Here is a 115343-nt window from a genome sequence, read left to right on the forward strand (position 1 = left end):
GTAGTGCAGAGTAGCCATTTATATTCCTTTTTCTTATTTTCTTAGCGCCCCGCGGTGCCCTGCCTACCCGACAGGTATATTAGCTCCAAATCACATACCCACACCCCTTGATAGAAATTTTGATCGCTGATAGAGCGTCTAATAAGAAACAAATTATTACTTGTAATTCGCATTGTCCTTTCAGCAAAAAAATAGATAAATGCGGACAAAATTCCTAGTTTACTATTGTAAAATACTTATATTTACGACCTAATTTCCTATGATAGGCTTCACCGTGTTTAAAAATATGCATTATATACAAAACATGTATTTCACAGAAGGTAAATATGGTCGACGTTAAGCTAAGTTCTGGGCTAGTCTATGCTCCCTACTGTCGAACCAAAGTTTGTTGTGGATAGACAGTGGATAAGTGCTCGCTCACAACCCCGTAGCCACTATTGGGCGTAGACGCGCCGCGAGTATGCCTCTTCGGATTCTGATGATCGGCCGGCCATGGGCGTGGAAGCCATACCCGCTGATCTCGACATCGAGAAAGGCGTGGATCTCGTCCTCGCCGACGCCGATCAATGCGCCAAGCTTGGGTAAGTCGAGATCATCCAGGCGCCGGGCAGCGCCCCTGAACGTGGTGTCCATGATCTTGTCCATTTTTATAGCATCGGCACATGGGAATGGCCGCCGGCGTATTCCGGGGCTTGTCGATGCTGGTGCTGACGTCAGTTTGCACCACCCGAAGCGCCAGCCAGGCAGGCGAACGCAACCTGTTGTCGGTCGTAAAACCAGCTGCCCCCGCCGCCGGCGGTTTCACCCTTGATAGCGCCGTCGGCGGCTTCGCGGGCCGGCGCCGCGCCAAGCACTCTGACGGCGCTATCCGGATCCTTGGCGATTGTAGCCGGGGCAAGTGCTTTTGCCTTTGCCGTGTTGCTGCGCCAGGCAACTTCGGCCAGTTGCCAGGCGACCGGGTCGCCCATCTTGCCAATGAAGTCAACCGGCCCTGCCTGACCGCTTTAGATGTCGTCCGGGGTCGCTCTGCGCGTTCAGCGGCGCCGCCGACTGATCGACAAGACAGGCCTCAGGTCGTCCCTGCTCAGGCTGGCTCGGCCTCGATCGTCACCTTGTTGGGATAGAACGCTCCGTGATTGCGGATTTCGGCCATCTCATCGAAAGGCTGCTCATACGCCCACATCGCGTCCTTGCCTGCTTCTGCCGCAGGCAACACACTCCAATAGTTCGCATCGCCCTTGTAAGGGCAATGGGTCGACAGTTCCGTCTTGCGAAGCTGGTCGAAATCGATGTCTTCGAACGGGATGTAGAGGACTGAAGGATAGGGCGGTTCGCTCAACACCTTGGCCTTCGTCGATGAAGCAATGATCGCGTCGCCGGCGCGTACGGTCACAGTTCCGACATAGGGTTCGACAGTAATCACTTTATCCGGGTTGCGTTGAAAGCCGGGTGACGGGTTGGCGATCTGGTCCATGGCTGTTCTCCTTGCATCGACCCTAAGGTGTGTCGGGAGCGCGCATTGCGCAAGGCCGCTCGAATGCAGGGCACCCGCTCAGGCCCTGCATGACCACCGTCGAATCCCCAGCCGTGAGTGGTCAGGCCGCAGTCTGAAACGCGTCCATCAGCCCCGCATAGGCGGCGGCAATACCGGCGACCGGATTGCTGCTTCTCGACGTGGCTTCGACCTTGAGCGCACCGCCGACGGTCGGCAAGGTAAGAAGCAAGAACTGACGATTGCCGCCATCGCCGACGCATGCCGCGGCAACGTGTTGAGCTTCGCCTTCGTTCTGAACGCACATCTTGAACAGCAGCGTGCCGCCGACCGCCTCAAGGGCGCCGCCGACAACTTCGACGAATTCGTCTTCGGAAACGGTCTTAGTGTCCGGCACCAAATCGGCCAGGCTTTCGGCGAGCGTATTTTCAAGAGTCTTGTCGTCGAGCTGCGCGTCCATGCGAACCTCTTTCATTCGCCAATCGCACCCCTTGCCCATTAATCAATGTTAACGCCGACGATGGCCGGATTGTGGCTGTTTTCCCTGTCTTTTCGGTCAATGCACCACTTCGGCCCGGTCATGGCTGGACAATCCCTTGGTTCGTCCCACAATGGACCGAAAAAGCAATGGGAGGAATAGAATGCTCGGACTGATGCAGGAATGGCCGCTGCTTTGCCACAAGCTCATCGACAACGCAGCCAGGCAGCACGGCGAACGCGAGGTCGTGTCGCGCTCGATCGAGGGCCCGATCGTCCGGACCACTTACGCCGAAATTCATCGCCGCGCCTTGCAGGTCGCTGAGCGACTCGACCGCGACGGTTTTGGGCTTGGCGACCGCATCGCCACATTGGCCTGGAATACAGCGCGCCATATCGAAGCCTGGTACGGCATCATGGGTGTCGGCGCGATTTATCACACGCTCAATCCGCGCCTATTTCCCGAGCAGATCGTCTGGATCATGAACAATGCCGAAGACAAGGCGATCTTCGTCGACCTGACATTTGTGCCGCTGCTTGAGAAGATTGCCGGCGCGGTCAAGTCGCTAAAAAAGGTGATCGTGCTGACCGATAAGGCGCACATGCCGCAAACGACGCTGCAGAACGTTGTTGCCTACGAGCAATGGCTTGACGAAGGCACCGGCGCCTTCGCCTGGAAGACGTTCGATGAAAACACCGCTGCCGGCATGTGCTACACGTCAGGCACGACCGGCGATCCGAAGGGCGTCCTCTACAGCCATCGCTCGAACGTGTTGCACGCGATGATCGCCGCGATGCCCGATGCCATGGGGCTCTCCTCGCGCGATACCATACTGCCTGTTGTACCGATGTTCCACGCCAACGCCTGGGGTCTTGGCCAGAGCGGCCCGATGATCGGCGCCAAGCTGGTCATGCCTGGCAGCAAGATGGACGGCGCCTCGATCTATGGTTTGCTCGACACCGAAAAAGTGACGTTCAGCGCCGCCGTGCCGACAGTATGGATGATGCTGCTCCAGCATCTGGAGGAGACCGGCAAGAAACTTCCCTATCTAAAAAAGGTCGTCATCGGTGGCTCGTCCTGCCCGCGCGCGCTCACGGCGAAGTTCCAGGACAATTACGATGTTGAGGTCATCCATGCCTGGGGTATGACCGAGATGTCGCCGCTCGGGACCCTGTGCACCCTTAAGCCGGACTGTGCCGGGCTCGAGGGCGAAGCCCGGCTCAATGTCCAGAGCAAGCAGGGCTATCCGCCGTTCGGTGTAGAAATGAAGGTGACGGACGACGACAATAAGGAGCAGCCATGGGACGGCAAGACATTTGGGCGCTTGAAGGTCCGCGGCCCGGCAGTCGCTCGCGCCTACTATAGCGGCGTCGGATCCGAACAGTTCGATGAAGAAGGCTGGTTCGATACCGGTGATGTCGCCCATATCGACCCAGGCGGCTATATGCAGATCACCGATCGCGCCAAGGACGTCATCAAATCGGGCGGCGAATGGATTTCGACGATCGAGCTTGAGAATCTCGCGGTTGGTCATCCTGACGTGGCGGAGGCGGCCGCCATCGGCATTCAACATTCGAAATGGGGCGAACGGCCCTTGCTGGTCGTCGTCCGCAAGCCGGGCCGGGAGCCAAGCAAGATGGATATACTCGCTTTCATGGACGGCAAGGTGGCGAAGTGGTGGATGCCGGACGACGTCGTCTTTGTCGGCGAAATTCCCCACACCGCTACCGGCAAGATCCAGAAGACCAGCCTGCGCCAGCAATTCAGGGATTATCGCCTGCCGACGGATTGACGGTGATGGCGTCTTTCGCCTTCAAGCCGCCGCCAAAGAGCTCTAAAGACCCGTTCGGATCGGGGCGGTGCAGATAATGGAAATTCCAGTTCGAGGGACGTCGAGGGCGGCCGGCTGGTCGCGGCGGACAGGCGCTTTTTCGGCGGTCCTGCTTCTGACCGTTCTCGTCGGCCATCGATACGGCCTCGTTGAAACGCCGGCTTTTCTTTGGGTGCTCGGCATCGTCGCGCTGCTTTCCGCCTCTGCGCTGCTGTTCGCCGGGTTTGCCTTTTCGAGACTGTGGAATTTCGGCGACCGTGGCGGTCGCGACCTTACCGTCGGCACGTTGCTGGCACTTCTGGTGCTCGTTCCCTACGGCATTGCTGCCTACCGGGCGGCGACTTATCCGCCGCTCAGCGACGTCTCGACCGATCTCGACGATCCACCGATGTTCGACGCCAGCACCCGGACCGGGGATATGAACGTGCTTTCACCATCGACGCCGGGCGAGCGGCGCCTGCAAACCGAAGCCTATCCGCTTGTAACCGGGCGCAGCTACAATCTGCCTTTCGATCGCGTCCTGGAAGCGGTCGAAACCGTGCTCGATCGGCGGGATTGGCAGCTGGCAGCGCCGTTCCCCGACGCGAACGGACAAGGTGAGGTAACGATCGAGGCTCTGGCCAAGAGCTTCATCATCGGCCTTCCCGCCGACGTCGCCATTCGTGTGATCGATGATGGCGATGCGGTCATCGTCGATATGCGTTCGGCCTCCCGTTACGGCCGCTACGACCTTGGCGACAATGAGGATCGCATCGTGGGTTTTCTCGCCGAGCTGGATCAGCAAGTCGCCGGCCAGGTGGGCACGGCCCCGGCCGAATAGCGCCTACACGACGGGGATGAAAATGCCGTCGATGGCCGGGTCTCCGTCGGCGCTCACCAGGCCACGCGCAACCAGATCCTCCAGATGGGCAAGCACTGACAGTCCGGCCGCACCATGGAGGCGCGGGTCCGTATCGCGGTAAATCGCCTTGACCATGTCATGGATCGTCCGGTCGCCATTTCTGATCCGTTCGAGAATCGCTTTTTCGCGCATCCGGCGATGCGTTTTCAACTCGCGCATGAAGCTGTGCGGCGCAGTCACCGGGCCGCCGTGGCCGGGCAGCAGCAGGCGATCGTCGCGCTCGGTCAGGCGATCCAGCGAAGCCATATAATCGGCCATGGCGCCGTCCGGCGGCGCGACGATGGAGGTGGACCACGCCATGACGTGATCGGCCGAAAACAGGACACCGGTTCCTTCCAGCGCAAAGGCTGCATGATTGGCGCAGTGACCCGGTGTCAGCACGGTTCTGATCGCCCAGCCATCGCCGTCGATCACTGTACTGTCGGCAAGCACGACATCCGGATGAAACGCGGTGTCGGCGCTGGCGTCGAGCGGATTGGCCTCGCCTATGCGCAGCGGCCGCGCCGGGCGATGGGGGCCTTCGGCCAGGACAATCGCGCCGGTGTGCTGCTTCAGCCGCGCCGCCAGCGGAGAATGGTCACGATGCGTGTGGCTGACGAATATATGGCTGACCGGCCTGTTTGCGATCACTTCGATCAGTGTCTTGAGATGAGCGTCGTCATCCGGCCCCGGATCGATCACCGCCAGCGTGTTTCGCCCGACAATGTAGCTATTGGTGCCGTGAAAGGTGAACGGGCTGGGGTTTTTTGCGGTAATCCGAAGCACGTCGGGCGCAACGGTGATGCTCTGGCCGTGAGACGGGTCGAAGTCTGTGTCGAATTTCAGCGCCATTGCGAATGTCGTTCAGCTCTGTTGGAGGGCGGCAAAACCGATTGCCGCATAACACGGAAGCCAATATAGGAAAACGTGAAGCCGCAATCTGCGGCAATCCGAAAATGGGGAAGACCATGGCAATTGCAACGACGACGCGTCCGCTTGTTTCTCTCGCTTTGCCTGAAAAGGGCGCTGCCCGCCTGGCGACGCAGCTTTTGCTTGCGATCGTCGGAACGCTGCTGCTGACCTTGTCGGCCAAGACGAGGGTTTTGCTCGGACCGGTCGACATCTCGATGCAGACCTTAGCTGTCTTCCTGATCGCCGCGGCTTTCGGCATGCGCCTCGGCGTCGCCACGCTGCTTCTTTACATGGCGGAGGGCGCCATGGGCTTGCCGGTCTTCCAGGGCACGCCGGAAAAGGGCATCGGCATCGCTTACATGCTCGGCTCGACCGGGGGGTATCTTGCCGGCTTCGTGGTCATGGCCGCGATCGTCGGCTGGGCTGCCGATCGCGGTTGGGATCGCCATCCGGTCAAGCTCTTCAACGCGATTCTGGTTGCCGAAATCGTCATGATGGCGATGGGCTTTGCCTGGCTGGCGCTGCTCATCGGCCCGGAAAAGTCATGGCAGTTCGGTGTAGTGCCCTTCATCGTCGGCGACCTGATCAAGGTCGGCCTGGCGGCGAGCCTTGTGCCAGCCGTCTGGTCGCTGCTCAAACGCTCCTGAACGGCGGTCGGTGGATCGGACGCGACACTAATCGCGTCCGCGCAACCACGGGGATTGCGCGACGTGATCCTGTTTCGGTCAGTTCTTGCAGAGACTTCCGTCAACGCAGGCCCCAGCGCCAATTGGTCGGCATCTGCTATACAACACTTTGCTAACGATACCGTCACACAATGTTCAAATCGACGGCTTAAGGACCAGAACAGCCAGCGATTCATCGTGAGCCAGCGTAACCAGGCAGCCACACATCGGTGCAATTGCCCGATACCGGCGCTTCGATAGCTAAAAAAGAAAGCGGCTCGATGTTTTTTTAGGCACGGCTAAGTTGATGGACAATTAGCAGGAATTTTTTCGACGAACCGCCTCGATTCAGGCGAGATAGTTGCTTGCTGGTATCCCCACGCTGTCGTAACCCTTGACCTCGAAAACGCCGAAAGCCGCCGAGAGTGAGTCGCGTGATCAGCCCGGAAAAAACGACTGTTAAGGCGACGGTATCATTGCAACAGCCCGCAACCGGCACCGCGGCGCGCTGGTACGCCGCCAGTGTATTTCCGGGAAAGGAAGACGTCGCCGAACGGCATCTGCGGATGCAGGGTTTTCGCCCGTTCGTGCCTCGCTGCGAGAAGACAACCCGTCATGCCCGGCGCATCGAGACGCGCCCGGCGGCATATTTTCCCGGTTACATGTTCATCTCCCTCGATGTCGCGCTGCAGCGTTGGCGGTCGGTCAATGGAACATTCGGTGTGCGCTCGCTCATCATGCAGGGCGAGCGGCCATTGCCTGCCCCATCGGGGTTGGTGGAACGGTTCATAGCCCTGACCGGCAGGGACGGCCTGCTCGATTTCAGGGCAGGCCTCGCTGCGGGCGCGTCGGTTCGAATTCTCTCGGGTCCTTTCGCGGAGATGATCGGTCGCCTTGACCGGCTCGATCCAGCCGGGAGAGCCCGGGTCCTGGTTGCCATCATGAATGGCGAGATCCCTGTTGACTTGGATTCAAGGGAACTTGTCGCGATCGCATAATCGAAATTGACCCTAGGTCATGCGATGTACACTGTTGCAAAGTCGGCTCTCGGGTTTCACCCGGGAGTGCGGTAGCCATTGTTGGAGCCGCTGCATGTTTGACCGAAACAGGCGAAACGATGGGCAACCGAGGGCTGCTGACCGGCCCGCTTCGGCGTGTCGATCGGACTCGCCGGTGAATTTTGATTGAGATCTTATACGAATTATCGAGCTGAATCTCGCAGAGAGTGCTTGGAATTGAATGCTCCGATCATAAAGCCGCAAACTCAACGGCACCTACTGCACCGGGTTAGATTTCAACTCCTTGGTGGACTAGCTTTTGCAATTCTGGCGCCAGCATTGATTCGCATGGCTGTGGATCCCAAAATAATTTATTATTCCAATCTGCAGATCACGGTATTCGCAGGCATTGTTGCGCATACTGCTGGTTTCTTTTCGTTTCGCCGGATAGGAAATTTCCCGGGTGTTGCGGCCGCCGGCTATATTTTGCCAACTTTTTCCCTGTGCTACGGGCTCGTGTACCTCGCAATTTTCTTGTTTCGTATCGACTACAGTGCTTTCCAGGCGGCCAGCAGCTTGACACTGTCAATTCTCTGGTATTTCGGCCTGAGCATCTTGAGCAGGCGCTTGGATCCCTACAGCCTCGCCGTGATTCCAGGGGGAGCTGTAGGGCGTCTTGAAGAGATCGGCGGCGTGCATTGGCATTGGCTTGCCTCGCCCGATACTATCATTGACCGGGTAAATGGTGTCGTTGCCGATCTTCGTTCTGATCTTTCGGATGAGTGGGAGCGGTATATTGCCGATCGCGCGCTTTCGGGAACGCCAGTCTACCATGTCAAACAGATCAGCGAGTCGCTCACAGGTCGAGTAGAGATTGAGCATCTTTCTGAGAATACTTTAGGATCATTGAATCCTAACCAGGCTTATTTAAAGATTAAGCAGACAATTGATTGGATCGCAGCGCTGTTTGTCCTTGTAACTTTTTCGCCATTGCTCTTATTTGTAGCAGCAGCGATAAGATTTGACTCGGCCGGCCCGGCCTTATTCAGGCAACAAAGAATGGGGTACAGAGGAAAGATCTACGAGGTTTACAAATTTCGGACAATGAAACTCAGCGCCACGGTTGGTGACGAAAAGGACGAGGCCATCACAAAGGCCGGCGATGCGCGCATTACTCGCCTAGGGCAGTTCCTCAGAAAATCCAGGATCGATGAATTGCCGCAGGCCTTCAACATCCTGCGCGGCGAGATGAGCTGGATCGGGCCGCGTCCAGAAGCACTCGTGCTCTCGAAATGGTATGAGGCTGAACTGCCATTCTATCGATACCGACATATTGTCCGGCCCGGCATTACCGGATGGGCGCAAGTCAATCAGGGCCATGTTGCAGCAGTGGACGACGTACTGGAAAAGCTCCACTACGACTTCTACTACATCAAGAATTTCTCCCCTTGGCTGGACGTCCTGATTGTGTTTCGTACCATCCGAACCATGCTGACAGGCTTTGGCGCGCGTTGACCGGGCGAAGATCGTTTGCCGACGTAACCAAGCCACTGCTCTCCGGCTCACAGGGGTGGGGATGTCCACCAGCTTTTTAAAAAATGGGTCATTCGTAATGTCTAAAGTTGCGCTGATCAGCGTTGAAAATAGCGTCGTATCGAGCTTGGAGAAAGCACAATGACCAGGAAAACCGCACTCATCACCGGCATCACCGGCCAGGATGGCGCCTATCTGGCGGAACTCCTTTTGGCAAAGGGTTACGATGTCCATGGCATCAAGCGGCGTTCCTCGTCGTTCAACACCGGTCGTATCGATAATCTCTACCAGGACCCGCACGAAAAGGACGTAAGGCTGTCGCTTCACTATGGTGATATGACCGATGCCACCAACCTCATCCGCATCGTCCAGGAAGTGCAGCCAGACGAGATCTACAATCTCGCCGCACAATCGCACGTTCAGGTGAGCTTCGAAACGGCGGAATATACCGCGAATGCCGACGCGATCGGTACATTGCGTCTCCTCGAAGCGATCAGGCTGCTTGGCCTGACAAAAAAGACGCGTTTCTACCAGGCATCGACTTCCGAGCTCTACGGCAAGGTGCAGGAGATTCCGCAGCGGGAGACGACGCCTTTCTATCCCAGGTCACCTTATGCGGCAGCAAAGATATACGCCTACTGGATCACCGTGAATTACCGTGAAGCTTACGATATCCATGCTTCCAACGGCATCCTGTTCAATCACGAAAGTCCGATGCGCGGCGAGACGTTCGTCACCCGCAAGATTACACGCGCGGCTGCTGCAATCAGCCTCGGCCTTCAGGATAAGCTTTACCTCGGCAATCTGTCGGCTGAACGGGATTGGGGCCATGCCCGCGACTATGTCGAAGGCATGTGGAGAATCCTCCAGCATGAAATGCCAGACGACTACGTGCTTGCAACCGGCGTGAAGAATTCGGTCCGCCGCTTTGTCGAGCTTGCATTCAATGAGGTCGGAACCGAGATCGAGTGGGTTGGTTCCGGGATTGATGAAAAAGGCATCGACGCAAAATCAGGTGCTGTCCTGATCGAGGTGGATCCGCGGTACTTCAGGCCCACCGAGGTAGAGCTTCTGATCGGCGACGCCTCGAAAGCGGAGCGCGTTCTCGGATGGAAGGCGACAACGTCGCTCGCCACGATGGTGCAGGAAATGATCCAGTCCGATCTCGAAACGGTAAGGCGGGAGTCCGAACATCGGCGCCTTGACGAGGATCGCATTCGCGTGGCGGCACAGTAAGCGGCGTTGGGCCGGGTCGATATGAAAATCTCGGTCTTGACCGTCTGTTGGAATTCCGCGGCGACAATCAGGCATACGATCGATAGCTTCCTGATCCAGGACCATGGCGACAAGGAATTGGTGATCATCGACGGCAATTCGTCGGACGATACACTGGCAGTAGTCCGGTCTTACCCACAGGACCAGATCCGGCTGGTCAGCGAGCCCGACAGCGGAATGTATGATGCGCTTAACAAAGGGCTGCGCCTCTATGCTGGCGACGCGGTAGGCGTGCTGAATTCCGACGATTGCTTTCACGACCCTACGGTGCTGGGACGGATATCCGCAGGGCTCGAGACAGCCGACATCGTTCATGGCGACCTGGATTTTGTCGAAGACCATCTGACCAAGCGGGTCGTGCGCCGTTGGCGTGCTGCATCCCGACCCGCCAAGGGCTTTCGGAGTGGATGGATGCCGGCCCATCCAACATTCTATGTCAGGCGGAAGGTGGCGGAGACCGTCGGCACGTTCGACCTCAGTCTTAAAGTGGCGTCGGATTATGATTGGATGCTGAGAGCAGTTGAACTCCACGGGTTCCGGACCGCTGCGACCAGCCACGTGTTGGTGGACATGATGGTTGGCGGGGCCAGCACACGAAGCCTTGCCTCCCACATCGGGCACAATCTGGAAGCGCTGCGGGCACGCCGCCGCTGGCTTGGGGCAGGCCCTGTCGACTACGCACTTGTTGCGAAGCCAATGCGCAAAATCGAACAGTTCTTGTTGAAACGAGGCGATAATCCAAACATGAAGAAGCCTATCTGATGAACGACCCAAAGAGCATTTTGGAGCCGATCGGAGGTTATGTCCTCGACCTCGTTGCGAAGCTGCGAAACCGACAATTTGTCCCGCATTCGCTAACGAAATTGCACAATATGAAAACCTGCAGGGACATGACGGGCGCCACGACGGCAGTGGAAATTGGTTCCTACAAGGGCGTCACGACAAAACGAATGTCTCACCTGTTTGAGAAGGTGATCTCAGTCGAAATTGACGAAGCGCTGTATCATCAGGCCAGCAAGCGCTGCGCAGGGCGGAAAAATGTGGAATTGCTGCTCGGTGACGGGTCCAAGCTGCTGCCCGAAATAGCTGCACGGGTGAGCAAGGCACTTATCTTTCTGGATGGCCATTTCAGCGGAGGTATCACCGGTCAAGGTGACGAACCCGAACCCGTGTTGAAAGAGCTTGATCTTATCCAGGCGAACCTGGACCACTTCTGCGCGGTCATCGTAGATGATTTTCGCCTGTTTGGTGTCGAGCCGGGATGGCCGCGGAAAGCCGAAGTGATGGAGAAGTTGGAAGAGGTCTTGCCTGCGCCAGAATGGGTTCATGGCGTTCTCAACGATCAGTTCATCGCGGTTCGCAAAAGAACGGCAAAATGAACGGACACCGCGTACGCCACGCTCCTGTTTCAAGCAGGTTGCAGGCGAAAATTGCCCTTATTTTCTTATCTGGCGATTTGGAATGTTCCGAAGCATCCTGACCGTCCTGTCGGGGTCGGTGATTGCGCAGATAATTGCAGTCGCCGTTCTTCCCATCCTGACACGGCTCTATGATGCTGAAGCGTTCGGCCGCTATCAGATCTATGTTTCGATACTGAACATAGCGGTCATGTTCGTGGCATTTCGCTACGAGGTCGCGCTTTTAAGCGCGCGGCCGGGAAGGGTTTATGAAAATCTGCTAAAATTGACATTTCGGCTCTGTATCTTGACCAGCATGGTCGCTCTTCTTGTCGCCGGCGCTGTCGATTGGTTGATACCGGATGTCCTGTCATCCCTGCGGGGCATTGTCTTCTTTTTACCCGTTGCGATGGCCGTCGCGGGAATCTACCAGATGCTCACCTTCTTGCCGATCCGCGACCGCAATTATGGCCTGAGCGCACGGTCCAAAATCTTGCAATCGGTAGGGTTCTCCTTTGGCGCGCTTGGGTTTGCCTTTCTTCCGGTCATCGGCGTCGGTCTCATTCTGGCTGATGTATTCGGCCGGGCCTTCGGGGCCATCAGCGTGCTCTTCGAGAGTGGGAAACTCTGGCGCACTTTGATCTCTCCTCTCTCTTTTTCGGAGATGAAGTTTACGGCAATTCGTTTTCAGAAATATGGACTTCTCACCTTCCCGGGAACCCTTCTGTCGTCTCTTAGCGCCGCGGTCGCACCATTCGCCTTTCTGGCACTGTTCAATCTGGAGACCGCAGGACAGTACGCCCTCCTCGAACGGTTTATCCTGATGCCGGTTGGCGTCATAGCGGTAGCGGTTTCACAGGTCTTCACCGGCGAATTGTCGACGCTCTACCGCACCGACAAGAAAGGGCTGAATAGAGCGTTTCGACGTTCGCTCATTCAGCTTCTTGCCATCGGTTTGCTGCCGACAATGCTCGGGATGGCGCTTTCGCCGAGCCTCGTCCCACTCGTCTTTGGCGCCGATTGGGCTATGGCCGGCAAACTCTGCGTGATTGGATTTCTAATTGCATATGTTCGCTTTGTCGCCACGGCATTAACCATGACCCTTGTCGTTATTGATCGCCAGTCACTTCAATTCACTTGGGAAATATGCCGGTTTCTTTTCACCTTGTGCGTTTTCGGCGGGCTCGGCTGGGTGGGTGCCGACAATCCCAACACTGTCATGGTCTGGTATGCTCTGGCGACCGCCGTCACTTATGCTATTCATCTTCTGCTGGCCGATCGTGCAACGAGACTGGTCAGCTTGCAGGCAGCAGAGAGCGGAAAAACGACGTTGTGAAGATGGCCTCGTGTTCATCGGCATTATCTGCAATCAGCATCATGGATCCATTGCCGAACATCGGCTGAGTTCTGGCGTTTTTGATAAGACAGGCGCTCATGGCACATCTCTATGGCTATCCCGATATCGGCCGTTTCGGTCTTGGTCACAGCATGCTCGCCTGGGCGCGCTGTGAGATATGGTGCCGAAAGAACAACGCGCAGATGCTTGGGCCGCGTTGGTTCCGTCCTCGTATCGGTCCCTATTTGCGCCGCGAACGGGACAAGCGCGAGTATTTCAGGCTCTTTAACAATAGGGGCTATGTCGGCGAACCGTGGCGCACCGTACTCCTCGCAACTGCACGAAAGGTTTCGGCGGAGGCCGCCCCATCCATTGCACATGACGGCGGGAACACGGTCGTTGTCTTCAAGAACACCGTGGCATCAAATTTCGAAAAACATTTCCATGAAGTCCGCGGTAACGGTCCGGTGCTGTACGACGCGTTTCGTCGGATCACCCGCAAAAAGTACCTGCCGGAAGACCCGGCCTCTCCGTTCCTCGCTATCCACGTACGTCTTGGTGACTTCTCTCGTTTCGATGTGAACCAGGTGGAGGCGAAGACGCACAACCAGCGGCTTCCGATCGAATGGTATTGCGACAGCCTTGTCGCCCTTCGCGAGGCACTGGGTACCAGCATGCCGGCCCGCGTCTTTTCCGACGGAGATGATGCTGACCTTGTTCCGCTGCTTGGTCTTCCGGACATACGCCGGGCCAACGACGCGGAATCGGTCACGCACATGCTGGAAATGGCCCAGGCAAGCGTGATCATCGGAGCTGGCTCGAACTTCAACCTGTGGGCTGCCTTTTTTGGACAGGTGCCGCGCATCACCTATCCAAACCAGGCGATCGTCGCAGTAAACGACGATCCGGCCCGTGAAACGAGCTTCCGTGGCGAGGCGCCACTTCCTGACGTGTTCATAAAGCAGGTCAGGACACAATTCACAAATCGAGAAAAGCAAGGCGAGCTGACCTAGGCTGGCTGGTGCAACTATGACGAGGTCCGGAATTCGCCCGGCTGGCAGGAAGAGGAGTGCGGTGATTCTCAACAGGTTTATCGGCTGGAACAGGAACGCAGCAGCATGGCTCGAACACCACTTTCCCCAAATTTTCGGTGCGCCGTCATATAAGGCGGAGCTAGAGCGTCGTATCGCTGAAGACGTTGCGCGCCTGAAGCCGTCAGCGATCCTCGAGGTCGGCGGCATTGATCGGCCGCTTCTGGAGCGCGGTGCGGATTTCACCTATATCGGTCTGGACATCGAGGAGAAGCCGGACTGCTATCGCATCTACGATCAGTTTGTCGTCCAGTCGATCGAGCGGCCCGTTGATGTCGAGGCGGACATGCTCATTTCGATCACATTGATGGAGCATGTGCCCGACAACAAGGCGGCGGCGCGCTCCATGTTCCTGGCGCTGCGGCCAGGTGGCGTGATGCACCACTATATTCCGTCGAAATGGCATCCCTATTCGGTGGCACTGCGGATCGTCGGACCGGTCATGCAAAGATGGCTGATTCCATACCTCAGGCCTGCGGCGGTCGGCGTTACCGGCTATCCTGCCTTCTTCGACCACTGCTCCCCTTCGGATATGACAAAGCTCTTTCGCGGTCAGGGATTCGAGCAGGTAGACGCCAAGTCGTTTTACCGCGCCAGCGACTATTTTGCTTTCTTCCTGCCGGCCTATCTTTCCGTCGCGCTGTTCGAAAACCTCTGCGCGGCCCTGAACTGGCGCATCTTCTGTTCCGGGTTCGTCATCAGCGCTACAAAACCCACGCAATAGCAAGAACGGAACCATGCGACTTTTTCAGAATTCTGGGATTGCCCCAAGCTATCGACCCCGACTTGCCGGTCTCGTCGCGGGGATCAGTGGGTTCGAGCAGCAGAAGGAGGTATTTCTGAATGACCGTTACGGCGCGGCGCATATTCTCTCGCCGGTACTCGGTCGACATCCGGAAACCTTTTTTACGAACGGTGACGACGAATCGGTGCAGCGGGCGTGGGCGCGCGAAAACGGGCTTGGCGAGGAAACGCCGCTGGCCGATATCCTCCTTGCCCAGATCGAGCATCACAAGACGGATATCTTCTACAATCTCGACCCGTTTCGTTACGACGCTGCTTTTGTCCGCCGCTTGCCTGGACACGTGAAACGAAAGATTGCCTGGCGCGCCGCACCGGGCAAGATTGACTTTGCCGGTTACGACCTCGTGCTTTGTAATTTTCCGTCCATGAGACAACTTTGGGAAGAGCAGGGCGCCAAGACGGCTCATTTCTTCCCCGCTCACGATCCGGAACTCGATAGCGTGGCTGCGAATCGGAACAGGGACATCGATGTCCTTTTCTTCGGCGGTTACAGTCGCCATCATCAGCGTCGGCGAGAGATATTGGAAGCGGTCGCACGTCTTGCCGGCCGCCACCGCGTTGTTTTCCATTTGGATCTGTCACGCTACACGCCGCTCGCCGAGACGCCGCTTGGTTGGTTCGGTCCTCTGAGGGCGGTTCGCCGCCCGCCTGCGATCCGCAAGGTCAGCGCGCCTCCCGTGTTCGGTCGCGCCATGTACGCGCAGCTTGCAAGAGCCAAGATCGTCGTCAATGCCTCGATCGATATGGCCGGCCCGGATCGTGGAAATATGCGTTGTTTCGAAACCATGGGCTCCGGAGCCCTGCTGGTTTCAGACTCGGGCATCTACCCTTCACCGATGCGCGACGGGCAGACCATGGCCGTCTATGAGCAGCCGCAGGACGCATCGGAAACAATCGAACGGCAATTGAATGATGGAAGTTGGGACACGATCGGTTGGGCCGGGCATCGCGCAATTCGCGAAGAGTACAGCAAAAAACGTCAATTTGAGCGGTTTCTTGAACTGGTGTAGTGAACGATTAGACCGCTGATAACCGCCTTATCGGCCTACGACAGTCCCACTGTACCGAGGCGCAGCCACGACGATGCCGCTAGGTGTGCTGGTCATTGTTGCTCCTATTCTCATTGTAGCGGATAACTGCCGCTTGGGGAAAACTCGGGACGGCAAGCAACAAATCCAGATCGCCGCGGTGCTGGTCCATCAGTTCGAATATTATTGCTTCGTTGGAATTGCAGCCATCATTGGGCGGATCTGATGCTCCCATGCCCGGTAGCCGTCGCCATTGAGGTGGATGCCATCAGTCGTAAACTCCGGCCGGATGCGGTCATTTCGAGATAGCGCAGCGTTGAGGTCGAGAAAGCGGCAGTTTGCAACTTGCGAGCACCGCGCTGCCAGGGAGCCGTTCAACCGTTTTATTGCGGCGTTGGTTGTCATGTCACTTGTAAACAACGTCGACTGGACGACGATGGCATCCACAACCGCCAAGCGATCAATGATTCTGCCGTAAGAGGCAGCCACGCGGTCAGGACTCACCGACCTGCGAATATCATTTACTCCGAGCATGATGAAAACGAGCCTAGGTCGTGCTGCGGTGATCTCATCTAGCCTGAGGAGCGCGCTGCCGACGCGCTCTCCAGATATGCCACGATTGATTGTTGACAGTTTGGGAAACATCTCCTGCCAATTGCCATTCGCAGTAAGGGAATCGCCAAACATGACGATTTCGGCGTGGCCTTTGAATTGACGGAATTCGTCCACCTTGGCTCGCCACTGAGGATATGGGGCGCTTGTGCCGATGTCTGCGCCAAACAGAACCGACAGGGCCGCGCCAGAGAGCAGTATCATCATCCTGTTCATACTGAATGCCCAACTCCTATGCCCATCGTCGGCGGAAGGGCCTCTTCAATGCTGCCATGACGGCGGAACGCCTTGGACTGAGGAAACGTGGCTGTCTATTTACATCCCCCTCGAAAGCCTCATACCTCCACCGATCGCCCTTGAGCAGGTCAAAAAACCGACCCCAGTCACTATGGGTTCCACGACTTCCCTTTGAAGTATAATAGCGAATAGTGGGAGCTTCGATAAAGTTTGAATGCACGGTGCCACCCAGCGCTGTGGTTTGGTGTTTTGCGACATGAGACCGGACAATCGCCCTCGCCCCAGGGCAGAGGTCGCCGCCCGAGGAAGGCGCGCGCATTAGCGCACCCGCCAAGGTGTTGAGTTTTCTTGCTTACATGTTTGAACGGGATACATCCGGATACGCGCCGATGTAGGCTCTAACGGTTAGGCCGAAACTGTGCCGTTGATCCGGTTGCGGAAAGCCACCGTCCTTCGCTCGAAGAGCAAATAGAAAACCAAACAAACCGCAAAGCAGATCGCACCTTTGACAACCAGCAAAGTGATGCCTCCACCGCCCAACCTTGGTGCCGCAGGCATAAAGTTGACAGTCAGGTAGACGAGCACCGGGTAGTGAAAAATGTAGAGCGAGTAGGACATAGCGCTCAAGCTTCGGATCGGCCAAGCGGCGGGTTCCAGTATACGGTTCACTTGCTGGTGACAGAGGGCCGGAAGGAGCGCGGCGAGCCCAACGCACAGGATCGCATCGGCTGGTCCCGTTGCGTATCCGGCCCACGGCCCGCCGTCCCCGACCATCTGCGAAAGAAAAATCCCGCCTATGAACGCCAAGAGCCCTGTATATGTGACCCACAATGAGCGCGGCGGATAGGCAGCCACCAGCGCTCCAAGCAGCCAGAACAGCAGGTATTGGGCTTCGAGAACACTGAACACCAAGGCAGCGCTGCCGAGCCCGACGAACGACCAGGCAGGCAGAGAGCGTCGCGAAAACGCGCAGCCGACGCAGCCCATCAGGACATAAAACCAGATTTCGTAGGCAAGGCTCCAGAGCGGTGCGTTGGCCCGCACTGTGGGGACGACGACGCCGTTGAGGCCGGCGATGTGCGCGACAACGTCCTGGATCGGAAAGACGGAGCTAACGCTGATTCCGACAAGAGCCGTCAGCAGCAGGGCCGGGATCAGCGGAAGAAATATACGGGTCGCCCGATCAACAGTGTAGCGCTGGAGATCAAAGCGCCCGTCCCGCACGTGGCGGATGACTTGCCCGCCCACAAGAAATCCGCTGAGGACGAAAAAAACCATCACCGCCGGATGTCCGGGACGAGTGACGGCGTAAAATAAAGCAGTGATTAGACCCTTGTCGGAAGCCGGCAGCGCGCCGTAGGAGGGCAGCGAATAGCCTCGCAGATGCGCCATCATGACGATCAGCGCCGATGCCCCGCGCAGCAGGTCGAGCGCCAGGAATGAGGGGCGGGAGGGTGAATTAGTTATGGACGCACCTTTTTGGCGGCGGTAAGGCTTCGATGATACGGGACGTACGCCGCATATCAGCTCGACAAGGACGGGGCAATTGGAATACCTGAGGCCGGGGAATATTAGCTACGCGCGGATGTTCGTCCTGCTGTGGGTGGCGGTCTACGTCATCATGTTTGTGGACGTCTATATCGATTGGGCGTCTGTCAGCTTCTTTTATCTCGGCTTTAGCTATGTCTACAATGAAAATGATGCCGTTCTTGCTTATTGTATAATAGCCGCGTTTGCATTTATTCTGCCAGTTTCAATCAAAAGGTATTCTGATTTTTTTTGCTGGATGTTGTATCTAACAATTTTCATACCATCCGTTCTTATTGTTGCAAGACAGGGATATACATCTTTTGAGGCGTCGTGGCTGATTGTTTCAGTGGCTGCGTCATTTTTTTTGATAGTCTATATCCCGAAAATGATTCACTTCAAGTCGTATTCTCTCATTCGTCAGATTTCGGTAACCACGTTCTTCTTTTTCTTCCTAGCGTTCTATCTGGCGGCCATAGCCTTCTATGTCGCGACCTATCGGGGAATGATGTCATTGTCCGGCATGGACGAAATCTACGACCAGCGCGCCCGATTTGGCTCCGCGCAGACGAGCACACTCGCGCTCTATCTGACGGGGTGGCTGTCGAATGCGATGAACCCCTATCTTCTGGCGGTTGGACTGTTCGACCGAACACGCCGCTGGGCGATAGCGCTCGGGCTTGTGGGGCAGATACTGGTCTTCATGGCGTTCGCAGGAAAGATGATGCTGGTGATCCTGATCGTCACGTTCGGGTTTTACTTTTTCGTGCTCAGCAAGGGCCGCATTGCAGCGTCTCGCCTTGCGTTCGGATTTGTAGCGCTGACATTTTCTGCGCTCGCAATCCTTATAGCTACAAATTACCAGCCGGTTGGGCCGGCGATGGACACCGTGGCGCTGATCTATATGCGGACCCTCGGCATTCAAGGTGCGATGACCGGCGTGTATGCGGATGCGTTTTCCGTCAATCCGTTGACCTATTGGTCACATGTAAACATCATCAATATGATCATTGACTATCCCTACAAAGTGCCGCTCGGATATGTCGCCGGCGCCCATCTCGTCGGAGGAAGCGGGTTCAACGCCAACGCCAATTTTTGGGCTACGGACGGCGTAGCAGCCTACGGTTTGGCGGGCGTGGTGATCATGGGGGTGGTTCTCGGCCTGCTTCTCAGCCTAGCCAACAAGGTCGTGACGCCGGACCGGTTGCCATTCGCGGCGACCGTTTCGATCCCCTTCATCATGTCCCTTGGAAACTCGTCGCTCTTCACCAGCCTCATCACGGGCGGCGGTCTGATTATGGTCATGATGATAGCCTACGGCGTGCCGCAGCCCCAGGCGCCACGCCAACAGGGGATAGCCTATCGGGACCACGCTATACCGTCCCGACTTTCCAAATGAACGATCGACCGTGTCTTGTTGCGTATAGGCTCTATCCGGAATGGCGTGCGTGCTGATAATCGCCGGCTGGACGAGGCGGCCCGTAGGTGCCTTGACCTCGATCATCCAGTCTCGACCCATCCTCCGTGCTGCCATTGCCACTCGCGATGCGTCCCCACGCCGGGTGCCAGGTTCTGGATGCGAGCGCCCGGGAAGCCTGGGAATGTCGGTCGGACCGTCCCTTCCGAGGTCGGGACAGGCTGCGTGTGGGAGTTCTCGCCGTGGATGTTCGTTAACGACCCGACAAAACCCCGCGTGTCCATGGTGCTGCCTACCTTTTGGCCGGCGATGGTCAAGCCGTCGACGATCATCGCGCCGGCGCCAAAGCAGCGGAAAGCACTGTACCCCTCCGTACCGCCACCCGATAGCACTAGCCGCATGCCCTGGATGGTCATCCGCCCGCCAAATTGATTGGCCTGGAACGGTGTCCCCCGCGACGTACAGGTCACGTTGCTGAAACTCCAGTTTCGAGCCGGCGTGGGTGAGGCGGACACAGTCACTGCGGTGAGGGATGTGGTGGCGAAGTTACAATCTGCGATATGCACGTCGTTGACGTAGTGAATGGTGTCGTTTGGGGAAAGGAGCGCATGCGCCGTTGAATCGGCGGCTACCCGCGCCCCGGTGATAGTCACACCACCGGCACCGGCGCTGGCGCCTTGCAACAAGATGCCAGCCTTGGATGCCCCGGCGCATTGCACGCCCTCGACACGGACATTGGCCTCACTGCCGCGGATTCCAAGATAGAGATCGGTCACGTTCTTGCTGAACGTTCCGCCCGAAATGACGACATCCCGGACGCTGTTGCTGGCGATCGCCGATTTTGGCAATGTCCCGTCGATGGTGCTGGACTGGCCATGCACCGTCGCATTCCGGATGACCAGGCCGGAGCCGTTGACCGCATAGATGCCGTTATCGCGCGGCAAGATCAGGACTGGATCGGTGATGCGTATGTTGCGGTTATTGGCACCATAGATCTGGAGCGCGTAGCAGCCGGTGTCGTCATGGCCGCCCACCAGTCCGGCATTGTGGACCACGGCATCGCGGATCTCGCTGTCGTGGACGTTGTTATTGAAGATAATTCCTTGCTTGATGTGCGTCGCTTCGGCGTAGAAGCCGGTGACGATGGCGTCACGGACGATCGCCCTAGCTGCTTCGGCAGGTTCCGATGCCACGCTGCTGATGTTGATGACAGCCGAGTTGGCGCCACGGTACGCTGGGTCGAGCGAGTTACCCGGCCGCGAAATACCCCGCAAGCCGTTGATGCGTACATGCTGCACCTCTAGATTGGAGGGGCTTTCATTGTAGACCAAGACCCACCATGGCGCCTTGAAATTCTGAAGTTCAACAGTGTCCATCGTGAACGTATCGATGCTGGCCTTTGCGGCCGCGCTAAGGGCGAACTTCATGAATGCGCCGTTATTGTAGCCGTTCGACATGCTATTGCCGATGACGGTCAGATCGGCGACTGTAACCTTGGAGACGTCGACAGCGCTAAAAACGTAGAATGTATGTTCCGACCCGGTAATGTTGATGATCGATCCGTTGCCGTCGATGGTGCAGTTGGCCGGAACCGCAATGCCCGGATGGCCTAGAGCCTTTAGATCTGCAGAGGACCAGTTATAGGCCCCACGGCGAAACATCAGGGTTCCGCCTCCCATGGATTCGATCCGGGCAAGGGCGCGGACGCAAGCGGCGACGTCCGTCCCATCGTCGCCGAAGACGACAAGACCGCCAGGCGTTTGCGTCGGGGTGTGTTCAGGCATGCGGCCCTGGAATTGACCGACGGGCGAGGCTGCCGATCCGGTAGTCAAGACTGCAAGCGCCCCAACTCCTGTTAGCAGACGGCGGCGGGTCAGGGAGAGCTTGTTATCAGCGATCATTGCGAGGCTCGCACCTTTTCTTCAATCGCGCCGCATTCGGCGCCCTTCGTCACCGCCAGAGCGGTTCATCGGTCGAGGTGACGGCCGAGCGCCTTATACCGATCCGGCTGGACGGCAGGTTGGCGGCGACGCTCGGCAGGCAATTTTCGAGGACCGAAATACCAATATCCAGAACCGCGATTGCGGCGAGGTGAAGGCTTTACCGATGCACAAGCTCAGCGTTGCGTGGCCAGCGCTTCGGTGAAAATGGAACGAAAACGGAACAATTCCGCTTGCGCAATATGGCTGGCGTCCGCAAATATGGATCGTCCATCCAGAACATAATCGCATCGACTTGCGTCGCACAACACCGTGTCCGGGCGCGCGAAGCCGATATCGCGGCGCGCCTCGAAATGTTGGATGGCCGCCCTATACCGCTGCTGGAACTCTTCTGCCGGCAAATAGGTCGGTTTTTCCAGAGGCCAGCCGAAGGCTAGATCACGGCTCAGTTCGGAAGGAAGATCCCATCCAGGGTAAGCGATCGGGCCGATGAGAACGACCTTCTTGCCGAAGCCCAGCAAGCGACCGATCAGATCGTCAAGCCCGCGAACGAGTTCTGCGTCGTCCCTGTTGTCTACTGTCTTTCCGTTTGCATCGACCAGTCCTTTCTCCGCATGTGCCCAGGTCAAACCAAGAATAACAGTTTTCACATTTGAAAGCTTGCCAAGCTCGATGAGATTGGCGGCGGCCACATCAATACACTCACGCGAAATGTTGACGGACACTGTCGGCAGGCAGCCGTTCGCCGGAACCAGGAGACCAGGCAACCCTCTCTCGACAAATATCGACTCCCAGACAGGCGCATACATTTGTGCATGCGAATTCCCCAGCAAAACGACATTTGCGTCAGAAGGATCGCGAGAGGCAAGGTTGAGCACGCAGGCGCGCGACTGGCCCATACGGAGGTAATTTGGGACGGGACAGCGGTAGTTGGTTCCGACGGCCGCGTTGATGGCCGCGGCCTCACCGCCCATCCGGCCGGGCAGCCCGTTCGACCAAATCAGTGCCGACGCAATCACCGCAAGCATGCCGGCGCCGACGCCGGCCGCAAGACACACCGTTCGTGCAGGCATGGCTCGACTGCGGAAGGGGCGTTCGACGTATCGCCATGAGACGATGGCGCAGGCTGTCATGCCCGCCACGGCAATCATCATCTCGCCGAAGTTGAGGTCGCGGACGAGATAATATTGCGAGAAGACGATGAACGGCCAATGCCAGAGATAAAGCGAATACGAGATCAATCCGACGAAGGCGAGCGGAGGCGTCGCTATTAACCGGTTCACTGGTGGCTGCACAACCTGACCGGCGGCGATCAATAACATCGCCCCGATAACCACAGGTAGCGCGACTGGGACGGAGCCATACGTAGGAAGGGGGCTGACGATCCCAATGAGGACTGCAATCGCACCGATTGCTCCGAGAAGGCGAGCGACGGTTCCTCGCGGTATCAGGCTGGCCGGCAGAAGAGCAATCATGGCCCCGGCTCCAAGTTCCCACGCCCGGGTCGGCAGCAGGAAAAATGCCGGCGATGCGCCGCCTATCTTGAGGGCCAGGCAATTGGCCGCCAGGGACACGATAGTGAGCAGCGCGATTGCGGGAAAAGTCGCGCGGGGCCAAAAGCGGGCAAATGCCGCAATGAGCAGGGGAAAGATGATATAGAACTGTTCTTCGACACCCAATGACCAGACATGCAGGAGCGGTTTGGCCTCGGCAGCCCTCGAAAAATAGTCGGTATCTCTCCAGAAATAGATATTTGCCACGAAGCCGAGCGTGGCGAGCATGCTCTTTCCATATCCGATCAAATCGGCGGGCAGCAGCAGCACGATCGCAGCCATAGTGGTAGAAAACAGCAGGAGAAGAAGAGCCGGCATGATTCTGCGGACACGCCGCTCATAAAACCGTAAAATCGAGAACTGCCCCTTCAGCGCCTCACGCCATAATATTAGTGTAATCAGATATCCCGAGAGCACGAAGAAAATGTCGACGCCCAGATATCCTCCGGGCAACCATGACCTCGACAAGTGAAAAGCTATCACCGAAATGACGGCGATCGCGCGCAGGCCGTCGACGTCCGCCCGATAGCCAATAAGGTGCGAATCCGCGCTTCCGACTCTGGTGTGCATGTTAATTGTTCAGGTCCCCGGGGCAGTGCCTCGTCTATAAAAGAACCAGAGCCGGGGCGCTACTCCAAGCTGCTACGATAATCAGCATCTGCGGACGGGACTTCGGGTGGGAGGAACTCAGCTAGATGCTAGATTAAGGGATGAGCCAGCGAGTTTTGCGCGGTCGAAATTCACGCGGTTCGAATTCTCGTGATCTGAACTTGACGAGTCCGGAAACGGTAGCGTAGCTGAACGCTCAGAACAACCTCCTGACTGAAGCGTGATCGACGCATTGCTGCAAGGGTGACAGAGGCTGGAGCCGTGCTTCTCACCGACGCTGAAAATTATCCTGGAACGATGGACGGGCGAAGCATGCGGGCCTATGACCGAAGCGCTATCCCACTCGCCAAGCTAAGCCTTGGCGGCTGTTGTGGGCGCATCCGATAAATCTGAGAGAGCGAGATCGTTGTGACCAGGAACGCGCCGCCTCACGCAGTTGTTGCCGGAAAACCAGCGGAGATGATCCAGCATATGGTTTCTCTCGATGACTGAAGCGGCCATGACTTGGGAAGACGCCGTCCGCTGGTGCATGAGCGAGCCTTCGATGAAGGAACTCGCCCGCGCCGCCTATTTCGACGATCCGGCCGTGGCCGCACAACGCTACCACCAAAGCGCGGAGTTCGACGCCGTCCGCAGCATGATCCCGCGCAAGGTCGGCCGTGCTCTCGATCTCGGCGCCGGTAACGGCATCCTCTCCTATGCCTTGGCGCGCGAGGGCTGGTCTGTGACCGCTGTCGAGCCCGATCCGAGCGCACTCGTCGGTGCCGCCGCGATCCGGGCACTTGCCGAAAGCACCGGCACCCCCATCGAAGTGGTGGAAGCGTTCGGTGAGGCGATCCCGCTATCGGCGGCAGGCTATGATTTGGTCGTCGCACGGCAGGTGCTTCATCATGCCCATGATCTTCCGGCTTTCTGCCGCGAAATGGCGCGTCTCTCTCGCGATGGAGCGACGATCCTGTCGTTGCGCGACCATGTGGTCTCCGGGCCGCAGCAACTCGAGCCTTTTCTGCGCGCTCACCCGCTTCATCATCTCTACGGTGGAGAGAACGCTTTTACGCTGGCAGCCTACCGCGCTGCGATCCAGGGGGCCGGGCTGACGATCGACCGCGAACTGAACTCGTTCCAGTCCGTCGTGAATTATGACCCAATGACGCCGTCTGAGATTCGCGACAGGCTCGCCAAAGTCTTTGGTCCTTTTTCCCCGATTGTTCGCCTGGCTCTTTCGCCTGTGCCATTTGGCGCCGTCGCCAGTCTCGCTGCATCACTTGACCGCCGGCCCGGGCGCCTGGTCTCTTTCCTTTGCCACAAGAACGGACCTTTGCCACAAACACGGGAAGGACTGACTTCTTGATGCAATCAACCGAGCCTAAGCCTGTCTGGGTGACTGGAGCCGGCGGGTTCATCGGCCTGCACCTCGCTCGTTTCCTCGCTCGAAACGGATGCCGTGTCATCGGCTTCGGTCGAAAAGAGGCACCCGGTTTTGCTTTGGCGACCGGCGGCGCGTTTTTTCCCGGTGGAATAGCCGTGGAGACAATGGGTTCGGCTCTGGCGGCGCATGGCCGCCCTTCGGCAGTGTATCACCTGGCGGGTGGCGCGACGGTTGGCCAGTCAATTGCTGATCCCTTGAAAGACTTTGAACAAAGCGTTGTCTCTGCCGCTCGTGTCCTCGATTTCCTGCGCCGCCACGCACCCGATGCACCTGTCGTTCTTGCGTCTTCCGCTGCGGTCTATGGCGGCGGGCATGTCGGCTCGATCAGGGTCGATGCCCCGCTCGATCCGTATTCCCCCTATGGCTATCACAAACGCATGGTTGAGGAGCTTGGCCGGTCACATTGTGCCGCATACGGCCAGCCAATCTCGGTGGCCCGCCTTTTTTCGGTCTATGGCGAAGGGTTGCGCAAGCAACTGTTATGGGATCTCTGCGGCAGGCTCGCGGCGGGCGAAACCGACATTGTGCTTGGCGGCATGGGTACGGAAATGAGGGATTGGCACCATGTCTCGGACGTTGTGCGGTTGATCCATCGCATTTTGCCTGCCGGCGAACCGCGCTTCGCCATCTACAATGGCGGTGCGGGCGCTGCTGCATCCGTCAGCACGATTTCCAGCATGGTTCTGACGGCTTGGGGAGGCAACCATCGCCTCTCGTTTTCTGGGCAGTCCCGGCGCGGCGATCCCGTCAATCTGATCTCGGATCCGTCCGGCGTTCCGGACGGGCTCCAGTTACAGGTGCCGCTCAGCAGGGGCATTGCCGGCTATGTCGATTGGTATCGCGCTGAAATTCTCGCCGAGCGGATCGGCCGTCTGCGCCGCGCCGCCCCTTGATTACCGTCGGCTTCACCCTCATCGGCCGCGGATCCTGGTCAGGCGGCGAGTCCTATCTGCGCAACATGTTGAGCGTCATTGCCTCCGAGCTGCGTGGCAAGGTGCAGGCGAAACTGTTTCTCACACCTGAGCAGCATTCAAGCATTGGCGCGTCCTTCGATCACATGTTGGCTACGCCCGCTATCGTCGATGGGCGGGTGATAGGCGCCGGGCTCGGCAAGCGAGGGCTGATCGCCCTTGCTGGCGGAACTGATCGTGCTTTCGCAGACCTTGTCGCTGCGCAGGGTATTGATGTTGTCTTCGAAGTCGCTCAGTGGTTCGGGAGCCGGTTTCCTGTGCCGGTCGTTTCCTGGATTCCGGATTTCCAGCACCGTCGCCTGCCACACCTTTTTCCACGTAGCGCCTGGTGGCGCCGGGATCTCGGTTATCGCCTGCAGACATCAGGAAACCGCATCATAATGCTCTCCAGCGGGGACGCGCTCGCGGACTGCGAAACATTCTATCCGGCCTCGCGCAATAAGACCGCCGTCGTGCGTTTTGCTATCGATCTCGATCCCGGCGCCATTCTGGCGCGCGCCGACGAGGCGCGCCAGGCGCATGGGCTGCCCGAGCGTTTCTTCTTTCTCCCCAATCAGTTCTGGGTCCACAAGAACCACAGGCTGGTCATAGAGGCATTGAGCCATATAAATCAGATCGGAGCGTTGGCCTCCTTGCCGCCGGTAATCCTCTCCGGTCGCACCACGGACCCGCGCGATCCGACATTTTTCAAGCGTCTGATGGACCTTGCCGAAACTGATGGACTTGGAAGCCATTTTCGACACCTCGGATTGATTCCCTACGACGATGTCGTCGCCCTGATCGGTGCAGCGGACTATCTCCTGAATCCTTCGCACTTCGAGGGGTGGTCAACCACGGTCGAGGAAGCGAAGTCGCTGGGCACGCCGATGCTGCTGTCCGACATTCCGCTGCATCGCGAGCAGGCACCGGAATCGCTCTTCTTCGCACCTGACAGTCCGCAAGCGTTGGCGCAGTGTCTCCTCGAAGCCGGGCAGCGCCCACGCCTCGCCCGCGACAGTGTCGCCGTGCTGCAAAGTCGCCAACAGATACGCCGCCGAGACTACGCGGCAGCGCTCCTTGCTTTGTTTGAAAATGTCAGAGGTGTCACCCAATGACCGAACGGATCGTCAGTTTTGTCATGAGCGGCGGCGTTGGCTCCCGGCTGTGGCCGCTGTCGCGTGAGGACAATCCCAAGCAGTTCCATGATTTTTCGGGCGATGGCTCGATGCTGGCCAAGACGCTGCGCCGGATTACGGCGCGGCCGGATGGCGAAACGCCGGTTTTCCTGATCGCTTCGGAACGGCACGCCGACCGCGTCCACGCCGATCTCGCCGGCCTCGACCTTTCCGGCGGCGGCCCTTTATTCGAGCCGACCGGCCGCAACACCGCTGCCGCCGTTGCCTTGGCGACCCTGCGCACCCTGTCCGAATATGGCGACAGCCTGATGCTGGTGGTGCCGTCCGATCATGAGATCGCGACCGCGCAGCAATTTTGGCAGAGCGTGGAAAGGGGTACTGCGGCGGCGCGTGCTGGCCGGCTGGTGGTGTTCGGCATCAAGCCTAGCCAGCCGGAGACCGGCTACGGCTATATTGAGGTCGCCGGCGAGAAGGATGGCATCTGCGATGTCTCGCGTTTCGTCGAAAAACCGGACCTCGCGACCGCGCAGAATTACCTGGCGGCGGGCAATTTCTACTGGAACACCGGCATCTTCCTGTTTCGCGCCGGCGCCATGCGCGACGCCTTCATGGCTTTCGAGCCCGAGATATGGAACGCCGTTGAAATTGCCTACCAGGCCGCGACATCGGATCTTTCCGGCCTCTATATGCCTCTCGAGCTTTACGCCGCCATTCCCTCGACGTCGATCGACTATGCGATCATGGAGCGCGCCAGCGGGATCGCCATGGTGCCGGCCGGGTTCCGCTGGAACGATCTCGGTTCCTGGCAGTCGCTGCTCGATGTCGGTCCCTCCGACAGTGACGGCAATGTCATCGTCGGCGATGTCGTCGCCATTGACTGCGAGAACTCCTATATCCGCAGCGACAGCCGCTTGCTCTCGGCCATCGGTCTGAAGGACGTTGCCATCGTCTCGACCGCCGACGCTACTTTCGTTGCCCCGGTCAGCCGCAGCCAGAATGTCAAGAAGATCGTCGAGCAGCTCGAAAAGAGCGGCCGTCTGGAGACCAGGTTTACGCCTGCCGACGATCGCGTGATCGAAAGCGGCGCCTGGCGGCGTCGCGTTCACCACTGGCTGTTTGAAGAGACGGTGCCGCTGTGGTCCACGGTCGGCGTCGATGAGCGCCATGGCGGTTTCCACGAGGCGCTCGGCTTTGACGCCACACCGCTGATGAAGCCCAAGCGCATGCGCACCATGGCCAGGCAAGTCTACGCTTTCGCTGTTGCCAAAGCGCGCGGCTGGGACGGGCCTGCCGACCGGTTGATCAGCCACGGTATCGGATTCATGAACAGGAACGGCCGCACCGACAAGGGCGGCTGGGTGCGCACGCTCAATGTCGATGGCACAGTCGCCGATGCCGCCGAGGATGCCTATGATCATTCCTGCGTGCTCCTGGCGCTGGCGCATGCTCACATGGTTGGCAATGCTGATGCATTGCGGCTTGGCCAGGAAACGTTTTCGTTTCTCGACGCGCATCTCGAGGATCACCGCATGACCGGTTTTCTCGAAACGTCGAGCGGCGAGGGCGAACGCCGCTCCAACCCACACATGCACCTGCTCGAAGCCTTCCTGGCTTGGCATCAGGCAACCGGCGAGCTTACCTATCTTCGCCGCGCCGCGCGCATCGTCGATCTGTTTCGCAGCCATTTCTTCGATCGGGAAAGCTGGACGCTGGGCGAATATTTCGACGCCGAGTGGAGGCCGACGGAGGGCGAGAAAGGCGCATGGACGGAACCTGGCCACCATTTCGAATGGGCCTCGCTGCTGGTCGACTTTGCAGGACGGACAGGCCAGAGCGAACTGACCGGATTCGCCAGAAAGCTCTATGCCTCGGCCATCGCCAACGGCCTCAATCGCGCCACCGGCCTCGCCTATGGCGCCGTCTCGCGGCAAGGCCTGCCGCTCGACCTTGTCTCGCGCAGTTGGCCGCAGGCAGAAGCAATCAAGGCGGCGATTGCGCTGGACGGTTCAGGCGGCCCCGATCTCAAGCCCGAGATCGAAGCGCGTGTCGGTCGCCTGTTCCGTTGGCACATCAATCCGGCGCCGCTCGGCCTGTGGATAGACCGGATCGACGAGCGTGGCCGCTCGCTGGCGACCGATGTGCCTGCAAGCATCTTCTATCATCTGGTCTGTGCGCTGACGCAATATCTCGACAGCACCGGAGGCGAATCCGGATAAACTGATCGACGCGATCGAAAGTTTCTTCGACTGAAATGGATTTCGGTGTTTTTGACCCGTGGCCAGTCATCGAGCCGTTTGGGCGATGGCGCGGTCGTTGCCGCCAGAAGTGATGGAGACGCAAGCTTGGCCGTGACGGGAGTGAGAAATTGTCTTTCAAGCAAATAAGCGTGCTGGCACTCGTCGCCTTGGTATTTGCGATTGGCTTCTTTGCCATCATCGTGAAGAAGGGGACGCCTGTTCGTCCGCAAACCCCAAAGCCACAGGCGGTGCTTGAGCCGTTCGATGGCAAGCTTTCCATCCAGGCAATCGATGATCTTCGCGTTGCCGGCCGCAAGATTGTGTTGTGCGGCGTGGCGTTTACCAAGCCGCGATCCATGCTTGCCATGGTAACGGAGGTGGCGCGCCGAGACTATCAAGGACTCGCTTTGACCTGCAAGCCGATCGGCAAGGGGACGCCTTGCGACGGCAATGTCGCCTCCAAGTTTGGTGACGCTATCGTCGTGCAATGCCTCACGTCCGATGGCACGGATCTGGCCGCGAAACTTGCCGAGACGGGCATCCTGTGCGGACAGCCTGTGCAAGCGGGTTCGACCTACAAATCTTGCCTGTCCGGCTCGTAACGCATGACATCGCCAACGGCGCTTACGTCGTCGTTCCACGACTTACGACTGTCATAAATCGTAAAGGCAGGGCGTGCGACAAGGACGTCGAACACAGTCGACCATAACGCCAAATCGGGTGTGTCCAATGAAACACAGCGGAAACCAAAAACTCATTTCGCATATGCGAAACAAGTTGGAATTAAAGCAAAAAGCTGTTACGCGCTGTCGGGTATCTTGGTGCTTGGACGGGGCTGAGATACGGCGGGACAAAAAGGATCGAAACGAATGAACCTTATAGTTAAAAGTGCGTTGACCGGATTTATCGCCTCGATCGGTTTAAGCCCAGTTTCGTCCTTCGCTCAGGACACGTCGTGCACCTGCACGACCGCCTATCAGGGGGCGGCGAATTCGATTGGTTCCATCGGCCGCGCCAATGGCGATGTAATGGTTTCGCAGGCTGCTGGTTATGGCCCTGCAAAGGCGGGGAATGTTCTGGATTTCGGTAGCCGGATAGTGGTCGGTGCTAAAGGATCGGCTTCCGTCAATGTTGGTGGCTGCAACCTGGATGTGCCGGCGAATTCCAGCCTCGACATTTCTCGTGTCGAGAACAATATCTGCCTGAAAGTTGTGGGCTCCGAACAGACGGCTGCCGCCGTTAGCTCTGAACACACCGGCCAGATCGCCCCGGGCGGCGTCCAGTCGAATACTCCGCTATTCCTTTTTGGTGGTATGGCTATTGCTGGCGGTGTTCTGGCCGCAACGCAGGATGACAACAACGGCGTTAGCCGTTAGGCAATATGGCAAAAACGTAGCAGAGGCATGTGACTGCCTCTGCTGTTATTGTATCGCTGGTGCCCTCATGCTTTGGTGCGCCGGCTGGAGCCGGGGTATTGATGAAACTCATCAACCATACCGCTCTATTGGCTGAGTTGGAGCTGGGTGCGGTTCGTCTTGGGCGAACTCGCCTCGACCGACTGGGTGGTGACAGGTGGCGCCCCAATGCTGATCTCTAGCTTGCGCGATGACGACAACGCTGTCAGCGAATAGCTTGGATCTGGCGTCTATCGCATTGTATGAACTTGATGAATGCGTCATTCGCTATCGTGCGGGTGGCGCATTTGCCTGTTATCTGGAAGAAGTCGTCAAGTTGCTTCAGTGCGGCCATAAGCGCCAATGATCGACCTGCATTCCCACATCTTGCCCTGTCTTGATGACGGTTCGCCCAGTCTTGCTGAATCGCTGGAAATGGCGCGGCTGGCGGTGGCCGATGGAACGACCCATATGGCGTGTACGCCGCATGTCGTTCGAGGCATGTACGAAAACGGAACGGCAAATATTGCCCGAGCAGTTCAAGAGTTGGAGCGTGAGCTGCGCCGTGCCGCAATACCGCTCGCTCTTTATGTCGGTGCCGATGTTCACGTGGCACCCGACCTTCCGGAACGATTGGCGCTCGGAGATGTACCGACTTTAAACAGGTCCCGCTATTTTCTATTCGAGCCGCCGCATCACGTTTTACCACCAAGGCTGGAAGATCTTGCCCTACGTCTCGTAAGCGCCGGGTTCATTCCGATTCTTACCCATCCTGAGCGGCTGACATGGATCAAGGCAAATTACGACGTTATCGAGAGGTTGAATGCAGCGGGCTGCCTTATTCAGCTTACGGCAGACTCGATTGTTGGTGCTTTTGGCCGCACGGCGCTTTACTATTCGGAAAAGCTGATTGACGAAGGCAGGGTAGATATTATCGCATCGGACGCCCATGGTGCCACCCGCCGGCGCCCTGGGCTTTCGCAGGCAGTCGCCATTGCCGCGAAGCGATGTGGGGAAGATGAGGCCCGCAATATGGTGTTAAAACGTCCAGGCGAAGTATTGGCCAACCGGCATATCGAGCCGGTCGGAAAGGCGCATGCGAGAAAACCGGCAGGTCCCGGCAATGTCGGTCGCTTTGCGGGATTGGGTCGCTTGCTGAAGGGTGGGACGGCGTGATGGGCGGGTTTCATTTCGCAAGAGGTTGTATGGGAACGATATGTGTCGTGCTCACTTCGCTCGCGATGTCTGCCTGTACGAGCACCTCGTCAACGACATCGTCTTCGCCCACGTCGGTCGATGCGCTGCAATTGACCTCAACGTCTGCGCCGCTTTCGGGCGGCGGCGCCTTGCAGGTGGTGAAGGAGTTGCCTGCGCCGCATACCCAGAACGGCAACGAGCAGCCTTTGTCCGCGAACGATGTGCTCGAGGTGAATGTGTTCCAGGTCGACAATCTGAACAGAACCGTTCAAGTCGACGCCGGCGGACAAATTTCGCTTCCGCTTATCGGGACTGTCGTTGCGGCAGGAAAGACTGTCCGTCAGTTAGAGCAGGAAATCGAGACGGCCTACGGCGCCAACTATCTGCAGTCGCCCGACGTGTCGGTCTATGTCAAGGAATCGGTCGGACAGCGCATTACCGTCGATGGAGAAGTCACTAGGGCCGGTATTTTTCCGGTGTCGAGCAATTCTTCCCTCATCGACGCGATCGCCCTTGCTGGCGGGTTCAATGCCATTGGCGATGCGGGAAAAGTCTTCGTCTATCGCAATGTCGGTCAAAATACTTTGGTCGCGAATTACAACGTGGAGCAGATTCGTGCCGGCAAGAGCCGCAATCCACGCATCTATGGTGGCGACAAGATCGTCGTCTTCGCCTCGAAATCGAAAATTGCTATGAACAACCTCAAGGACGCCCTCGGCGTCGCCTCGAGTGCAGCCAGAATAGCGGTGGTCCCGGGACTATAATCATTGCCCGTCAGGATTCAGGATACAGCCAAACCTAGGATTGCTTCGCACCATGCTCGATCGTAACAGACAGCATCAAATTGCCGGGCCAGGGCATGGCCAAGCCTTGTCCGCGGACCTGTACTATGACGGTGCGCAAAACTATGGCTCATACGGTCGCGATTACTCGGAGCAGGACGAGGGTTTCAATCCACTCAAGCTGCTTTTTTACGTTATCCAGTATCGATGGCTGATCGTCATGATGGCGGCTGGCGGGCTTGTTGCTGGCGTCATTGTTACCATGATGCAGACGCCAAAATATCGGGCAACAACGCAATTGGAAGTGCTGGTTCCTTCGGCCAAGGTCTTCCAGGACATTGAAGTGGTCTCTGAAACCAGCGACATGCGGGCCTTTCAAACGGCCCGAGAAAAGCTGAAAAGCCGAGCTTTGGCGCAGCGCGTGGTGTTCCAACTAGGGCTCAGCGAAAAGCCGGATTTCCTGTTTCCGACGCCGAATTTCTCGCCCAGCAATATTTTCTATCGTGCGTTCGGAATTTCCAAATCGCCCTCCATAGAAGAGAAGACCCCAGAGGAGCGTGAGAAAATTGCAATCGGGCGCATTCTGGATGACCTCACGGTCACTCTGGTCACCAATACAAGCCTGCTGTCGATTACGTTTGCCGACCAGAATCCGAAATATGCAAGTGATATAGCCAATCAGGTCGCACAGAGTTTTATCGATCAGCGTCTCGATCAGACCAGCGAAACCTCAGACCTGGCACGGCAATTCATCCAGGAACAGGTTCTGCAGGTAAAGCAAAAGCTTCAAAAGTCCGAGGAGGAGCTCGTCGCTTATGCAAAGGATGCAGGCATCACCGTAACCGGTGACGAAAAATCGCTGATCGGATCGAATATCGAGGCTCTGAACACCGCGCTCGCGACAGCAATACAGGAGCGTCTCGATGCCGGACGGATGGTGGACCAGATAGACAAAGGTCGCGGGTCGAGCCTCAGCCCGGTCTTGGAGAGCGAAGGCCTGCAGAAGATCACCGACAAGCTGGCGGATTTGACCAGCCAGTATCAGCAGAAATTGGGCATATTGAAGCCGGGCTTTCCAGAGATGCAGCAGCTTCGGGCTCAGATCAACGAATTGCAACGACTTTATAACAATGGCGTTTTGACTATAACAGACTCGCTTCGACAGAAATACCAAGAGGCTCAGAACAAGGAGGCCGACCTCAAGTCAAAGCTTTCTGAGATGGAGCAGCAGCAGGTTATCTTCAACGATAAGAATATCAAATACACAATCTTGAAACGAGAAGTTGATTCGAATCGATCCCAATATGACAATCTTATCGCTAAGTTGAATGAAGTTGGCGTGAGCTCAGAACTTAAGACGCAGAGCGCCGCGACCGTCGATTTTGCGACGCTGCCCAATCAACCTTATTCTCCACGCCTAAGCATAAACCTCGCCATTGCTCTGGCATTTTTCATGGCTCTGAGCGCATCCATTATCTATATCATCGAGTTGTTGAACAACACCTTCACCAATCCTGAGCAGGTCGAAAAGGAATTGGGACTGGCGATGCTCGGCATCCTGCCGCATGTCGATGACCGGGAACTGATAGCCAGCATCGCTGATCAGAAATCAGGACTGTCGGAAGCTTACCGTTCGCTTCGAACATCGTTGCAGTTCTCCGGCGCCGAAGGCGCGCCGAGATCGCTGCTGGTCACGAGTTCGGAGCCGTCGGAGGGCAAGTCGACCACCTCGTTCAAGCTCGGACAGGATTTTGCAGCGCTTGGTGCAAGAGTTCTCATTGTCGATGGCGATCTTCGAAAGCCGAATCTCCATCGGCTGTTTGGTCTCGACAACACAATCGGGCTAAGCAATCTCCTGACAAACACCGTCCGCAAGGAGGATCTGGCAAGCATTTTCAGGGCAACGAAATACCCTAATGTGACAGTCCTGACCTCTGGAACGATCCCGCCGAACCCTGCTGACCTGCTCTCTTCGCCGAAGATGGCGTTGATCATCACCAATCTCGGCAAGCGCTTCGATCTTGTCATAATCGATGCCCCGCCGATCGTCGGCCTTTCAGATGCGCCTATCCTTAGCCGGCTTGCCGAGGGCACATTGATGGTCATCTCTACCAATCAGGTAACACGCAAGTCGGCGAAGACAGCGTTGAAGCGCCTGCGAGCTGCCGGCGCGAACGTGGTCGGGGCCGCGATGTCGAAGTTTGCAGTGAACAAGTTCGATTACAACTACGCCTACAAATATATGAACTACCAGTATTACGACTACGGTACGAGTACCCCGAAAATTGAGGGCAAAGTCGATGACGGAGCAGACCAGCCCGCTTATGCAAAATCTCCGGCGTTCAGGCGTTTGGTTCGCCGCATCCGTTCTGGTGTTGGTGGCTTCATCGATCGGGCTAAGTCGATTTCTTGAAACCGAAACGCCAACCGCTTCCCTCGCGCTGGACCCGTTGAACGTCAATGCCTTGATAGGCGAACTTACCAACGAGCTGAACGATACAAGCAATGCTCCCGATCTCGACGCATTGCTTGCCAAGGCCGAACGCGCGCTTCGCTTTGATCTTGCGGATGCGCGTCTCTATAGCCTAATCGGCGAGATCAAATATCGGCAAGGCGAAAAAGACCAAGCCTATGAGCTTTTTGATCAGGCTCGAACACTGTCCAAAACCGAAATCCACGCGCTTCAGAGGTCCATTGGACGCTCTATTGAAACAGGCGATCTGCCGAAAGCTGTCGGCGGGATCGATATTTTGCTGCGGCGATGGCCAGATCAATTTCCGGCGATCGCCGAGGGTCTGCCGACAATCCTCTCGGACCCTGCTGGTTACCAGGCTGTGCTCGCAGCCATCAGGGCCGCGGCGCCTTGGAGAGCCAGTCTGCTCGTCGCCCTCAGCAACACGCCCGAAGGGGTCGATTCCGCGAATCGGCTACTGCTCGATTTGATCGGTTCAAGCGCGCCGCCGAAATCGGGCGAGTTGTCCACTGTGATCAACGGCTATATTCGTCAGAAGAAATATGAACAAGCGTATCGATTATTTCTTTTCAGCCTGTCCGATGAAGAACGGAAGTTGGGCGGCTACGTTTTCAACGGCACGTTCCAGCCGGTGTCCAGCAAAAAGCCCTTCGATTGGCAAATCCGTGATCAGTCGGGCATGGAAGTTACGTTTGCAAAGTCCCAGGATGCAGTCGAAGGCGAGGGCGGGGCGACGGTCCGCTTTCTGAATACGCCGGTCAAGAACTCTGCTCTCCAGCAATATATTGAGCTCCCTCCTGGCGCTTACAAGATTTCTTTAATTGCGTCCGCAAGAAACCTGAAGCTTCCAAAGGAGCTATTCTGGTCGCTCAGGTGTCCAGCCGGTGAAATTGCGCGGTTCAACATTCCGGAAGGCACGTTCAATCGTCAGAATCTGAACCAGGATTTTTCGATTGGTTTGGACACATGCCCTATGCAATTGTTGAGGCTGGAGACTGCCGCCATCGCTGAGAGCTGGCGATTTCGATATGTCGGTACGTTGGTAATGCACAAATTGATCATCGAGAGACTTCCATCTTGAGCGACCGGCCATCGGAATGGGATAAATATCTCCTCGGGTCGGTGTTGGTCATATCTCTGGTGGTCGGCGGAGGGACTGCAAGCGGCCTCTATACGGATACGCTGATTGAGATCGCCGCGATTGTCTCGGCGGCGGCTGTCTTTTCACAAAACTCCGGCCAGAGAATTCCGCATTCTGTTCTTTGGCTGCTTGTCTTCGCTGTGGCGTTGGTGATTTTGCAAATTGTCCCGCTGCCGGCGGCGCTGTTTAACGGATTGCGACCGGAACTGTTGCTGGCGGATTCCGGGCTGGTTGGGGAAACGCGATTTCGTTTTGTCAGCGTCGGGGTTGGACGGACGATCGAGTGTCTGTTGTATTTGGTCGCATCCGCGGCGTTTTTCTTGGCGGTGCTGCGTTTGCGTACCGAGCAGGTCCGGGGGCTTCTGCCGTTCTTTTTTATGGGTGTCATATGCAACGGCTTGGCGGGAGCGATTCAATATTCGCTCTCTGACAATATCGCCATAGAGGGATTGTTGCCTTTTACGATCAACGCCGGGCTCTTTGCCAACCGGAATCATTTTGCGGCTTTGCTTTTTGTTTCTATTCCCTTCGTTGTCTACCACGGCCTGTTCCGCGGATATCTTTTGTCGGGATCGCTCGGACTGGTCACGCTCTTGCTGCTTCTTTTGGCCGCTGGTTCGCGCGCCGGTGTCCTGATTGGGTTGGCGATAACAGTACTGTCCATTGTCTTTCTTTCAGCGCGCTCCAAGGTTAGCAGATGGGGCATACTGCTTACTTTCATAGGACTTTCAGCCTATACGATAGGCGCATGGACGAAGATCGATGCTGACGCGATTGATCCAGCCTTCGGGCGAGGAGAGTTTGCTCGCACCACCATTGAGGGAATCAAGGAGAACTGGGCAACCGGCATTGGGTTTGGAAATTTTCAAAAGGCCTATCAGATATACGAAAAGGAAGAGATGATTTTTAGTCAATACGTAAATCATGCCCACAATGATTATCTTGAAATAGCTTTCGAGGGCGGGATTCCTGCTGTTTTGTTGATGGTGATTTATTTTATGATGATTTTTACAGCGTTTGTTAAAATTACGCGCGATCCTCTTCAAAAGGCGGCGTCTCTTTCAGTAGTTTTTATTCTGATCCATTCACTGGTTGATTATCCGCTGCGGACCGAAGCGCTTGCAATGACGTTTGCCTTTATGAACGCCATTATCTTCCACAAAGGATTTGCAGACCGTTTGGCCAAGAAGAACGAATTGATCGAGATCGACCACAACGGCGATAAGCTGTTTGTTCCCATCGGGAGTTCGTCCTAGTTCTGGCCAAGATTGACAAGCCGCCGCACGAAACATAAGCACGAGAAAATTGCGCCGGCTGGGAGCGACGACATTTTTAGGAGAGCTTGTTGAAGGGCATTATCCTGGCTGGGGGCAGCGGAACCCGGCTCTATCCTCTGACACTGGCGGTCTCCAAGCAGATCCTGCCAATATACGACAAGCCGATGATCTATTATCCGCTGAGCGTCCTGATGCTAGCGGGAATTCGCGAGATTCTGGTCATCTCAACCCCGCGCGACCTGCCGGTTTTTCAGGATTTGCTCGGCGACGGCTCGGCATTCGGGCTCGACCTGTCTTATGCGGTGCAACCGCATCCCAACGGTCTCGCGGAGGCTTTCATCATCGGCCGCGACTTCATTGGCAATGACAGCGTGTCGATGATCCTGGGTGATAACATCTATTTCGGCGAAGGGCTGTCGCAGCTCTGTCGCACGGCAGCTTCGCGCAAAAGCGGTGCATCGGTGTTCGCCTACCATGTCGAGGATCCGCAGCGCTATGGCGTGGTATCCTTCGACAAGGTCAGTGGCACTGCTTTGACGATCGAGGAGAAGCCGCAAGTGCCGAAGTCGAATTGGGCCATCACCGGTCTCTATTTCTACGACAATGATGTCGTAAACATCGCCCCGACAATCCAACCCTCGGAGCGAGGCGAGCTCGAGATCACTGCGGTCAACAACGTCTATCTCGAACGCGGGCAGTTGCAGGTTCATCAGCTGGGCCGCGGCTACGCCTGGCTCGACACCGGCACCCACGATAGCCTGCATGAAGCCTCGTCCTTCGTGCGCACGATCGAGCACCGTCAAGGCATCAAGGTTGCCTGTCCGGAGGAAATAGCATTCGAGCAGGGCTGGCTGACGGCGGACAAGGTTCTGCAGCGCGCCACCCGCTTGGGAAAAAATGAATATGCCGCCTATTTGCGCAAGCGCGTCATCGAGTTGACGGAGAACTAGGTGTTGGAGATCAGGCCGCTCGGCCTCGACGGCGTGCTGGAAATCGTCCCGAAGCGATTTGGTGACGCGCGCGGCTTTTTTATAGAAACCTACAACGCCGAGCGGTTTTCAGACGCCGGTATCGACTTGCGTTTCGTGCAGGACAACCATTCGTATTCCGCTGCCGCGGGTGTGTTGAGGGGGCTTCACTATCAACTTTCCCCACGCGCGCAGGACAAGCTGCTGCGCGTGGTCCGAGGTAGGATTTTTGACGTGGCGGTCGATATTCGCCGCGGCTCGAAAACATTCGGAAACTACGTCGCCCTTGAGATCTCCGCCGAAAAGGGCAATCAAATTTTGGTACCGAAGGGCTTTGCACACGGTTTCGTCACGCTCGTGCCCGACACTGAGGTGCTGTATAAGGTCACCGACACTTATTCGCCAGAGCATGACCGATCGATCCGTTTCGACGATCCCGACATTGGCATCGAATGGCCATCTACGGCTGGCGGGTTCCAGCTTTCGGACAAAGACCTCAAGGCGACAATGCTCGCCGCCGCAGAAGTGTTTGCGTGAGGGGTACTATCATAAGGGGAGCAGCATGAATTTTCTGGTGACTGGAGGTGCCGGCTTCATTGGCTCGGCGGTGTGCCGGCATTTGTGCAGCAATCCGGCCTATCGGGTGACCAACCTCGACAAGCTCACCTATGCAGGGAACCTTGCCTCGTTGCGCCCCATCGAGAATGCCCACAATTACAGATTTGAGCACGCCGATATCTGTGACGATAGGGCGATTCTGGAGGTGTTGCATCGCGACGAAATCGACATTGTCATGCATCTTGCCGCCGAAAGCCACGTCGACCGGTCTATCGACGGGCCGGGGGCATTCATCGAGACCAACATAGTCGGAACCTACCGAATGCTCAATTCAGCGCTCGAATATTGGCGCAGACTTCCCGACGAGAAAAAAGGCCGGTTTCGTTTTCATCATGTTTCGACCGATGAGGTGTTCGGCGATCTGCCCTTCGACAGCGGTGTCTTCACCGAACAGACGCCCTATGCGCCGTCTTCGCCCTATTCGGCGTCGAAGGCGGCATCCGACCATTTGGTGCGCGCATGGCACGACACTTACGGACTGCCGGTCGTCCTGTCGAACTGTTCGAACAATTACGGTCCCTTCCATTTTCCCGAGAAGCTGATCCCGCTCGTCATTTTGAACGCGCTCGACGAAAAACCGTTGCCGGTCTACGGCGCCGGCGCCAATGTGCGTGACTGGCTTTTCGTCGAGGACCATGCACGCGCGTTGGCCATGGTCGCGACCCAGGGCGCGGTCGGCGAGAGCTACAATGTCGGCGGCGGCTCGGAACGCACCAATTTGGCTGTGGTCGAGGCGATCTGCGACATCCTCGACAATAGGCGGCCACGTCCCGCCGGCCGGCGCTATCGCGATCTCATAATCTTCGTCGCCGACCGCCCGGGCCATGACCGGCGCTATGCAATCGACGCTTCGAAGATCGAGCGCGATCTCGGCTGGACACCGCGCGAGACATTCGACAGCGGCATCGCAAGGACGGTCGACTGGTATCTTCAAAACGAGTGGTGGTGGGGTCCGATCCGTCGCGAGCGCTACGCCGGCGAGCGCCTGGGCGAAGCACGCAAGGGCGCCGCGTGAGGCTTGTCGTCACCGGACGCGAGGGCCAGGTCGTCAGCAGCCTCGTGGAGCGCGCGCAGACCCACCCAAACCTCGATGTCGTCGCGCTCGGCAGGCCTGAGTTCGACCTGACGAGGCCGGAGTCGATCGCAACGGCGCTCACTGCGGCTCGGCCCGATCTGGTCGTTTCCGCCGCCGCTTACACCGCCGTCGATCAGGCCGAGGACGAGCCGGATGTTGCCTTCGCCGTCAACGGCACTGGCGCGGGTCATGTCGCCGCGGCCGCAGCACAGATCGGTGCACCGGTGATCCATCTGTCGACCGATTATGTGTTCGACGGGAGCGGTGAGGGGGCTTATGCGGAAGAGGACGAGCCCGCTCCGCGCAGCGTCTACGGTGCCTCGAAACTCGCTGGCGAGCGCGCGGTCGCCATGGCCAATCCGCGCCACCTCATCCTGCGTACCGCATGGGTCTACAGCCCGTTTGGCAAGAATTTCGTCAAGACCATGCTGAGGCTGGCGGAGGACCGCGACGAGATCGCGGTGGTGGCCGACCAGTGGGGAAATCCCACCTCTGCGCTTGATATCGCCAACGCGATCCTGCAGGTCGCGGCGGCACTGCATGGCGACAAGAACTTTGACGCTTTCGGTGTCTATCATTTGGCAGGAACCGGCGAGACCAGCTGGAGCGGCTTTGCCCGCCATGTCCTAAGCACGAGCCGAGCGCTTGGTGGCCCCTATGCTGCGGTGAAGGATCTAGCCAGCAGTGCTTATCCGACCAAGGCACGGCGCCCGGCCAACTCACGTCTGTCGACGGCAAAATTTGCGTCCGTATTTGGGTGGGCAGCGCCCGATTGGCAGCAATCCACAAAGCTGGTCGTGCGCCGCATTTTGGAAGGCGGCAACGGCCTTATATCCACTCCAATTTTTGCCGCTTAGACCGGCTTGGCCGGTTTGCGCATCGCCGAATAGGTGAGCAGCGTCGAGGCGAGATAGAGCAACAGGAAGACGACGTTGAGCGACAGCACCAGATTGGGCGTGTCTAGGATGGTGGTCAGCGCATAGGTCAGCAGGACCGCTTTCAGCCCGGCAAGCAGGGCCAGGTTGATCGCCCGCACCAGCGTCTGGCCGCGCGCGAACAGAAGCTCGGCCTGGTATTCAACCAGATTGCGCAGGCCCGGCACGCAGATTGCCAGCGATACCAGAGGGGCGGCCTCGGCAACATTCTTGCCCAGTGCGTTAGGGAAGAAATGCAGCACGATGCCGAGCACCGCCAGCGCCAGCGTCGAGACCAGGAACACGCCGCCTTCGATGCCGCTCTTGACCGAAAGGCGCGACAGCAGCTCCGGCGCGCGCATCATGCGCTGCACCAGCATCATCGAGAAGGTGCGGATCGGGATCCCAGTCAGGTCGACCAGCCGCATGATGATCGCATAGATGCCGGCGAGGTGCGGCCCGCCGATCGCCAGCACCAGCAGTTTGTCGAATTCCATCTGCAGGTAGAACAGCACCTCCGCGCCGGCCACGTAGATGGAATCGGCGAGCCGCCTGAGATAGAGTTCCAGCCGCAGCCGCAGCCTCTGGCGCGGATAGAAAAATCCAAAGGCGATGAGCAGCGAGGCGGCGTTGGCGCCGATATAATACCACGACCAGACCCCTACGGTCGGCTGCGCCGCGAACATGAACAGCACGGCGCCGAGCGCCCGCAAGGCCGTCGCCAGGATCGTCAGCAGGGCGGCGCGGCCGAATTTGCCGAGACCGTTGTTGACGATCAGTGCGACCTCGACCGGCCGCCACAACAGCGCCTCGGCAAAGACGACCGCCGCAAAGACCGATAGTGGCACGGTGCTGGCAAAGAAGGCCAGGTAGACGCCGTAGGAGGCGGCAACCAGCAACGGCAGCGATATCACGCCGAGCAGCAGGAAACCGGCGGTGAAGGTGCCGATCAGATTGGGGCGGATGGTGGCGGTTCGGTAAAGCGCCGAGATGAAGCCGAGGGCCAGGATGCGCGACAGCATCACGCCGGCTGCCGAGGCGGTGGCGAACATGCCGAACTCAGCGATGGACAGCGTGTTGGCCAGCGCGATGAAATAAGTGAGTGAAAACACCAGCCGCCCGCCCGCGCCGCTGATCGCTGAGAGATAGTCGCGAACCAGGCTCCGTCGTTCGGCCACGAAAGCGCCGATCCGGGCGAGGGGCCGCCTTTGCGGGATGTTGCCAGCCTGGGTCATGTGTCGGAGACAGCATAGGTTGGAAAGTTTAACGCGCCGTTCTGGAACGCTTTTGCTGCTTTCAAGAAGGACACAGCCGACGAGGGAAACCTCGCCTTCAAGGCAGAGAAATTAACCTTTTGTTTCCTATGCTTGTTTAGCGTGGCTTAACGAATGGCTGACCGCGCGTCCAAGCCGCCAAGGGCAAGCTCCACGACAATGGTCGACAGGCAAAACCGTGAAGATTGGAAGCGCGAGCGGTCCTTGCTGGCGCTTGGCCAGGCGATGCGCGGCGAAGAAGAAGACGCTGAACCATCACTGGTTTCGATCGGGGATCGGGCGAACCCGTCATGGCGCGAGGATGCCGCCACGCGCCATCGTCTCGCGCGCTCACGCCGTGAGGCGCGAGAAGATCCGGCAATCGCGGCGGCTCCGGAACGCTCACCAGCCCCAGGGTTCTCCGCAAACGATGAAATAAACCAGCCTCGAGCCAATTATCCATCCGCGTCGGCCGCCCGCACACCACCAGAGATGGACGAGGCCGTTGAAGCGAACTATGCGGACGTCGGGTCGCAGGAGGAGCCAGTCGCCGCCGGCATTTCCGAGGACTACCGTTTCGATGCCGATCCTCGACATCAGGCGTCCGAGCCTCGGCGCGCCGGGTTCGATCCTCCATACGCCAGCGACGAACCTCGACATGCCGCATTCGAACCTCGATATTCCGAATTCGAGCCTCGATACTCCACGTTCGAGTCCCGATATGCCGCTGACGAGCAGCGGTCTTCCCGCGAGAATGACAGTGGACAGGACTGGAAGCCGTTGATCGACCCTATGCAGGTCGTCCGCGGCATTGCCCGCTCGAAGCTGCTGATCGTCGCCATGACGATACTGGGCACCGGACTTGGTGTCGCGATCGCGCTTTCGATGCCGAAGAAATACGAAGCCACGGCAGAACTGATCGTAGACCCGCGCGATCTGAAGCTCACCGACCGCGATCTCACCCAATCGGCGGTCGCTTCCGATGCCACGCTGGCCATCGTCGAAAACCAGGTTCGCGTGCTCACCTCCGGCACGGTTCTCAACAAGGTCGTGGATAAGCTCAACCTCGTCAACGATCCGGAGTTCAACGGACAAGAGTCCGGCCTCGACGTCATGACGCTTATCCGATCGATCCTGTCGCGCAATGACGAGTTGGGCGCCGATGAGGGCCGTCGCCGTGCGCTGGCCGTCGGCAATCTGGCCGAAAGCCTTTCGGTCGAGCGCGGCGGCAAGACCTTCGTCATCTCCATCAGTGCCACCACGCAAAATGGCGAGAAGTCGGCTCTCATCGCCAACACGATGACGGACGTTTTCTTGCAGACCTTCGGGCAGATCCAGTCCAACACCGCCGGCCGCGCGAGCGACGAACTGACCGGTAGGCTAGACGAGCTGCGCAAAGGCGTAGAGGTCGCCGAGCGCAAGGTCGAGGATTTCAGGGCGACACATGATCTCGTCGACGCGCAGGGCCATCTGATCAGCGACGACGAGATGCTCAAGCTCAATCAGCAGCTTGCCATCGCCCGCGCGCGCACGCTGGAACTCAACGCCCGCGCGGCGTCGGCGCGCTCGATCGACGTGAATTCGGTTCTGAGCGGAACCTTGCCGGAGGAGATCAACTCCAACACCATGAGCGAATTGCGCTCGCAATACGCGACCCTCAAGCAGGAGGCCGACCGCGCCGCAATCCGGTTCGGGCCGCGCCATCCCGAGCTCCAGGCGCTCAATGCCCAGCTTGCCGGCTCGCGCGAGCGTATTGCCGGGGAACTGCGCCGCATCGCCTCGTCGCTGCAGGTCGACCTGAAACGCGCCGTGCAGCTCGAACAGGATCTGGCCTCCCGACTGGCGCAGTTGAAGGTCCGCAGCGGCGACGTCAACAGCGATCTGGTCACCTTGCGCGAGTTGGAGCGCGAGGCCACCGCCAAACGCTCCGTCTATGAACAATATCTCCTGCGCGCCAAGGAAACCGGCGAGCAGAAGGACATCAACACCGCCAACATCAATGTGATCTCCAAGGCCTTCGCCCCGCTCGAGCCGAACGGACCGTCGCGCGCCGTGATAACGCTCGCCGGTCTGCTGGCGGGATTGGCCTCCGGTGTCGGCCTCGGGGCGATGCGCGGCGCCTATGCGAGCCTGCATGAAACCGCCAATTGGCGGTCGCGCGGCAGGATGGACGAGCGCCGGACACCCATCGAAGACAAGCCATACCAGCCGTCGCCGCCGCCCGTGCCGCCAGCCGAAGTCACCAAGCGTACTGGCTCAATCAGTGCACTGCTGTCGGCGCTAAGCAAGATCGTGCCGCGCAAGACGCACCGGGAAGAACCTGCCAGTACGCGGTCAAATGGTTCACCGGCGGTGGCCAAAAACGCGAAGGGGGGACCGGTCCCTTCCGCCCACCCGCAACCGGCGTCTTCTCGGCCGGCGCCTGCCGGCTACAAGCCGCAGGTTCAGCAAAGCGCCTATGGTCCGCAGGAGACGACCTACCCGGCTTCACAAATGCACACCTATCCCGATGCCCAGCCGCCGATGACCTATCCACAGGCGCAGCCCTGGCAGATGCAGCCGGCCGGCTATCCCTATCCGCCGGCCGCGACGCCTCACTCCCTACAGGGGCCTTCGCACAAGCAGTCGGTCTATCCTGAAGCCTCGTGGGACAAGGCAAATCAGGTGTCGGAAGCTGCTGGACAGCAACCCTCCATCGAGGAAATCCGCGCCAGCCTTCGCGAATTCCGCGAAGCGGTTCGCGAACTCACCGAAAGCCGATCGCGCCGCTATTTCTGAGCGCCGAACAGAATAAAAGCCGTTGGTTTCGAGTTAACGGCATAAGACGGCGCTTTGACGGGATTGCCAGGTCGAATTTTCGTGAAAATGCCGCGCTTGATGGCACCCAGCAGCCACCACTCGCGCCTGACCGGGGGTGGGCAGCGGTTGGGCCGGCGACATGTGTAAAACAAAGGTCTAACGCGCGCCGTATCAATCAGACGCGATGCGCTATAGACGGAACGGTGTTGAGGGTGATTATGGCCGAGTTGATTGACGGAAAAAGCGTCGCCGAAGACGTGGTGCGGCGGGTCAAGGCTTTGACCGTCGAGCTGATTGAAAAGGGCGCGCGGAAGCCCGGTCTCGCCGTGGTCATCGTCGGTGAGGATCCGGCGAGCCAGGTTTACGTCGCCTCCAAATCCCGCACCGCCAAGGAATGCGGCTTCCATTCGGTCCAACACACGCTGTCGGCCGAGACTTCCGAACAGGAACTGCTTGATATCATCGGCGAACTCAACGCCGATCCGGCCGTCAACGGCATCTTGGTGCAGCTTCCGCTGCCTGGCCATATCGATGCGGGCAAGATCATCCAGACGATCGCGCCGCAAAAGGATGTCGACGGCTTCCACTTCATCAATGTCGGCAAGCTCGGCACCGGCGAATTGGCGACAGCCTTCGTGCCTTGTACGCCGGCCGGCTCGATGCTGCTGATCGAGCGTGTGCGCGGCAAGGATCTTTCCGGCCTCAATGCGGTGGTCGTCGGCCGCTCCAACATCGTTGGCAAACCGATGGCCAATCTTCTGCTTGCCGCCAACTGCACCGTCACCATCGCGCATAGCCGCACCAAGGACTTGGCCGCACTGGCGCGCACCGCCGACATTCTCGTTGCCGCTGTCGGGAGACCTGAGATGGTCAGGGGTGACTGGGTCAAATCAGGCGCCACCGTCATCGACGTCGGCATCAACCGCATCGCGGCGCCCGAAAAGGGCGAAGGCAAGACCCGCCTCGTCGGTGACGTCGCCTATGCGGAAGCGGCGAAGATGGCCGGCGCCATCACACCCGTGCCTGGCGGCGTCGGACCGATGACCATTGCCATGCTGATGGCCAACACGCTAGCTTCCGCCTATCTCGCGGCCGGATTGAAACGGCCGTCTTTCTGAACCTGGAAAGCCTCAGCTTTGCCGAACCTCACTGTTCCCTCAGAGCGGCCGGTCACGAACGATCCCGTTCAAGGCGGCCGGCAGTTCGGGTTCCTGCTGGTGGACAAGTTCTCCATGTTCTCGCTGGCCGCCGCAATCGACACGTTCCGTTCGGCGAACCGACTGCTCGGCCGCGACTTCTATGGCTGGACGACGGTGTCGGCCGACGGTGAGGCTGTCATGGCCTCCAACGGCCTGCCGCTCAAGGTCGACTACGCTGTCGCCGATCTACCGCCGGTCGATATTCTTTTCGTATCGGTTGGGCTGACAACCGAATTTCCGGGCAAGAGCAAGGTGCTGGCAGCGCTGCGCAACTGGGGCCGGCGCGGCAACGCGCTCGGTGCGCTGTCGGTCGGCTCCTATCTGCTCGCCGAGGCAGGTCAGCTCGAAGGCTATCGCTGCACTATCCACTGGGAGAATCGTGCCGGCTTCGTCGAGCGGTTTCCCGACATCAACTGCACCGGCAATGTTTTCGAGATCGACCGTAAGCGCTACACCTGTGCCGGCGGCACCACCTCGATCGACCTGATGCTTGAGATCGTGCGCAGCGATTTAGGCTCGAGCCTCGCCAACGGCGTCGCCAACCAGTTCCAGCACGAGCGCATCCGCTCTGCCGGAGATCGCCAGCGTGTCGGGCCGGAACGCGACCTGACCGGCAAGTCGGAGAAGCTGCGGCGCACCGTCGAACTGATGGCCGACCATCTCGACGAGCCGCTGTCGGCGGTGCAACTCGCCAAGTCGGCAGGCCTGTCGGTGCGTCAGGTCGAGCGCCTGTTCCTGCGCCACCTCAGTGTGACGCCCGGCCGCTATTACATGCGGCTCAGGCTCGAACGCGCGCGCGAATTGCTGCGCCAGACCAACATGCCGATCCTCGACGTGGCGATCGCCACCGGCTTCACTTCACACTCCTATTTTGCCCAAAGCTACCGGCTGCAATTCGGCCGGCCGCCTTCCGAAGAGCGGCGCACGACCTATTGAGTTGATCTAGTCGAGTTTGTTGGCTCAAGCTTGTGGCCGACCCTCTGACGCCCGGCGTTCGGGGTTGTGTCCTGACCCGGCGTCGAATAGCTTTTCCGTGCGAAGCAGGGTGCGCTGATGCTCAAGCAAACCCGAGGGGCTGGTTCAGGAGATTTTCATGGCGGGACTTGCACGGAGCGTCGCTGCGGCGGCCCTCCTGTTGTGGATGACGACGCTTGGCCTTGCCGCCGACCGAGTCATCCTCATTCTTGACGCTTCCGGTTCCATGTGGGCGCAGATCGACGGTAAGCCCAAGCTCGAAATCGCCCGCGAATCGCTCAGAACCGTGCTGCAATCGGTCCCCGCCGACAAGGAAATCGGCTTCATGGCCTATGGCCATCGCGAGAAGGGCAGCTGCGAGGATATCGAGCTCATCGTGCCGCCGCAGGCCGGCTCGGCAGGTGCTGTTTCAGCTGCCGCCGACAGCCTTAAATTCCTTGGCAAGACGCCACTGACCGCGGCCGTCAAGCAGGCGGCCGAGGCGCTGAAATACACCGAGGACAAGGCCACCGTCATCCTGATCACCGACGGGCTTGAGACCTGCAATGGCGACCCGTGCGCGCTCGGCAAGGAACTGAAGGCTGCCGGCGTCGACTTCACCATAGACGTCGTCGGCTTCGGCCTGACTGCGGACGAGGGCAAGCAGGTCGCTTGCCTCGCCGATAACACCGGCGGCAAATACATCCAGGCGTCCGACGAGCAAGCGCTACAGAACGCACTGGTCGAAACCATCGCCGCCGCACCTGCACCGGCGCCCGAACCAGCGCCTGCGCCGCAGCCGGCTCCCGAGGAAAAGCCGGAGTTCAACTTCATGCCGACCGTGGTGCTGGCGGAGGGCGGCGATCCCGTCACCGACGGCAATTCCTGGGAGATCTACAAGGCAAACTCCGACGGCACGCGCGGCGACTACCTAACCACCGAGTACGGAGCCTACAAAGGCAATCTGGAGCCGGGCGACTACATCGTCGTCGCACGCCTCAGTGAGGCCAGGACCGAACAGAAGATCGTGGTCGAGGCGGGCCAGGTCTACAAATCCCTCTTCACGCTGAATGCCGGCACGCTCATCATTCATCCGCGGCCAAGCGAGGGAGCTGACGTGGCCGATGGCGCGGCTGTGGTGATCGCCTATCCGGGCGTCGATACGCCCCCGACCTATTATGGCGACACGAAAGTCGTGTTGCCTGCCGGCGATCAGAAGGTGACGGTCAGGATCGGGCAGGGCGAGGTTACCGAAACCATCCCGCTCACTGCCGGCAGGGTCATCGACAAGGATATCATCGTCGGCGTTGGGCATGTCGTTGCCAACGCCTACTACACTGCCGGCGGCGACAAGGCCGACGGTTCGGGCATCGGCTTCAAGGTGTTCAAGGCAAAAAAGAAGATCGACGGAACGAGGGAAGAGGTGGCTTATGCCTATGGTCCTGACAGCAAGTTCGATCTGCCACCCGATGACTATGTGTTGCTGACGACGGTCGACCTTGCCGTTGCCGAGCAGCCTTTCAGCGTCAAGGCCGGTGAGAATCAAGATCTGAAAATCACCATCAATGCTGGCGTGCTGGCGATCACCGCGCCGGGGGCCTCGAAGATCGAGATCTTCGAGGCGAAAAAGGACGTCAACGGCAACCGCAAATCGCTTGGCTACGCCTATGACGAGAAATACCAGGCGGCGCTACCGGCCGGCGACTACGCTGTCGTCTCGGAGAAGTTGGACAACAGTCCGAAGGAAACCACGGCGACCGTCAAGGCCGGCGAGCGAGCTGAGCTAACGGTTCGGTAGGGATGTAATTCGACGCCAGTGTCGGTGCTCGCGACGGGAACCTCGCCCGGCCTTGAAGGCGCAAGGTATCGAGACGATCGATTGATTGTCAGATAAGCATACACCCCACAATTGCCGAGCTTGGCCTTGGATTGCGGCCGGCGTTGTGGGGATCGGAAGATGGTTTAGATGCTGCGCATCGCCTTCCACCCGAAGCAGCCAAATCCAGCTTCGAACAATCTTGCGGTCGCTTCTTGATTGGATACTTTGGACCGGTAGGGCAGTCTGGAATCGGGGGCTGAATGAAGTCCAATTCTGACGATCAGAATCCTCTCGCGCAACTCGTGGAACTGAAGACGAGCCTCGTGCCCAAGGACGATAGTGCGGGCAACCATGATCTCTTGGTCGAGTTGCGGATTAATCCGGACGAAATCGAAGAGGATAGGATAGGGACGATTCGCATTGAAATGCAGGAAGCCACGATTTCCGTGGATTTCAGCGGTTTGAAGGTGGTTCCCAAAACACGACAAGGGCAGGGCGAAACTGGCGGGAAAACGCGCAAGGAATTGCAGAAGGAAACCATCGTTTCAACGACCAGCGAGACGGACAAGAAAAGGAACGTTGACGCTTCGGTTGGAGCGTCGGCCACGGGTCCAGAAGGCAAATTGGGGTTAGGTGGCAGTTCATCCAAACACAATACGGAAACCGTGACGCGCCGCGAGAGTGAAAGCCTGACAGAAGATTTCTATCCCGTCAGAGCACTTTCCTTCGATCGATGGAAAGTCACGACGAAGGACGGAGGTCCGTTGAATGATGCGTTCCTGGACAATGATCGATTGTGCGAGGTCTCGGAGGTTCGAGAAGCCAATCGCAAAGGCGCAGTGACCAGCCTCGTGGTCAAACAAAAGCACGTAAATATTGAGCTGGAACGAACGGCATCACTCTTCGCATTGCCGTTTACCCGAAACCAGCAAGCCCTCATGAACATCGTCGTCGCCAAGAGCCTTCACGAGCACTCCGGAAGAGAAGAATATTCGGGTAAACTGGTTTTCTCTCAGTCGACGATATCCGATGAAGGATAGTCCCTTTCTTTCAAATGTGCTTTCGGAAGCTGCCCTGTCCGGGTTTGAAGCGCTGGCGGTCGCCCCAGACGCGACTTTTCAGGAACAGGTGAAGCTCGCTGGCTTGGTACCGGCCAAAGATTTCCAGAACGCCGATCTGCGAAATATCGACCTGACCGATTCAAATTTAAGCGGGTTCAATTTTTCTGGAGCCGATCTCCGCGGATCAACAGGGATTCGTGTCAAATGGGATGACACCACGATTTTCGATAGCGCTGATCTATCCGGCTCGATATTTGCGGCCAAGATCCGATTGAGAACCCTATTCGACACAGACGAGCGAGCGAATAGCCTTCTAGCGAGTGTGGCACGACAAAGTTGGAGCGCTCAAATTATATGGGCTGCTGACAATCTGCGATCGTCGGGGCGCTTCAACGAATTTGCGTTGCCAATCACGGAAGCCCTTTTCTATCGGGCTTACGATGATGAATTCCTGCAAGCCGAGCTTATGCGGTATTTGGCTCCTCGTATGGGCTCACGAGAAACGCTCTATGATATGCTGACGGCTGCCATTTCGGATGAACCAAAAGCCGCCGTCGTCATTCGCTCTGTGTTTTCCATTCTTCGTCAGCATCACTTCACTAACGACTCTCACATCCGGCAGCAGGCCCTTGCACTCATCAAATCCCAGAACCCTGCCATCCAGGAGGAGGCTGTTCGCTTTCTTATGAGGAGCCGACCAAGTGCTGAGGAAATCCGCACAGTCAGATCGGCAGCCGAAGCAGGCGGCAAATTCCTTGCAGGTGTCTACGTGGCAGAAATCTCCCATCGGCTCGGACAGACCTACGAGTTGGTGACACGGGAACCTGTGTCAAACGCCTCATTTTCAATAGTCGCGACACTCACTCCGTCCGATTTGAACCTCATTGCCAGACGTTGGCTCCGGGCGGAATCCAGTCGAAACGCGAAAGATTTGAACCTGCCTCTTGTCCAACGAAAAGGCGGTGCCAACTACTTTAGCCCAGAGGAGATCGAAAAGAGGGCACTCAATGTCGAAGAGCTCTGGTCGCATTTGAAGCGTTTCGGGATAGAAATAGGCGTCGAAGAGAATGTCGCTGCGACTGTGCCAGCAATGATGGCAAGCTAGTGACGTCAAGCTAACCACAGATAACGAAAACTTGGTATTGGCCTCCCGTGCAGATATTCTGGCTCCCGGGGGATTTTGCATGCCGACGTGCAATCTGTGTGGGGAAGAAATCGAGTTTCGCTATATCGGCGGACGGGCGAAGCCAATCCATGTGACCGGCCGCTGGTGCACCGGATACAGTTCCGGCTCCATCTCGGCGGTCGCCAAACCGTTCCAAACGATTGTCTCCTACGTCAACCCGAATGCACGTTGCCCGGTATGCGGAGAACGCGTGTATTTCTACCAGAGCCCGCACGGCGGCCGAGTTTTCTTCAACGATCTCGGCTGGCCATGGGAAAAGCATGGCTGCACCGATAATCCGAAGTCGCAATCTGGGATGGTGAAGACCGTTGCTCAGAGCGTCCATACCTCATTCCGGAATAGGGATGGGGAGCCGCTCGACCTCTATGAGCTGTCGTCGCTCACGGAGAAGGACAACGTCGTCCACATGCGGTTCAGCCGGAGCGGTGAGAACCGCAGTTTCAGAGCCTCGGTTTCCGTCGGTGAACTACGTGGCTGGAACGTGACGGTCGCTGATCTCAGGGCTGCTCCGTCATTCGTCGTCAGATCCAGCGGAGAGTTCCGAATCCTCGAGTTCATTTCCGGCCGCAAGCAGTCAATCGACCGGATCGTGGTCCGGAAGCCGAAGCCGTCTGGATAGACGGCTCTACCACCCGCCTGTCTGGAACGCCCTCTGGACGTCGCCCCGTTTCCACTTAGCCTTGTCGGCCAGCGTCTCGTCCATCCGCTCTCGCCGAGGCCAAGATTGCATGCGCAACCCAAGCCCGATCGTTCTGACCACGGCAATCAATCGGACGAGGAATTTCGACTTGAGCAGCGCAATCAACGGCCAGCGTCAGGCGGCCACGAGCCGCCCTTTTCACTGCAGCACGAATTCCGCTACATTGTTTCCGAAGGCGCTGGCGCCGTGGTCGGCACGGCCAACCATTTGCCGGAACCCGGCGAAAAGCTCGCGGCCGAAGCCGAATTCATTGGCGATAAGATCGCTGTCCGCCGCTCGTCGCAACGCGAAATCGCCGGCCGGCACCAGCACTTCCAGCGTCCCGGCGTCGGCGTCGAGCCTGATGATGTCACCGTCATGGATCCTAGCGATCGGCCCGTCCTCCACCGCCTCCGGCGTTACATGGATCGCCGCCGGCACCTTGCCGGACGCGCCCGACATGCGCCCGTCTGTGACCAGCGCCACATGCTGGCCGCGATCCTGCAGGACGCCGAGCACGGTGGTCAGTCTGTGCAGCTCCGGCATGCCATTGGCTTTCGGCCCCTGGAAGCGGATGACGGCGATGAAATCGCCGGTCAATGTGCCGGCCTTGAACGCCTCGTTGAGCCGTTGCTGACTGTCGAAAACCTTTGCCGGCGCCTCGATGATGCGTCGCTCCGGTTTCACGGCGGAGGTCTTGATGACGGCGTGGCCGAGATTGCCTGAGAGCATTTTCAACCCGCCCGTCGGCTGGAACGCTTTCTTGAAAGGCGCCAGCACCTTCTCGTCGCCGCTTTCGCGGGGCGACGCCTCGCGCACCACGCTGCCATCGGGCCCGAGCTTGGCTTCCACCGCATAAGGCCTCAAGCCTTCGCCCCAAACCGTCTGGACGTCTTCGTGCAGGATGCCTTCGTCGAGCAGTTCGCGGATCAGGAAGCCGAGCCCGCCTGCGGCATGGAAATGGTTCACGTCGGCAAGGCCGTTCGGATAGACCCGCGCCAGCAGCGGGACGGCTTCCGAAAGATCAGAAATATCCTGCCAGGTAATGGCGATGCCGGCTGCGGCGGCCATGGCGATCAGGTGGATGGTGTGATTGGTCGATCCGCCGGTGGCGTGCAGGCCGACGATGCCGTTAACGATCGAGCGCTCGTCGATCATCCGGCCGACCGGCGTGTAGGCGTTACCGAGCGCGGTGATCGCCAGCGCCCGCTTCGTCGCCTCCCGGGTCAGCGCGTCGCGCAGCGGCGTGCCGGGATTGACGAACGAGGTGCCCGGCGTGTGCAGGCCCATGATTTCCATCAGCATCTGGTTGGAGTTCGCCGTGCCGTAGAAGGTGCAGGTCCCCGGCCCGTGATAGGATTTGGACTCGGCCTCAAGCAATTCGGCCCTTCCTGCCTTGCCTTCGGCATAGAGCTGGCGGACCTTGGCTTTCTCGTCGTTGGGCAGGCCCGTCGTCATCGGCCCGGCCGGGATGAACACTGCCGGCAGATGGCCGAAGGTCAGCGCCGCGATCACCAGCCCCGGCACGATCTTGTCGCAGACGCCGAGATAGACGGCCGCGTCGAACATGTTGTGCGACAGGCCGATCGCCGCGGCCATGGCTATCACGTCGCGCGAGAACAGCGACAGCTCCATGCCGGGCTGACCCTGCGTGACGCCGTCGCACATTGCCGGCACGCCGCCGGCGACCTGGGCAATGCCGCCGGCCTCGCGCGCCGCGTCCTTGATCAGCGCCGGAAACGTCTCGAAAGGCTGATGCGCCGACAGCATGTCGTTGTAGGAGGTGATGATGCCGAGGTTCGGCACTCGGCCGCCGCCAAGTGCCACCTTCTCGGAGGGGCTGCAGACGGCAAAGCCATGGGCGAGGTTACCGCAGGAAAGCACCGCCCGGTTGGCGGTGCGGTTCGAGGCTTCGGCGATGCGGCCGAGATAGGCCTCGCGCCCTGGTCTTGAGCGCTGGCGGATGCGCTCGGTGATGGTTTCGATGTCGCGTCTCGCGGTCATGGTGTCGGTCCTTTCAGGCGAGGTCCCGCGAACACCGTCCGGCTATCCGCCGGGACCCTCGGCAAGTTGAAATCAGGGTGCCCAGAAAACCTCTACGGGGCGCTCGGCTGCGTCGAGCACGGCGCGAATGGGCTTTCGCGTTCCTGACGCCATCGCGCTCTCGAATGCCTTGCGCTTGTCCTCGCCTTCGATGTGCAGTGCGACGAAGCCGGCTTCGATGAGCCGTGCCAGCGATAGCGTCAGGCGAGGCTCGCCGGCGCTTGTCGCGTGAACCGGGAGCACGGTGCTTGTCGAAGACGGGTCGAGCAGTTTTTCCAGATTGTCGGCGTCAGGAAAGAACGATGCGGTATGGCCATCGGTTCCCATGCCAAGCACCACGACATCGAGCGGCCAGGGCAGCGACCGCAACATCCTGCTGTCGGCCTCCGAAGTTTCCCCGATGCTTGCTCCCTCTTGGTAGAGCGGCACGAAACGTGCGGCTGCCGCCGCGTTTTGCAAAAGATTGGCGGCGACCAGCCCGGCGTTAGAGCGCGGAGAGGAGGCCGGCACGCAACGCTCGTCAACCAGCGTCACCGTGACCTTGTTCCACGCGATCGGGATACTCGAAAGTGATGCAAAAAATCGCGCCGGCGTCGTGCCGCCGGAAACGGCGAGCAATGCCGTGCCGCGCTCAGCTATTGCATTGGTCAGGCGGCCTGCGACGTGGCCGGCAAGTGCTGCCGCCAGGTCCTGGCGTTCGGCAAACGCATGCCAGCTGTAGGGGGCGCCGTTCAATTGCTCTCGTGCCATGTCCGCCCGTCGCGTTCGATCAGCGCAATCGAGGCCGAAGGGCCCCATGTGCCGGCCGTGTAGCCCTGCGCTTCTTGCCGTCCGCTTTCCCAGGCATCCTGGATCGGGTCGATCCATTTCCACGCCGCTTCGACCTCGTCGCGGCGCATGAACAGCGTCTGGTTGCCACGGATGACGTCCATGATCAGTCGCTCATAGGCATCGGGCGCGCGGCCGTCGAAGGACTGCGCGAAGCTCATGTCGAGCGGGATCTGGCGCAGCCGCATGCCGCCCGGCCCCGGATCCTTGATCATGATGAACTGCTTGACGCCTTCATCGGGTTGCAGCCTGATGACCAGCTGGTTGGCGGAGATCGGCCCGGCGCTGTCGCCGAAGATCGAGTGGGGGATCGGCTTGAATTCGATGACGATCTCCGAGACACGGGTCGCCAGCCGCTTGCCCGTCCTGAGGTAGAACGGCACGCCCGCCCAGCGCCAGTTGCCGATTTCGGCTTTGAGCGCAACGAAGGTCTCGGTATTGCTGTTCTTGCCGAGCTCCTCGACATAGCCTTTTACCGGCCCGCCGGCAGAGGCCCCGGCACGGTACTGGCCGCGCACAGTGTGCTTGGGCGCTTCGTTGCCGTTGATGCGTTTCAGCGCCCGCAACACCTTCAGCTTCTCGTCGCGAACGGCGTCGGCGTCCATCGATGACGGCGCCTCCATGGCGACGAGGCAGAGAAGCTGCAGCATGTGGTTCTGCACCATGTCGCGCAGAGCGCCGGCCTTGTCGTAGTAAGTGACGCGGTCTTCGAGGCCGACCGTCTCGGCGACGGTGATCTGCACATGGTCCACATTGGCGGAATTCCACAGCGGCTCGTAGAGCGCATTGGCAAAGCGCAGCGCCATCAGGTTCTGCACCGTCTCCTTGCCGAGATAGTGGTCGATACGGAAGATCTGGCTTTCATGGAAATCATCGCCGACCAGATCGTTAAGCTCGCGCGCCGAGGCGAGATCGCGCCCGATCGGCTTTTCCAGCACGATGCGCGAATTCGGCGTGATCAGCTTGTGTTCCTTCAACTTGTGCGAGATGTCGCCGAACAGCGCCGGCGCCACCGCCAGGTAGAAGGCGCGGATGCAGTCGCTGTCGCCGATTGCCTTCTTCAATTCGTCGAAGCCTGCGCCGGTCGTTGCGTCGGCCGAAACGTAGGAAAGCCGGGCAAGGAACGTCTTCAGCTCCGTGGCGTCGATGTCGGCCGGTTTCACATGGTCGGAAATCGCCTGCCTGGCGAAATCCCGGAATTCCTCGTCGGTCATTTTCGAGCGCGACGTGCCGATGATGCGCGTCGGTTCGGAAAACTGGTGATCGCGCTGGCGATGGTAGAGCGACGGCAAAAGCTTGCGTTCCGACAGATCGCCGGTGCCGCCGAAAATGATGAAGTCGAAAGGGTCGACGGGAATGATCTGGCTGGTCATGGTTTGTCCGCTTTGACGCCGGTCGCTGTGACGCGGCTGATATAATCTAATCGATTTAGATTTTCCAGTGCCACGGCGTCGCATCCCAAGCCCAATCGAGCTTTAACGATTGGTCCTGAAGTGTGCCTTGACGCTGGCGCAACCCGGACGCTTCTCGGTGAGGTGGTTCCGGAAAGCCTTCGCAGATGCAGCATAGAGCGGGATCGCGGCGAAAGCCAAAGGAGAAATCGAGAGTATATTGATCTTTCGCCGGCCATCGCCGGCGGTTGCCGAACGATCCTGTTCAATTATGAGTGAGAAAGCCATGCGCCTGGAAAACAAAGTTGCCGTCATCACCGGTGCCGCGTCAGGTTTCGGCGAAGGCATGGCCAAGCGCTTCGCCGAGGAGGGCGCGCGCGTCGTTGTCGCCGACCTCAACGCCAAGGGCGCCGAACGCGTCGCCGACGAGATCGGCCGGGCGGCGATCTGGACCCAGACCGACGTCTCGCTGCGTTCCGAGTTCGACGAAATGGTCCATGCGGCAAAGAGCGCATTCGGCCGCATCGACATCATGGTCAACAATGCCGGCTACACCCATCGCAATGGCGATATGATCGAGGTCGACGAGACGACCTTCGACCTGATCACGGCTGTCAACATGAAGGCGATTTACCACGCCGCTCTGGCGGTCGTACCGATCATGGATCGGCAAGGCGGCGGCGTCATCCTGACCACGGCTTCGACGGCCGGCATCAGGCCGCGGCCCGGCCTCACGTGGTACAACGCGTCGAAGGGGTGGGCGATCACCGCGACCAAATCCATGGCGGTGGAGCTCGCGCCGAAGAACATCCGCGTCAACTGCCTCTGCCCTGTCGCCGGCGAGACCGGCATGCTGGAAAAATTCATGGGCGCCGACACGCCCGAAATCCGCGAGAAATTCCGCGCGTCGATCCCGCTTGGCCGGCTTTCGACGCCGCTCGACATAGCCAACGCAGCACTCTGGCTCGCTTCGGACGAGGCGGCTTTTATCACTGGCGTGGCGCTGGAAGTCGACGGTGGACGTTGCATTTGATCCATCCAGCCATATCGGAAAGCAATTTGACTTGAGCGTCCGGCGAAAGGCATAAGACGCTGAAATGGGATAGGGGTTGGCACGGCATGAACGCGGGATTGCGGAAAGTTCGCGAAGACCTGCGGCAGCGCTTCGACGTCTACCGGGCAAAACGCGCCCGCTCAAAAAGCAATGCGACCTTCATCGGCATAACCGGCAGTTCGGGCAAATCGACGGTGACGGCGTTGCTTGGCCACATATTGGAGGGCCACGGCGCCGTCCGTACCCAAATTTTGTTTCATTCGCTAAAGATGCTGTCGAAGATGCTGTGTCGGCAAATAGGCGGCGTCGATTATGTCGTGGTTGAAACCTCTGCGTCCGGGATCGATTCAATAAAGCCAATGGCGGACCTGCTACGGCCGGATGTGGCAGTGGTTACCATGGTTCGCCTCGAACATTTTAAGGCTTTCAGGACCCTGGAGAACGTCGCCCGGGAGAAGCGCGCCTTGGTCGACGCGCTGCAGCTAGGCGGCTTCGCCATCCTCAATGCGGATGATCCCCATGTGGTCGAAATGGCTTCCGCCACCACGCATCGTGCCGTCACTTTCGGCATGTCGGAGCAAGCCGACTATCGCGTGACAAACGTCCATGCCGCCTATCCGCACAGGTTGACGTTGGCCATCCATTGGCGGGGCGGCGAACTGGAATTGAAGACACCGTTTCCGGGCGAACATTTCTGGCTGCCAACGGCCGCAGCGGCTAGTGCAGCACTTGAACTTGGCGTGCCTCCCGAAAAAGTGGCGGCCAGGGTGGCGACATTTCGGCCACTGGCCAACCGCTGCGAGATGCTCGTCACCGAGGGCGGCCCGCAATTCATCGTCGACGCCGCCAAGTCGCCCTGGCATTCGGTCGATCTTGCCTTTGAGATGATGGCCAAGGCCACGACGAAGCCAAAGCGCATCGTTCTGGGGCAGATTTCGGACTATGCAGGCTCGACCAGAAAGTACCACTATGCCTACAAGACAGCGCGTGAAATCGCAGCCCAGGTCATCTATGTCGGCGATAATGCGCATCGCTCGGGAGCCGGGCAGGAAGATCGTGACGCCGGCCGCTTTCACGAGTTGCGTATGCCCAAGGAGGTCTCGGACCACATCAAGCGGACGGCCGTGGCCGGCGAACTCATTTTACTCAAGAGCTCGTCCCGTCTTCACCTGGAGAGGATCGCACTGGCCTGGAAGCACGACGTCAAATGCTGGATCCCCATCTGCGGCAAGCGGGAAGGCTGCGATACGTGCGGTCTGTTCGAAGTGCCGTTCGAAGGGCATCGTGACTATGTCAGGAAACGCAGGCACGACAAACGGTGGCGACGCTTTCGGCGTCTGCTTGGCGGCCGGTCATAGTCCAGAAAGCTGAGGCGTAGCGGCGCGGCGTCAAGGGATCGCTTCAGCGGCTTACGCGCCAGTCTTGACAAAGCTCTTATAGACCCAGCCGCGTTTGCCGTTGTAGATGATCTGACACCATTGCTTGCAGCCCATCACCTGAACCGAGGTCTTGGCGGGAACGGTGACTATCGCGGCCGCATTCTTCTTCGGTCCGGTACGCATGGTGACGGCCCTGAGGATGCGTCCGATATCGGCTGCGCTCACTTTCTTGGCTTCGACCTTGGCCTGGCTATCACCACCCTGCGTCGCTGCCGGCGATTGCGGCTTCGGCGTCGGAATGGCGGCGGTTTGCGCTCCGTCTGTTGCCGCCTTGCTGGGAGCCGCGACTTTGGCAAGCAATGCTGCGGCTTTGGTTTTCGCTGCAGGATCGGCGAATGCCGCCGCGGTGGACGGCTTGTCTGCCGTCTGTTCCGCCTGGCCTGCCACTTGGCCGGGCGCGGTCTTCGTTCCCGACCCTGTCCAGCGGGGATCATTGGGTGCCAGCGCCGGTATCTCGGCCTCCGCCGCAACCACCGCCGGCGAAATGGCATCCGCCTTGCCTGTTGCCTTCTGCACCGCGGCGACAGTCGAGGCAGCGGCCGGCACGATCTTTGTTGTTTTTACCGGAACGCTCGGAACGATCTGCTCGGGACTCGCGACTGCTTGTCTCTCGTTGGCCGGCAATGCCAGCCATAGCGCCACTGCGGCCACGCCAAGCAGCGCTGCTGTGCCAAGCGCGGCGATTACCAGATGCAGGTTCGACCGGACTTTTTGCCAGAACCTGGGCCGCATATCGTAGCCAAACTGCATCGCAAAGCGCCGTCGTTCCGGCGCGCCGAAACTGAAGGGCTCTCTCACTCTTGCAACCTCCATTTGCGGGCCGACGTTCAATCGGAAAACCGGCGTTCGATCAGTCCCAGAACCAAAAGCGGGCAGGCCCGCAAAATTCCCAGTTCAACTGTCCCACGGCGCTCATCTGTTGCCCGCGATTGTGGCATCACTGCGCCCTCGCAAGGGATTCTGCACGCTTGCAAGGGATTATGCAACCTGTGGTTAGATCCGGTCCCTCAAGGCATACCAGTTGAGCGCCAGAAAGAGCAGCGGAGCGCGGAAGCGTCGGCCACCGGGAAAGGCCGGAATTTTCAGATCCTCGATCAGCCTCAGCCGGTCCCGGTTGCCGGCAACGGTTTCTGCATAGAGCTTGCCGAAAAAGTTCGACAGCATGACGCCATGACCGGAATAACCACCAACCGAGATCACATTGGGCATCACCTCGCGCACGAACGGTTTTCTCGGCATGGTGATACCGACATAGCCGCCCCAGCCATGGGAGATTTCTACGTCCCCGAGCTCAGGGTAAAGCTCGGCGATCTGCCGGCGGATATGGACATGGATGTCTTTCGGATCGTTGACGGCATAGATCTCGCGTCCGCCAAACAGCAGCCGTCCATCCGTCGATTTGCGGAAGTAGCGCACGACGAAGCGGGAATCATGGACCGCCTCACCGCCCGGCAATACGTTTGAATCCGGCCCCAGCGGCACTGTCGCGCCGATGAAGGAGCCGATCGGCATGATGTGCGCGGCACTGACCGGCTCGATCGTGCCGCCATGGGCGTTGACGCCGATCAAGCATTTCTCGGCTGATATCGTGCCTTTCGGCGTCGTGACCTTCACCTTGCCGCCGAGTGACGCGATGCCGGTCGCCGGCGTCTGTTCGAATAGATGGGCGCCTGCCTGCGCCGCCACTTTTGCCGTACCGATCACCAGCTTCAGTGGATGGATGTGCCCGGTTCCGGTGTCGCGGGTGCCGCCGAAGTAGCGCGTCGAGCCCAACCGCTGCGCCGTCTCCTTCGCGTCCATGAAGGTGATGTGCGGATAGCCGAAACGGTTCGCCATGATTTCGGCATGCGCCTTGTAGTCGTCGACGTACCGCTGCTTGTGCGCCACCGACATCTGGCCGGGCATGTAGTCGATCTCGATCTTGTTGACGGCGGCGAATTCGAGGAGATGCGTTTTGGCCTCTTCGGCGAGGTCGAACAGCGCCTTGGCACGGGAAAAGCCGTACTCCGCTTCCAGTTCCTCGGCCCAGGCGCGCTGGCCGGTGCCGAGCTGGCCGCCATTGCGGCCCGATGCGCCGTCGCCGAAACGATGCGCTTCGATCAGCACGACATTGCTGCCGGCGTTGGCGAGGTGCACCGCCGCCGACAGTCCGGTAAAGCCGCCGCCGACGATGACGACGTCGCATGTCCGGTCGCCATCGAGCGGCTGGTACTCGGGCCGCGGGCCGGCCGTGTCCTCATACCAGGAGCGGCCGGGGGAGATTGGGGATTGGTAAGTCATGGCGCCGCCTTTCGGCGGCGGTGAATGGTGAATAGTGAATGGTGAATGGAAAACGGTGGGATGACTCGTATGCCGTCACTTATCTCAACTACCATCAAGGCCATTCACTATTCACCATTCACTATTCACACGACGAAGTCGCCACTCACACATTTAGCAACAGATACTCCCGTTCCCACGGGCTGATCACTTCCATGAAAGTCTCGAATTCAGCCCGCTTGATGGCAGCATAGGTCGCGGCAAACGACTTGCCGAGCAGCGCGCAGAGTTCCTCGTCGGCTTCGAGCAGGTCGACGGCTTCGAGCAGGCTGCGCGGCAGGTCGATCTCGGCTTCGTTGGCGGTGGTCAGAACCGGCGGTTCCGCCTTGATCTTGTTGGTCATGCCGATCAGCCCGCAGGCGAGCGACGCGGCCAGCGCCAGATAGGGATTGGCGTCGGAGGAGGGGATGCGGTTCTCGACGCGCCTGGCTGCCGGGTCGGAGCGCGGAACGCGAAAGGCGGTGGTGCGGTTGTCGTAGCCCCATTTGTTGTTGACCGGCGCCGAAGCCGACTGGGTCAGCCGGCGGTAGGAATTGACATAGGGCGCGAACATCACCAGCGCGTTCGGCACGTGTTTTTGCATGCCGCCGATGAAGTGAAAGAAGGCCTCGGTTTCCGAGCCGTCCTCGGCCGAAAAGACATTCTTGCCGGTCTTCTTGTCGATGATCGACTGGTGGATATGCATGGCCGACCCGGGCTGCCCCTGGATCGGCTTGGCCATGAAGGTGGCATAGATATCGTGCTTCAGCGCCGCCTCGCGGATGGTGCGCTTGAACATGAACACCTGGTCGGCGAGTTCGATCGGATCGCCGTGGCGCAGATTGATCTCAAGCTGGCCGGCGCCCTCCTCATGGATCAGCGTATCGATCTCCAGGCCCTGGCTTTCGGAGAAATGGTAGATGTCGTCGATCAGTTCGTCGAACTCGTTGACGCCGGCGATGGAATAGCCGGCGCCGCCGCCGATCGCCCGTCCCGAACGCCCGACCGGCGGCGTCAGCGGATAGTCCGGATCGGGATTCTTGCGCACCAGGTAGAACTCGATCTCGGGTGCCACCACCGGCTTCAGCCCGCGCTTGTCGTAAGCTGCAAGCACGCGCTTCAGCACGTTGCGCGGCGTGAACTCGACCGAGCGGCCGTCCTGGTGGACGAGGTCGCAGATGACCGCCGCCGTCGGATCCTCTTCCCACGGCACCACGGTCAGTGTCGAAAGGTCCGGCATAAGCTTGAGGTCGCCGTCGTCCTCCGGATAGTGGAAGCCATTGCCGTCCTCCGGATAGCCGCCGGAGATCGTTGTCATGAACACCGCCGAGGGCAGCGCCAGCGAGGTGTTGGAGGTGAATTTCTTTGACGGCATCATCTTGCCGCGCGCAACACCCGCCTGGTCGGGCGTGATGCATTCGATATCCTCGATGCCGCGCCACTCCAGCCAGGCGCTGACTTCTTTCCAGTTCTTCACGCCACGCTGATTTTTCACGAAAGCAGGCGTGCGGATACGTCCTCCGCGGCTCGACGGACGGACTTCCTTTTTTGCAGGCGGCATCATTCACCAGATTGGGTTGCGGATTTGGGAGTATAGCCGTGGCCGGTGATGGAAGGGAAGGGGAGCCGGCCCTGCGTTCGCCTGACCAATTGAAAACCGCTCCAGGCAGCTTAGGTTCGACGAAAGTCAATGAACTCGGTTGAAGACGTCGAAATGCAGAACAATCATGAATTGACCACGATCGGCTTTGATGCCGACGACACGCTCTGGCAGAACGAGCAGTTCTTTCGCATTACCGAGAGGCGCTTTGCCGCGCTGCTTGCCGACCATGCCGAGGAGAGGCACATCTCGGCAAGATTGCTGGAGGCGGAGAAGCGCAACCTCGCCGTTTACGGCTTCGGCATCAAGGGATTTACCCTGTCGATGATCGAAACGGCGATCGAGATTACCGAGGGCCGCGCGCCGGCCTCGGTCATTGCCGAAATTCTTGCTGCGGGCCGCGAGATGCTCGGCCATCCGATCGAGCCGCTGCCCCATGCGCGCGAAACCGTGGAAAAGCTGGCGAGCGCATATCGCCTGGTGCTGATCACCAAGGGCGACCTCTTCGATCAGGAGCGCAAGCTGGCGCAATCGGGCCTCGGTGATATGTTCGACGCCGTCGAGATCGTCAGCGACAAGAGCGCGGCCACCTATGCCAGGATCTTCAGCCGCCACGGCGATGGCCCGGAAAAAAGCATGATGGTCGGCAACTCGCTCAAGTCGGACGTGGTGCCGGCGATCGAGGCCGGCAGTTGGGGCATTCACGTGCCGCATGAACTGACCTGGGTGCTGGAACATGTCGAGCCGCCGGTCACCGCGCCTCGCTTCCGCCAGATAGCCGATCTCTCGGAATTGCCCCGGCTGATCGAAGCTATCGGCAAAGCCCGTTGATCGCGTGTCGGCGTCGGCCTGACGCCGACTACTTACGTCCCAGTCCAATTAGATGGTCGATCACCGGCTGCAGCCGTTCCGTCGTGATCGGCTTGACGACCACTGCATCGACGACGCTCGACAGGCCCAGACTCTCCGGCGTGCCATTCTTGGTCGAGAGCAGGATCACTGGGGGACGCGATGTGCCCGAGGTGCGCCGCAGCGCATCGATGCCCGGCATCAGCGCATCGCAGTCCTTATTGTCCGCTCCGCCATCGAGGACGACAGCTCCGGGAATGAGCGATCGCAACGTCGTTGCTGCCGCCTCGGGCGATTCCGAGATCGGCTTGAGCCCGGATCGTTCGACGATTTTCGAAACCACAACCCGGTTGACCGGCGATTTTCCAACGACGAGCACGCGGCTGAAGTCGGCGAGCACGGATCCCATATTCCTTTCCCCTAAACTCGGGTGCTTTGCAGTTTTGGATTCGCGGTTCACGGGGCGCATGAGCGGGACGGGCACTCGTCTGGTTTCAATGCAGGGTTGAAACTTACAGACAATTGCCGCGAGATCGCTGCCTATGTCAAGCTGAAATGGCGGACGTCGAGAATATGGCTAGAAACGCTAAAGTTTAAAGAAAGTTCTATTTTCTCCCTATACGCAAACCGGCCGTGCAAACGCAAATCACCTGCGCAGAGACTGCGCAGGTGATGCCGGATCCACAAACAGGCTTGGTCGGATGACGGTCAGCCGAGGCTCCGTTGCGTGACGATCACCGGGATCAGCAGATCGCCCCAGTTGCCGTCGCCGCCATGGTGCCGTGCCGAGCGCACGAGTTCCACCGACACGCCGGCCTCGACCGCCTTCATCACCGACTGGTTGAGCCTGTGCAGGTCGTTCGCCAGCATGCGGATGGTCGCTTGCTGGTCGACGTTCATGGTGGTGGCCTGTTCTTCGGCCCGTTCCTTGACGCGGCTTATCGATGCCATTGGTCTTCTCCTTCAGCCTATTTATACCCCTTGGGGGCGTTACCTCTGTTCGTTGCTTTGCTGCTATTCCGCCGCCGGTTTGAACTGGGCGTGCTCGGTCGATTCGTGCATGGCCGTGGTCGAAGACCGGCCACCGGTGATCGCCATCGACACGGCGTCGAAATAGCCGGTGCCGACTTCGCGCTGGTGCTTGGTCGCGGTGTAGCCATGGGCTTCCGCCGCGAATTCAGCCTCCTGCAACTCGGAATAAGCCGCCATCTGCCGCGTCTTGTAGCCGCGGGCGAGTTCGAACATGCCGAAGTTGAGCTGGTGGAAACCAGCCAGCGTGATGAACTGAAACTTGTAGCCCATGGCGCCGAGTTCCCTCTGGAATTTGGCGATCGTGGCGTCGTCGAGGTTCTTCTTCCAGTTGAACGACGGCGAGCAATTATAGGCGAGAAGCTTGCCGGGATGATGCCTGTGCACGCCCTCGGCGAACTTCTTGGCCTGCGCCAGATCGGGCTTGGAGGTTTCGCACCAGATCAGGTCGGCGTGTGGCGCGTAGGCGACGGCCCGCGCGATGCAAGGCTCGATGCCGTTCCTGACCTGGTAGAAGCCCTCCACCGTGCGGCCCGCGTCATAGTCGACGAAGGGCTGATCGCGCTCGTCGATGTCGGAGGTGAGCAGCTTTGCCGCTTCCGCGTCGGTGCGCGCCACGACCAGCGTCGGCGTGCCCATGACGTCGGCGGCAAGCCGCGCGGCGTTGAGGTTGCGGATATGGGCGGCGGTCGGGATCAGCACCTTGCCGCCGAGATGGCCGCATTTCTTTTCCGATGCCAGCTGGTCTTCGTAGTGGACACCGGCCGCACCCGCCTCGATGAAGGCCTTCATGATCTCGAAGGCATTGAGCGGTCCGCCGAAGCCAGCTTCCGCGTCGGCAACGATCGGCGCGAACCAGGTATCGACCGAAAGCCCCTTGCCTTCGGAGGTCTCGATCTGGTCTGCGCGCTGCAGCGTACGGTTGATGCGCTTGACCAGTTCTGGCGCTGCATTGGCGGGATAGAGCGACTGGTCCGGATACATGGCCGACGCAGTGTTGGCGTCGGCGGCGACCTGCCACCCGGACAGGTAGATCGCCTTCAGCCCGGCTCGGACCTGCTGCATCGCCTGGTTACCCGACATGGCGCCGAGCGCGTTGACGAAATCCTCCTCGTGGATGAGTTGCCAAAGCCGGTTGGCGCCCATTTCGGCGAGGCTCTGCCGGATCTGGACCGAGCCGCGCAGCCGTTTCACATCGTCCGGCGAATAGGGCCGCTCGATGCCGTCGAAGCGACCTTCCGGCGCCGAGGGGACGAGGTTGTAAAAATCAGTCATTGGTCACTCCGGATAAATTGCTGCAGGGCAGAGGCGAGGCTATTGCGCCGTTTTGGTGTGACAGAATTTACATCTCGGCGCGAAACAGGCGAGAAAAACCGTACGGTTGGCTGAGAAATAAGGGAAAACCTGTGTTGCGTTTGACAGCCCGGCGCTGTAAATTTGTCATGATTGTAAAAACCAGTACGGCGTCGTCGTGCAGAAGCAATGTCAATTTCTGTCAAGGATAGCCGAGTGGCCGATCATAAGATTTTCGCCGGGCCGCGCATCCGCCGCATTCGCAGCACCAAGGGCCTGACCCAGACGGCGATGGCCGAAGGGCTCGGCATCTCGCCGTCCTATCTCAATCTCATCGAGCGCAACCAGCGGCCGCTGACGGTCCAGCTGATCCTGAAGCTGGCATCTGTCTACAAGGTCGACCCGCATGAATTGCAGGGCGAGGCGAGGGGGTCGGTCGCCGCTCTGAAGGAAGTGTTTTCAGATCCGCTGCTGGTCGGCGAATTGCCTGGTGACCAGGAGCTGATCGAGCTTGCCGAGGCGGCGCCCAATGCTTCCGCCGCGGTGATAAAACTGTTTCGCGCCTACCGCGAGCAGGCCGAGCGGCTTTCCGACCTCAACCAGCTCCTTGCACGTGAGGGCAAAGCGACGGCGCTTTCCGGCGCCCGCTTGCCGATCGACGAGGTGCACGAGATTTTCGAGCGTCGGCCGAACCATTTTGCCGCGATCGAAGAGGAGGCCGAGGCATTCACGTCGGTGCTCGATCCCGGCGACGATCTGCTCGGTGCGCTGAAGGCCTGGCTGAAACGCGAATACGGCATCGTCGTCAAGGTGCTGCCGGTCGCCACCATGCCGAACTGGCGCCGCCGTTACGACCGTCACTCGCAGCGCCTGTTTCTGTCCGAGCGCCTGTCGCCATTCGACCAGTTGCGCGAGGTGGCGATGGAGGCCTGCCTGATCCGCATGACCGTCGCGGTGGCAAGCGAGATCCAGGCGCTGAAGCTGACCTCGGATGAGGCCCGCCGGCTCGCCCGCTTCGAGCTTGGCCGCTACGCCGCCCACGCGCTGATGATGCCCTACCAGCCCTTTCACGCAGCCGCGATACGCGCCCGGTACGACATCGACGTGCTGCGTTCGCGTTTCGGCGTTTCCTTCGAGCAGGCGGCCAACCGCCTGACCATGCTGCAGCGGCCGGGCACGCCGGGCGTACCGTTTTTCATGATCGAGGTCGACAATGCCGGCAACCGCTTCCGCAAGGCGGGAAGCCAGGGTTTTCCGCAGAGCCGCTTCGGCGGCGGCTGTCCCAAGCTTCCCGTGCATGCCGCCTTCACCCAGCCCGGCCAGATTTTCGTCGAGGCGGTGGAAATGCCCGATGGCGCCGAGTTCCTCTGCGCCGCCCGCACGCTCGAAGGGCCGCAAGGCTCGTTTTCCGAGCGCCCGCGCCGTACCGCACTTCTGCTCGGCTGCGACATCGGCTTTCGCGACGAGATCGTCTATGGCGCGGCACTGGCGGCACCGGCTGCCGCAGCGGCCGGAAAAGCCGGACGGAGCATCAATCCGGCCACGCCGATAGGTCCAGCCTGCCGGCTGTGCGAACGCATCGGCTGCCTCGCCCGCGCCGAGCCGCCGGTGACGCGCCCGCTCGGCCTCGACGAGATGGTGACCGGCTTGAGCGCCTTCGATTTTCAATGAGGCCCCGGCGGGCGACCTGCTATCTTTGCCACAACCGTCGCCGTCCGGTGGACCACGCTCAGCCGCTGCCTTTGCGCTACGCGAATGAAGCACGTTCTTGTCGTCCGTTGCACGTCGTGCCGCCCAGAAATCGCCGACAGTCGCGCCCATGACCGATACCGCATCATCACCGATTGCGCCTGTTGTCTCGCCGCGTGACGAGCGTGTCGGCTTCCTGTTGATATTCCTGTCGGCGCTGATGTGGAGTTTCGGCGGCGCCATCGCCCGTTTCATCGAAGCGGGCGACAGCTGGACGGTGGTGTTCTGGCGATCGGTCTGGGCCGCCGCCTTCCTGATCTGTTTCATGATCTGGCGCGACGGCTGGCACGGCACGGCGAGGTTGTTCCGCGGCATGGGCCTGCCCGGCCTTGCCGTGGCGTTCTGCTTTGCCACCGCATCGACTTGCTTCGTCGTGGCGCTTGCCTACACCACCGTCGCCAACATTCTTTTGATGCAGGCCGGCGTGCCGCTCTTGGCGGCGCTGTTTGCCTGGGTGGTATTTCGCGAACGGGTCGCGGTGGCGACCTGGGTAGCGATTGCCGCCGTCATTGCCGGCGTTGCCATCATGGTATCGGAATCGCTCGATGGCGCGGTATCGCCCATCGGCGACGGCTTGGCGCTGCTCATCGCTGTGATGTTTTCGATCGCCACCGTCATCACGCGACGCTTTGCCCATGTGCGCATGACGCCGGCGACCTGCCTCGGCACGATGCTTGCTGCCGCATTCGCCGCGTCCCAGACATCGCAATTCGCGGTTTCCGGCAGCGACATGGGTTTCCTGTTTGCATTCGGCGTGGTCAATCTGGGTCTCGGCCTTGCCTTCTTCGCCACCGGTGCCCGGCTTGTTCCGGCGGCGGTCGCGGCACTCCTCGGCACCTTCGAACCGATCCTCGGCCCGATCTGGGTCTGGCTCGTCCATTCCGAGGTGCCGTCGGGGCGCACCATCCTTGGCGGCACTGTTGTGGTCACGGCGCTGCTCGTCCATATCGGGCTCGAATTCAAGCGTCAGGCGCGGCCAGTGCGGCCGGGTGTCACCGGCATGCCGTCGCCCAATTGATGCGGCGCACGCGCCAAAGCCAGATGAGCCATTGACAATGGCTTGGCCGCACGGGCAGGTTGCCAATACGGCAACAACAAGACAGGCGTATCTTGCCAAGTCTCCCCTCCGGCCTGATCGAGACCGGACAACATCGTTGTATTCCTGCCCGCGCCGTGGCGAGAGCCTCTGACGGCGTCGGAACGCCATCTGGATCACGACATCGGAACGGAGGCCATGGCCACTGCACATCGAAGCGCCGGGGTGTCGGCGGTTCGCTCTTGTCGCTTGCCGGAAAGCCCAATAATCTGAAGCAAACGCCCAGCCGCGCAGCCCCGCGACGAGCTGGCGATGGAACACTCATCAAAGGAGAGACGCATGACCCGCAAAGCGTTCTGGCTTTCGGCGACCTCGGCATTTCTGACGCTTTTCACCCTCGGCGCTCATGCCCAGGACCGCGTCGTCAATGTCTATAACTGGTCGGATTACATCGACAGCTCGATCATCGAGGATTTCACCAAGGAAACCGGCATCAAGGTCACCTACGACACCTTCGATTCCAATGAGCTCCTGGAGACGAAGCTGCTTGCCGGCGGCAGCGGCTACGACGTCGTCGTGCCGACCGCCAATTTCCTCGCACGCCAGATCCAGGCAAGTGTGTTCCAGAAGCTCGACAAGTCGAAGCTGCCCAACATTTCCAACATGTGGGACATCGTCTCGGAGCGCACAGCCAAATACGATCCAGGCAATGAATATTCGATCAACTACATGTGGGGCACGGTCGGCCTCGGTTATAACGTCAAGAAAGTTCAGGAAGCGCTCGGCACTGACAAGATCGACAGCTGGGACGTTTTCTTCAATCCGGAAAAGCTGGCCAAGCTGAAGGATTGCGGCGTCTATGTCCTGGATTCCCCGAGCGACATCCTCCCAAACGCTTTCAAATATCTGGGCATCGATCCCGAGACCACGTCGCTGGACGATTTCTCCAAGGCGGAAGAACTGATGCTGAAGATCAGGCCTTACATCCGCAAGTTCCACTCGTCGGAATATATCAACGCATTGGCCAATGGCGACATTTGTCTGGCCGTCGGCTGGTCGGGCGACGTGTTCCAGGCGCGCGACCGCGCGACCGAGGCTAACCAGGGCGTCGAGATCAGCTATTCCGTGCCAAAGGAAGGTGCCGAAATGTGGTTCGACCAGATGGCAATCCCTGCCGATGCGCCGCATGTCGCCGAGGCGCATGAATTCCTGAACTACATGATGAAGCCGGAAGTGATCGCCAAATCGAGCAACTACGTCTTCTACGCCAACGGCAACAAGGCGTCGCAGCAGTTCATCAATAAGGAGATACTCGAGGACCCGGCGATCTACCCGGACGAGGCGACGCTGGCGAAGCTGTTCACCATTGCACCATACGATTCCAAGACCCAGCGCGTCGTCACCCGCACCTGGACCAGGATCGTCACCGGGCAATAAGCGACGATCAAGGACCCCGGCACAGCGTGCCCGGGTCAATCTTTTCAGGGGATAGAATCAGGACGGAGTGGGACATGAAATCGCTTGGCAGCATCCGCAGGGATTTCGCGCCATGGAACGATCCGAACGCCAAGCCATACATCCAGTTCGACAAGGTCACCAAGAAGTTCGGTGACTTCACCGCCGTCAACAATTTGTCGCTGAACATTTTCGAGCGTGAGTTCTTTGCCCTGCTCGGGGCGTCGGGCTGTGGAAAATCGACGCTTCTGCGGATGCTCGCCGGCTTCGAGGAGCCGACTGCGGGCCGCATCCTGCTCGATGGCCAGGATCTGCGCGGGATTCCGCCATATCGGCGGCCGGTCAACATGATGTTCCAGTCCTATGCGCTGTTCCCGCATATGACGGTCGAAAACAACATCGCTTTCGGCCTCAAGCAGGACGGCATGCCGAAGCCCGAGATCGCAGCGCGCGTTGGAGAGATGCTGAAGCTGGTCAAGCTCGAGCAGTTCGCCAAGCGAAAGCCGCACCAACTCTCCGGCGGTCAGCGCCAGCGCGTCGCGCTTGCCCGCTCGGTCGCCAAAAGGCCGAAGGTGCTGCTGCTCGATGAGCCATTGGGCGCGCTGGACAAGAAGCTGCGCGAGGAAACACAGTTCGAGTTGATGGATCTGCAGCAGTCACTCGGCCTCACCTTCGTCGTCGTCACCCACGACCAGGAAGAGGCGATGACAATGGCCGACCGCATCGCCATCATCGACAAGGGCGAGGTGATGCAGGTGGCGACGCCGGCGGAAGTCTACGAAGCGCCGGGTTCCCGCTTCGTCGCCGGGTTTGTCGGCAACGTCAACATGTTCGAAGGCAAGCTCGCGCGTGGCGAGGCCGGTGCCGCAAGCATCGACGCGGGCAACGGCATCACCATCCGAACCGAGAATGCCGGCAATGCCGCCACCGGCGCGGCCGTCGCCTTCGCCATCAGGCCGGAGAAGATCAAGATATCGTCGAAGAAGCCGGCCGGTGCCGTCAACGCCATCGAAGGCGAGGTCTACGATATCGCCTATCTCGGCGACATGACCGTCTATCACGTCAGGCTCGACGACGGTCACGTGGTGCGGGCGAGCACGATGAACGCAGCCCGCATCACCGAGGATCCGCTGAGCTGGAACGACCGTGCCTGGGTGTCGTTCCAGCCGGACGCCGGCGTCGTGCTGACGCGATAGGGGACGGTCATGTCGAATGCCGCTGTCACCGCTGCAGCAAGCTCTCAGACCACCGATGCTGGCAACTCCGCCCTGGTCAGATTGAGTGCCGCCTTCATTGGCCGTCTCGTCATCATCATCCCGTATCTCTGGCTGGTCTTCTTCTTCCTCGTTCCGTTCGTCATCGTCTTCAAGATTTCACTGTCGCAGACCGCGATCGCCATACCGCCTTACACGCCGGTGCTTGGCTTCGGCGACGGGTTTTCCGGTTTTCTCGCCCAGCTGAAACAGCTCAGCATCGATAACTACACTTGGCTGACGCAGGATGCGCTGTACTTCAATGCCTATGTGACGAGCCTCATCGTCGCCGCCATCTCGACGGCGCTGACATTGCTTGTCGGCTACCCGATCGCCTATGGCATGGCCCGCGCGCCGGCAACCCTTCGTCCGACTTTGCTGATGCTGGTGATCCTGCCGTTCTGGACCTCGTTCCTGATCCGCGTCTACGCCTGGATCGGCATTCTCAAGCCCGAGGGGCTGCTCAACCAGTTGCTGCTCGCCACCGGCATCATCAGCCAGCCGCTGATCATCCTCAACACCTACACTGCGATCTTCATCGGCATCGTCTATTCCTACCTGCCGTTCATGGTGCTGCCGCTCTATTCGTCCTTGGAAAAGATGGATTACTCGCTGATCGAAGCGGCCAAGGACCTCGGCTGCCCGCCGACCAGCGCCTTCTGGAAGATCACCTTTCCGCTGTCGCTGCCCGGCGTCATCGCCGGCTGCCTTCTGGTGTTCATCCCCGCCGTCGGCGAATTCGTCATTCCCGATCTGCTCGGCGGGTCGCAGACGCTGATGATCGGCAAAACGCTGTGGAACGAGTTTTTCGCCAACCGCGACTGGCCGGTGTCGTCAGCCGTCGCCGTCATCCTGCTGTTGCTGCTGATCGTGCCGATCATGCTCTTCCAGCGTGCCCAGGCCCGCGCCCAGGAACAAGACAAATGAATCCGACCTGGAGCCGTTTCAACATCACTTCGATCGTGCTGGGCTTTGCCTTTCTTTACCTGCCGATCGTCCTGCTTGTCGTCTTCTCCTTCAACGAGTCGAAACTGGTCACTGTCTGGGGCGGCTTCTCGACCAAATGGTACGTCTCCCTGTTCCACAACCAGGGCCTGATGGACGCCACCTGGGTGACAGCCCGCGTCGCCGTCATCTCGGCCACCGTGGCGACCGTGCTTGGCACGCTGGCGGCTCTCACCTTGACGCGCTACACGCGCTTCAAGGGCCGCATGCTGTTTTCCGGCATGGTCTTTGCGCCACTGGTCATGCCGGAAGTCATCACCGGCCTGTCGCTGCTGCTGCTCTTCGTCGCCGTCGGTCTCGATCGCGGCTTTCTCACCGTCACGCTTGCCCACATCACCCTGACCATGTGCTTCGTCGCCGTCGTCGTGCAGTCGCGCCTGGTCACGTTTGACCGCTCGCTGGAAGAAGCCGCGATGGACCTCGGCGCGCCGCCGGTGAAGACGTTTTTCCAGATCACGCTGCCCATCATCATGCCGGCGATCGTGTCCGGGTGGATGCTGGCTTTCACATTGTCGCTCGACGATCTTGTCATCGCCAGTTTCACCTCAGGGCCTGGCGCCACCACACTGCCGATGAAGATCTACAGCCAGGTTCGTCTCGGTGTGACGCCGGAGATCAACGCCGCCTGCACCATTCTGATCGCGGTCGTGGCGGTCGGGGTCATCATCGCTTCGCTCGCCAACAAGCGTCGCGAAGTCCAACGCCGGCGCGACGAGCAGGCTGCTCAGCGGGGGTGACGAACGGGCGGCGGCAGCAAACGCCGGCAGGAAGCACTTCTGACGACCACAGCAGCCTCGCTGCCTATTCTCCGGAAACGCCGCGGCTTATCGGCGAAATGAACGGCGTGCTCCACGTTCCACCGACGAAGAACGAAGACTGGTTGGGACCCTGGTTATTTGTCTGCGTGGCTGCCTGGTCCGCCTGAATGATGCCGCCGGACAGCGCCAGCCCGCGCCCCGCATAGGAGGCGATGCCGGAAAGCCAGACCTTGTACTTAGCCGAATTCGCTTCGGCCTTGTCGATCTTCGCCACGCCGTTCGAAATGCTTGCCTTGAGTTCGGCTCCGTCGATCGGCAGCGTTCCGTCGGAGACATCGTCGAGCGCGAAGAACCCACCCTGTTCGCTGTGTTTGAGAAACGCCGGCAGATCGAGCCGGCTCAACGCGCCCTGGCCGAATTTCGCCGAAACCGAGCCGTCGGCGTTTTCGAAAATAGAGTCCCAGGTTCTGCCCGGCCCCTTGAGGATGACCGAAACGGTTCCCCTACCGATCGGTACCAGTCGCGTCATTCCGGCTGCGGTGCCAAAGGCGCCGCCGTCGACGTCGGAGGCGAGCAGCCTGATCTCGACCTGCGTGCCTCCCGGCTTGCGGTCGAAACGAAGACTGCTCTGGATGTTGCCGCCAAAGGCCGATGCATCCGAAATATCGAAGACCGCAAGACCGTTCTTGACCTGGGCGGTGGCGGCGACGTTGGCAAGCTGGATGGCCCCTGCGGTCGCCTGCGCTGCCGACAATCTGAGATCGAGATTGATCCGGTCGGCGACGCTTATGTCGATTTCGCCGGGGCCGGTACCGTTTGTAGGCGCCAGGGGCGTAAAGGCGGAGAGAAACGACCGCAAGTCGAGCGTGTCGAAGGCGAGCGTACCGGCGATCACCGGCCGCGCCTCGCCAAAGGAGAAGTCCAGCGCACCCATTCCCGGATTGTCGTCCAGGGCGATCTCGGTGTTTTCGAATTTAATGCGGCCGGAGGTCGCCGTGACTTTGCTGGAAACGGAAACCGAGCCGATTGCCGCGCCAGGCGCTATGCCGGCCTGCGACCATTCGAGCACGCGCCTGAGCGAGGGTGCGGCAAATTTCGCCTGTCCGTCGAAATAGGCGTTCTCGGACATGCTGGCCACGCCGTCGAATGAAAAAGTGGCAGGGGCCGCCTTGAAGGAAAGCGTCATCGGCGCAGCACCTCCCGCAAACAACACCAGCGGGTTCGACGATGCTGCATCGACGGCGACGCTTTCGCCGCGCCAGATCCCGGTCGCCGACAGCGTCGCATTGCTGTTCATTGCGGCCCAGTTCGCCTGTCCGCTCAAGCTGCTCACTATCTCAGTGTCTTTGCCATCGACGGCGGTCACCACGCGGCCGTTCCTTAACTCCACGGTGCCGAACGGATCTGCCGGCAGCTTGCTCAGGTCCGGTTTGGCTGGATTGGTGCTGACCACGGCGCGAGCGGTGTCGATGGAACGCGTGATGCGCCCGCCCGAAGGCAGGGCGGGTATGAAAAGCCCATTTGCTGCGCGTTGAACCCTGATCGTCGGCCGGATCAGCCGCGCCGTCGAGAACACCACGTCGCCACGCAGCGCGGCCATGGCGGAGAGATTGACCTCGACCCGTTCGGCCTCGATCACCGGCGGCGCGTCGGTCTCTGTCCATTGGGAAAGCGTCACGTCGGTCAGGATGGCCCGGAAATTCGGCCAGACCTCGATCCGCGGTGCGCCGTCGATGGTGACCCGGAAACCGCTCCACGCACTCATTTCCCAGGCGATGCGATCGCGCACGATGCGGGTCGAGGCAACGAGCGGCAAGGCAGCGACGGCCAGCGCGATGACGAGCACGGCAACGCCGATCGCCCATATTCCGCGCCGGATCAAAGGTGATGGCATGTCGCCCCGTATGCTTCCATTCCGACAAAAATAGCCCGACGGGTGTAACCCACGGCTGACGCATTTCAAGTCTTTATGGCCCAGCGATGGCATTTGCGCACATCCACGTCGCTCGGCCGAACAAAATCTTGCTCTGCTGCGCTGCGATATGCATAAGCGGTGGTGACCGCGGAGGAACTATCATGGCTGGCGACGCACCGCTCTGGGCACCGACGAAAGACCAGGTCGACGCCGCGCCGATGACCGCCTTCATGAAGGCCGCCACTGCCGGAACTGGCAAGGTTTTTTCCTCCTATGCCGATCTACATCGTTGGTCGATCGACGATCGCGAGGCGTTCTGGAGCCTGGTCTGGGATTTTTGTGGGGTCGTTGGCGACAAGGGAGAGCGCGTGCTCGTCGATGGCGAGAAGATGCCCGGCGCCGCGTTTTTTCCCGACGCGAAGCTGAACTTCGCCGAGAACCTCCTGAAGAAGACCGGCCTCAGCGATGCTATCGTCTTTCGCGGCGAGGACAAGGTGGAGCGCCGGCTCTCCTGGAATGAGCTGCATGCGCTGACCTCGCGGCTGCAGCAGCTTTTCCTGTCGCTTGGGGTGAAAATCGGCGATCGCATCGCCGCCATGATGCCCAACATGCCGGAGACCGTCGCCGCCATGCTGGCAACAGCTTCGATCGGCGCTGTCTGGTCTTCCTGTTCTCCCGATTTCGGCGAACAGGGCGTGCTCGACCGGTTCGGCCAGATCGAGCCGGTCGTCTTCATCGCGCCCGACGGCTATTGGTACAATGGCAAGGCGATCGAGGTCGCCGACAAGATCGCCGCCGTTGCGACAAAGCTTCCTACCGTGCGCAAGATCCTGATCGTCGACTATCTCGGAACGTCGACGGACGTGGCGGCGACCATCGAGAAGGCGACTGCGCTGGACGAGGCGCTCTCATCCGTCGCGGCCAAGGCGGTCACGTTCGAGAGATTGCCGTTCGCGCATCCGCTCTACATCCTGTTTTCTTCCGGAACGACCGGCATCCCCAAATGCATCGTCCATTCGGCCGGCGGAACGCTGATCCAGCACGTCAAGGAAGAACGGCTCCATGCCGGCCTGCTCGACGGCGACCGCTTCTTCTATTTCACCACTTGCGGCTGGATGATGTGGAACTGGCTGGTGTCCGGCCTGGCGTCGGGCGCAACCCTTCTGCTCTATGATGGCTCGCCCTTCCACCCCGACGGCAACGTGCTGTTCGATTTTGCCGACGCCGAGAAAATGACCTATTTCGGCACCTCGGCCAAATTCATCGATTCCGTGCGCAAGGCCGGGCTCAAACCGATCCGCACGCATGATCTTTCCACCGTGCGCACGATCTCCTCCACCGGCTCGCCACTGTCGCCGGAAGATTTCCGCTTCGTCTATGACGGCATCAAAAAAGACGTGCATCTCGCCTCGATCTCCGGCGGCACCGACATCGTCTCCTGCTTCGTGCTCGGCGTGCCGACGCAACCGGTATGGACCGGAGAGATCCAGGGGCCTGGCCTCGGCCTCGCCGTCGATGTCTGGGACGACGATGGCCGCCCGCTCAGGCAGGAGAAGGGTGAGCTCGTCTGCACAAAGGCTTTTCCGGCAATGCCGATCGGCTTCTGGAACGATCCCGAAGGCAAGAAATACCACGCTGCCTATTTCGAGCGCTTCGACAATGTCTGGTGCCATGGCGACTTCGCCGAATGGACCGCCCATGGCGGCCTGATCATCCATGGCCGGTCCGACGCGACCCTCAACCCGGGCGGCGTGCGGATCGGCACGGCGGAGATCTACAATCAGGTTGAGCAAATGCCGGAAATCCTGGAAGCGCTGTGCATCGGCCAGGATTTCGACAACGATGTGCGCGTTGTGCTGTTCGTGCGGCTGGCTGCGGGCGTTGAACTCGACGCCGAGCTGGAAAAACGCATCCGGGCGAAAATCCGCAGTGGGGCGAGCCCTCGCCACGTGCCGGCCAGGATCGTCGCCGTCACCGATATTCCGCGCACCAAATCGGGCAAGATCACCGAGCTTGCGGTGCGCGACATGGTGCATGGCCGCGCCATCAAGAACAAGGAGGCGCTCGCCAACCCCGAAGCGCTGGAGCTGTTCCGCGATTTGCCGGAATTGGCCGACTAAGCAAACGGAACGGCGCCGCCATTCGAGTTGATGGGCGCCGGGCGAGCATGGTTAACCAAATATCTCGCTCGAATTTACCTAGATTTCATGAGTGGTACACATTGGTAAATTTTCGGCGCCGCTGGTAAGGTTTTGTTAACGGCCGGCGTCGATAGTCGTGCGTAACTTGAGGGAGAAATCCCGTTCCTCTAAATCCCCAGAGGATCTGAATTCGCTCAAGCCCCGTTGTGACAGCAATCCCATTATTCAAGGCGTCCTGTTGGACGCCTTTTCTTTTAGAGCATCGGACCCAAAAGGGGCCGGTTTTGGGAGAATCCGATGCTCAAACAAAGATCAAGCGGCGACAGGTTCGACTGGAAAGTCCGCCGCCCTAATCCGCAAGCACGCGGGTTGACGGAAACGCGACTTCGACCAGAGTGCCCTCGCCAGGCGTCGAGTTGATGGCGAACCGGGCCCGGTTGGCCTCGACCATGGCCTTGGTCAACGGCAGCCCGAGACCGGTGCCGTCGCCGCGCCCGCGCTTCAGAGCGTTGATCTGCTTGAACGGCTTAAGCGCCTGCTCGATCTCGGACTGGCTCATGCCGATGCCGGTGTCGCGCACCCGCATCACGACGTCGCCGGAGATCTCATAGGCTGTCGATACGATCACCTGGCCGCCGGCCTGCGTGTAGCGGATGGCATTCGACAGGATATTCAACGCGATCTGGCGCACGCTGCGCAGGTCAGCCACCACTTCCGGCAGTCGAGAGGCGAAGCTGGAGCGGATGATGACCCGTTCGCGGTTGGCTTGCGGCTGCATCATCGCCACCGTCTCGGCCAGCGTGTCGTTGAGCGACACCGCCTCATAGGCCATCTCCTGCTGGCCGGCCTCGATTTTCGAGATGTCGAGCAGGTCGTTCACCAAGTCGAGCACGTGGTTGCCCGACCGGTTGATGTCGCGCAGATAGTCGCGGTAGCGGTCATTGGCGACCGGCCCGAATTTCTCGTCGACCATCAACTCGGAAAATCCGATGATGGCGTTGAGCGGGGTGCGGATCTCGTGGCTGATGCGGGCGAGGAACTCGGTCTTCTGCGAGGAGGCGCGCTCGGCCACTGCACGCGCCTGGGTCAGATCCTCTTCGGCTCGCTTCCACTGGGTGATGTCGCGCACCACCGCACAGAACCCGCTGTCATTGGGCAGTCTGCCGATGGTCATGAACAGCGGAATGAAGCGCCCCTGCGCCTCGCGTCCGATCACCTCGCGGCCGTCGTTGAGTACGCTCGCCACGCCGGGCTCGGACAATCCGTCGAGATAGTCGCGCGCCGCGCGCTGGCTTTCGATCGCAAACAGCGAAAAGAAGGGTTTGCCGGTCACCTCGTCGCTGTCGAAACCGAACAGCGCTTCCGCCGGGCGGCTGATCGAGCGGATCGTTCCGTCACGGCCGATCAGCACGACCCCGTCGGTCGCGGTGTCTATGATGGTGCGCATCTCGGCGATGCGCGCCTTGAGCTCGGAAATATCGGGCTGGGTCTGGTCGTCGGCGGCGCCCTGCGGAACAGCTGTTGCCTCGTCGCCGGACCGGCGCACGACCAGCATCAGCGCCTTGCCGCCACGCCACGGTACCGAGCGCAGAATAGCCTCGATCGGGAACTCCTGACCGTCATGCGTCTTCAACCGCAGCGCGTGATCTGTTCCGTCGGAGGCTTTGTCGTCGTAAGGATCGGCAAACAGCGCGCCGAGACCACCTGCGGCCTCAAGATCATTGAGCGTGTCATAGCCGGTCAGGTTGAGGAATTCCTCGTTCGCATAATGGAGATCGTCGCCGGAATGGATGAGCAGGGGCACCGGCAGCTTGCCGAGGATCGAAGTGTCGGGAGCGTTGTTGCCATCCGCTGTCGAAAAAGCCGATGGCACGAACCCTTCGAGCTTGAGCGGCGGCACCTGCGGGGATGGCCGCTCGACAGGCGCCGGCTCCGCGTCACCGGCATTGCCAATGTCATCGGCTGACGAACGGCTTTCATCCTCGTCGGATGGCGCCCAGTCCTCGCTGTCTTCCGCATCGCGGAAATCGGCAGCCGTCATGCTGTCGTCGTCTTCGGCCGTCGGCCGATCGTCCGTATCGGCGGGTTCGGTGATCTCTTGCGCCGCCTTGTCCGGCTCCGAAACCGGGGCACCGTCGCCATTGTCGGCGACATAGTCCCGCTCGGCGTAGTCGAGCAGCGAGCCTGAGATGTTGGACCTGGTTGCTTCCGGCTGCTCGCCGTCGAGCCTTGCGACATCCTTCTCGTCTTCGGCATCGGTCGGTTCGGCCGCTGCCGTTTCTGCCGACGTTGCAGCATCGGGCTGTTCGGTCGAGGGATTGTCCTTCTTGAGCCGCTCGCCGATCTCACGGAATGCACTGCGTTCCAGCGTCGACAGGCCTTTGTCGTTGGCGGGCTGCCTGTGCTCGGCCAGCCGGATCACCTTGTCGGCAAAGCGCCGCTCCGGCTTCGGCACGATGGTCAGCGCCGGCACCTCGCCCTGGAACGGGTCGGTTTCATCAGGCGTCTCGGCGACTTCCGGCTCGACGGCTGCGGGGGCCTCCGCATTGGGGATAAGCGCCATGCCGATCGCTTCCGGATCGACCACCGCATCGCCGATGCGGGCCACGCCGAAACCGCGAAAACCTTCGAAGGCACGGCTGCGGCTGTAGACAGGCAGTGCGGCCAGGTCGACGGGTATCTTGAAATCGGTGCCGGCAACAGGCCATAGCACCGAGCGGCCGGACCAGGTGTCGCGCCGGTCGAGCAGGCCGGCGATCTCCCCTGAAGCATCGAGGTCGAAGGTGGCCGCGACGTCGCTGAAGCGCCGGCCGATCACATCGGCGGCAGGCTTGCCGACGAGCTCCGCGAATTCCGGCGACAGGGCACTGAATTTTCCTTCAGCGTCGGTACGCCAGACGAAACGCAGGGGCGCCGCCCCTCGGTCAATCGAGAGGATTGCACGCTCAGTCGGGGAGGCGGCGGCGCCCTGTGTGGTACGTTCCGCCGGCGCATCCGCCTGGACATGCCCGGTCGCATCCGGTCGGCCCGGCTTTTGCGTTTCATCCTCGCTGGCACTGAAATACCAATGATCATGCTGCGCGGGCGCTCTGCCGGCCGGGGCGCTGGCGCTATCGGCCGCTTCCGGCCTCAGCCCGGTCGCATCGGGCCGGGTCGAATCGGAAACGTCATGCTCTCCAGACACCGAAGTGTCTTCTCCGGCTGCCGGGCCTGTCTCCGCTGCCGCATCCGCCTTCGCGGCTGTTGCCGGCGCATTGTCCTGTTCTGCTTTTTTCCGGAACGCGGCATCGTGTGCTGCCGCACCGGTGCCGGTTTCCATCGCCGTGATGTCCTCGCCGTCGGCGTCAAGCTGGTCCTCGTCGATCACCACCAGCAGGTGCCGCTCCTCCGTCAGCCGGGCGAGACCGGCCGGATAGGAAGTGGTGCCGCCTGGAACGAGGCGTTTGACGATGCGATCGCTCTCGTTCGCCACATCGGCCACAAGCGCTGCCAGCGTCTCGGGCAAGATGCCGAGCGCCGAAAAACCTTCCGAAGCGGCCTCGATGTTGCCCTTGGCGTCGACGAAGGCGATGAAATGACCGTCTTCGGTAAAGCCGCTGATGGCCCGATCGGCGATCTCGGCAGCGCTGCGCGAGCCGGTCTGTGCCGCCGGCACCGCCAGCATGATCGCGTTTTCGCCGTCAGGCATCGTCACCGCGCTGGCCAGCAAGCCAACCGCGCGGCTGGTCAGGCCGGTTGCCAGCCGCACCGTGATGGCGCGGTCGCGGCCGATCTGTGGAAAACCGCTTGTCGCCATGATCTGGCGCCTGGCGATCAGCGGCAGCCCTGTCGAGGCGCCGATGATGGCCTCGATGTCGGGGTAGCCGAACACCGCCGCTCCTGGCCCGTTTGCCCAGATCACCTGTTCGAGGTCTGCCGACAGAAGGACGATCGCGTCGCCGGCGGCAAAGCGCTGGCGGATCGTGTCGAGCACGGCAACATCGAGGAAGGAGTAGTTTTCGGACGGCATGCGCTTGGCGGACCTCTTGGCGAATCCTCACGGAACGGGCAGTTTTCCGGTTAACGTTTTGTTAATAAAAGCCGATAGCGCGAAGGTCCACAAGCCACAGCGTGCAACCGCTGGAATCTCTGGGCTCGTGGTTAACGCAGGGAAAGAATTTTATGGTGCACTGCAACAAAGATATTGCAATGCACAAAATTTGCCTTTATATTGCCATCATACATGAACGAGACGGCTTTCTGTCAAAGCCGCCGCCGCCGCCCAAAGGATGGAAAATGTCCAGGACCAAGACTGCCGAAACGATCGAAAACGTTGAATTCCCGAGCTTCGACGCCTCCAAGGCCACCGACCAGATCCGTGCTTTCGCCGAAAAGGGCGTCGAGCAGTCGAAAGAGGCCTATGCCAAGCTGAAGACCGGCGCAGAAGAGACCCAGAAGGCTCTGGAGTCGACTTTCGAGACCGCCAAGACCGTTTCCAACGACTTGTCGCTCAAGACCATCGCCGCTCTGCGCGCCAATACCGAAGCCGGCTTCTCGCATTTCGAAGCCCTGATCGGCGCCAAGTCGCTGTCGGAAGTGGTCGAGCTGCAGACAGCATTCCTGCGCAAGCACGTCGAGATGGCCGTCGAGCAGGCAAAGGATTTCCAGACCGTCACCTCCAAGGCGGCCGAGGACGTCTCCAAGCCGATGAAGACCGCCTTCGAGAAGGCGATGAAGGAAATTAAGGCCGCCTAATATTTGCGCATACTTTGAAGATGCAACAAAACGTCGCATTTCTTCGGAAGAGATTATGTGAGATATAGTGGTCAAAGCGAATACCCGGCGGGTGGAACCTCCTCCCTCTGCTCTCCGGGGTGACCAGCCAGCACCTCCTCCCGCTGGCTCGTAACAGGAAAAGGCCGGCACCTCCTCCCGCCGGCCTTTTTCTTTGCCCGGCGAAAAAAGCGGCGATCTTTGCCTACAGCGCCGCGCGTCCTCCTGGGCGCGCAAAGGACGCTGTAGAACTTTCGATTTCGCGCGTGATCATTTCGGAAAATCGGTTCTGATTTCGGGGCACGGGCGGCCAAAAGCCTTGAATTAAACTCCGATAGCCCGTATGGACGCATCGCCGAACGACAGAGCGGGTCCAGGGGGAATGATTGTCCATCTCGATCCCGCTCGGGCAAACGTGCCGTTGTAGCTCAGATGGTTAGAGCGCCGGATTGTGGATCCGGAGGTCGCTGGTTCGATCCCAGCCAACGGTACCACCCCTTTTCCATTAAGCGATTTGATTCTGTTATGAAATTTTGTCTTTGACAGCAAGCGCGGCGAACGTTGAGCCTTCGAGGCGGGCCGTCATCAGCGCCTATTTAGGCGGTGTTGCCGCCTAGCCTTTTGTTTTTGCGCAATTCCCTAGGGAAGCGCTAAGCGCTTTTTCCGGGAAAACCGTTTCACACTTATCCCGGAATTGCTCTAGCACCGTACGAACGATGAGAACTCCGTCTGTGTTACTTTACCGGGAGCAGGTGATCCTGCAGGCGGTTCCAGGGGTGCATGCGGTTGGCGACCTGCACCGCGATCGGGTGAAACGGAACTGGCTTCATGTTGGTGACCGGCAGCGACATCTGCTCATCCGTACGCCGACCTGCCGCCCAGCGGCCGATTTCCTGGCCAAGTGACATCGAAAGTGCCACGCCACGACCGGAATAGACGCCCCCAAACACAAGACCCGGCCCCAGGCGATAAAGGCGCGGCCGGCGGTCGGGCACCACGGCGAACGTCCCGTGCCAATACTCCACCATCTCCGGCTTGCCGCCGAAGGCGAGAAAGGCCTTGCCCAGCATGCGCGAGACCTTGGCGCGGCCGCGGTCGGCCTCGTCGAACCAGAACGTATGCGTCCCGCCGCTGACCAGCCGATTGTCGCGGTCGTAGTGGAAATAACGGATGTCGTTGCGCATATCGGATACGGCAGGATTGCCGACAAGGACCTTCGCGCGCATGTCCTCAGACAGCGGGTTGGTCGCCGCCTGAAACACCTTGAGCGGCACCAGCGTCTTCTTGAGGCCCGGCCAGATGTCGCCGGTCAACGCATTGGTCGCCAGCACCACCTCCGGTGCAGTGACGCTTCCTGATGCGGTGAAGACGCGCCAGCCGCCTTCCACCTTCTCGATGCGCGTTGCCCGGGAGTTCTCGAGGATGGTCACGCCTTCACGTTCCAGCGCGGCCGCAAGGCCGATGGTCATGGCAAACGGATTGATGTGGCCCGAATTGTGCACCATCCAGCCGCCGAGATAGGGACTGCCAATGCGCGCAGTGACTTCGTCGCGGTCAAGGCTGGAGACATTGGCGCCGAAGGCTTTCCACTCCTCGTAAAACTGGCGCGTGCGAACAAGCGTCGCCTCGGTGTGCGCGGGCTGGATCCAGCCTTCCTGCACCTGGTGTGCATCGATATTGAAGCGCTGCATCAGGCCGAAGGCGACGCCGGCCGCGTCTGCCACCATGCGGTTGTAGCGGTCGCCGATGGTCTTACAGTACGCCGCTTCGAACTCCGAAGGCGATGCCTTGGAATGATGCGAGATGACGAGGCCGTTGTTGCGGCCGGACGCTGCCGATCCGATCTCGTTGCCTTCCAGGAGGATCACATCGACGCCGCTGTCGCGCGCCCCCAGCGCTGCGGCCATGCCGGTGAAGCCGCCGCCGACGACCAGCACGTCCGTCTTCAGGTCGCCTTGCAGCGCGGGAGCGGTTTGGCGCACGTTCGCAGTCTTGCGCCAGAGATGCGGGGTTTTCCAATCGACTTCAAACATGAAGCACTTCCTCGGTGGCCCCGCCGAGATAGTGCTCGCTCAGCGCTGAATGCTCGGTCATTTCCAGTGCAGGGGCATGAAGCTTCACCTTGCCGGTGTTCAAGAGATAGGCGTAGTCGCCGCATTCGAGCGCAAGCTGGACGTTCTGCTCGACGAGCAGGATCGAAATACCGTTGCGCGACAGATCGAGGATGATGCGGAAGATCTGGTGCACGATCTTCGGCGCAAGGCCGAGAGACGGTTCGTCGAGCATCAGAAGTCTCGGCTCGGCCATCAGCGCGCGGCCGATCGCCAGCATCTGCTGCTGGCCGCCGGACATGCGGCTCGCCAAGCCGTTGCGCCGTTCCTTCAACACCGGAAAGAGCTCGAATGCCTCGGCGCGCAGCGTTTCAAAGCTCTTGCCGCCACGGCCGATATGGGCAGCGACTAGATTTTCCTCGACCGTCAGGCGCTGGAAGATCTGCCGGCCTTCCGGGCAGTGGGTGATGCCGAGGCGCACGACCTGCTCGGGCCGCAGGCCGGTGACGTCGCGCCCTTCAAAGGTGATGCTGCCTGCGGTCGGACGCGCCACGCCGGAGATGGAGTTGAGCAGCGTCGTCTTGCCGGCGCCGTTCGGGCCGAGCACGACGACGATCTCGTGCGGATCGACTTCGAGGTCTAGGTCTTCAAGAACGCCGACGCGCCCGTATCCCGAGCTGAGCCCGGCGATCCTGAGCAGCGGCTCGGATGTCGTCGATGTCATTGGCGGTTCCCAGATAGGCGAGTTGGACCTCGGTGCTGGCCTGCACCTCGGCGGGCGTGCCCCGAAAAAGCAGCTTTCCGTGATGCATGACGATGATGCTGTCGCAGAGCGCCATGACCAGATCCATGTCGTGCTCGACGACGATCATGATCCGGTCAGGCGAACGCAGCGCGGTGAGTTTGGCAGTCAGCTCCGCCGTCTCGTGATGGTTCAATCCGGCGGCTGGCTCGTCAAGCAGCAAGACGCGTGGGTTGCAGACCAGCGCGCGGGCGATTTCCAGCATACGTTGCCGGCCATAGGGCAGGCCGCCGGCATCGGCCTCGGCATAGCCCTGCAGGTCGAAGAAACGCAATATCTCCATGCATTTTTCGCGACGGCGCTGCCGCTGCGCCGTGGCGTAGGGCGGCCAGACCACTTCCTTCCAGGTTCCTGCGACCTCGGCGGGATAGAAACAGACTTCCAGGTTCTCGATCACCGTCATCTGATCGAAGAGGCGGATGTTCTGATATGTGCGGGCGACACCCGAATTGGCGATCTGGTATTTCTTGAGCCCGTCGAGGCGCTTGCCGTTGAGCGTGATCGACCCCGAGGAGACCGTGTAGGAGCCCGCGGTCATGTTGATGAGCGTCGACTTGCCGGCGCCGTTCGGTCCGATCACGCCGTGGATCATGCCAGGGGTGAAGGAGGTCGATACGTCGTCAATGGCAACGACCTCGCCATACTCCTTGCGAAGGCTCTGAAAGACCAGCGTCATTTTCCGAAAAGCCCCCGGATGAGCTTCTCAGGCCCGAAGCTGCGCGGCACGATGCCAGCCGGGCGCACGATGATAAGGAAAATCATCAGCAGCCCGAGGAAGAGGATGCGCCACTCGGCGAATTCGCGCAGCACTTCCGGCAGCAGGATCAGGATTGCCGCACCGGCGACGATGCCGAGAATGTTGCCGATGCCGCCAACCACGATCATCAGCACGATCAGCACGGATTCCTGAAGCGTGAAACTCTCCGGGCTGACGAAGCGCTGTGAGGCGCCGAAGATCGCGCCGGCGATCGAGCCGATCGTCGCGGAGGTGGCGAAGGCGGCGAGCTTGGCGTTGGTGGTGTTGATGCCGATGCCGCGCGCGGCGTCCTGGTCTTCGCGGATCGCGGCCCAGGCCTTGCCGAGGATCGAACGCTCCAGCCGCCAGGCCACCACGCCGGCGATGACCACGACGACAAGCAGCAGCCAGAAGAAGTCGACGGGGCGGGCGATCTGCAAGCCGAGGATCGAGGCCTTGTCGAGACGGGCGATGCCTTGTGGTCCGCCGGTGAGCCAGTCGAGATTGTTGATGATGATGCGGATGATCTCGCCGAAGCCGAGCGTGACGATGGCGAGATAGTCGCCGCGCAGTCTGAGCACCGGGATGCCGAGCAATATGCCGGTTATCGCGCCAAGGCAGGCAGCGATGACCAGAATAAGCAGGAAAGGCAAGTGCAGGTCGAACTGGGGGCTGGCAAGCAGCGCATAGGTGTATGCGCCAACCGCATAGAACGCGACGAAGCCGAGATCGAGCAGTCCCGTATAGCCGATCACGATGTTCAGGCCGATGCCGAGCAGGATGTAGATCAGCAGGCTGTTGATGACGCGGACGTAGTAGTTGGGCAGAAATGGCGTCGCCACGATCAATGCGATCGCGATGGCGAAGACGAGCAGCGGAACGATCCGGCTTGAACGCGGCCTGACAGCGGTGCGAGCCTCGGCAACGGACATCAGAACTCCCTCTTGTACACGACGCTTTCCTCGGACACGGTCTCGCCCAATATGCCGGCGGGACGAACGAGAAGCACGAGTATGAGGATCGCGAAGGTGAGCACGTCGCGATATTCGGTGCCTAGCACGCCATGGGTGACGACAGGCAGCAGCGCGGTTCCGCCAACTTCGACGAAGGCGAGGATGAAGGCGCCAAGCATGGCGCCGGGAATGGAGCCGATGCCGCCGAGGATCGCGGCTGTGAATGCCTTCAGCCCAATGACCGCGCCCATGGTTGGCGACATGATGCCGTAATAGCTGGCATAGAGGATGCCGCCCGCCGCGCCGAGCAGCGGCCCGACGAAGAACACCATCGAGATCGCGCCGTTGACGTTGATGCCCAGGAGCTGCGCCGTGGGGCGGCTTTCCGATACGGCGCGCACGATGATGCCGATACGGCTGCGATTGACGAGGAAATGGAGGCCGAACATCAACACGAAGGCGGCGACCAGGATGCCGATCTGCATCGAGGTGATGGTGCCGCCCATCACCTCGTAGCGGACGACGGGAAAGAAGCTCGGGAAGGCAACCGGCTGCGGGCCGGCGAGAATCTGTATGCCGGTGACGAGCGACAGCGAAACGCCAAGCGAGGAGAGCATCGGCGCAAGGCGGGTGGAGTTTCTGAGCGGCTTGTAGGCAACTCTTTCAATGCCGACGCCCACCGCGCCGACCAGGAAAATCGCTACGACAAAGGCCATGGCAAGCGCAATGGCGCCTGCCATGCCGACATCGCCGACGAGCATGCTGAGCAGCAGAAAGGCGACATAGGCGCCGAGCATGAACATCTCGCCATGGGCGAAATTGATCATGCGCAGCACGCCATAGACCATGGTGTAGCCGAGCGCGATCAGCGCGTAGATGGAGCCGATGGTCAAGGCATTGACCGTCTGTTGAATGAGGTTTCCCAGCATGGGCTGGCGTCCTGTGCAAGGGGTTCCGATCAACCGGTCGAGCCGGAAAGGCAAACGCTCGACACGGCCGCCGCACTTTGTCAGGCGAGGCCGTCGACAGGCAATGGGAGCCGCATGCGAAGGGCAGGCGGCTCCGGCGCCAGGCTGCTATTTCGAGCCGACAAGCTGGAAGTTCGACCCTTCGACCTTGTAGAGGTAGGATGGGGCGACTTTAAGTTCGCCTGTCTCGTCGAATTCCAGTTCGCCGACGGCGGTATTGACCTTGACCGCATGCAGCGCCGCGTTGAGGTCCTCGCGCGTCAGGCCCTTGGTGGTCTTCAGCACCTGCTCGAGGATCTGGCCCTGGACATAGCCGTAGATCGAGTAGGGCCCGGCTTCCTCGCCGTACTTGGCCTTGTAGGCCTTGGCGAAATCGGCGATTGCCGGCGAGGCATCCATCGGCGGCACCTGGATGGCGACGAGCGTGCCCTGGACGCTGGGTTCGCCAGCCTGCTTGATGAGGTCCGGCGTATAGCCGCCGTCGGGCACGATCAGCGTTGCGGCGATGCCCTGCTCGTGCATCTGCTTTGCAAACAGCGCCAGCTGCGGCATGACGGCACCGAGGTAGATCACGTCAGGCTTCTTCGGTTTGATTTGCGCCAGGACGGCGGTGAAGTCCACGTCGCTCGGCGCAACGGCAATGGTGTTGAGAAGCGTGCCGCCGCCAGCCTGGAAGTTCTTGGCGAAGATTTCGGAGATTCCCTGCCCGAAAACCTGCTTGTCGTTGACGACAAGGGCGGTCTTGGCGCCGAGCTTGCCGATCGCATGTTCGGCCGGCAGCAGCGCACCGGCCAGGTCGTTGGCGACCGGACGCACCATGAATTTATAGCCCTGCTTGGTGAGCGAGGGGTTGGAGCCGAAGGTCATCGTCGGCAGCGTGCAGTCCTCGTAGATCGGCAGAGTTGACTGGGCGACACCGGAATTGAAGTTGACAAGGCCAAGGACCACCTCGTCATTGTCGCAGAACTTCTGCGCCACGAGCGTTCCTTCACGCGGGTCTGCCTTGTCGTCTTCCTGCTCATAGGCGACGGTCACGCCATTGACCCCGCCGTCGGCGTTCAGCTTGTCGACGTAGAGCTTGAAGCCGTTATGCCATGTGGTGCCGAAATAGGCCTGCGGGCCGGAGAGCGGAGCCGACAGACCAACCGTGACCTGCTCGGCCATGGCCGGCACTGCGAACAGCGATGCTCCGAAAAGAAGTGCGGCGGTAGATTTCTTCATGATGGTTCCCCTTGACTACTGATCACTACGGGAGCGGCCGTTGCGGTCTTCAACTCCCTTGTGATCCATCGAAGCAGACAAAGAGGCTGTCGTCAAGAAAGTGTCGACACTATTGCGTTCAATTTTGTGGTCAGATACCGATTAGACGTCGCGAGTCCTTCGGCGGCGCTTCAGTTCGGCGCCATTGTCGGGCGCGAAAACCCTAAGCAAGGCGTCCTTGAGCGCTTGCTGCGTGGCGGAGACGGTCATTTCGATATGTTCGCGCAACAGTTTCGCGCCATTCTCCGCGTCGCGCTTGACGGCGGCGTCGACGATCGCCGAGTGGGAGGTGATCTGTGCCCTGTCATGCGAGGGGTGTTCGATCTGGATGCGCCTGATGAAGCGAATGCGCGCATTGATGGAGGCAAGCTGGCCGACGATTTCCGGATTGCCGGAAAGTTCGGCGATGAGCAGATGAAAGCCTTCGTCCTCCGCCAGGATGATGTCCGGCGGCTGGTTCGGGTAGACATCGACGATCGCTTCCCAATACTGCCGCAAACGGTCGATCTCGCTGTCATCCGCGCGCTCGCACATCAGCTTGAAGGCGGCGCATTCGATGATGGAGCGCAATTCGTAAAGGTCGAGCAGGCCTTCGGTGCTGAGGCTCCTGACGAAGAAGCCGCGATTGGGCGTCAGCGAAACGAAGCCTTCCGAGGCAAGCCGGTTCAGTGCCTCGCGGATCGGGGTGCGCGACACGCCGAGGCTGCGCGAAAGCTGGACCTCGTTGATGCGCTCGCCGGGCTTGAGCTTGAACTCGACGAGAAGCTTGCGGATGGTGTTGTAGGCGCGTTCGCTGCTGTCGGCGCTGCGGCGCGTTTCGGCGTCGCTCGTAAGGGACGGCTCGCTGTCGGCGCCGGTCTCGGCTTGTTCGGTCATGAAGATTCCAATCTGATTTGTCTGCAGCCTGTGTCGACACTTTATGATGCGCCTTTCTTTCCCAACTTCCTGTGAATGGCAAGCCGAAGGTTCAACCCCGGAGACAACGATGATCATAGGCATTCTTGGCGTCGGGCATCTGGCGGCGTCCATGCTGGCTGGTTTCCTGCGTTCAGGGCTCGACCCCGCAGCAATCCTCCTGTCTCCACGTGGCAAGGCCGCGGTGCTTTCCGCCCGGCACGGCTTTCAGCTTGCGGCCGACAATCGCGACCTCGTCGAACGGTCGGACGTCGTGGTTCTTTCCGTGCGGCCTCAGCACGCGCCGGAGACGGTTGCAGGCTTGCCGTGGCGCATCGGACAGACAGTGGTGTCGGTCTGTGCCGGCGTGCCTTTGTCGCGGCTTGATGTTGCACCCGCGCGCGCCGTGCGCGCCATGCCGTTCACCGCTTCCGAGATCGCCGCCAGCCCGACGGTCTATTTCCCCGACCTCGGAGAGGCGCGGGCGGTTCTCGATCGGCTCGGACCCTCGATTGCGCTCCCCAGCGAAAAGGACTTCGAGGTGGCGACGGTCAGCGCCGCAGTGTACGGCTGGGCGCAGGATCTGATCCGCAAGACGGCTGAATGGTCGAGTGCCGAAGGCCTCGACCCGGCAATTTCCCGCCGGCTGGCGGCGATGACCTTCGTGGCGGCCGGGCAGCTGATTGCCGAGAAGGATGAACCGATGAACCAGATGCTCGAAGAACTGGTGACACCGGGTGGCATCACCGAACGGGGACTGCAGGTTCTTTCATCACGCGGCGTGTCAGCGGCGTGGGAGGAAGCTTGCGTAGCGGTGCTCGACAAATTGACCAAGCGACAGTTTGATGCCTAAGCGCGTCGCCGACGCCACGCGTCAGCGTTGCGGCGCGGGCGGATAGATCTGGCCGCCTGATGCCTGTTCGCTTGGCGCGACGATCAGTTCGGCGATATCGACGTGATCGGGCAGACGCAGCGCGGAAACGAGTACGGTGGCGATGTCCGCCGGCCCAAGCGGCCGCTGTTCGGAATACATGCGTTTGCGCAGGCCTTCGCGGTCGCCATCGAACGCCTTCAGGTAGAAATCCGTCTCCACGCGCCCGGGAGCGATCTCGGTCAGCCGCACGCCTGTGCCTGCCAGATCAAAGCGCAGGATGCGGCCGGCCTGCGAGAGACCTGCCTTGGCCGCGCCATAGGTCGTCGTGCCGGGAAAGACGCCGCTGGCCGCAGTGCTGGTCAGGTTGAAGATATGTCCACGCTTGCGCGCGATCATGCCGGGCAACAGCAGGCGGATGAGCTGCAGCGGCGCGGTGAGGTTCAGCGCCACTACCTCGGCTGTCTCGTCCGCGCTCTGCCCATGCAGGGGACGCACCGTTGCCAGACCGCCGGCGTTGTTGACCAGCACATCGATTTCAGCCGCTCCGAGCGCTGAGGCGATCGCTTCATGGTCGCGCACATCGGCGACAAGCGGCTTTACATTTGGCCCGAGCCGCTGCTGCAGGACCCGCAGCGCGTCGTGGCTGCGCGCGAGCGCATGGACCGTCAATCCTTCCGCGATCAGGCTCTCGACGATTGCCGCGCCGATGCCTTTCGAGGCGCCGGTGACGAGGGCGGTGCGGTAATTCATGGCCGTTCTCCTGAACCGTAATGATTAGAGCGCGCCGCGCTCGGCTACCGTTTTCAAAATGCCGACGAGGCCGGCTTCGCGCGCTGCCTTCAGCTCCTCCTGGCTGCGTCCGTCGACCGCAGCACCCGTCGAAGTCGTGATCGCGCCGATCGTCTCGTCATCGAGCTTGGCGTCGAGCAGCGTGTCCCAGATCGCCTGATATGTCGGGCCATATTTGCGCAGAAAGTCCTCGATGCCGTCGGCGTTGAGGCTGTTGGAAATGAACGAACCCTGCAGCGTCCATTTCGGTCCCGGCCCGTACATGAAAGCGCGATCCACGTCTTCCACGGAGGCGACACCATCGCGCACCAGCGCGATCGCCTCGCGCCACATCGCGCCCATCAGGCGCAGGGCAATGTGGCCTGTCACTTCGCGGTTGAGCGTCACCGGCTTCTTGCCGATCGCTTCATAGATCGCGCGTGCCTGGGCGATTGCCCGCGGATCGGTTGCCTTGCCGCCGACGATTTCGACCAGCGGCATCAAATGCGCCGGGTTGAAGGGATGACCGAGCACGATGCGGCCGGGCAGGCGGCATTCGGCCTGCATATCGGACACGAGCAGGGCCGAGGAGGAAGACGCGATGGCGATCTCATCGCCGATATGATCTTCGATCTCGGCCAGCAACCGGCGCTTGAGAGCCAGGTCCTCGGGACCGTTCTCCTGCACGAAATCGACGCCTTCGAGTGTCTCGGCCAGGGTCGGGAAAAGACGGATCGGACCCGGTGCGGGCGAGGGCCCCTTCAACGCGTCGAGGTCGGCCATGAGTGCAGGCAGCGCCTCGCTGAAAGCTGCCTCGCGCCGCTCCGTCGGATCGAACACGCGCACCGCGTGGCCGGCATGCGCAAAGCACGCCGTCCAGCGCTGCCCGATCACGCCGAAGCCGACGATGCCGATGGTCAGCTTTTCCATTACCCGGCTCTCCTTCTATCAAGCGCTGCACGGAAGGCTTCGTTGAGGTCGTTCCACGGGATCAGCAGGTCGAGCCAGGCGCCCACCCGCCCGGCCACCAGGATTGCCTCGTCGATCAAGGCATCGAAGGTATGTCCCTCGCCCATCGCCGCCTTGAGCCGGAAAAGCAGGGCCGGCGTTTCCTCCATGTGGCAGAAGTCGCGCAGGCGTGTCGCGGCCTTGTCGAGCGCGAGGGCGGCCGCCTGGCGTCGCACTGCTTCGTCCTTGCCGCGTTCGGCGCGAATCCACCACAGGAATTCATGCAGCACTCGGGCTTCCGACTCCGCGGTGAAGACGGGGCCTGCCGGATGCATGATGGCGCGGGACGTGGTGATACCACTGATGTCGGCGGGACAAGCCGCCCACAGCGCCTTGCGTGCGGCGATGATATCTTGCGGCAGCAGCGGCGAAGCCGATGGCTCCGGCGCCACGCCATCCGATCTGCCAAGCGTGCCGTCCAGGACACGGCGGCCCTGGTCGTGTTTCAGTGTCGCAGCAAGCTCGGCAATGCCTGCCACCGGCGCGTCGAGATGCCCGAGAACGGTGATCTCGGCATTCTCGGCCTGCAGCGGCGCGAAGGTGATTTCGAGGAACTGCCGCACCGGCCAGTAGATGAAGGCGCCGGCGGTCGCCGAAAGCACATGCGTCGCACCCTCCAGATCCTCGACGAAGGGCGCGTGCCAATAGATATGGCTGCCGGCGATCTTGGGCGTGTGGAGCTGCAGGCGCATGGGCAGGGCCGAAAGCAACGCACGGCGGGTGCGGCCGGCATCGCCGGTAAGGCGAAGCGGCCAGCTTCGCCCTTCGGCAGAGAAAATCAGATCCATCTTATTTCCCGGGATTGAAGAAGGAGACGGGTTTCAGGATCTGGTTGCGCATATCGAGAAGATAGTCGGTCTCGATCACCTTGAGCCGGTAGGCCTGCCATTCGGGATCGGCCTCCATGCGGTCGCGCCGCTCCTCCCGATCGGCAAGGCTTTCAAATTTCCACAGATGCACGGTGCGCGAGAGGTCCCCGATATGGGTCTGGAAGAAGCCGAAGGGCTCGCCCAGATAGTGCCGCTGCATCGGCAGGCCGACATCCTCGTAAAGCTTGAGGAAATGCGAAAGCTTGTTTGGACGGGCGGTGTAGGTACGATGGTCGAAGATCATCCTGGTCACTCCTTCTGGCATTCTGTTTCGGCGCCCTCGGCGCCGGCATAGTGTGGTCTTGTCTGCTTCTCACGGTTGATCCGCGGGTCGGTCGGCTGCCGGTTCAGCCGGCGCTGCGCACCGTCTCCGTAATGAGCCGAGCCGTCAGCGCCGGCGCCTCCATCTGCGCTACATGGCCAATGCCATCGAGAAGATGAACGGCGGCGAAGCCTGGCGCGCGGGCCGCATGGGCAACCGGGATGATGCGATCGAGCCTGCCCCAGACGAGCCGCGTCGGCACGTCGAGCTCGGCGAGCGCGGTCGCCAGATCGAAGCCCTGCTTGCCGTCCGGGAACAGGCTTTCGGCCATCGCCGCGAGCGCGTCCCGATTGCCGGTCTTTTCGATCTGCCTGAGCGCGGCCTGCGCATAGCCGTCCGGCAGCGCCGAGGGGTCGCCGACCATGACCGTCAGCCACCGTTCCAGGGCCTGCACCGTGGTGATGCGGGCAAGGCCGGCAATGAAACCTGCATTGATCTCGGGGCCAAGCCCGCCGGGCGCGAGAAGCGTGACCGACCGCACGGTGAGACGGCTCAGCCTGGCGAGCTCGAGAGCCGCCGCACCGCCCAGGGAATGGCCGACGAGATGGGCATCCTCCACCCCCATGTCTTCCAACTGGTCGGAGAGGATGAAGGCGATCTCCTCGATGCTCGTTGCGGGTCTCGCTGCTTCGGTACCGTGGCCAGGCAGGTCGAGGCTGATCGTCTCGACCCCTGACTCGAGCAAGGGAATAACCTGACGCCAAACGGAGCGATCCGCCCCAAACCCGTGGATGAGGACGATCGGCGCCGTCTGCCGAGCCGGTGCGGAAACGGCTGACACCTGGGGACCAAGCGCAGCCGACCTCGACTGGACAGAGGCGCTGTGCCCATTCGATAGAGCAGCAAGGACGGCATCGATGTCGCGCTTCTTGATGCGCCCGTTGGGGCCGCTTCCAGGGATGGTGGAAAGGTCGAGCCCGGCCGAAGCGGCAAGCCTCCGGGCGAGGGGGCTGGCAATCGCGCGGCTGCCGGCCTGCCGGTTAGGGGAAGGAGCGCCAATTGCTGCAAGCACCGGCGGATTGGCTGAGCCAGCGGCCGCCATAGCTTGCGTGATCGGAGGCGCGTGCCCAGGCACAGGCTTCTCGTCCACGATCGTGCCGAGCACCGCGCCCACCGACGCTTCCTGCCCCTCGGCGAAGAAGATCTCGGCCAGCCAACCGTCGCGGTCGGCTTCGATTTCGGTGGCCGCCTTGGCGGTCTCGACGGTGACGACAAGATCGCCCGCTTTGACCGGGTCGCCTGAGTTCACCGCCCAGGCGACTACCAGCACGGCTTCCATATATTCGCCGCCGGCGCTGTCGATGGTGATCGGATGGGTCGCCATTGCCGCCCCCGTCACTTCAGCGTCTTCAGTGCGGCAGTGCGGATATTCTCGGCACTCGGCAGCATCGCCGTTTCCAGAGGTTCGGAATAGGGGATGGGCATGTCCGGCAGCGTGACGCGCGCGACCGGCGCGTCCAGCTCGTCGAAGGCGTGGTCCATGATCGTCGCCGAAAGCTCGGCGGCATAGCCGCAGAAGCGCCAGCCCTCGTTGACCACCACGGCATGGTGCGTTTTCGAGATCGAGGCGAAGATGGCGTTGACATCGAGCGGGCGCAGCGACCGGAGATCGATGATTTCGGCCGAAACACCGTCGGCTGCGAGAAGATCCGCGGCTTTCAGCGCCTCGACCACCATCTTGGAGGTGGCGAAGATCGAAATGTCGCTGCCTTCGCGCATGGTTGCCGCCTTGCCGAGCGGCACCGTCACGTCACGTTCCGGCACCTCGCCACGAGTGTTGTAAAGCAGCTTGTGCTCAAGGAAGACGACCGGCTGGTCGTCGCGGATGGCGGCCTTCAGCATCCCTTTGGCGTCGGCGGGCGTCGATGGAGCAACGACCTTGATGCCGGGTATGTGGGCAAGCATGGAATCGAGCGCCTTGGAGTGCTGCGCTCCGGCGCCGGCCCCGCCGCCGCCCTGCGTGCGCAGCACGAACGGCATCTTTACCTGGCCGTTCCAGATGTAGTTGTAGATCGAGGCCTGGTTGACCAGCGCATCGAGTGTCAGCGGCACGAAATCCGCATACATGATTTCCAGCACCGGCCGCGTGCCGGTCATGGCGGCGGTCACCGCCATTGCGGCCAGCGCCTGTTCAGAGATCGGCGTGTCGCGCACCCGCGTCTGGCCGAATTCCTCCATAAGCCCCTTCGTCACCTTGAAGACGCCGCCATAGCGGCCGATATCCTCGCCGAAGAGGAAGACGGAAGGGTCGGCCTGCATCTCTTCGCGCAGCGCGGCGTTCAGCGCTTCAGCGTATCGCATCATGGCCATGTCAGTGCGCCTCGCTGTAGGGATTGCAGGCTTCGTCGATAGAAAATTCCGGCATCGGATCGGAAAGCGCGGTCTCGAAAGCCTCGGCCACCTCGGCCCTGGCCGCCGCCTCGATCCCGGCGAGCTGCGCCTCGCTGAATTCGCTTAGAAGTGCCGTGCGCGAAATCTGCAGCGGGTCTCGCGCCTTCCAGGCGGCGATATCCTCCGGCTTCTGGTAACCGCCCATGTCGGAGGTGGAAAAGCCTTCGATGCGGTAGGTCTTGCATTCGACCATGCCGGGGCCTTCGCCGCGCCGGGCGCGTTCGACCATGGCCGAGACGGCGCGATAGACGGCCACCGCGTCATTGCCGTCGACGATCTCGGCCGGGATCGCATAGCCGGCGGCACGGATCGACAAATCTTCGACCGGCGACTGGACATCGGAGGGAACGGTCAGGCCGAACTGGTTGTGCTCGAGCACGAAGACGACGGGCAGCTTCCACAGCCCCGCCATGTTCATTGCCTCGTGGCAGATGCCGGTCTGGGCGGCGCCGTCGCCGAAAATGCACATGGCGACATTGCCGGTGCCAAGGATCTGCATGGACAGCGCCATCCCGGTGGCCGCCGGAATGCCGGCGCCAACAATGGCGTTGCCGCCGATCACGCCTTTTTGCGCATCGGCTATCAGCATGTGGCCGGCGCGCCCGCCGCAGGCGCCGGTGGCCCGCCCGAGAATCTCGGCGACCACGGGACGCATTTCCATGCCCTTGCCGATATAGACCGCATGGCCGCGATGGGTAGTAGTGACCTTGTCGCCGTCCTCCAACACTGCGGTAGCGGCGACGCCGACGGCCTCCTGACCGTCGCAGCGGTGGATTGGACCGCGCGTGCGTCCTTCCTTGTGAAGCGCACCAAGGCTTTCTTCCAGATGCCGCACCAGCAGCATCCGGCGATAGATTTCCAGCTGTTGTTCGACGGAAGGAGTATTTTTCACGGCTGTCCCCGATCTCGTGCCGAAATTAAATACAAAAGTGTCGACACTTTGCAAGAGGTTCTGCAAGATAGGGCAAAACAAGTTTTTGAAAAGGGGATCGATCATGCGTCTGAAGGGCAAAGCAGCCATCGTTACCGGAGCCGGCGCCGGTATCGGCGCCGCCGTCGCGGAACTGTTCGCGAAGGAGGGCGCGCGCGTTCTGGTCGTCGACCGCGACGGCGCGCGGGCAGGCGAGGTGGCCGGCAGGACCGGAGCACTGGCCATGGAAGCGGACGTCTCGGACGAAGCTTCCGTCGCGACCATGGTGCGACGCGCGCAAGACGCATTCGGGCAGGTGGACATCCTGGTCAACAATGCCGGCTACGGCATACGCGGTTCGGTCGTCACCACCGCGGCGGCGGATTGGGACGCGCTCATGGCCGTCAACCTCAAGGGCGTCTTCCTCTGCTCCAAATATGTCATTCCCATCATGACCGCGGGCGGCGGTGGGGTGATCGTGAACACCGCCTCCAACGTCGCCCAAGTTGGACTTGCCGATCGGGCGGCCTATGTCGCCTCCAAGGGTGGCGTCGCGGCGCTGACGCGTGCCATGGCGCTCGACCATGTCGCAGGCAATATCCGCGTCAACGCCGTGGCGCCTGGTGTGACCTGGTCGAGCTATTTCGAAAGCATGCTGGAAACCCATCCCGATCCTCAGGGGTTCGTCGCGGCACTGAACGCGCGTTCGCCGATGAACCGCGTCGCGCAACCAGTTGAAATCGCAAATGCAATCCTGTGGCTTGCCAGCGACGAATCCTCTTTCACCACAGGCTCGATCCTAACAGTCGACGGCGGCATGACCGCCTGGTGAGGCACGCACCCGTCGGCGGCGGCAAACGGAGCCTGCCGCTTCAGGCAACAGGCCGGATGGCACGCAAGGCGTCCAGCATCTCGTCGAGGTCGGCGCATGGCAGGCAGCCAAGGTCCGCGATCTCCTTGGTTACGTCCACCGGCAGGCCCGAATTGGAATCCTTGGGCACTTCGTTGAGGCGTCCGCCAATCAGGACCGGCAGGACAAGTCCGCGTGCGGCAAGCGCCGTCTTCACCGCCTGCGCATAGCGCAGCGCCACGCCGTTATAGGTGCTGACCGCGATGGCGTCCGCCCCGGTTTCGGCCGCGCGGGCGACGAGCGCTTCCGGATCGACCGCAACCCCGGCATCGACAACGGTGACGCCCATGCGTTGGAGAGCCTGTTCGACGAGATATTTGCCATGCTCGTGCACGTCGGTGGTGCCGATGCAGATGATAAGGGGTTTTGCCGTATTCAACGGCCGTTGCCTGGCGACCCAGACGGCTGCCTTGTGGTTCAATTCGCGCGCCCATTCGGCATGGATCAGCGGCGTGCGTCCGTTCAGGCCCGCTACGCCGGGGCCGAACAGCGCCTCCATGCGCCTCGGTCCCATGCGGCGGATCGCCAGCATCAGGGCGGCGGGGTCCTCGACATTCACGCCCCGTTCGGTCAGACCCGCCAAGGCGGCATCGGCAAAGCGGCGCCCGCCTTCGACCAGCACATCGGCCATCGCCTCGGCCTTTGCCCAGTCGAAGACCGGATCGTAGAAAGGCGCATGCAGCGTCAGCCGATGCGCGAAGGTCTGCGCATCGATGATCTCTTCGACATCGGGAATGCGCTGGTTCTCGGTCACCGGTACCGGATTGATCGCATGGCCGGACGGCCATCGCCCCACCGCGAGTATGTCGGCCAGGAGATAGCTTGCCAGGCTGGCGTAGTTGCCCGCCGGGGTCGATTGGTAGGAGACGGTATTGCCGAAGATCATCGTCCCCGGCGTGTCGCTGACCCGGACCAGCGCGGCATGAAAGGCGGTGCGCGAAAGCGGATCGCTGAAGTGATGGCCGTAGCAATGGCCGAGCCGCGCGCCGATCAGGTCCTCGACGATGTGCTTTTCGATCAGCACCATGCCGAGCGCGCAGGCCATGTCGATGAACAGCCCAGCGAATCCGTCATCGAGATTGGAATGGACGAGGATCTCGGCATCCTGCGCGGCAATCAGGCCGAGCGCGATGACGGTCGCCTCGGTGGTCGCCACGTCATCGTCCCAATAGGGCAGCCGGAAGGTGAAATATTGTCCGAGATTGCCCACCGCGGTAGCTCCGGCGGCGATCGCGGCGCGCGTGTTTTCCACCGCGGCCGGCAGGCCAAGCATGAAGTCGCCGAAATGGGCAGCGGCGGGCGCGGCATTGGTAATGCGAGCGAAATCCTCCGGGCCAGTGAGCACGATGCCGGTGCCGCGCGCGGCCTTGGCCCGCATGGCTTGCGGATAGCCCATCGACCAGTCGAGGGTGATGCCGAAACGGTCGACCGTCACCCCGGCCTTCCGGCATTGCTCATGCACTTCGCCGATCGCCTCTATGGTGCGGTCGACGCTTCGAAAGCCGATATGGGCGTGCTGCATGACGCGCTTCTCCGCCGCCGCCTTGCGTTTCCATGCGGCTTCGGACGGCATTCCGGTCTCGGCGAGGAAGCGGCAGCTGCCGAGCCGCCAGTCGCGCGCCATCCTGCGTCCTTCGTCAAGGAGCTCGGGGCCGGGCTTCAAGCGTGAGTCGATGAGAGCGGGGTCGATTTCAGCGGTCATGATATTTTGCTGTCAGCTTCGGCAATGAACTGGCGGACAATCGCGGCAAACCCCTCAGGGTCGGCGAGGGGATGAAAATGCGCGCCCGGAACAATTGCATAGTTCGCACCGGGTATCGCGGTGGCGATAGCCTGGGAAAGAGCGGGCGGCGTCAGCACATCGCCCGCGGCGGCAATCACGTGAACCGGGACGGCGATATCCGACAGGTCGGCAAGGCGATCGTGGTCGAGCAGCATGCGCACCCGCGCAGCTGCCACGGTCAGCGGAGCCAGGGTACGAGGAGCGTCGGCGACCGCCGCCTCGAGCTGCCCGGCGTGCGTCTCGAGATAGGACGGCTCATGGCAGAGCACATGGCCAAGGCGCTGGTAGGTCTCGGCCATGCCGGCCTCCAGCAGTTCGGCGCGCGCTGTGAAGAGCGCACGGAACCGGGCGTCGGCCCGCGCCCAGGAGCTTGAGATCGTGTAGCTCAGGCCAAGCTCGACATGATCGAGCGCCAGCACCTGCGCGACGGCGCCGCCGGTGGAATGCCCGACAATGTGCGCCGGTCCGCTTGTGCGCGCCAGCAGGGCGGCAATGTCGCTGGCGATCCGGGGAATGGAGTACGGGCTTTGCGGGCGGTCGCTGCGTCCCGCGCCACGATGGTCGGTGACGACCACGCGATGGGCGACTTCCAGCAGGCGCACCACGCCTGACCAGAACCTGCCGTCGCCGCCAAGTCCCGGGATGAGAACGACGCACGGGCCAACGGCGCCTGATGTCTCGTAGTGGATGCGGCAGCCATCGGCGGCGGTGAAGAAGGGCATTACCGAAGGCCTTCCACATCGAGCAGCTCGCCGAGCGCCGCGACGAGGCTAAGCGCCGTGAGCGCCGAGGTTTTCGGATTGTCGGGAGCCGGCGCATTGGTGAAGCGGAAGGAGGCAGTGCCGGCGGCACTCTCGGCCTCGATCTCATGGGTATTGCCGGTCGCCTTCGGATCGGCGATCACACGCACTGTCACCCTGCCGACGCCCGCCGCGAGCGCCACAGCGAAGGCGGCGTTGAGGTTTTTCGGATAGGCTCTTGTCGCTTCGTCAGGCGTGCCTTCGAAAAGCATCAACTCCTCGTGCTCGGCCGACAGGCCGAGAGCGGCAAGTTCGGCCTGCCAGGCCGACGGCGGCTTTCTTGAGGTGTAGCGCACGCGTGCGTCGGGAAGTGCCGCAATCGCCCTGAGGTAATCGAGGCCGCCCAAGGCTCCCGCGGGCAGCACGGCGCGCGCGCCACCCTTGCGGCGGATGGTGGCGATCCGGTCGGCAAGAGCTGGATCGCAAAGTGCGCCGATCGAAGCGATGACGGTCGGGATGCCGGCTTCCAGAATCGCGGGTACATAAGCGGCCACCGCCTCCTGACCTGCTGCTTCCACCACCGCCCTCGGGCGGGCGCCGATCAGCATGTCGAGCCGCGTGACCGCACCGACATTAGCCGGCAAAGCGGGGCTGGCGCCGTCGCGCAGAAGCGCTATCCAGCCGACCGAGTCCGGCGGGAAAGCCGAGACAATCCCGCGCGCGACCGTGCCGTAGCCGATGAGGCCGAGCGTCAGCATCTGGAGCTTCTTAAGGGTTCTGCTTCGTGGGATCGAACTTGTCGGTGAGATCTGCCCCGAACACTGTCTTGCGCTCGATCTCAAGCACGTTCTCCGGCCGCGGAAAATTGGATGGCACGCGCTCACCCGGCTTGCGCGGCTTGCCGATAAGGCGAAAGAAGTCCTCCAGCCCGTTGGGCACGATCAGCCAAAGCCAGCGCAGGCGCGTCTCGCCGTCGTTGATGAACATGTGCCTGACATTCTTCGGCAGGAACACCACGCTGTCCGGGCTTAGCGGATATTCCTTGCCCTCGACCACGGCGCGGCCATGACCTTCGATGACGTAGATCGCCTCTTCGTTGCGCTCATGCGTGTGCTCGCGAACATAGCCGCCGGGCGCGACCGATTGCGTGCCTAGCGCAAAAGGATGCTCCATGCCGACGATGTGCGGCGCGAGCGCCACGTCGATATGGCCGTTTGCCGGTACCGGCTGCCAATAGCTTTCGCGTGTCTCCAATCCGGAAACATGGATGCCGGACGGAGCGGTTGGAAGGCTTGTATCGTCCATGGTTCTGCCTCTCGAAAAGGAGCTGCGAGGATCATGCCGGCAAGCTGCCGACCTAGGGAAGCTACAGCGCAAAAAGTGTCGACACAATAGTAGACAGATTTAATTTCCTGCCCCTATAGTGCTGCGGCGACGAAAAAGCAGGGGAACGCCAATGGACGAATTCGACGTTCTGGTCATCGGTTCGGGATCGGCGGCCTGCTCGGCGGCATTGAGGGCCGCCAAGGGCGATCTCAGAGTGCTGGTGATCGAAAAGACCGAATGGCTCGGCGGCACCTCGGCCATGTCGGGCGCTGGCGTGTGGGTGCCCGCCAATCATGTCGCCGCTGCTGCAGGCGTTGCCGATAGCCAGGAAGATGCGCTGACCTATCTGCGTCATGTCTCGCCCGAGGGCTGGGCTGGCAAGGAGGACGCGCTCTGGAGCGCCTTCGTCAGGGCCGCGCCGGACATGCTGCGCTTCCTGTCCGGCAACACGCCGCTCGATTTTCGCCTGATCAACGAACCGGATCCCTTTGCCGAAGCGCCGGGCGGCAAGCTCTACGGACGCATGGTCTCGCCCGGACCGCTCAGCCGCCGCATCCTGGGCAGGCTTGCAGCCCGGCTGCGCCGCTCCACCCTGCCGCACAGCTTCACCTACCAGGAGGTGGTCGATCTCGATCTTTATCACCATCCTATCCGGGCCGGGCTCAAGCTCTGGCCGAAGCTTCTGTGGCGATGGCTGACGAATTCCGGCGGGCAAGGTACGGCGCTGATGACCGGGCTCATCAAGGGTTGCCTCGATGCCGGCGTCACCTTTCGGCTGGAAACACGCGCGGTCACCCTGCTTCAGGAACCGGACTCCCGCATCACCGGCGCGGAAGTGGAAAGCGACGGCCAACGAACGAAGATTCTCGCGCGCCGCGGCGTTGTGATCGCTACCGGGGGCTTCGAATGGGACGCCGAAATGCGCGTGCGCCATTTCCCCGGTGCCTTCGACCGGATCGGCAGCCCGCGCAGCAATGAGGGCGACGGCCAGAAGCTCGCGGCTTCCGTCGGCGCGCAATTGGACCGCATGGACCAGGCCAACGTCTATCCCTGCCTGCCGACACGCTACCAGGGCCAGAAGCATGGTCTGCCGATGACCTTTCAGGCCGAGCCGCATTCGATCGTGGTCAATCGCGGTGGCAAGCGCTTTGTCAGCGAGAACGACTTCAATATCGGCGAGGCGATCGACGCGCGTGGGGCGGATGGCTCTCCCGTCAATCTGCCCTGCTATCTCATTGGCGATCACCGCTTCCTGAGAACGTCGCTGCCTTTCCGCTGGTACGCCTCCTACGAGCGTGATTGGGTCAAGAAGGCCGACACGATCGGTGGCCTCGCCGCCAAGCTCGGGTTGCCGGCGGTGGCGCTCGAGGAGACGATTGCCCGCTGGAACGACCTTTGCGCGAAGGGCCGCGACACGGATTTCCGCCGAGGTGAGAACGGCTGGGAGGACTACAAGGCGCATGGGCCCGAGAACCGGCTGAAGCCGATCGATAAGCCTCCCTATGTCGGCATGACGATCAATCGCTCAATTCTCGGTACCAAAGGCGGCGCCCGCACCAACGAGCGAGCGCAGGTGTTGAGAACGGACGGCTCGATCATTCCCGGCCTTTATGCGGCAGGGCTCGCCATGGCCAATCCCGTTGGCACGCGCGCCGTCGGCGCCGGCACGACACTTGGCCCCAATCTGACATGGGGCTTCATCGCCGCCGAAACGATCCTGCAGCAGAACCGGTGATTGCGGGATGCCGAGGCCGGCGCGCGCGATCGCGCCGCCGATTACGTCGACCTTCGGCCATTGGCACCGGGCATCGTCCATCATCGAGTTGATGATGCGGCAAGGCGCGTGTGCCAGATTTGCCGTCCCACGATCTCACTCTCGATCTCGGGCTCATCGGCAGGTATAGCCGCCGTCGATGGGAAGCGAAATCCCAGTGATCATCGAGGCCGCATCGCTGAGCAGGAACACGATCGGCCCAGCGATTTCGTCCTCCGTTGCCCACCGGCCGAGAGGCATCTGCTTCAGAAAAGGTTCAGCGACATGCGGCTGGCTCCAGTGGCCGGACGAGATTGGTGTCATGACCACGGTCGGATTGACGCTGTTGACGCGGATTCCGTATTTGCCCAGTTCCAAAGCCGAACAGCGCGTGATGTTTTCGAGCGCGGCCTTCGAGGAGCCGTAGGAAATGTGCCCCTCGAGCGCGACCAGCGCCGCCTGGCTGGAGACATTGACGATCGCCCCGCCCTTGCCGATGCGCACCATTTGGTGCGTCGCATATTTGGTGACCAATAGCGCACCACGCGCATTGATCGTGATGACCTTGTCGAAAACGGCGATGTCGGTATCCATTGGCGTCGCGATCTCGCCGCCGAAACCGCCGCAATTGACCACCCCCCAGAGGTCGAGCCCTTCGAGAGCGCCGCGAATCTCGTCTTCCGAGGCAAGATCGAAGGTCACAGTGCGGCAGCCCGTCTCCTTTGCGATCGCATCGAGCGCTTCGCGGGAGCGTCCTGCCGCGATGACGTTGGCGTTCGCACGCACCAGGTGCCGTACAGTGGCACCACCGATACCGCCGCTGCCCCCCGTCACCAGGATCTTTCTACCCTGAAAATCCGTCATGATTCCTCCTCGTCCTCGTTTCTGCTCGTGTCGGGGCATTGCATAACGTCCGGTCTTCGAAGACCATCGATTGCCGGACTGTGTTGCTTCTCGCGGGTCAGTTGACGCGTTCCCTGGGGGAGAGGGGAACGGGCTCCGCATATGCCGCGGCGGCGTCGGAAATTCTGTCTCCGGACTCGTTGAAAAGATGGCAGACACGAGTCGGCAGCGAGATTGAGATGCGGTCGCCCGCCCGTACCATCCGGCCGCGGCTGTCGCGGATGACCAGGCTTTCCTCGCGTTCATTGGCATGAATGAAGGTGTCGCTACCGAGGAGTTCGACCATAGAAGCCTGCACGACATGGGCATTGGCCTGTCCTTCGCCGGCAAGCTCAACGTGTTCCGGTCGAATGCCGAGCGTAACGATGTCGCCGGGCTCGATACGCCGCTCGACCGGAATGTCCAGCATCGGCCCCCAGGTCAGAGCCACAGTCGCGACTGTGCCTTGAATGGCAACAACCTTGCCATTCAAGAAATTCATCGCCGGCGAACCGATGAAACCGGCAACGAACAGGTTGGCTGGCCGGTGGTAAAGATCGAGCGGTGTGCCGACCTGTTCTATGCGCCCGCTGTTCATGACCACGATGCGGTCGGCAAGCGTCATGGCCTCTACCTGGTCGTGCGTGACGTAGACCATGGTGGACGCCAGTTCGGCTTTCAGGCGCGCGATCTCCACGCGCATGCCGACACGCAGCGCCGCATCGAGATTGGAGAGTGGCTCGTCGAGCAGGAAGAGTTTCGGCTTGCGTGTCATGGCGCGGCCGATCGCAACGCGCTGACGCTGCCCGCCAGAAAGCTCTCGCGGCTTGCGCTTGAGGTAGGAGCCGAGCCGCAGTTTTTCAGCAGCGCGGCTTACACGTTCGACGATCTCGGCGGCAGGCGTCCGTGCAATCTTCAGGCCGAAGCCGATGTTGCGGCCGACATCCATATGCGGATAGAGCGCATAAGACTGGAACACCATGGCCACGCCCCTTTCCGGTGGCTCGGCATCGCTCATATCGACGCCATCGACCAGGATCCGGCCGGAGCTAATGGGTTCCAGCCCGGCGATGATCCGAAGCAGCGTGGACTTGCCGCAGCCCGACGGTCCCACCAGTACGCAGAATTCGCCGTCCTCGATTGTCAGCGATAGTTCCGGAATGACCGTGGTGTTGCCGAACGCCTTGGTGACTTTGTCGATCGAAAGCGTAGCCATGGATCTAGCCTTTTACGGCACCGGCGAGCAGGCCACGCACGAAGGCGCGCTGCACCAGCACATAGAGGAGGATGAGGGGAAGGGCGATCAGCGTCAGGATTGCGAAGAGGGCACCGGGATTGGCCATGTAGAGGCCGGAATACTGCATCGGCACGATGGTGAGCGTCTTCATTTCGCTTTTGGTGAGGACGATGAGAGCGAGGAAGAACTCGTTCCATGTCACGATGAACTGCCAGATCGTCACGAAGACCAGGGCCGGTCGTACAAGCGGCAAGGCCACGTGCCAGTAGGTTTGCCAGGCGTTGCAGCCATCTACCCGCGCCGCCTCAAAGAGTTCCTGCGGGGCATCCTCCATGAAGGACTTGAGGATAACCATGGCAAACGGCACACCGAGCGCCGCATAGGGCAGAATGAGACCGATATAGGTGTTCACCCAGCCGAAGTTTTGGAGCAGGATGGCGAGCGGCAGGACCATGGAGGCGAGCGGAACCATCAAGGTCGTGAGCAGCGTGGTGTAGAGGAAGATCGAGCCCTTCAACCTCAGGATTGCACAGGCGAACGCAAACAGCGAGGAGACCGCGACCACGATCACCACCGTCGCAACCGTGATGATCAGGCTGTTCAGAAAGATCGCCCCCAGCGGATTGTCGCGGACCACGGTGACGAAATTGTCGAAGGTCACCGGCCAGGTGAAGAGCTCGGCGTCGAAGGCCTGCGCCGGGGTGCGTAGCCCGATCGACAGCATGTAGATCTGAGGTACCATCCAGAAGCCGAGCACGATGAAGAGGACCGCATGGATAAACATGCTGCGGATCCGGCTACGGGCGAACGATATCATCACGGCCGCCGCCTCCCGGCAGGCGTCAACCGGGCACCTAGCGCTGCGATCTGGATCAGCGAGAGGGTGAGTGCGATGATCAGCACGATGACGGAGAGTGCTGCCCCGCTGCCGGTGTCGCCCAGCACGAAGCTCTGCTTGAAGATGAAAGTGCCGAAGACCTCACTGGCCCTGTTCGGGCCGCCTCCGGTCATCAGGTGCACGATGGGGAAGGTCTGCAACGTGCCAATGACGCCCAGAAGCAACAGGGATTTCGTTGCCGGCGCCAGCATCGGCACGATGACATGCACGGCAAGCCGCCAGCCCTTCGCGCCGTCAATGCGGGCGGCGTCGAGCACTTCGCTGGGCAGGTTGGCAATGCCGGCGATGTACATGAGCATCGAGAAACCAGTCCATTGCCAGATATTGACGATGATCAACGCATAGATCGCGGTCTTCGGGTCGCCAATCGGCGACGTCACCATGACGATGCCGACGTCCTTTAGGTATTCCTGGGCGATGCCATAGTAGGGCGCGTAAATTTGCACCCACACCAGGCTGATGACCGAAACCGAGGTCACCACCGGCAGGAAGAACATGGTGCGAAAGAAGCCGCGGAGGGCATGGGTGTGGCGCTCGATGAAATAGGCGAGCAGCCCGCCGATCAGCATCTGCACCGGTATGGTGAAGACGCCCCATAAAAACATGTTGCGCACCACGATCCAGAAGGTCGGATCGCCTAGAACCGTCGTGTAGTTGGCAAGCCCGGCAAAGGCCGCTCCGCCACTCGTGCCGACATAGAGGCTCTGCCCGGCAACCCAGAGAATCGGGTAGCCGATGAAGACGACAAACAGAAGCGTCGCCGGAAGAACGAAAAGATAGAGCCTCGAAGCTCTGGCTGCCGGTCGCCGTTTGACCGCCGTGATGGCAGATCCGGCTCGCATGGCTTCTGTGCTCATGATGCTCGCCATTTCAGAGCAATTCCAGGAAAAGTGCGTAGTGGTTTCCGTTCGGAATTGCGTAAAAACAGACACTTAGGGCGGGTCAGCGATTCTATCAAAAGCTGAACCGCTCTAGACTGAAAGGGAACCGGGCGCGCTTCTGCGCCCGGTCGTTCGTCTCAGTTTACTTTACAGCAAGTGCCTTCTCTGTCGCCGCCTGGACGGTGGCGAGCGCGGCTTCCGGCTCGATACTGCCGGCCGCGACGCCGGCAAGCGCATTGTCGAGCGCCTCTGCGACTGCCGGCGAGGCAAAGCGCTGGTTTTCCGCTTTGGGCAGATCTGCCATGAAGCGGGCCGAAATCTCCTTCACATGATCGGTGATGTCGCCCTTCGGGGAATTACCCTCGAAGGCGGGAAGGTCATTGAGGTCGTTCAACGCCTCCTGCAGGCCGACACCGTTGGTGAGTTCGGCAAGGAAGGTCCAGGCTTCCGGGTTCTTGCCACCGTTCTTGGTCAGGCCGTAGCCGATGTCGATGCCGCCGACGGGCGGGCTCGCGGAATTGCCGTCCTTGACAGGGGGCATATAGAAGAAATCGAAGCCGTCCATGTTCTGGACATAGTCCGAAAGCGGCGGCGGGAACTTGCTTTCCTGCATCCACCAAGAACCGAGTGCCATCATACCGACCTTGCCTTGTGCAAAAAGCTGCGCGCCGGTCGGGTAGGCATGAGCCCCGAGCGCTCCCTGCTGGAAGATGCCGTCATCGAAAAGACCTTTCCAGGCCTTCATGGCATCGACGAGCTCCGGCGCCGTCCAAGGCGTTTCGCCGGCCTGAGCCTTGTCGACGATGCCCGGCGAGAACTGGTTGGCGAGCATGAGGAAAACGTTCTCGTTCTGCCAGCCGTCGGCGGCGCCCTGGAACATCGGGATATAGCCGTTGTCGGTCAGCGCCTTAGCCGCAGCCTTCAGCTCGTCATAGGTCTTTGGCGCCGGAAGATTGAGCTTTTGGAAGATCTTGCGGTTGTACCAGATGCACAGAACCTGGGATTCCTGGGGGATGATGTAATAATTTTCGTCGCCCTTCGGGTTGCCCATCAGCATCTGCTTGCGGTTGACGGGGAAGATCTTGTCCGCCCAGTTATCGCCCCACTGCTTGGCGGCGCGTTCGTTCACTGCTTCGAGATGTTCCCGATACTGCTGGGTGAGTGATCCCGGCTGCAAGCCGATCACGTCAGGAAGGCTCCCGGACGCCGCCGCCGCCTTCAGGGCGGTGATGTATTCGGGCGAATAGTTGTAATAGGTATATTTCACCTTGACGTCGGGATGTGCCTTCTCGAAGGCGGCGATGGACTTGTTCATCGTGCTCTGCACGAACCAGGACCAAACCGTTACCTCTTTCTGCTCGGCATTCGCCGAAGCGGAAAGAGCGGCGGCGAGGATCGTCGTCGCAAAAAACAGCATCTTCCTCATCATATTCCTCCCTTTTTCTCGCACGTGATGCGCGTCGCGAGCCTCCTACTCGCGGGCGCAGCGACCCATTGGAGGGTCACGTTCCAAACGGAGCGGCGGTTCATGCTTCCGCCGCTCATCAGTTCCGGCGTCAGGCGGCCTTGGCCGCCGCGACCGTCAACACGTCTTCCGTGATTATCCGGTCGTCCGCGAGCGGGCGGTTTGGCGTCAGACCGAGCTTCTGCACGTCGCCGTGATAGGCGCGCACGGCTTCCTCTGGGCCAATTGTGCCGTCGGCAACCGCCCGCATCAAAACGATGAGGTGAAGCGGCGCCTCGGCGAGGTTGATCTTGCGGCCGAAGAGCGCCAGGCGAGCGCCGTAGCGCTGCGACTGGGCGACTAGCTCGAACGTGTCGCGGGTGGTGCCAGCCCCGCCGCCGAGCACGCCGACGATCAACTCGGAATCGAAATTGGCGAGTTCTTCCATCGCCTTCGGCCCATTATACGGTGTCTTCAGGAACAGCGGACGCTCGGCCTTCGGCACGCTCGCCAATGACTTGATGATGTTGTCGTTGACGAATTCGCCGATTTGCTCAGTGCTGAGACCGATATCGACGCTTGGATTGAAGACCTCGTAGAAATAGTTGAAGTTGGTCCGGGCCGCCTCGGCACGGAACTCGGCAAAGGCATTCAACGTACGGATGTCGAGTTCGACATCGTTGCTGAAGGAAACCGAATAGAGGGCAAGGTCCGTGCCGCGCGTCGGATAGTTGGCGATGGCACGCGAAAGATTGGCATCGCGGAAGGGCACCGACGGCTTCTGGGTATAGACGCCGTGGCGCACGGCGCCCCAGCACATCGTTTCCAGATTGCCGCGGATCGCCGGTTTCATCTCACTGCCGAAGAAGGCGCCACGCTCGTCGAGAAGATCAAGGTTGGACTGCGACACCAGCATGATGTCGACGATGTCCTGTTTGATGATCTCCTCGATCTGGGCGAGGAATTCCTGGCGGCTGCGGCGGCGCGGCGGCTTGACCGAATAGTCGAAGCCGGTAGCGGTCACGCCGGCGCCGACGTCGCTGTCCTTGGCATCGGCAATGACGAAATCGGTCGGTTTGTAACGGCCTGCGCGGATGTTCGCCAGCTTCCTGTCGAGTCTCGTGAGCATAGGTGTTCCTCGGTAGAAATGTTGTAATGCCCTGCCATCGGCGCTCTTCCTTCGCCGCTCCAGGCTCGGAGTCATATGGGGATATTTCTCATAATCTGTCAATAGCTATCTAAATCTTTCTAATTTCATGCCAACGCAAGCCGTTTTCCGGCGTTTCGTTGCGGGTACGTCCTGCTTGCCGAGGCGAGAATTTGCCTTATATAATTGTTTACAAACATAAAAGTTTCTTCTAGCCGACATATGGAGCAATTTGAGCATTTGCAGCAAAATTTCTTGCTGCGCTGCGCAAAGACGGGGCTTGCGTTGGCATATTTGTGCAATTTTGGTGCGAGATGGCAAAAATCACGTTGACGGCTTGGAAGATAATGGTAGCAATTGACAGCGTCGCTAGACGAGGAGGAGCGCGGCCATGAGGGATGGTTTCACCGGATCGTGCGCAGAACGCTATTCAGCCCTGGTCGATCCACGGTCCGGTCCGCTTGGCACGGACGCCCTGTCGTCGGCAGGCCTTTTCTTGTGCGGCATCAGCGCATGCGTCGATGCGCGGGTCGAGATGCATGACATGCAGCCGCTTCTGGACGCACCGGCCGATACTCCTGCGGCGCAACTTGCCAACCTTCTTCTTTCCCGTGCCGCGTGCGGGGTGGGCGGTGAGGTACGGTTTGACTGGCCGGAAGGCCCGGCATGGCTGCGCGAGCGGCTGCCGCTGCGCTATGCACTGGGCGGAACCGGTCCTCAGGCGGCTTGGGTGCTCGGGCAACTTGGCGTCCGCTCTCTGGTCGCCATCGAGGATCGCCACGCGGCGATGCTGCGGCAGATTCCGGCCGGCGTTCTGTTGGCGGAAAGGGGGGCGCTCAAAACGGCGAATGCGGTATCGGCCGCTGGCCCGCACATCCCCGAAATTTTCATCTTCGAATTCACCGCCGGCCGCGCGATCGGCGCTGTCGTGCCGACCCGTTCCTCGCGTGTCATCGTCCGCTTCTGTGACCGCGGCATTCAGCATGACGAGCATTTCGAGGCCATGTCACGTCGGCTGGCACCGTCAGCCGCCGCCGGGCTTCTTTCCGGACTGAACGACGAGGCGGTGGAGAATGTCGGCGCCGCCAGCCGGCACGTCTTCGCTCTTAGCCAAGACTGGAAGGCAGCCGGCCTCAAGACCATCCATTTCGAGCTGGCGGGCTATGCGACGCAGCAGGCAGTCGAGGAGCTTTTTGCCCACGCCCGCGGCGCGATCACCTCGCTCGGAATGAGCCACTCCGAACTGCTCGCCATGAACCCGTCCGCCCATCATCCCATGGAGGCTCTTGTGGCGCTCGGCGAACGGCTTGATCTGGAGCGAGTCTGCGTGCATGCCGATACATGGGCCGCCGCTGCAACCTTGAACGACCCGAAGGAAGAGGAACGCGCGCTGATGGCAGGCTGCGCAATCGCCAGCGCCAGGGCCGCGAATGGAGAGCCCGCACGAACCATCGCGATCGCACCGACGGCCGAATTCCATCCGCTTCCCTTCGAGACGCCTGTCGGCAAGGGGCGCTGGACCTTCGTTGCCTGTGCTTCTCCCTATGTCGAGAAGCCAGTGACGACGCTCGGCCTGGGTGACAGCTTCACCGCCGGCTGTCTGCTCATCCTCGGACGCAACCGCCACGCCGACGCCGGCCCCACCCTCCAACACGCCTGAAGGACAATCCGCATGTTTCTCGAACGGTTCCGCCTTGACGGCAAAACGGCCTTCATCACCGGCGGCGGCCGCGGCATCGGCCTGTCGACGGCCGAAGCGCTCGCCGAAGCCGGCGCACGGGTCGTCATATCAGACATGGATCCGCAAGTGCTGGAGGCGGGGCGTGACGAGCTGAAGCGGAAGGGCCACGATATCGAGTCGGTACAGCTCGACGTAACCGATTCCAAGGCCGTTGCCGCAGCTGCGCGATCCGCCAACGAGCGTCACGGCGCGGTCGATATCCTGATCGCAAATGCCGGGATCGCCTGGCCCGACACGGGTGGGGAGGAGATGAGCGACGAGGTATGGCTGAAGGTGGTCGACGTCGACCTGAACGGCGCCTATTGGTCCTGCCGGGAATTCGCAAGACCTATGCTCGAACGGGGCCGGGGCGCGATCGTCACGCTCGGTTCCATGTCCGGACTGATTTCCAACAAGCCGCAACGTCAGGTGCACTACAATTCGGCAAAGGCAGCCGTCCACCACATGACACGCTCCCTTGCCGGAGAATGGGCCGAACGCGGCGTGAGGGTAAACTGTGTCGCGCCGACCTATGTCGATACCGCCATGTCGCGCGGCGGCTTCACCGACGATAAGCTGATGCCGGTGTGGATGGAGATGACGCCGATGAAGCGCGTTGCGCGCCCGGACGAGATTGCCGCCTCCATCCTCTTCCTCGCCTCGGATGCCGCGAGTGCCATGACCGGCGCGGTTGTGGTCGTGGATTGCGGCTATACGATTTGGTAGAGATTGACCGATTTGGCTGAAATCTGTCGACCTCCCTGTCGGCTACCAAGCGGGTGAAGCATGGAGTCTCCGAGCAAACGCGTCGATATCGTTCCTGCCAAGCGGCAGGCTCTTATTTTGGAGCACCTGCGCGTTAGCGGCGCGGCCAGCATCCAGGAACTCGCCGACACGATCGGCGGATCGCAATCGACGGTAAGGCGAGATCTCGAACATCTGGTGGAAAAGGGTTATCTCGAGCGTACCCACGGTGGCGCGCATTTGCTGCAGCCGATGCGCGCCACCTTCGAACGCGAGATGACCGTCAATGCAGAGCTGCAGCACGCCGAGAAGGTAGCGATCGGCCGCGAAGCCGCGCAGCGGTTGAGCGCTCGCGACAGTGTGATCTTCGATAGTTCCTCGACCGTCATGGAGGTAGTGCGCGCCGCCGCCGATCGGGATTTGCCGCTAACCGTTGTGACGAACAGTCTAGAGATTGCCGATTTCGCGGCCGACATCAAATCCTGGCGCATCATCTTGCCGGGCGGCACCGTCCGTCCCGGCTACCGGCACCTTGCCGGTGAGCCGGGCGAGAGCTTCATCAAGACGCTCCATGCCGACCTCTGCATGACCGGTGCTTCGGCTGTGACGGGCACGCTGCTGACGGAAACCTCGCTGGAGGTGGCTTCGCTCAAGCGCGCCATGATCTCTTCTGCCCGCAAGACGATCCTGCTCGTCGACAGCTCGAAGTTCACCGCACCTGGTTTTTGTACGCTCTCGGACATTTCCGAAATTGACGAGGTGATCACCGACGAGGGTATCTCCCAGGACGCACTTTCGTCCTTGCGCTCCGCCGAGCGAAAAGTGACGGTGGTTTGCGTCGGCGCCTTGCCAGCTTCAGGGCGTTCAAAATTGTGATGCCGTCGCCCTGTGACGAAGTGCCGACGGCAATCAACTTGCCCCGAATTTGTCAGGCGGCCGCTCTGCCTATGGATCCGCCGCAATCGTCGCCTGCAGCCATTGCGTGATGGCATCGAAAGCGATCGGTTTGGTGGTGTCGACGTCAAACAGCGGTCCGCGCCGCAGCGGCTCGGCGCGCTTGGCCAGTTCGATCAGTTCGGGGATATAGGCCGCGCCAGGATGGCCGGCGGGGCGCTGATCGAGCCGTGCGCGATAGCGCTCGGCAAGAACCTCGCCGGGCGCGTGACACCAGATTTCGGCGGTCTGCTCGACGCCGGCCCTTCGTAGGTGATCCTCGAGCAGCTGGCGCGGCTGGAAGCCGAACCAGGCATCGACGACAATCGTGGTGCCCGCCGGAGCTTCGCCGACGACCGACCAGATGGCCTGGTAACTGGCACGGCCGAGCATGCGGTTGAATTCACGGTCGCCGCCGCCGAGCGCTTCGAGGAACGGGTTCTTGATCGTATCGAGCGTAAGCAGCGGCCATCCCATCCGGTCGGCGATGCCGCGTGAGACCGTGCTTTTGCCGCTGGCCGGGATGCCGTTGACCAGCACGGCGCGCCTGGTCCGGCCGAGCCGGGCGGGCGGCAGAGACACTGGCGACGGTGGTGCGACTGTTGCCTGTGCGGCGAGCGCCTCCAGACCGGCGCCGATGACACCGGCGTCGTCGCCAAGTTGCGCCGGTTCCACCGGGCATTGGTACCAGGGAGCCAACGCGGGGGCGATGGCAAGTGCCCTGTGGGCCGCTAGGCCAAGTCCGCCGCCGAGCAGGACCAGATCGGGGGCGAACATGGCCACGGCCGAATCGATTGCCGCACGCAGCGGTCTGGCCCAGGCTTCCAGTATGCCGCGCGCCAGCATGTCACCGTCCGCATCCCGGGCAAAAAGCTGATCGACCGAAACATCCGGACCGAGGCCTGCCCGCGCGACGTGACGGCCAAGTGCGGTGCCTGAGCTGGTGGTCTCAACGCAGCCGCGCCGGCCACAGACGCACGCTTCACCCGATATGTCGACAGTGATATGGCCGAGCTGCCCCGCCGTCCCCTTGCCGCGGACGATCCGCCGGTCTTGAACCACGGCACCACCAATGCCGGTCCCGATCGTGAACATGACGATGCTTTCATGGCCTCTGGCGGCGCCTAATGCCATTTCCGCGACCAGTGCCATATTGCAGTCATTGTCGATTACAACGGGCTTGCCCACCAGGCTTTCCAGTCGCTGCGCCAGGGATATCGAAGCCAGGTTGACATAGCCTCCGGATAAGACCGCGCCAAGCCGCGCATCGACGCGTCCGGGGACGCCGATGCCGATGGCGGCAACGCTGGGTGAATCGAGCCGGCGCACCATTCCGGCGATCCGGGAGAGCACGAGCTCCGGATCCGGCGCGCTTTTCTCGGAAATACGATCGAGGATTTCGCCCGTGCCGGAAATGCGGGCGGCGCGCAGATTGGTGCCGCCGATATCGATTCCTATGGCCATCGAACTAGAGCCTGTTTCATTTCGACTAAATCGAAATGGGGCTCTATCTTGCTGTTTGACCATGATCTTTTCCGAAAACCGGTCCCCACTTTTCGGGATCATGGTCTGAGGCATGACGTCCCGTACGTGCCTGGTGTGAACACCGAATAGCTAAGCGGCTTTCTGCCTGTAGTTTCCGATCACCGCCTGAAGCTCGCGCAATCTCGACACTGCGATAGTCCTAAGCCTTTCCCGCTGAATGTCACGGTCAAGCGAGATGCAGTCCTTCCACAGCGACCGGCCGGCGATAACGCCTGACGCGCCGTTCTTCATGGCGATTTCGACCTGGCCGAGGAAAGTCTCATGGTTGACGCCGGCGGAGAGGACCGCCCATGGCACCTCGCCAGCCATGGAGGTGATCCTGGCGCAGGCTTCCGGCGTTCCGGGATAAGGAAGCTTGAGCACCTTTGCCCCGCATTCCAGTGAAATCCGGGTGCCCTCTTCGACAAGCCAGGGAACCTTGGCCGTATAGTCTTCAAGGCTTTCGCCTTCAATCTGATAGGTCAGGAACTCGACGACGAGCAAAAGGTCCTCTCGCGCGAAGTCGGCGATGCATTGGCGCAGAATGGCGACATTGTGCTCATTCGCCTCA

Annotated in this window: 100 protein-coding genes and 1 tRNA gene (1 of these 101 running past the window's edge); 53 read left to right on the forward strand and 48 right to left on the reverse strand. The window is 60.6% G+C overall.

The window, feature by feature from the left end:
* Positions 1 to 417: 417 nt before the first annotated feature.
* The 4 genes from NKH73_RS25295 to NKH73_RS25310 all read right to left on the reverse strand — a co-directional run bounded on the left by NKH73_RS25295 (position 418) and on the right by NKH73_RS25310 (position 1952).
* The gene (locus NKH73_RS25295) at positions 418 to 645 is read right to left on the reverse strand and encodes a hypothetical protein (RefSeq protein WP_352937064.1); all 228 of its coding nucleotides are present in this window, start codon (positions 643 to 645) and stop codon (positions 418 to 420) included.
* A 68-nt stretch (positions 646 to 713) separates the two neighbouring features.
* A complete protein-coding gene (locus NKH73_RS25300) occupies positions 714 to 968 on the reverse strand; it encodes a hypothetical protein (RefSeq protein WP_352937065.1) in 255 nt (84 codons plus the stop codon).
* A 116-nt stretch (positions 969 to 1084) separates the two neighbouring features.
* A complete protein-coding gene (locus NKH73_RS25305; RefSeq protein ID WP_352937066.1) occupies positions 1085 to 1474 on the reverse strand; it encodes a DUF427 domain-containing protein in 390 nt (129 codons plus the stop codon).
* A 121-nt stretch (positions 1475 to 1595) separates the two neighbouring features.
* Positions 1596 to 1952 (reverse strand): hypothetical protein, encoded by a 357-nt coding sequence (locus tag NKH73_RS25310; protein ID WP_352937067.1) that lies wholly within the window; start codon positions 1950 to 1952, stop codon positions 1596 to 1598.
* 181 nt (positions 1953 to 2133) lie between these two features.
* Here NKH73_RS25310 and NKH73_RS25315 point away from each other — a divergent pair, with 181 nt between their 5' ends.
* Both NKH73_RS25315 and NKH73_RS25320 read left to right on the forward strand, forming a co-directional pair.
* The gene (locus tag NKH73_RS25315; RefSeq protein WP_352937068.1) at positions 2134 to 3762 is read left to right on the forward strand and encodes a fatty-acid--CoA ligase; all 1629 of its coding nucleotides are present in this window, start codon (positions 2134 to 2136) and stop codon (positions 3760 to 3762) included.
* Positions 3763 to 3838: 76 nt separating this feature from the next.
* Positions 3839 to 4621 (forward strand): DUF1499 domain-containing protein, encoded by a 783-nt coding sequence (locus tag NKH73_RS25320; protein ID WP_352937069.1) that lies wholly within the window; start codon positions 3839 to 3841, stop codon positions 4619 to 4621.
* Between the two features lie 3 nt (positions 4622 to 4624).
* Here the strand turns inward: NKH73_RS25320 and NKH73_RS25325 are convergent, their stop codons facing one another.
* On the reverse strand, positions 4625 to 5533 hold the full coding sequence (locus NKH73_RS25325; RefSeq protein ID WP_352937070.1) for an MBL fold metallo-hydrolase: 909 nt from the start codon (positions 5531 to 5533) through the stop codon (positions 4625 to 4627).
* Between the two features lie 116 nt (positions 5534 to 5649).
* On the opposite strand from NKH73_RS25325, the gene NKH73_RS25330 reads away from it, so the two are divergent.
* The 10 genes from NKH73_RS25330 to NKH73_RS25375 all read left to right on the forward strand — a co-directional run bounded on the left by NKH73_RS25330 (position 5650) and on the right by NKH73_RS25375 (position 15702).
* Positions 5650 to 6240 carry a biotin transporter BioY gene (locus NKH73_RS25330; protein ID WP_352937071.1) on the forward strand — a complete coding sequence of 197 codons (591 nt, stop codon included), beginning with the start codon at positions 5650 to 5652 and terminating at the stop codon, positions 6238 to 6240.
* A gap of 494 nt (positions 6241 to 6734) precedes the next feature.
* Positions 6735 to 7256, forward strand: coding sequence for a transcription termination/antitermination protein NusG (gene nusG, locus NKH73_RS25335; RefSeq protein WP_352937072.1), 522 nt, complete (start codon positions 6735 to 6737; stop codon positions 7254 to 7256).
* A gap of 348 nt (positions 7257 to 7604) precedes the next feature.
* Positions 7605 to 8771, forward strand: a complete 1167-nt coding sequence (locus NKH73_RS25340) for a sugar transferase (RefSeq protein WP_352937073.1) — start codon at positions 7605 to 7607, stop codon at positions 8769 to 8771.
* A 159-nt stretch (positions 8772 to 8930) separates the two neighbouring features.
* On the forward strand, positions 8931 to 10025 hold the full coding sequence (gene gmd, locus NKH73_RS25345) for a GDP-mannose 4,6-dehydratase (RefSeq protein ID WP_352937074.1): 1095 nt from the start codon (positions 8931 to 8933) through the stop codon (positions 10023 to 10025).
* Between the two features lie 21 nt (positions 10026 to 10046).
* Positions 10047 to 10826 (forward strand): glycosyltransferase family 2 protein, encoded by a 780-nt coding sequence (locus NKH73_RS25350; protein ID WP_352937075.1) that lies wholly within the window; start codon positions 10047 to 10049, stop codon positions 10824 to 10826.
* Entirely contained in the window at positions 10826 to 11443 is a 618-nt protein-coding gene (locus NKH73_RS25355) for an rRNA adenine N-6-methyltransferase family protein (RefSeq protein ID WP_352937076.1), read from the forward strand. Before NKH73_RS25350 ends, NKH73_RS25355 begins: the two co-directional genes overlap by 1 nt.
* Positions 11391 to 12797: a lipopolysaccharide biosynthesis protein gene (locus NKH73_RS25360; protein WP_352937077.1), complete on the forward strand. Its 1407-nt coding sequence runs from the start codon at positions 11391 to 11393 to the stop codon at positions 12795 to 12797. Before NKH73_RS25355 ends, NKH73_RS25360 begins: the two co-directional genes overlap by 53 nt.
* Positions 12798 to 12895: 98 nt before the next feature.
* Positions 12896 to 13810 carry an O-fucosyltransferase family protein gene (locus NKH73_RS25365; RefSeq protein ID WP_352937078.1) on the forward strand — a complete coding sequence of 305 codons (915 nt, stop codon included), beginning with the start codon at positions 12896 to 12898 and terminating at the stop codon, positions 13808 to 13810.
* A gap of 61 nt (positions 13811 to 13871) precedes the next feature.
* The gene (locus NKH73_RS25370) at positions 13872 to 14612 is read left to right on the forward strand and encodes a methyltransferase domain-containing protein (RefSeq protein WP_352937079.1); all 741 of its coding nucleotides are present in this window, start codon (positions 13872 to 13874) and stop codon (positions 14610 to 14612) included.
* A gap of 13 nt (positions 14613 to 14625) precedes the next feature.
* On the forward strand, positions 14626 to 15702 hold the full coding sequence (locus NKH73_RS25375) for a glycosyltransferase family protein (RefSeq protein ID WP_352937080.1): 1077 nt from the start codon (positions 14626 to 14628) through the stop codon (positions 15700 to 15702).
* Between the two features lie 201 nt (positions 15703 to 15903).
* Here the strand turns inward: NKH73_RS25375 and NKH73_RS25380 are convergent, their stop codons facing one another.
* Together NKH73_RS25380 and NKH73_RS25385 are read right to left on the reverse strand one after the other, a co-directional pair.
* Positions 15904 to 16548 (reverse strand): GDSL-type esterase/lipase family protein, encoded by a 645-nt coding sequence (locus NKH73_RS25380; RefSeq protein ID WP_352937081.1) that lies wholly within the window; start codon positions 16546 to 16548, stop codon positions 15904 to 15906.
* Between the two features lie 426 nt (positions 16549 to 16974).
* A complete protein-coding gene (locus NKH73_RS25385) occupies positions 16975 to 18141 on the reverse strand; it encodes an acyltransferase family protein (protein WP_352937223.1) in 1167 nt (388 codons plus the stop codon).
* On the opposite strand from NKH73_RS25385, the gene NKH73_RS25390 reads away from it, so the two are divergent.
* A complete protein-coding gene (locus tag NKH73_RS25390) occupies positions 18116 to 19495 on the forward strand; it encodes a hypothetical protein (RefSeq protein WP_352937082.1) in 1380 nt (459 codons plus the stop codon). The genes NKH73_RS25385 and NKH73_RS25390 overlap by 26 nt on opposite strands.
* A 101-nt stretch (positions 19496 to 19596) precedes the next feature.
* Here NKH73_RS25390 and NKH73_RS25395 read toward each other — a convergent pair whose 3' ends face one another.
* Together NKH73_RS25395 and NKH73_RS25400 are read right to left on the reverse strand one after the other, a co-directional pair.
* The gene (locus NKH73_RS25395) at positions 19597 to 21414 is read right to left on the reverse strand and encodes a hypothetical protein (RefSeq protein ID WP_352937083.1); all 1818 of its coding nucleotides are present in this window, start codon (positions 21412 to 21414) and stop codon (positions 19597 to 19599) included.
* Positions 21415 to 21629: 215 nt separating this feature from the next.
* A complete protein-coding gene (locus tag NKH73_RS25400) occupies positions 21630 to 23576 on the reverse strand; it encodes an acyltransferase family protein (RefSeq protein ID WP_352937084.1) in 1947 nt (648 codons plus the stop codon).
* 523 nt (positions 23577 to 24099) lie between these two features.
* Here NKH73_RS25400 and NKH73_RS25405 point away from each other — a divergent pair.
* On the forward strand, positions 24100 to 24966 hold the full coding sequence (locus tag NKH73_RS25405; RefSeq protein ID WP_352937085.1) for a class I SAM-dependent methyltransferase: 867 nt from the start codon (positions 24100 to 24102) through the stop codon (positions 24964 to 24966).
* Positions 24966 to 25937, forward strand: coding sequence for an NAD-dependent epimerase/dehydratase family protein (locus tag NKH73_RS25410; protein ID WP_352937224.1), 972 nt, complete (start codon positions 24966 to 24968; stop codon positions 25935 to 25937). Before NKH73_RS25405 ends, NKH73_RS25410 begins: the two co-directional genes overlap by 1 nt.
* 137 nt (positions 25938 to 26074) lie before the next feature.
* Here NKH73_RS25410 and NKH73_RS25415 read toward each other — a convergent pair whose 3' ends face one another.
* Complete coding sequence (locus NKH73_RS25415; RefSeq protein ID WP_352937086.1) at positions 26075 to 26323, reverse strand: hypothetical protein; 249 nt, start codon at positions 26321 to 26323, stop codon at positions 26075 to 26077.
* 72 nt (positions 26324 to 26395) lie between these two features.
* Between NKH73_RS25415 and NKH73_RS25420 the strand changes: the two genes are divergently transcribed.
* The 13 genes from NKH73_RS25420 to rfbD all read left to right on the forward strand — a co-directional run bounded on the left by NKH73_RS25420 (position 26396) and on the right by rfbD (position 41149).
* A complete protein-coding gene (locus NKH73_RS25420; RefSeq protein WP_352937087.1) occupies positions 26396 to 27109 on the forward strand; it encodes a glycosyltransferase in 714 nt (237 codons plus the stop codon).
* The gene (locus tag NKH73_RS25425; protein WP_352937088.1) at positions 27106 to 29346 is read left to right on the forward strand and encodes an AGE family epimerase/isomerase; all 2241 of its coding nucleotides are present in this window, start codon (positions 27106 to 27108) and stop codon (positions 29344 to 29346) included. The genes NKH73_RS25420 and NKH73_RS25425 overlap by 4 nt, the downstream gene beginning before the upstream one ends.
* Before the next feature lie 149 nt (positions 29347 to 29495).
* Positions 29496 to 29969, forward strand: a complete 474-nt coding sequence (locus NKH73_RS25430) for a hypothetical protein (RefSeq protein WP_352937089.1) — start codon at positions 29496 to 29498, stop codon at positions 29967 to 29969.
* A 267-nt stretch (positions 29970 to 30236) separates the two neighbouring features.
* On the forward strand, positions 30237 to 30743 hold the full coding sequence (locus NKH73_RS25435) for a hypothetical protein (protein WP_352937090.1): 507 nt from the start codon (positions 30237 to 30239) through the stop codon (positions 30741 to 30743).
* 381 nt (positions 30744 to 31124) lie between these two features.
* On the forward strand, positions 31125 to 31937 hold the full coding sequence (locus NKH73_RS25440) for a tyrosine-protein phosphatase (protein ID WP_352937091.1): 813 nt from the start codon (positions 31125 to 31127) through the stop codon (positions 31935 to 31937).
* 47 nt (positions 31938 to 31984) lie between these two features.
* Positions 31985 to 32722 (forward strand): polysaccharide biosynthesis/export family protein, encoded by a 738-nt coding sequence (locus NKH73_RS25445; protein ID WP_352937092.1) that lies wholly within the window; start codon positions 31985 to 31987, stop codon positions 32720 to 32722.
* A gap of 52 nt (positions 32723 to 32774) precedes the next feature.
* The gene (locus tag NKH73_RS25450; protein ID WP_352937093.1) at positions 32775 to 35153 is read left to right on the forward strand and encodes a GumC family protein; all 2379 of its coding nucleotides are present in this window, start codon (positions 32775 to 32777) and stop codon (positions 35151 to 35153) included.
* Positions 35041 to 36294, forward strand: coding sequence for a tetratricopeptide repeat protein (locus NKH73_RS25455; RefSeq protein WP_352937094.1), 1254 nt, complete (start codon positions 35041 to 35043; stop codon positions 36292 to 36294). The genes NKH73_RS25450 and NKH73_RS25455 overlap by 113 nt, the downstream gene beginning before the upstream one ends.
* Positions 36291 to 37610: an O-antigen ligase family protein gene (locus NKH73_RS25460; RefSeq protein WP_352937095.1), complete on the forward strand. Its 1320-nt coding sequence runs from the start codon at positions 36291 to 36293 to the stop codon at positions 37608 to 37610. The genes NKH73_RS25455 and NKH73_RS25460 overlap by 4 nt, the downstream gene beginning before the upstream one ends.
* A gap of 89 nt (positions 37611 to 37699) precedes the next feature.
* Positions 37700 to 38581, forward strand: coding sequence for a glucose-1-phosphate thymidylyltransferase RfbA (gene rfbA / locus NKH73_RS25465; RefSeq protein ID WP_352937096.1), 882 nt, complete (start codon positions 37700 to 37702; stop codon positions 38579 to 38581).
* The gene (rfbC, locus tag NKH73_RS25470) at positions 38582 to 39136 is read left to right on the forward strand and encodes a dTDP-4-dehydrorhamnose 3,5-epimerase (RefSeq protein WP_352937097.1); all 555 of its coding nucleotides are present in this window, start codon (positions 38582 to 38584) and stop codon (positions 39134 to 39136) included. It abuts the gene before it with no gap.
* A gap of 25 nt (positions 39137 to 39161) precedes the next feature.
* Positions 39162 to 40232, forward strand: coding sequence for a dTDP-glucose 4,6-dehydratase (rfbB, locus tag NKH73_RS25475; protein ID WP_352937098.1), 1071 nt, complete (start codon positions 39162 to 39164; stop codon positions 40230 to 40232).
* Positions 40229 to 41149: a dTDP-4-dehydrorhamnose reductase gene (rfbD, locus tag NKH73_RS25480; protein ID WP_352937099.1), complete on the forward strand. Its 921-nt coding sequence runs from the start codon at positions 40229 to 40231 to the stop codon at positions 41147 to 41149. Before rfbB ends, rfbD begins: the two co-directional genes overlap by 4 nt.
* Here rfbD and NKH73_RS25485 read toward each other — a convergent pair.
* Positions 41146 to 42441, reverse strand: a complete 1296-nt coding sequence (locus NKH73_RS25485) for a lipopolysaccharide biosynthesis protein (protein WP_352937100.1) — start codon at positions 42439 to 42441, stop codon at positions 41146 to 41148. The two genes, rfbD and NKH73_RS25485, sit on opposite strands and share 4 nt — an antisense overlap.
* Positions 42442 to 42639: 198 nt before the next feature.
* Here NKH73_RS25485 and NKH73_RS25490 point away from each other — a divergent pair, with 198 nt between their 5' ends.
* The 7 genes from NKH73_RS25490 to NKH73_RS25520 all read left to right on the forward strand — a co-directional run bounded on the left by NKH73_RS25490 (position 42640) and on the right by NKH73_RS25520 (position 52096).
* Positions 42640 to 45237 (forward strand): GumC family protein, encoded by a 2598-nt coding sequence (locus tag NKH73_RS25490; protein ID WP_352937225.1) that lies wholly within the window; start codon positions 42640 to 42642, stop codon positions 45235 to 45237.
* Between the two features lie 239 nt (positions 45238 to 45476).
* Positions 45477 to 46376 carry a bifunctional methylenetetrahydrofolate dehydrogenase/methenyltetrahydrofolate cyclohydrolase FolD gene (gene folD, locus NKH73_RS25495; RefSeq protein WP_352937101.1) on the forward strand — a complete coding sequence of 300 codons (900 nt, stop codon included), beginning with the start codon at positions 45477 to 45479 and terminating at the stop codon, positions 46374 to 46376.
* Between the two features lie 18 nt (positions 46377 to 46394).
* Positions 46395 to 47393 (forward strand): GlxA family transcriptional regulator, encoded by a 999-nt coding sequence (locus tag NKH73_RS25500; protein WP_352937102.1) that lies wholly within the window; start codon positions 46395 to 46397, stop codon positions 47391 to 47393.
* Between the two features lie 157 nt (positions 47394 to 47550).
* The gene (locus tag NKH73_RS25505; RefSeq protein WP_352937103.1) at positions 47551 to 49209 is read left to right on the forward strand and encodes a vWA domain-containing protein; all 1659 of its coding nucleotides are present in this window, start codon (positions 47551 to 47553) and stop codon (positions 49207 to 49209) included.
* 281 nt (positions 49210 to 49490) lie between these two features.
* Positions 49491 to 50270, forward strand: a complete 780-nt coding sequence (locus tag NKH73_RS25510) for a hypothetical protein (protein ID WP_352937104.1) — start codon at positions 49491 to 49493, stop codon at positions 50268 to 50270.
* Positions 50260 to 51396 (forward strand): pentapeptide repeat-containing protein, encoded by a 1137-nt coding sequence (locus NKH73_RS25515; RefSeq protein WP_352937105.1) that lies wholly within the window; start codon positions 50260 to 50262, stop codon positions 51394 to 51396. Before NKH73_RS25510 ends, NKH73_RS25515 begins: the two co-directional genes overlap by 11 nt.
* Before the next feature lie 37 nt (positions 51397 to 51433).
* Positions 51434 to 52096 (forward strand): hypothetical protein, encoded by a 663-nt coding sequence (locus tag NKH73_RS25520; protein WP_352937106.1) that lies wholly within the window; start codon positions 51434 to 51436, stop codon positions 52094 to 52096.
* A gap of 219 nt (positions 52097 to 52315) precedes the next feature.
* Here NKH73_RS25520 and edd read toward each other — a convergent pair whose 3' ends face one another.
* The 3 genes from edd to zwf all read right to left on the reverse strand — a co-directional run bounded on the left by edd (position 52316) and on the right by zwf (position 56400).
* Positions 52316 to 54160: a phosphogluconate dehydratase gene (edd, locus tag NKH73_RS25525; protein ID WP_352937107.1), complete on the reverse strand. Its 1845-nt coding sequence runs from the start codon at positions 54158 to 54160 to the stop codon at positions 52316 to 52318.
* Between the two features lie 72 nt (positions 54161 to 54232).
* The gene (pgl, locus tag NKH73_RS25530) at positions 54233 to 54949 is read right to left on the reverse strand and encodes a 6-phosphogluconolactonase (RefSeq protein WP_352937108.1); all 717 of its coding nucleotides are present in this window, start codon (positions 54947 to 54949) and stop codon (positions 54233 to 54235) included.
* Positions 54931 to 56400, reverse strand: a complete 1470-nt coding sequence (gene zwf / locus NKH73_RS25535; protein ID WP_352937109.1) for a glucose-6-phosphate dehydrogenase — start codon at positions 56398 to 56400, stop codon at positions 54931 to 54933. The genes pgl and zwf overlap by 19 nt, the downstream gene beginning before the upstream one ends.
* A 304-nt stretch (positions 56401 to 56704) precedes the next feature.
* Between zwf and NKH73_RS25540 the strand changes: the two genes are divergently transcribed.
* Both NKH73_RS25540 and NKH73_RS25545 read left to right on the forward strand, forming a co-directional pair.
* Positions 56705 to 57451: an SDR family oxidoreductase gene (locus NKH73_RS25540; RefSeq protein WP_352937110.1), complete on the forward strand. Its 747-nt coding sequence runs from the start codon at positions 56705 to 56707 to the stop codon at positions 57449 to 57451.
* Positions 57452 to 57537: 86 nt separating this feature from the next.
* Positions 57538 to 58830, forward strand: a complete 1293-nt coding sequence (locus NKH73_RS25545; RefSeq protein WP_352937111.1) for a Mur ligase family protein — start codon at positions 57538 to 57540, stop codon at positions 58828 to 58830.
* Positions 58831 to 58881: 51 nt separating this feature from the next.
* Here the strand turns inward: NKH73_RS25545 and NKH73_RS25550 are convergent, their stop codons facing one another.
* The 3 genes from NKH73_RS25550 to NKH73_RS25560 all read right to left on the reverse strand — a co-directional run bounded on the left by NKH73_RS25550 (position 58882) and on the right by NKH73_RS25560 (position 62773).
* Complete coding sequence (locus NKH73_RS25550; RefSeq protein ID WP_352937112.1) at positions 58882 to 59709, reverse strand: SH3 domain-containing protein; 828 nt, start codon at positions 59707 to 59709, stop codon at positions 58882 to 58884.
* Between the two features lie 195 nt (positions 59710 to 59904).
* On the reverse strand, positions 59905 to 61191 hold the full coding sequence (locus NKH73_RS25555) for an NAD(P)/FAD-dependent oxidoreductase (protein WP_352937113.1): 1287 nt from the start codon (positions 61189 to 61191) through the stop codon (positions 59905 to 59907).
* 145 nt (positions 61192 to 61336) lie between these two features.
* Positions 61337 to 62773, reverse strand: a complete 1437-nt coding sequence (locus NKH73_RS25560) for a glutamine synthetase family protein (protein WP_352937114.1) — start codon at positions 62771 to 62773, stop codon at positions 61337 to 61339.
* Between the two features lie 150 nt (positions 62774 to 62923).
* Between NKH73_RS25560 and NKH73_RS25565 the strand changes: the two genes are divergently transcribed.
* The gene (locus NKH73_RS25565; protein WP_352937227.1) at positions 62924 to 63640 is read left to right on the forward strand and encodes an HAD family hydrolase; all 717 of its coding nucleotides are present in this window, start codon (positions 62924 to 62926) and stop codon (positions 63638 to 63640) included.
* A 28-nt stretch (positions 63641 to 63668) separates the two neighbouring features.
* Here the strand turns inward: NKH73_RS25565 and NKH73_RS25570 are convergent, their stop codons facing one another.
* From NKH73_RS25570 to aceA, 3 genes are all read right to left on the reverse strand, one after another.
* A complete protein-coding gene (locus NKH73_RS25570; RefSeq protein ID WP_352937115.1) occupies positions 63669 to 64067 on the reverse strand; it encodes a response regulator in 399 nt (132 codons plus the stop codon).
* A gap of 299 nt (positions 64068 to 64366) precedes the next feature.
* Entirely contained in the window at positions 64367 to 64609 is a 243-nt protein-coding gene (locus NKH73_RS25575; protein WP_126043653.1) for an SMc00767 family acetate metabolism repressor, read from the reverse strand.
* A 63-nt stretch (positions 64610 to 64672) separates the two neighbouring features.
* Positions 64673 to 65962, reverse strand: coding sequence for an isocitrate lyase (gene aceA, locus NKH73_RS25580; RefSeq protein WP_352937116.1), 1290 nt, complete (start codon positions 65960 to 65962; stop codon positions 64673 to 64675).
* Between the two features lie 234 nt (positions 65963 to 66196).
* On the opposite strand from aceA, the gene NKH73_RS25585 reads away from it, so the two are divergent.
* From NKH73_RS25585 to NKH73_RS25610, 6 genes are all read left to right on the forward strand, one after another.
* The gene (locus tag NKH73_RS25585; protein ID WP_352937118.1) at positions 66197 to 67651 is read left to right on the forward strand and encodes a helix-turn-helix domain-containing protein; all 1455 of its coding nucleotides are present in this window, start codon (positions 66197 to 66199) and stop codon (positions 67649 to 67651) included.
* 148 nt (positions 67652 to 67799) lie between these two features.
* On the forward strand, positions 67800 to 68747 hold the full coding sequence (locus tag NKH73_RS25590; protein ID WP_352937120.1) for a DMT family transporter: 948 nt from the start codon (positions 67800 to 67802) through the stop codon (positions 68745 to 68747).
* Positions 68748 to 69104: 357 nt separating this feature from the next.
* Complete coding sequence (locus NKH73_RS25595) at positions 69105 to 70202, forward strand: polyamine ABC transporter substrate-binding protein (protein ID WP_352937122.1); 1098 nt, start codon at positions 69105 to 69107, stop codon at positions 70200 to 70202.
* Between the two features lie 74 nt (positions 70203 to 70276).
* Positions 70277 to 71416: an ABC transporter ATP-binding protein gene (locus NKH73_RS25600; RefSeq protein ID WP_352937124.1), complete on the forward strand. Its 1140-nt coding sequence runs from the start codon at positions 70277 to 70279 to the stop codon at positions 71414 to 71416.
* A 9-nt stretch (positions 71417 to 71425) separates the two neighbouring features.
* The gene (locus NKH73_RS25605) at positions 71426 to 72400 is read left to right on the forward strand and encodes an ABC transporter permease subunit (protein ID WP_352937126.1); all 975 of its coding nucleotides are present in this window, start codon (positions 71426 to 71428) and stop codon (positions 72398 to 72400) included.
* Entirely contained in the window at positions 72397 to 73215 is an 819-nt protein-coding gene (locus NKH73_RS25610; RefSeq protein WP_352937128.1) for an ABC transporter permease, read from the forward strand. Before NKH73_RS25605 ends, NKH73_RS25610 begins: the two co-directional genes overlap by 4 nt.
* A gap of 64 nt (positions 73216 to 73279) precedes the next feature.
* On the opposite strand, the gene NKH73_RS25615 is transcribed toward NKH73_RS25610, so the two are convergent.
* A complete protein-coding gene (locus NKH73_RS25615; RefSeq protein ID WP_352937130.1) occupies positions 73280 to 75130 on the reverse strand; it encodes an AsmA family protein in 1851 nt (616 codons plus the stop codon).
* Positions 75131 to 75312: 182 nt separating this feature from the next.
* Here NKH73_RS25615 and NKH73_RS25620 point away from each other — a divergent pair, with 182 nt between their 5' ends.
* On the forward strand, positions 75313 to 77271 hold the full coding sequence (locus NKH73_RS25620; RefSeq protein ID WP_352937132.1) for an acetoacetate--CoA ligase: 1959 nt from the start codon (positions 75313 to 75315) through the stop codon (positions 77269 to 77271).
* A gap of 370 nt (positions 77272 to 77641) precedes the next feature.
* On the opposite strand, the gene NKH73_RS25625 is transcribed toward NKH73_RS25620, so the two are convergent.
* Positions 77642 to 81301 carry a PAS domain S-box protein gene (locus tag NKH73_RS25625; RefSeq protein WP_352937133.1) on the reverse strand — a complete coding sequence of 1220 codons (3660 nt, stop codon included), beginning with the start codon at positions 81299 to 81301 and terminating at the stop codon, positions 77642 to 77644.
* 266 nt (positions 81302 to 81567) lie between these two features.
* Between NKH73_RS25625 and NKH73_RS25630 the strand changes: the two genes are divergently transcribed.
* Both NKH73_RS25630 and NKH73_RS25635 read left to right on the forward strand, forming a co-directional pair.
* Complete coding sequence (locus NKH73_RS25630) at positions 81568 to 82026, forward strand: phasin (protein ID WP_352937135.1); 459 nt, start codon at positions 81568 to 81570, stop codon at positions 82024 to 82026.
* A 435-nt stretch (positions 82027 to 82461) separates the two neighbouring features.
* Positions 82462 to 82538 (forward strand) — tRNA-His (locus NKH73_RS25635).
* 240 nt (positions 82539 to 82778) lie between these two features.
* Here the strand turns inward: NKH73_RS25635 and NKH73_RS25640 are convergent.
* The 7 genes from NKH73_RS25640 to NKH73_RS25670 all read right to left on the reverse strand — a co-directional run bounded on the left by NKH73_RS25640 (position 82779) and on the right by NKH73_RS25670 (position 89690).
* On the reverse strand, positions 82779 to 84077 hold the full coding sequence (locus NKH73_RS25640; protein ID WP_352937137.1) for an NAD(P)/FAD-dependent oxidoreductase: 1299 nt from the start codon (positions 84075 to 84077) through the stop codon (positions 82779 to 82781).
* Positions 84070 to 84819, reverse strand: a complete 750-nt coding sequence (locus tag NKH73_RS25645) for an ABC transporter ATP-binding protein (protein WP_352937140.1) — start codon at positions 84817 to 84819, stop codon at positions 84070 to 84072. Before NKH73_RS25645 ends, NKH73_RS25640 begins: the two co-directional genes overlap by 8 nt.
* Positions 84743 to 85573, reverse strand: a complete 831-nt coding sequence (locus NKH73_RS25650; RefSeq protein ID WP_352937142.1) for an ABC transporter ATP-binding protein — start codon at positions 85571 to 85573, stop codon at positions 84743 to 84745. Before NKH73_RS25650 ends, NKH73_RS25645 begins: the two co-directional genes overlap by 77 nt.
* Positions 85570 to 86565, reverse strand: a complete 996-nt coding sequence (locus tag NKH73_RS25655; protein ID WP_352937144.1) for a branched-chain amino acid ABC transporter permease — start codon at positions 86563 to 86565, stop codon at positions 85570 to 85572. Before NKH73_RS25655 ends, NKH73_RS25650 begins: the two co-directional genes overlap by 4 nt.
* A complete protein-coding gene (locus NKH73_RS25660) occupies positions 86565 to 87515 on the reverse strand; it encodes a branched-chain amino acid ABC transporter permease (protein ID WP_352937146.1) in 951 nt (316 codons plus the stop codon). The genes NKH73_RS25655 and NKH73_RS25660 overlap by 1 nt, the downstream gene beginning before the upstream one ends.
* A gap of 147 nt (positions 87516 to 87662) precedes the next feature.
* Positions 87663 to 88775: a branched-chain amino acid ABC transporter substrate-binding protein gene (locus tag NKH73_RS25665; protein WP_352937148.1), complete on the reverse strand. Its 1113-nt coding sequence runs from the start codon at positions 88773 to 88775 to the stop codon at positions 87663 to 87665.
* Positions 88776 to 88916: 141 nt separating this feature from the next.
* Complete coding sequence (locus NKH73_RS25670; RefSeq protein WP_352937150.1) at positions 88917 to 89690, reverse strand: GntR family transcriptional regulator; 774 nt, start codon at positions 89688 to 89690, stop codon at positions 88917 to 88919.
* Between the two features lie 109 nt (positions 89691 to 89799).
* Here NKH73_RS25670 and NKH73_RS25675 point away from each other — a divergent pair, with 109 nt between their 5' ends.
* The gene (locus NKH73_RS25675; RefSeq protein WP_352937151.1) at positions 89800 to 90561 is read left to right on the forward strand and encodes a pyrroline-5-carboxylate reductase family protein; all 762 of its coding nucleotides are present in this window, start codon (positions 89800 to 89802) and stop codon (positions 90559 to 90561) included.
* 21 nt (positions 90562 to 90582) lie between these two features.
* Here NKH73_RS25675 and NKH73_RS25680 read toward each other — a convergent pair whose 3' ends face one another.
* The 7 genes from NKH73_RS25680 to NKH73_RS25710 all read right to left on the reverse strand — a co-directional run bounded on the left by NKH73_RS25680 (position 90583) and on the right by NKH73_RS25710 (position 96832).
* A complete protein-coding gene (locus NKH73_RS25680; protein ID WP_352937153.1) occupies positions 90583 to 91332 on the reverse strand; it encodes an SDR family oxidoreductase in 750 nt (249 codons plus the stop codon).
* Between the two features lie 24 nt (positions 91333 to 91356).
* Positions 91357 to 92280, reverse strand: coding sequence for a 3-hydroxyacyl-CoA dehydrogenase NAD-binding domain-containing protein (locus NKH73_RS25685; RefSeq protein WP_352937155.1), 924 nt, complete (start codon positions 92278 to 92280; stop codon positions 91357 to 91359).
* Positions 92280 to 93146: a hypothetical protein gene (locus NKH73_RS25690; protein WP_352937157.1), complete on the reverse strand. Its 867-nt coding sequence runs from the start codon at positions 93144 to 93146 to the stop codon at positions 92280 to 92282. Before NKH73_RS25690 ends, NKH73_RS25685 begins: the two co-directional genes overlap by 1 nt.
* Before the next feature lies 1 nt (position 93147).
* A complete protein-coding gene (locus NKH73_RS25695; RefSeq protein WP_352937159.1) occupies positions 93148 to 93471 on the reverse strand; it encodes an NIPSNAP family protein in 324 nt (107 codons plus the stop codon).
* Between the two features lie 103 nt (positions 93472 to 93574).
* Positions 93575 to 94873, reverse strand: coding sequence for an acetoin dehydrogenase dihydrolipoyllysine-residue acetyltransferase subunit (locus NKH73_RS25700; RefSeq protein ID WP_352937161.1), 1299 nt, complete (start codon positions 94871 to 94873; stop codon positions 93575 to 93577).
* A gap of 11 nt (positions 94874 to 94884) precedes the next feature.
* On the reverse strand, positions 94885 to 95859 hold the full coding sequence (locus NKH73_RS25705; RefSeq protein ID WP_352937163.1) for an alpha-ketoacid dehydrogenase subunit beta: 975 nt from the start codon (positions 95857 to 95859) through the stop codon (positions 94885 to 94887).
* A 1-nt stretch (position 95860) separates the two neighbouring features.
* Positions 95861 to 96832 carry a thiamine pyrophosphate-dependent dehydrogenase E1 component subunit alpha gene (locus NKH73_RS25710; RefSeq protein WP_352937165.1) on the reverse strand — a complete coding sequence of 324 codons (972 nt, stop codon included), beginning with the start codon at positions 96830 to 96832 and terminating at the stop codon, positions 95861 to 95863.
* Positions 96833 to 96935: 103 nt separating this feature from the next.
* Here NKH73_RS25710 and NKH73_RS25715 point away from each other — a divergent pair, with 103 nt between their 5' ends.
* A complete protein-coding gene (locus NKH73_RS25715) occupies positions 96936 to 97682 on the forward strand; it encodes an SDR family oxidoreductase (RefSeq protein WP_352937167.1) in 747 nt (248 codons plus the stop codon).
* Between the two features lie 40 nt (positions 97683 to 97722).
* Here NKH73_RS25715 and NKH73_RS25720 read toward each other — a convergent pair whose 3' ends face one another.
* The 4 genes from NKH73_RS25720 to NKH73_RS25735 are packed head-to-tail and all read right to left on the reverse strand — an operon-like array spanning position 97723 to position 101588.
* On the reverse strand, positions 97723 to 99462 hold the full coding sequence (locus NKH73_RS25720) for a cobalamin-dependent protein (RefSeq protein ID WP_352937169.1): 1740 nt from the start codon (positions 99460 to 99462) through the stop codon (positions 97723 to 97725).
* Complete coding sequence (locus tag NKH73_RS25725) at positions 99459 to 100265, reverse strand: alpha/beta fold hydrolase (protein ID WP_352937171.1); 807 nt, start codon at positions 100263 to 100265, stop codon at positions 99459 to 99461. The genes NKH73_RS25720 and NKH73_RS25725 overlap by 4 nt, the downstream gene beginning before the upstream one ends.
* Positions 100265 to 101041 carry an aspartate dehydrogenase gene (locus NKH73_RS25730; RefSeq protein WP_352937173.1) on the reverse strand — a complete coding sequence of 259 codons (777 nt, stop codon included), beginning with the start codon at positions 101039 to 101041 and terminating at the stop codon, positions 100265 to 100267. The genes NKH73_RS25725 and NKH73_RS25730 overlap by 1 nt, the downstream gene beginning before the upstream one ends.
* Before the next feature lie 10 nt (positions 101042 to 101051).
* A complete protein-coding gene (locus tag NKH73_RS25735) occupies positions 101052 to 101588 on the reverse strand; it encodes a cupin domain-containing protein (protein WP_352937174.1) in 537 nt (178 codons plus the stop codon).
* Positions 101589 to 101739: 151 nt separating this feature from the next.
* Between NKH73_RS25735 and NKH73_RS25740 the strand changes: the two genes are divergently transcribed.
* Positions 101740 to 103344, forward strand: coding sequence for an FAD-dependent oxidoreductase (locus NKH73_RS25740; protein ID WP_352937176.1), 1605 nt, complete (start codon positions 101740 to 101742; stop codon positions 103342 to 103344).
* A gap of 153 nt (positions 103345 to 103497) precedes the next feature.
* Here the strand turns inward: NKH73_RS25740 and NKH73_RS25745 are convergent, their stop codons facing one another.
* The 6 genes from NKH73_RS25745 to NKH73_RS25770 all read right to left on the reverse strand — a co-directional run bounded on the left by NKH73_RS25745 (position 103498) and on the right by NKH73_RS25770 (position 109833).
* Positions 103498 to 104226 carry an SDR family oxidoreductase gene (locus tag NKH73_RS25745; RefSeq protein WP_352937178.1) on the reverse strand — a complete coding sequence of 243 codons (729 nt, stop codon included), beginning with the start codon at positions 104224 to 104226 and terminating at the stop codon, positions 103498 to 103500.
* A 97-nt stretch (positions 104227 to 104323) separates the two neighbouring features.
* A complete protein-coding gene (locus NKH73_RS25750; protein ID WP_352937179.1) occupies positions 104324 to 105460 on the reverse strand; it encodes an ABC transporter ATP-binding protein in 1137 nt (378 codons plus the stop codon).
* A gap of 4 nt (positions 105461 to 105464) precedes the next feature.
* The gene (locus NKH73_RS25755) at positions 105465 to 106265 is read right to left on the reverse strand and encodes a carbohydrate ABC transporter permease (RefSeq protein ID WP_352937180.1); all 801 of its coding nucleotides are present in this window, start codon (positions 106263 to 106265) and stop codon (positions 105465 to 105467) included.
* Positions 106266 to 106297: 32 nt separating this feature from the next.
* Positions 106298 to 107236 (reverse strand): carbohydrate ABC transporter permease, encoded by a 939-nt coding sequence (locus tag NKH73_RS25760; RefSeq protein ID WP_352937182.1) that lies wholly within the window; start codon positions 107234 to 107236, stop codon positions 106298 to 106300.
* A gap of 166 nt (positions 107237 to 107402) precedes the next feature.
* On the reverse strand, positions 107403 to 108686 hold the full coding sequence (locus NKH73_RS25765) for an ABC transporter substrate-binding protein (protein WP_352937184.1): 1284 nt from the start codon (positions 108684 to 108686) through the stop codon (positions 107403 to 107405).
* A gap of 130 nt (positions 108687 to 108816) precedes the next feature.
* A complete protein-coding gene (locus NKH73_RS25770; RefSeq protein ID WP_352937186.1) occupies positions 108817 to 109833 on the reverse strand; it encodes a hypothetical protein in 1017 nt (338 codons plus the stop codon).
* A 409-nt stretch (positions 109834 to 110242) separates the two neighbouring features.
* On the opposite strand from NKH73_RS25770, the gene NKH73_RS25775 reads away from it, so the two are divergent.
* From NKH73_RS25775 to NKH73_RS25785, 3 genes are read left to right on the forward strand one after another with little or no spacing between them, the layout of a single operon-like run.
* Positions 110243 to 111511 (forward strand): ADP-dependent glucokinase/phosphofructokinase, encoded by a 1269-nt coding sequence (locus NKH73_RS25775; protein ID WP_352937187.1) that lies wholly within the window; start codon positions 110243 to 110245, stop codon positions 111509 to 111511.
* A 12-nt stretch (positions 111512 to 111523) separates the two neighbouring features.
* Positions 111524 to 112297 (forward strand): SDR family NAD(P)-dependent oxidoreductase, encoded by a 774-nt coding sequence (locus NKH73_RS25780; RefSeq protein ID WP_352937190.1) that lies wholly within the window; start codon positions 111524 to 111526, stop codon positions 112295 to 112297.
* Between the two features lie 60 nt (positions 112298 to 112357).
* A complete protein-coding gene (locus NKH73_RS25785; protein ID WP_352937191.1) occupies positions 112358 to 113191 on the forward strand; it encodes a DeoR/GlpR family DNA-binding transcription regulator in 834 nt (277 codons plus the stop codon).
* 69 nt (positions 113192 to 113260) lie between these two features.
* Here the strand turns inward: NKH73_RS25785 and NKH73_RS25790 are convergent, their stop codons facing one another.
* Positions 113261 to 114712, reverse strand: a complete 1452-nt coding sequence (locus NKH73_RS25790; protein ID WP_352937192.1) for an ROK family protein — start codon at positions 114710 to 114712, stop codon at positions 113261 to 113263.
* 150 nt (positions 114713 to 114862) lie between these two features.
* Positions 114863 to 115343 carry the 3' portion of a tagatose-bisphosphate aldolase gene (locus NKH73_RS25795; protein WP_352937193.1) on the reverse strand. It continues 425 nt past the right edge of the window, so 481 of the gene's 906 nt are visible here — the last part of the coding sequence; its start codon lies beyond the right edge, outside the window — the gene reads right to left on this strand; it ends in the stop codon at positions 114863 to 114865.

Source organism: Mesorhizobium sp. M0938, assembly GCF_040319125.1.
GTDB lineage: Bacteria > Pseudomonadota > Alphaproteobacteria > Rhizobiales > Rhizobiaceae > Mesorhizobium > Mesorhizobium robiniae.

Bases quoted from the DNA above. Each gene is read 5' to 3' on its own strand.
- NKH73_RS25295 (WP_352937064.1), bottom strand. From the start codon at position 645: ATGGACAAGATCATGGACACCACGTTCAGGGGCGCTGCCCGGCGCCTG.
- NKH73_RS25300 (WP_352937065.1), bottom strand. From the start codon at position 968: ATGGGCGACCCGGTCGCCTGGCAACTGGCCGAAGTTGCCTGGCGCAGC.
- NKH73_RS25305 (WP_352937066.1), bottom strand. From the start codon at position 1,474: ATGGACCAGATCGCCAACCCGTCACCCGGCTTTCAACGCAACCCGGAT.
- NKH73_RS25310 (WP_352937067.1), bottom strand. From the start codon at position 1,952: ATGGACGCGCAGCTCGACGACAAGACTCTTGAAAATACGCTCGCCGAA.
- NKH73_RS25315 (WP_352937068.1), top strand. From the start codon at position 2,134: ATGCTCGGACTGATGCAGGAATGGCCGCTGCTTTGCCACAAGCTCATC.
- NKH73_RS25320 (WP_352937069.1), top strand. From the start codon at position 3,839: ATGGAAATTCCAGTTCGAGGGACGTCGAGGGCGGCCGGCTGGTCGCGG.
- NKH73_RS25325 (WP_352937070.1), bottom strand. From the start codon at position 5,533: ATGGCGCTGAAATTCGACACAGACTTCGACCCGTCTCACGGCCAGAGC.
- NKH73_RS25330 (WP_352937071.1), top strand. From the start codon at position 5,650: ATGGCAATTGCAACGACGACGCGTCCGCTTGTTTCTCTCGCTTTGCCT.
- NKH73_RS25340 (WP_352937073.1), top strand. From the start codon at position 7,605: ATGGCTGTGGATCCCAAAATAATTTATTATTCCAATCTGCAGATCACG.
- gmd (WP_352937074.1), top strand. From the start codon at position 8,931: ATGACCAGGAAAACCGCACTCATCACCGGCATCACCGGCCAGGATGGC.
- NKH73_RS25350 (WP_352937075.1), top strand. From the start codon at position 10,047: ATGAAAATCTCGGTCTTGACCGTCTGTTGGAATTCCGCGGCGACAATC.
- NKH73_RS25355 (WP_352937076.1), top strand. From the start codon at position 10,826: ATGAACGACCCAAAGAGCATTTTGGAGCCGATCGGAGGTTATGTCCTC.
- NKH73_RS25360 (WP_352937077.1), top strand. From the start codon at position 11,391: ATGGCGTTCTCAACGATCAGTTCATCGCGGTTCGCAAAAGAACGGCAA.
- NKH73_RS25365 (WP_352937078.1), top strand. From the start codon at position 12,896: ATGGCACATCTCTATGGCTATCCCGATATCGGCCGTTTCGGTCTTGGT.
- NKH73_RS25375 (WP_352937080.1), top strand. From the start codon at position 14,626: ATGCGACTTTTTCAGAATTCTGGGATTGCCCCAAGCTATCGACCCCGA.
- NKH73_RS25380 (WP_352937081.1), bottom strand. From the start codon at position 16,548: ATGAACAGGATGATGATACTGCTCTCTGGCGCGGCCCTGTCGGTTCTG.
- NKH73_RS25395 (WP_352937083.1), bottom strand. From the start codon at position 21,414: ATGATCGCTGATAACAAGCTCTCCCTGACCCGCCGCCGTCTGCTAACA.
- NKH73_RS25400 (WP_352937084.1), bottom strand. From the start codon at position 23,576: ATGCACACCAGAGTCGGAAGCGCGGATTCGCACCTTATTGGCTATCGG.
- NKH73_RS25405 (WP_352937085.1), top strand. From the start codon at position 24,100: ATGACTGAAGCGGCCATGACTTGGGAAGACGCCGTCCGCTGGTGCATG.
- NKH73_RS25410 (WP_352937224.1), top strand. From the start codon at position 24,966: ATGCAATCAACCGAGCCTAAGCCTGTCTGGGTGACTGGAGCCGGCGGG.
- NKH73_RS25420 (WP_352937087.1), top strand. From the start codon at position 26,396: ATGCTCTCCAGCGGGGACGCGCTCGCGGACTGCGAAACATTCTATCCG.
- NKH73_RS25425 (WP_352937088.1), top strand. From the start codon at position 27,106: ATGACCGAACGGATCGTCAGTTTTGTCATGAGCGGCGGCGTTGGCTCC.
- NKH73_RS25435 (WP_352937090.1), top strand. From the start codon at position 30,237: ATGAACCTTATAGTTAAAAGTGCGTTGACCGGATTTATCGCCTCGATC.
- NKH73_RS25440 (WP_352937091.1), top strand. From the start codon at position 31,125: ATGATCGACCTGCATTCCCACATCTTGCCCTGTCTTGATGACGGTTCG.
- NKH73_RS25450 (WP_352937093.1), top strand. From the start codon at position 32,775: ATGCTCGATCGTAACAGACAGCATCAAATTGCCGGGCCAGGGCATGGC.
- NKH73_RS25455 (WP_352937094.1), top strand. From the start codon at position 35,041: ATGACGGAGCAGACCAGCCCGCTTATGCAAAATCTCCGGCGTTCAGGC.
- rfbB (WP_352937098.1), top strand. From the start codon at position 39,162: ATGAATTTTCTGGTGACTGGAGGTGCCGGCTTCATTGGCTCGGCGGTG.
- NKH73_RS25485 (WP_352937100.1), bottom strand. From the start codon at position 42,441: ATGACCCAGGCTGGCAACATCCCGCAAAGGCGGCCCCTCGCCCGGATC.
- NKH73_RS25490 (WP_352937225.1), top strand. From the start codon at position 42,640: ATGGTCGACAGGCAAAACCGTGAAGATTGGAAGCGCGAGCGGTCCTTG.
- folD (WP_352937101.1), top strand. From the start codon at position 45,477: ATGGCCGAGTTGATTGACGGAAAAAGCGTCGCCGAAGACGTGGTGCGG.
- NKH73_RS25505 (WP_352937103.1), top strand. From the start codon at position 47,551: ATGGCGGGACTTGCACGGAGCGTCGCTGCGGCGGCCCTCCTGTTGTGG.
- NKH73_RS25510 (WP_352937104.1), top strand. From the start codon at position 49,491: ATGAAGTCCAATTCTGACGATCAGAATCCTCTCGCGCAACTCGTGGAA.
- NKH73_RS25515 (WP_352937105.1), top strand. From the start codon at position 50,260: ATGAAGGATAGTCCCTTTCTTTCAAATGTGCTTTCGGAAGCTGCCCTG.
- edd (WP_352937107.1), bottom strand. From the start codon at position 54,160: ATGACCGCGAGACGCGACATCGAAACCATCACCGAGCGCATCCGCCAG.
- pgl (WP_352937108.1), bottom strand. From the start codon at position 54,949: ATGGCACGAGAGCAATTGAACGGCGCCCCCTACAGCTGGCATGCGTTT.
- zwf (WP_352937109.1), bottom strand. From the start codon at position 56,400: ATGACCAGCCAGATCATTCCCGTCGACCCTTTCGACTTCATCATTTTC.
- NKH73_RS25540 (WP_352937110.1), top strand. From the start codon at position 56,705: ATGCGCCTGGAAAACAAAGTTGCCGTCATCACCGGTGCCGCGTCAGGT.
- NKH73_RS25545 (WP_352937111.1), top strand. From the start codon at position 57,538: ATGAACGCGGGATTGCGGAAAGTTCGCGAAGACCTGCGGCAGCGCTTC.
- NKH73_RS25555 (WP_352937113.1), bottom strand. From the start codon at position 61,191: ATGACTTACCAATCCCCAATCTCCCCCGGCCGCTCCTGGTATGAGGAC.
- NKH73_RS25560 (WP_352937114.1), bottom strand. From the start codon at position 62,773: ATGATGCCGCCTGCAAAAAAGGAAGTCCGTCCGTCGAGCCGCGGAGGA.
- NKH73_RS25565 (WP_352937227.1), top strand. From the start codon at position 62,924: ATGCAGAACAATCATGAATTGACCACGATCGGCTTTGATGCCGACGAC.
- NKH73_RS25570 (WP_352937115.1), bottom strand. From the start codon at position 64,067: ATGGGATCCGTGCTCGCCGACTTCAGCCGCGTGCTCGTCGTTGGAAAA.
- NKH73_RS25575 (WP_126043653.1), bottom strand. From the start codon at position 64,609: ATGGCATCGATAAGCCGCGTCAAGGAACGGGCCGAAGAACAGGCCACC.
- aceA (WP_352937116.1), bottom strand. From the start codon at position 65,962: ATGACTGATTTTTACAACCTCGTCCCCTCGGCGCCGGAAGGTCGCTTC.
- NKH73_RS25590 (WP_352937120.1), top strand. From the start codon at position 67,800: ATGACCGATACCGCATCATCACCGATTGCGCCTGTTGTCTCGCCGCGT.
- NKH73_RS25595 (WP_352937122.1), top strand. From the start codon at position 69,105: ATGACCCGCAAAGCGTTCTGGCTTTCGGCGACCTCGGCATTTCTGACG.
- NKH73_RS25600 (WP_352937124.1), top strand. From the start codon at position 70,277: ATGAAATCGCTTGGCAGCATCCGCAGGGATTTCGCGCCATGGAACGAT.
- NKH73_RS25605 (WP_352937126.1), top strand. From the start codon at position 71,426: ATGTCGAATGCCGCTGTCACCGCTGCAGCAAGCTCTCAGACCACCGAT.
- NKH73_RS25610 (WP_352937128.1), top strand. From the start codon at position 72,397: ATGAATCCGACCTGGAGCCGTTTCAACATCACTTCGATCGTGCTGGGC.
- NKH73_RS25615 (WP_352937130.1), bottom strand. From the start codon at position 75,130: ATGCCATCACCTTTGATCCGGCGCGGAATATGGGCGATCGGCGTTGCC.
- NKH73_RS25620 (WP_352937132.1), top strand. From the start codon at position 75,313: ATGGCTGGCGACGCACCGCTCTGGGCACCGACGAAAGACCAGGTCGAC.
- NKH73_RS25625 (WP_352937133.1), bottom strand. From the start codon at position 81,301: ATGCCGTCCGAAAACTACTCCTTCCTCGATGTTGCCGTGCTCGACACG.
- NKH73_RS25630 (WP_352937135.1), top strand. From the start codon at position 81,568: ATGTCCAGGACCAAGACTGCCGAAACGATCGAAAACGTTGAATTCCCG.
- NKH73_RS25640 (WP_352937137.1), bottom strand. From the start codon at position 84,077: ATGTTTGAAGTCGATTGGAAAACCCCGCATCTCTGGCGCAAGACTGCG.
- NKH73_RS25645 (WP_352937140.1), bottom strand. From the start codon at position 84,819: ATGACATCGACGACATCCGAGCCGCTGCTCAGGATCGCCGGGCTCAGC.
- NKH73_RS25650 (WP_352937142.1), bottom strand. From the start codon at position 85,573: ATGACGCTGGTCTTTCAGAGCCTTCGCAAGGAGTATGGCGAGGTCGTT.
- NKH73_RS25655 (WP_352937144.1), bottom strand. From the start codon at position 86,565: ATGTCCGTTGCCGAGGCTCGCACCGCTGTCAGGCCGCGTTCAAGCCGG.
- NKH73_RS25660 (WP_352937146.1), bottom strand. From the start codon at position 87,515: ATGCTGGGAAACCTCATTCAACAGACGGTCAATGCCTTGACCATCGGC.
- NKH73_RS25665 (WP_352937148.1), bottom strand. From the start codon at position 88,775: ATGAAGAAATCTACCGCCGCACTTCTTTTCGGAGCATCGCTGTTCGCA.
- NKH73_RS25670 (WP_352937150.1), bottom strand. From the start codon at position 89,690: ATGACCGAACAAGCCGAGACCGGCGCCGACAGCGAGCCGTCCCTTACG.
- NKH73_RS25675 (WP_352937151.1), top strand. From the start codon at position 89,800: ATGATCATAGGCATTCTTGGCGTCGGGCATCTGGCGGCGTCCATGCTG.
- NKH73_RS25680 (WP_352937153.1), bottom strand. From the start codon at position 91,332: ATGAATTACCGCACCGCCCTCGTCACCGGCGCCTCGAAAGGCATCGGC.
- NKH73_RS25685 (WP_352937155.1), bottom strand. From the start codon at position 92,280: ATGGAAAAGCTGACCATCGGCATCGTCGGCTTCGGCGTGATCGGGCAG.
- NKH73_RS25690 (WP_352937157.1), bottom strand. From the start codon at position 93,146: ATGGATCTGATTTTCTCTGCCGAAGGGCGAAGCTGGCCGCTTCGCCTT.
- NKH73_RS25695 (WP_352937159.1), bottom strand. From the start codon at position 93,471: ATGATCTTCGACCATCGTACCTACACCGCCCGTCCAAACAAGCTTTCG.
- NKH73_RS25700 (WP_352937161.1), bottom strand. From the start codon at position 94,873: ATGGCGACCCATCCGATCACCATCGACAGCGCCGGCGGCGAATATATG.
- NKH73_RS25705 (WP_352937163.1), bottom strand. From the start codon at position 95,859: ATGGCCATGATGCGATACGCTGAAGCGCTGAACGCCGCGCTGCGCGAA.
- NKH73_RS25715 (WP_352937167.1), top strand. From the start codon at position 96,936: ATGCGTCTGAAGGGCAAAGCAGCCATCGTTACCGGAGCCGGCGCCGGT.
- NKH73_RS25720 (WP_352937169.1), bottom strand. From the start codon at position 99,462: ATGACCGCTGAAATCGACCCCGCTCTCATCGACTCACGCTTGAAGCCC.
- NKH73_RS25725 (WP_352937171.1), bottom strand. From the start codon at position 100,265: ATGCCCTTCTTCACCGCCGCCGATGGCTGCCGCATCCACTACGAGACA.
- NKH73_RS25730 (WP_352937173.1), bottom strand. From the start codon at position 101,041: ATGCTGACGCTCGGCCTCATCGGCTACGGCACGGTCGCGCGCGGGATT.
- NKH73_RS25735 (WP_352937174.1), bottom strand. From the start codon at position 101,588: ATGGACGATACAAGCCTTCCAACCGCTCCGTCCGGCATCCATGTTTCC.
- NKH73_RS25740 (WP_352937176.1), top strand. From the start codon at position 101,740: ATGGACGAATTCGACGTTCTGGTCATCGGTTCGGGATCGGCGGCCTGC.
- NKH73_RS25745 (WP_352937178.1), bottom strand. From the start codon at position 104,226: ATGACGGATTTTCAGGGTAGAAAGATCCTGGTGACGGGGGGCAGCGGC.
- NKH73_RS25750 (WP_352937179.1), bottom strand. From the start codon at position 105,460: ATGGCTACGCTTTCGATCGACAAAGTCACCAAGGCGTTCGGCAACACC.
- NKH73_RS25755 (WP_352937180.1), bottom strand. From the start codon at position 106,265: ATGTTTATCCATGCGGTCCTCTTCATCGTGCTCGGCTTCTGGATGGTA.
- NKH73_RS25760 (WP_352937182.1), bottom strand. From the start codon at position 107,236: ATGAGCACAGAAGCCATGCGAGCCGGATCTGCCATCACGGCGGTCAAA.
- NKH73_RS25765 (WP_352937184.1), bottom strand. From the start codon at position 108,686: ATGAGGAAGATGCTGTTTTTTGCGACGACGATCCTCGCCGCCGCTCTT.
- NKH73_RS25770 (WP_352937186.1), bottom strand. From the start codon at position 109,833: ATGCTCACGAGACTCGACAGGAAGCTGGCGAACATCCGCGCAGGCCGT.
- NKH73_RS25775 (WP_352937187.1), top strand. From the start codon at position 110,243: ATGAGGGATGGTTTCACCGGATCGTGCGCAGAACGCTATTCAGCCCTG.
- NKH73_RS25780 (WP_352937190.1), top strand. From the start codon at position 111,524: ATGTTTCTCGAACGGTTCCGCCTTGACGGCAAAACGGCCTTCATCACC.
- NKH73_RS25785 (WP_352937191.1), top strand. From the start codon at position 112,358: ATGGAGTCTCCGAGCAAACGCGTCGATATCGTTCCTGCCAAGCGGCAG.
- NKH73_RS25790 (WP_352937192.1), bottom strand. From the start codon at position 114,712: ATGGCCATAGGAATCGATATCGGCGGCACCAATCTGCGCGCCGCCCGC.